This is a genomic window from Shewanella sp. FeAMO (assembly GCF_053653955.1).
Genome location: NZ_CM132201.1, coordinates 2,532,895 through 2,648,237, shown reverse-complemented (window position 1 = coordinate 2,648,237; position 115,343 = coordinate 2,532,895). Strand labels below are relative to the sequence as shown.

The window sequence follows — 115,343 nt, the reverse complement described above, 5'->3', positions numbered from 1 at the left end:
TCTTATTATCTTTTACTATTAGATTTTCAAATGGTTGTTTATATCTAACCTGCCATCTGAATTTGAACATCGATTTGCAATCGATTACTATCCAAAATGGTTCAATCGGGTTGTGGGGGGTGAAGGTTCATCTCTTAGATGCAATACTAAACTTAGCAGAAATATATTGCTTTTTGTTTTCAATGCTCTCGCTTGCGGCCTCATATAGGGCAATCTAAACACAGTATTCCCGATGAAAGTTGCCCTCGTTGTCGGCTAATTCATTGATTTTATCTGCCTCGGAATCTGAAGATTGTAGTGTAGTGCTCCATATCTGCTGTCCTACTATTTGAATAAACTGAACTTACCGGTAAACTCTTTAAGCACAGTCGTATCGCCGAACATACAAATACCAAAGTATTCCAGATCTTGCTCGGATGTCTCAGCCGTTACTTTTACCTGCTCGGCGGATGTTCCTACTATCATGGTGTTTGTAAAGTCAGTGAATGGGATATTTCGTTGCAGGAGTTCTTCACGGACTTTTCTGATCTTGTTCGAATTGTCAGCCTTAAGAACGATAAATGGATAATGGGATATTGATGGATGAATACCTTCTTCCTTATCCCGATATTGCAGAAAACAGAGTCTGTCTAAGTCATTTACTTCAGCGACCAGTCCGGCCGTCATATGACCCAGGGCATTGTACAGGCGCCCCATATCAACTTTTTTATTTAGTACGGCGACAAATCGTTTTGTGTTTTCATCTGGTAGAGAGGTGAAATCTATCATGGAATTTCCTGGTTTTTAAGGGCGGTATCTAGCTTGTTATCCGGAAATGGTTTTAAATATTGGGAAAGGTCATCTGCCTCTGCCTTTATACGAAAATCTGCAAAGTAAACAACCATTGGATGAGGGTCATTTAGCATTTCATTGACCTTAGCCTTACCTAGTTTACGATGAAGAACACCTATGACACGCAATAGCGGATGTTCAGATTTAATACAATCATGAGCGGATAGGCTCAATGACTCGAAACATATAATTTTGAAGTCATAACTGCTGAACTCACCTGCTTCATATAAACTCCCCACAGTTCTTTCTAAGCCATCTACTGATTTATGTTTCAGGTAATCTGTTGGGGTTAACTCATGAAAATATGCCCCTTGTTCCGACCAAGACTCATAATCAGTAAGACTTATGCCTTGCTTGCCATCAATGACAACCCAACTTCGAGCAATTTCACCTTGTCGTCGATAAGAAGTTGTAAATATTTCAATTCTGCCTTTGATGGATTCAGCAAAATTTTCTTCAACTCGCTTTTTAAGTTTTGACCATTGCATAATTTCTACTTTTGGCAGTTGAAAGGTGTATACGCGCTTTAAATATATTGCTTGCTAATTCAGTAAATAACGTTTTTAAGGTGTCGACTATATACTCAAAACTTTCCTTAATAGCAATAAATATAATGATTCCCTATGAAAGCAAGTGTCGGTTGCCGTGTTTCTCACGGATGAGTTAAGCCAGAGCCCCGCTGTTTGTTGTGTATTGGTCAAGTTAAATTGGCCAACACAGGATGAGTTTAATCGCGTAGATTAAGGGAGTCGTGTCTGCGCTTAAAATAATTATCCGCCATAAAGTATCCGCCATAAAGTATCCGCCATAGCTACCGCACGGGCACGAAACTGACTTCGTCCCTGAATTTGCCTGAAGGCGAAATGATGCCAGCCATCCCTGTATTGGCTGTTTTTATAACTAATTGAATTATCGTTAGAATAACCAAGTTGGCTTGGCGAAACAAGCCGCAAGTGCAGCCATGGTTTAGAAATGAGACTCTAAAGGCTTTTACTGACGGTAAGACAGTAATGGGGGAAGGAGTGATGAAAAGGCCAAAGATATATGGCCAAAGGCATTACCGAACGCGATAGCCTTTGGCCTTAAGTTTTACAGCGTGTAGCTCAACACAGATAGTGGCGCCACACAGATAGTGGTGCCGCTTTGTCTGGGCAGGCTTAATCTGTGATTAACTCGAGTTGCATCAATAGCATATCTTCACCGTCTATGACCCGGGTATCCTGGCTGTGGCAGTGGGGGCAGATGACGGTACGTTCCTCTGGGGTACTTTGCTGCCGGCACTGATTGCAGGAGAGCGTCAGCGGCGCTATGTCGATATCGAGCACGGCATCGTGGCAGACGCTGTGCTCACGAAAGGTGTTGAAGGCGGTGCGAACCAACTCAGGCTCGACGCCACTCATGGCGCCTATCTTGATGGCGACCCGGGCAATGCCCTTGGCGCCGTGCTCGGCGGCGAGTTGCTGGCACTGCTCCATCAGGGCGCTGACGATAGAATACTCGTGCATCAACAGATCCTCGGCAACAGCTCGCCCTGTGGCAGATCCAAATAACGGCGACTGCCCCAGGCCGATTCAAGCACCACTTTACCAGGATGTTGTTCGCCTACTTCGCCTATGATGCAGGCCTGGTCGCAATGACCGAAGCGGCGCATGATTTCGACCGCGCCTTCGGCGAGTTCGCGGGGCAGGGCGATGACAAAGCTGCCTTCGTTGGCGAGATCCCAGGGCTCAAAACCGTAGAGTTCACAGACGCCGCGTACCTCATCACAGACGGGAATGGCGGTTTCTCTGAGGGTAATGCCTTTACTCGAGGCCTTGGCCCACTCGTTGAGCACGGCCGACAAGCCGCCGCGGGTGGCGTCACGCATGGCGTGGATCTCCAGATTGGCGGCGATCAGTTGCTCCACCACATTCCAGAGCACGGCGCAGTCGGAGCTGAGTTCAGACTCCAGCTCCAGCCCTTCACGGGCACTCAGGATGGCGGCGCCGTGACGCCCTATGTCCCGCGAAAGCAAGATGGCATCGCCACTTTTGAGCGCATGAGCCGAAATGCCCGGCTTGAGAATGCGGCCTACCCCCGAGGTATTGATGAAAATGCCGTCGGCGCAGCCTTTGGGCACTACCTTGGTATCGCCGCAGACGATGCGGGCTCCGCATTGAGACAGGGCATTGGCCATGCTGGCGACTATCTGTTTCAGGCGGCTGATTTCAAAGCCTTCCTCTATGATAAAACCGCAGCTTAAATATTGCGGCTCGGCGCCCATCATAGCTAAGTCGTTGACTGTGCCGGCAATGGCCAGCTTGCCGATGTCGCCGCCTTTGAAGAACAGTGGCGCCACGGTAAATGAGTCTGTGGTAAAGGCGCAATCGCCGCCAAGAGGTAGACAGGCGGCGTCTTCTTCGCGTCTGAGAATGGGGTTGTCGAAGGCATCGAAAAACAGCTTGTTGATCAGCTCAGCCATTTCCCGGCCACCGCCGCCATGGCTCAGTTGTACTCGTTTATCGGACATCAGTTTACTCCGGCATATCTGTAATAGGCATTGCAGGCGCCTTCAGAGCTGACCATGCAACTGCCGAGCGGTGTTTGCGGGGTGCAGCCGCGGCCAAATACTTTGCAATCCTTGGGATTGGCCATGCCGCGCAGAATATCGCCGCATTGGCAGGCTTTGTGATCGTCTATCTGTTTCACCGGCAAGCGCTCGGCAAAGCGGCGTTCGGCATCCCTGTGGCCGTATTCGGGTTTCAGCATCAGTGCCGAGTCGGCAATGGGCCCAAGGCCGCGCCAACGAAAACTGGGGCGTACCTTAAAGAACTGCGCTACCTTTTGCTGCGCCAATAGATTGCCCTGTTCGCTGACGGCGCGTTGATACTGGTTTTCCAGTTCACAGCGGCCGCTGACTTTCTGTTTGACCAGCGCGAGAATGGATTGCATGACATCCACAGGCTCGAAGCCCGAGACCACCACAGGGGTGTGATAACGTTCCACCGCCGGACGATAGATGCGGGCGCCGCTGATAACACTGACGTGGGCCGGGCCGATAAAGGCGTTGACCTTGGTCTCGGGGTGGCTCATTACCGCATCTATTGCCGGTGGTACCAGCACATGGTTGATATGAAACAAGAGGTTACTAAGGCCCTTGGCTTCGGCTTGCTCCAGCAGTACCGCCGTCATCGGCGTGGAGGTTTCAAAGCCGATGGCAAAATAGACTATGGTCTTGTCCGGGTTATCGGCGGCGATTTTCAGCGTATCGAGCGGGGCATAGACGGCGCGGATATCATGGCCTTCGGCGCGCACCGAGGCGAGCGAGCCCTTGGAGCCGGGAACCCGGATCATATCGCCCAGGGTCACCAAGATCACATCATCGAGGCGGGCGAGGGCGGCGGCCTGATCTATCCGCTCCTTGGGCATGACACATACCGGGCAACCCGGGCCATGGATGAAATGGATATTTTCCGGCAGCAGCTGCAGTAGGCCATATTTCATTATGGTGTGGGTGTGGCCGCCGCAGACCTCCATGATATTGAGCGGCTCGGCCAGCTTGGGAGCCAGTGCGGCGATTTCCTCGGCCAGATTTCGGATAGTGGCCGGGCAGCGAAAGCCGTCGTACAGCTGCTTGAGTTCAAGCTCTGCCATCTTCCGCCTCCAGTTTGGCTGCTATCTCACGGTACAGCGCCAGGCTCTCGGCGGCAGATTCGGCATCTATCTTGTTCATCACAAAGCCGATATGGATAAGCACATAGTCGCCAATGGCAAGCGGTTCATCCAACAGATGACAGCTCACAGTGCGTTTAACCCCCAGGGTTTCCACGGTAACGCTCTGGCTTTCGGGGTGCAGCTCCACTACCTGGGATGGGATAGACAAACACATCAGCAAGCCTCCGAAGTGCGCTCGGTAAAGGCGGCGAGCTGCTTATCCAGCCACTGGGCGACCCGGGTCAAACTGGCGGGATCTTTGGTAGAGACTTCCAATACCTCGGCCTTGGGGTTGAGTTTACTCACCTGGGCGCGGGCCTCGGCGACATCAAAGTCAAAGTAGGGCAGCAGATCGCACTTGGTCAGCAGCACCAGATCGGCGCGGTGGAACATCACAGGATATTTTTCAATCTTGTCGTCGCCCTCGGGGATGGAAACCAGCACAATATTCTTGTGAGTGCCAACATCATAACTGGCCGGGCACACCAGGTTGCCGACGTTCTCGACAAAGCAGATATCCATGTTGTCGAGCGCTTGCTGGTGCAGGGCACCGTGCACCATAAAGGCATCCAGGTGGCAGGCGCTGCCGGTTTGGATCTGAATCGCTTCTATGCCCTTGGCCTTGAGGCGGTCGGCATCCCGCGAGGTTTCCAGATCGCCTTCAATGACGCAGTATTTTTTGTCTGTATAGGCACCGAGATGCTCCAGCAGGCTGGTTTTGCCACTGCCGGGGCTACTCATGATATTGAAGGCCATCACCCCGTGGGATTCGAAGTGTTCACGGTTGTGCTGGGCTTCGATATCGTTTTTGTCGAGGATCTTGTGGATCACCGACAGTGTCTTGCTGTCGTTCAGCTGTGGGTTGGTGTGTACTGTGCCATGGCTGTGAGAATGGCTGTGAGAGTGCTCATGGGAATGGTCATGAGAGTGATCGTGGGAATGGTCATGAGAGTGATCGTGACTGTGACCGTGATCGTGTCCGTGAGAATGACCATGCTCGTGAGAATGATGCCCGCCGTTGCCCCTAGGCAGTGAACATCCGCAATCTTTACACATAATGAACTCCCTTTGGTTCCTTAATCTGAGCATGCGCCGCTTTGGCGGCAGATGCCTTGATATCAATCAGTAATTTCAACGTTCGGCCAGGCTCTGTGTGAGCCCGGGTTGATGTAATCCATACCAGAGCTGCCCGAGGGCGATACCGCCATCATTGACCGGCACCAGGCCGGGTTTCAAGCGGTGAAATTCAAGCCGGGCGAGTTCCCGGTGGCAGTATTCACTGAGAAGCCTACTTTGAAACACGCCGCCGCTCAGTACCAGCGGCAGCTCGTCAATTCCTTCGGCCTTGAGCCAGTTACGGGCCTTGAGCGCTGCGGTGATAATCCCTTTGCCTATGGCCTGAATAAAGGCCAGCGCCAGCAGTTCACTGTCCGGCTCGGTGCGCCAGGCTTGCAGCAGCGCCGAAAATAACGGCGCGCTTTGCCACTGCCCAAACACCAGCTCGGTGCGAGAGTTTGTTGGTTCGAGCTCATGTTCAAGCTTCAGCTCTAAGCCAAGCTTCTCGGCGCTTTGCTGTTTCCCGGCGGCAATGGCTCTGCGGGCAAGGGTTTCCAGAATGATCCCGGCTTGGCCTTCATATTGGCTGAGTCTCAAGTTCGCCAGCAGCGCGGCGGCGGCATCGAATAAACGGCCGATGGAGTGGCTCTTGGGGCCTATGCCACTGCTGGCGATCTTGCCAAGGTTGGCCAGCTTGGCTGCAGGCTCGGCAGCAAAGACCGCCAATTGCTGCAACTCTTCAATGCCATGGTTTTGCAACAGCAGGCTATAGAGCAGGCGCCAAGGCTCGCGAATGGCCTGCTCGCCTCCGAGCAGCATCATCGGGCTCAGGGTTGCCAGGCGCTGAAAGCCCTGACAGTCGGCCAGCAGCAGTTCGCCGCCCCAGAGCTTGTTGTCATCTCCAAGCCCTGTGCCATCAAAGCTGAAGCCCAGCACCTTGCCGCTGTAATCATTGGCTGCCATCACCGCCAGCAGATGGGCGAAGTGGTGCTGCACCTCAAGCTGCCGAGCACTTTGACGCTCGGCCCAGCGGCTGGACGCGTAGTCGGGGTGTTTATCGCGGATGATGGCCTCGGGCTCAAAGCGGTACAGGCGATGGAAATTCTGCAAAGTGCGCTCGAAATAGCCTTCTGCCTCAACACTGAAAAGATCGCCTATATGGGGGCTGAGATAGAGCTGATTACCGATATTGAGCGCCAGGGTGTTTTTCTGTTGCGGGCCCACGGCCAGCAGTGACGGCAGCTTGTTAGAGCTGTTGTCTCCAGAGTCCTTACTCGCCAAGCTTTTGCTTGCTGTGTTCATGCTAACCAAGCTTTTGCTTGCTGTGTTCATGCTAGCCAAGCTTTTGCTTGGAAGGCTCAGCGGTGCATAACCGCGGGCGAGACGCAGTACTTGCAGTTCATCATCCAGCATCTGCACCACAGAGTCGTCACAGCCGTTGATGATGGGGCGGTTATGATCCAGTACTGCATCGACCACAGCCAGAGGTGGTTTGCCGAGTTGCTGCAGCACTTCGTCGCCGTCAGTGATAATCGGCTCGCCGGAGCGGTTGGCACTGGTGGCCACCAGCGGCCGCTGCAGGCCATCGAGCAGCAGGGTATGCAGCGGCGTATAAGGCAGGAACAAACCCAGCCGATCGATATCCGGCGCTATGGCGCTGCTGAGTGCCGGAGCGTCAGTCTGGTGTTGCTTCTTGGCCATAAGCACTATCGGCCGCTCCTGACTACTGAGCAGTTGCCACTCGGCGCTCGAGCCTTCGGCATATTGTTTGGCGAACTCGATTGAGGGCATCATCAGTGCCAGCGGCTTGGCCGGGCGGCACTTGCGGCGCCTAAGTTCAGTGACTGCGTCATGATTACCGGCATCGCAGATCAGATGAAAGCCCCCTAGGCCCTTGATGGCGAGGATTTTGCCCTGTTCGATAAGGGCAATGGTTTGCGCCAGCGCTTGCTCTCTCTTGGCGAGGATTTCGCCGCCTGCGCCACGCAGTGTCAGCTCGGGGCCACATTTGGGGCAACTGACCGGCTGGGCGTGATAGCGCCTGTCCATAGGGTCTTCATAGGCTTGGCGGCAGGCATCACAAAGGGCAAAGCCCGCCATGGCGGTATTGTGTCTGTCGTAGGGCAGGTTGCGGATAATGGTGTATCTGGGGCCGCAGTGGGTGCAGTTGGTGAAGGGGTAACCGAAGTGGCGATTGTTGGGATCGCGAATCTCGGCCAAGCAGGCATCGCAGCTGCTCTTGTCGCTGCCCACAGTGACTATGGCCGCCGCTTGCCCCGCACTGCTGTGCGCTATGGTGAAATCTTGCAAGTCCTGCACTTGGGCATGGCTGACGGTGAGCTCATCAATGCGGCACAGCGGCGGGCGCTCGGTATCGAGCGCGGCTCGAAATCCTGCCAGCGCCATCTCCGGACCTTGCACCAATATGCTGACGCCCTGGCCATCGTTGAGCACATGGCCCTTGAGCTGAAAGCGTTTTGCCAACTGGAAAATCCAGGGGCGAAAACCCACCCCCTGGACTATGCCTTTGATATTGAAGCTTTGGGCAACAAGCGCTGTCATCAGCGCCTCCTTTGCCTGAGCCAAAGTGCGCCGGCGGCGAGCAGGGCGCCATCGAGATCGAGCAGTTGACTGGCCGCCAGCGGGAAGTTTTTGCCGATGCGGATGGCGATTCTCTTGCTCAGAACCGGGTTGGCCATGGCGCTGCCGGCCAGAAACACACAATCTATACCAACGCTGAGATCCAGATGCTCGACCCAGTTGGCCAGATAGTCGGCCAGTGAATCCTGGGCGGCGAAGCAGAGCTTGGCGGCATCTGTGTCACCGGCGAGGCGGAAACTCATGACAGTGCCCAGCGTTTTGCACCAGTTAAGGCCGCGCACCGCTTCGCCCTTGGCCAAGGGGTAATCGATTCGCGGTGCGTTGGCGCCCTTGTAACTCATGGCGGCGGCGATAAAGGCATCTTTTAGCTCAGTGGCTGACTGACCCTGTTGCCCGAGCTCACTGATGATGGCGATAACAGCCCACAGCGCATCCAACCCGGGGAAGGTGGATGGCTGCTGACTGCCAAAATCCAGCAGGCGGTTATAACACTCGGGGAATTGGCTTTTGAATTTTTGCACCACAGTGCGCTGCGGGCTTTGCTCCAGTGCGTGTACTATCTCATAGCCGCTGGCGGGCAGTTGAGTTAGCTCAAAGAAGCACTCTTGTTTGCCGTCCTTATCCAGATAGCGTATTTGTGATGGATTCGAGCCGCTGAAATAGAGCAGTGCGGCTTTTTTTATACCTGAAAATTCGGCCAGCAGCGCGTTGAAGGCGCATTCGGCGCCGTGATCGGTGGCCACTTGCCAGATATTCGCGTCATTCTCCGTGGCCGCTCTCAATACAATTTGCGGCTCTTCTTTGTTGCCTGGGCTTTGAACGGTCGCCACTGATTTGCCGAACCTTGCCTCATCGTGCAGGGTTTCCGGCAAGGCATGGCCTGAGCTTGCCTTACTCAGCCGCGCCTGGTGAGCATAGAGCGGCAGATAGTGACCGGCTATCCAGCATAGCTCCACACGGGATGGCTGGGATAACTCGACCGCAAACAGATAATCGCAGCCCTTGATACGCAAATACTCGCAGATGATCAGCAGCAGTCTGCTATCGGCAAACGCCACTGAGTACAAGGGTTGTGTGAGCCTGGGGTGCTGCGAGCAGGGTCTTAATTGCAGCGCAGGTTTTTCCATCGAAGAAAGCGCCAGCACTTCGGCATCGGTCAGCAGGAAGTGGGCGTTGAGGCTATTGGGATTGCAGCAGATAAGTGTTTGGCCGCTGGGTATGCCCTGAGGCATATCATCTTGTTTGAGACTCAGTTTTAGGCGCCGATTGCCGCTGTCGGTGAGCGTGAGCGATTTGCCCTCAAGCAGTTGCTCGGCCATGGCGCGGATATCGCTTGGTTGCAGGGCGCAGAGCTCCGGCTCAGCCAATACCGCCTCTTCGCCAAGGCAGTGGGGGCAGGGCAAACGGATATTGGCAAAATCAGGGTGTTGGTTATCGCCCAAACGAGGCTGGCAGTACTGACAAAACGCCAGGCTCGGCCGAGTGGTTGAATTGGGAAGTACGTCGGCTAAAGCCAGTGGCGTGGCGGCGCCGAGTCTTTCCTCTGCCAGTAAAATACGTGAGTCCAGCAAGCTGGTGCTCAAGAGAAAATCACCCGCAATCTCATCGGCGAGCTGCTCAAGCTCACTCTGGCTCCCCTCGGCTTCGAGAATATATCGCCAGAGGATCCTGGGCGCCTGATGATTCTGCTCTAGGGCGGCAGCAGTGCTTTGCTTGGCCGCGGATTTCAACGGCAACAGGGCGACAGTGATATTCAGCTTATCGTAATTAAGATATTGGTTACATAAATGCCCATACCAAGGCTGCTGCGAGGCGCAGTCAAATTCGAATCTAACGAGTTTCATGGGATGTTTCCGGCAGTTTGTCTTCTTCATCGACCTTTGCTGCTACAGATAGCTTTGGGCGATAGGAGTGGGGAATAAGGGCTTCTATGTCAGTGTTACCGGTTTTTTGGCATTGCCAGCCAAGGTGCTGCAGATAGTTGATAAGCGTGGTTTCCATCAAGGGCACGGCGGCGGCAATTTGCGGTGTGAGCCCAAGCGTCATGGGTTCAATCACGGTTGGGGTGATCCCAAGCACCATGGTGTGGGGCCTGTCGCCAAGCATCTCCATCATGATCAGGGTTTGCAGCATTTCCACTTCATGGGCGCTGCCTTGCCAATCGATTTCAGGCGGAGCCTTATCGAAGTCGAAGAAATAGACTTCGCCGGGTTTGGCGCCTGCGGCATTGACTGTATCGACCAAGAGCAAAGCGTCGTACTTGGCAATGATGGGGGTAAGCCCCTGTGCCAAGGTGCCGCCGTCGAGGAGATCGAGCTGGTCGCTTGGGTGAGTAAATTGGTAGTTTTCATTGAGGTAATTGACAAAATGTACGCCGATACCTTCATCGGCGTACAGGACATTGCCAATACCCAGCAGCAATATCTTCATCTGACCTCTAGTGCTTGTCCGGGTGATAGTCATAACCTGAGACAATAGAGTCCACTGAGTTATGTTTGAAGCGGATACCTGTCCAGACTGCCATATAAACGTGGATAACCACGAAGATGACAAAGGCCCAGGTCAGATAATGGTGCCAGATCCTGACCATGGCCAGGCCACCCATCTGCGCCGTGAGCCAGCCGGAGATATCCCACAGCCAACCGCCCATACCTTGATGGTAGACGTTGGCATAGAGTACCAGACCGGTAATACAGATCACCGCAGCCATTACAGACACTGCCAGATAGGTCATAAATTGCAGTGGGCCATAGACGCCGGCCTTGTTCAGCTTACCCATCCACAGATAGGACTTGAGCTGAACTATCCAACTCTTCACGCTCATCACATCCCGAAACGAGCGCCGCTCAATATCGCTCTTGCTGAAGAAGAACAGATAAGCTCGGGCCAGGGTAATGGCACAGAGGATAAAGCCGAAGATCAGGTGGGCAAAGCGGATCCAACCTTGCACCAACACATCACTGGACTCGGGCGCCACCAGAAATGGCCAGGCGATATAAAAGCCTGTCATCACTAGTACCAAAATCGCCAGCGCTCTGAGCCAGTGAAATATCCGGATCGCGGCGCTGAATACTATCTCCTGTTTATAGGAAACACTCGATGTAGCCATGACGCTTCCTCCTTAGCGGGCATTGGGATCGATACGGAATTCGCCCAAGGATTGCCCCTTGTAATCCATCACGTGTACGGCGCAGGCCATACAGGGATCGAAAGAGTGAATAATGCGGATCACTTCCAGCGGCTTGGCGGGATCTTCAAGTTTCAAGCCTATCAGTGATGCCTCATAAGGCCCCATCTGTCCCTTGGCATCCACAGGCCCTGCGTTCCAGGTGGTGGGCACCACGGCCTGATAGTTTTCCACCAGTCCCCCTTTGATGCGGATCCAGTGACTGAGCATACCGCGGGGCGCTTCAATCATGGCGTGGCCGACATACTCTTTGTTGCTGTCGAGCTCAGGCTTGATATAAGTGCTGTCGTCACTCTGGATATTGGTCAGCAGGGCGTCGAAGGTGCGCAATCCCTCTTTGGCCACAATCGAGGTTTGCAACATACGCGCCGCGGTGCGGCCAAGGGTGGTGAACAGGGCTTCAATCGGCAAGCCGGTACGTTGCAGCAAACCATTGACGGCATCGACTACCACTTGATTGCCTCTGGCATAGTTCACCAGCAGGCAGGCGAGTGGGCCCACTTCCACAGGTTCACCTTGGTAACGGGGGGATTTCACCCAGCTGTATTTGTTGTCACCATCCAGGGTCGGCAGTTTGCCGTAAACCGTGTCGCGCTCTACAAAGCCGGTGTAATCAGGAATTGTGGTGCCATCGTAAGGGTGTTGCGGCTTGTCGGCCTTGTACCAGGCGTGGGTGACATCTTCGGCAATCAGATCCGGGTTGATATCGCTGACACCGGCCAGGTCGCCCTTGAGGATAACCCCTTGTTCAAACAGATATTCACCATCGGCTGTGACAAAGTCATTGGTGGCCATAAAGCTCTTGATGTTAACGCCGCCCAGTACCGAGGCTTCACCGCCGAAGGCTTCGGCCGCCATCACGATATCGGCCTTGTAACCACGCTCGATAAAGTCAGCCACAATGGCATGTTTTTGTTTCCACTCCTGTAATCTTGCCGGGCTCAGCATGTCACGCACCGAGGTAACACCGCCGACCACCAGAGACTGAGGGTGAGGCTGCTTGCCGCCGAAAATCGCCATCATCTCTGCCGCAACCCGCTGTACTTCCAGTGCCTTGAGATAGTGCGACAGGGCAATCAGGTTCTGCTCTGGGGTGAATTTATAAGTACCGTTACCCCAATAGGCGTTGGCGAAAGGCCCAAGCTTGCCGGTTTCGACAAAGCCTTTGACTCTCTCCTGAACGGCCCTGAGTTCACCTTCACCGGCGGCAATCGGCTTGTCTGTGTACTTGAGTGCTACTTGAGCCGCCTTGGCGGGATCGGCACTGAGAGCGGAAACCACATCCACCCAGTCCAGACCATGCAGATGATAGAAATGCACTATATGGTCGTGCATAAACAGTGAAGTGTGCATCAAGGAGCGCAGATAGCGGGCGTTGAGCGGAATTTTCATCCCGAGGGCATTTTCCACCGCTTCGGTGCCGCAGCGATAATGGGAATAGGTACACACACCGCAGATCCGCTGCACGATAAGGCCCACATCCATAGGCGTACGGCCCTTGAGGATCACCTCAATACCGCGCCACAGGGTGGAGGAAGACCAGGCTTTTTGCACCACATTGTTTTCATCGACTTCCACCTCAACACGCAGGTGGCCTTCGATACGGGTAATGGGATCTATGACTACACGTTGGTTCATTGATTAATCCTCCTTCGAACCGGCAAACAGACTGGCAACCGCATGGGCGCCGATACCCACCACAGTGGCACCGAGAATGACAGCGCCTATGGTATCGGCGGTGGCATCCAGGCCATGCAGCAGTTGTCTGCCGAGAGGTTTTTCAAAGTCAGCCATGTCATCCCAGAAGTTGGGCTCGGAGCAGCCCATGCAGCCATGACCGGCCAGCACAGGCCAACTGGTATGGTGATTGAAGCGCTCGGTCGGGCAGTTGTTGTAGGTGTAAGGGCCCTTACAGCCTACCTTGTAGAGGCAATAGCCCTCTTTGGCACCGGTATCGCCGAATTCCTCGACAAATTCACCGGCGTCGAAACGGCCACGGCGCTCGCAATTGTCGTGCACCCTGGCACCATAGGCCCACTTGGGCCGATTGAACATGTCCAGGGCAGGGAGCTTGCCAAACATGATGAAGTACATCAGGGTGCCGACAATATTCTTTTCACTCGGTGGGCAGCCACCCAGGTTGATGACCGTCTTGTTGACCACTTCATGGACGCCCTTGGCACCGGTTGGGTTGGGCGCTGCCGCCTGAACCCCGCCGAAGGAGGCACAGGTACCCACAGAAATTATCGCGGCAGCACCTTCGGCGGCGTGCTTGATGATTTCAAGCCCGGTGTGGCCCTTACAGCCGACCGTTAAGAAGGCGCCGTTGTTGGCCGTTGGCACAGCCCCTTCAACCGCCAGCAGGTAGTTGCCTTTGTAGGCTTCCAAGGCGTGCTCCAGATTCTCTTCTGCTTGCCAGCCGGCGGCAGCCATCAGGGTCTCGTGGTATTCCAGCGAGATATGATCGAAGATCAACGAATCCAGATTCGGCGTGTCGGCACGCACCAGAGATTCGGAGCAACCTGTGCACTCGGCCAGATGCAACCAAATCAGAGGTACCCGATCGGCCAGTTCGGCAGCTTCGGCCACCAGGTTGGAGAAGGGCAAGGGCAACGCCAGCATGGCGGTAACCGATGCACTCCACTTCATAAAGTCACGGCGGGTCAGGCCGTGATCCAGCATACGTTCCTGTAAAGATTTGTCCTGGCGGGCGGGCAGCTGACGCAATTTCTCCAGCCGTTGCCGTCCTTGCTCGTAAAGGGCTGCATGTGTGTCCATGGTTGAACCTTTTATTTATAAGAATGTAATAGCTTTTAACTCACACAAATCACGCCTATGAGTGTAGGTCGCAACTGACTCATTAAAGTTGATATGCATCAAGATTTCTGTCTGGGTGTGATTTTTGATATGTTTACTTTTTCATTACATGATCGGGATCAAAATGGCTATTGTTAATAGTGGACAAATTGTCCAACTATCTCTTTTTGGGCATTTAAGATTTACTGATTGGCAAACTTAAAATCCTTATCTATCCGTTTTATGGCTGTTTTTTTAAAGTAGCAGCCACAGACTGCAAGCTTACGTCAAGGAACCAACTGATGAAGGCCAAAAAATTGTCGCAACTGTCATTTGTGATACTCATGTTGCTTATTTGTGGTTTGGGACAGGCAGAAACGCTGCAGTCCCCATTGGCGCTGGCGTTAAGCCGTGATGATGGAACTCAAGTCAGCCTCAATGACTACAAGGGTAAGGTGATTTATTTGGACTTCTGGGCCTCGTGGTGTGCGCCATGTCGCAAATCGCTCCCATGGATGCAGCATATGCATCGCAAATACCGAGAGACGGACCTCGCCATAATCGCGGTGAATCTGGACACTGACTCCCAATTAGGTAGAGAGTTTCTCCAGCAACTGGATGCCGACTTTGATGTGCTTTATGACCCTGAAGGGCGACTGGCGCGCAGACTGGATTTACAGGGGATGCCCTCAAGTTTTCTATTTGACCGGGATGGAAAACTGCTCGGTAGCCATGTTGGTTTTTTCACCGAGCGACAAAGCCAGTATGAGGCTGAACTCAAGCGTGCGTTAAAGGAGTAACAGATGCGTAGGATGCGTTTATTGGGCTTATCGCTTATTGCCACTCTTGGGTTGACAGCTTGTGCTCAACTCGGGGTTGAACCTTGGGAGCGGGATCAGTTGGCGAGAGAGGATATGTCGCTGGCACACGAAAGGCTGGACTTGGCGCTGGACGATCATATCTACTTCAGTAAAGAGGGAGCCAGTGGCGGCCGCGCATTCGCCGGAGGAGGCTGCGGATGCAATTGAAGCGGCAAAAGGGTGAAACCAATATTGCCGCAGCGCTGACACTGGCCAGCAGCTCACTGCTAGCCAGTGGTGCGACGTATGCCGCAGGCAATAACCTCAGCTTCCCGGAGAACAGTGCCGACAAGGCTACCGATTGGCAGTTGGAAGCCGCGTTGATGTTTTACGGCGAGCAGGACAGGGTGACGACTCTTGAAGGGGTACTGCTGGCCAAAGGCGAATTTGATGATAGCAGCGGCCTGGATATCAAACTGGTGTTCGACAGCCTGAGCGGCGCATCGGCCACGGGCGCTGTGGTGCAGCAACAGAGCCAAACCCTGACCCGGCCTTCCGGCAACGGCGAATATCAGATAGCCGCCGGTGAGCAGGTGTTGGATGACAGCTTTGATGATAAGCGGCTGCAACTGAGTGCTGCTTGGTACAAGCTCTTGGAAAATAACTGGCAGCTGGCCGGCGGCGTTTATGGCTCGCGAGAATATGATTACACTTCGCTCGGCGTCAATGGCGCGCTGGAGCATAGCTTCAACAAGAACAACAGTACCGCATCCCTGGCGTTGGCTTATGGCCTGGATACCATAGATGCGGTCGGCGGCCGACCTTTGCCGCTTGCAACCATGGCAAGAAGAGTGGACTACGACTCGGAAACGGCCTTCAGGCAAGCCTTTGAGGCCAGTAGAGAAGGCGGCTCGGATCATAAGCATACCCTGGATCTGCTGCTGGGTTTTACCCAGGTGCTCAACCGTCGCTGGCTACTGCAGGGCAACTATGGTTTTTCCCTGGTGAAGGGGTACCAGACTGACCCCTACAAGGTGCTGAGCCTGGTGGACAATCTGGGTGTCACCCAGAGTTACCTTTATGAATCCAGGCCGGACTCACGGCAAAAGCAGAGCCTGTTTTTGCTGCTCAAGGGAGCGCTCAATGGGGGCGTGCTGGACCTTTCCTGGCGCTATACTTTTGATGATTGGCAACTGGATTCCCATACGCTGGAAAGTCACTTCAGGCACTATTTCTCTGATGGCTTCTATGGCCAATTGCATCTGCGCTATTACCGCCAGAGTGCGGCATCCTTTTATCGGCCCTTGTTGCTCCAGAATGAGGGCTCAATCTCCGGCTATTCAGCTGAATTCGCCAGCGCAGACCACCGCCTTGGTGAGCTGCAAGCCTATACTGTCGGAGTTAAGCTCGGGCATAAGCTCGGCGAGGGTCGCGAGCTCAGCTACCGCCTGGAATATTATCAGCAGCAGAGTGAAAACAACGGCACCTTATTGCCCGGTGAGCTTGGCAATATGCAGCTGTTTCCAAGGCTCAGGGCGGTGATTGCCCAGCTCAGCTACCGCTTTTAATCAACAGAAAGTAGAGGGAAGCAGCCTTTGACCAAGAGTCACTCCTCAGCGCCAGAGATGAGCCTTAGCCGTACCGACTTTGGTTTCCGTGGTCGTTTTCGCGCCATGGCCAGCCCCTGCGAGCTGCTTATTGCAAGCGGTGACGAGCGTTTGGCGCTCAGCCTCACTCAAGCCGCTATCAAGGAATGCCAAAGGCTTGAGCAGAAGTACAGCCGTTTTTTAGAAGGCAACTGGCTATGGCGGCTCAATCATTCAGCCGGAGCGCCTTTTATGCTGGACAGCGAGGCGGCGGCGTTGCTGCAGTTTGCCAAACGCTGCTGGCAACTGAGTGAGGGCTTATTTGATATCACCGCCGGCCCACTGCTCGCGCTCTGGTGTTTTGAAAAGGGAAATAGGTCAGAAACTTCGTTGCCGAGCTCGACTGATATCAAAAATGCCTTGTCCCGGGTGGGCTTTCAACAGCTCAAGTTCAGTCCCCATTTTGACGACAAGGTCGAAGACAAAAGCGTCCAAGAAATAACAGAGCCGCCCTGGATCATGCTGCCAGAGGCAATGGAGTTGGACTTCGGCGGCCTGGTAAAAGAATATGCCGCCGATAGGGTTGCCGGGCTGTGTATGACCCGGGCCGCAACCACCGAGGTGCTGGTCAATCTCGGTGGCGATATCGCCGTCAGTGGTAACAGATGTTGGCAGGTGGGGATTGAAGACCCTGCCAATCTTGACCGGGCAGCGGAGCTGATATCGCTCAACATGGGTGCATTGGCCACCAGTGGTGACAGTCGCCGCTTTATTGAACATCAGGGGCGCCGCTATGGTCATATCCTGGATCCCCGCAGCGGTTACCCTGTGCAGGGCGCCCCCCGTAGTGTGACGGTTCAGGCCGCGAGCTGCATCACGGCAGGCATGTTGGCGACCCTTGCCATGTTAAAGGGCGCGGCGGCAGAAAATTTTCTCAAGGCGCAGCAGCTGGAATACAGCGTCATCAGATAACCGCTTCAATGAGTTGCGATTGCCGAAATCAGCAGCCTCCTCTTTGACTATTTGTAACTATGCTGCCATTTGAGCTTTTCCGAGGCGCTTGATTCTTGCCTTCAGCTTGACAGAGGCGCGCCGCTGCTGCGAAATAGGGGCAACTTAAACCGGATGTTATACCCATGAGAATATTGCTGATAGAAGACAATGAGTTGTTGGCTCAGGGGATATTGCTTAGCCTTGCCAAGTTGGATATGCAGGTGGATCACGTCACCAGTATCAAACAAGCCGAGGCGGCTGTGATTAATGAAACCTTCAGTGCCATAGTGCTGGATTTGGGCTTGCCTGATGGCAATGGCCGCCAACTACTGACCCAATGGCGCCGCCGCGGCATAGATACCCCGACCATAGTGTTGACCGCCAACACCGACTTTGATACCAAGCTTGCCTGCTTGGATCTCGGTGCCGATGACTATCTGGCCAAACCCTTTGATGTGCGGGAGCTGGTGGCCAGAATCAAGGCGATTGTCAGGCGGCAACATGGTCTGAATCAAAACCGTTTGGAAGTGGGGGCACTGGTTATCGATATGGATGCTCATCAGGTGCTGTTTCGCGGCCATCATATTCAGGTGTCGCGGCGCGAATATCAATTACTGCTTGAACTGGCCCAGTCCAGTGGCAGGGTGCTCAGCCGCAATCAGCTTGAGCAGCTGACTTATGGTTGGGACGAGGTTGGCAGTAATTCCATCGAGGTGCATATTCATCACCTGCGTAAAAAAACCGCCAATGAGCTTATCAAGACAGTGCGCGGCATAGGTTATACCTTGGTGGCAGTAGAATGAGCCGGGTATCCCTGCGTCTGGTGATGATGGCATTGATGCTGCTTGGCATCTGTCTCTCGGTAGGTATCAGCAGTTACCTCAACACCCAGGACTCTCGCCGCCAGATAGAGGAACTGTTCGATGCCCAGATGCTGCAAAGTGCCAAGATGCTGGAGATGTTCTATGGTGCCCAGGGGCGGGATCATCGCCTGGATATGTTGGAAAACCCACTGATCCTGAGTGTAAACCCGGGCAAGGTTAATACCTTTACTGAGCAGGCCGATGCCACTGAGCTGAGTTATGAGCTGAAACTCGCCTATCAGATGTGGACCCCGGCCAAACAACTGATGGCAAGGTCGGATAACAGCGACATTGAGCCCATGGCGCCATTTGAGCGTGGTTACCACAAGCGTTATTACCAGGGTGAGCTTTGGCATCTGCTCAGCTATTTCTCCGATGATCTTGGCGTATGGATCATTACCGGCCAAAGAGACGATGTGCGCGGTGAGCTGGTGGAGCAGATCATGGGCAACAGCTTTATCGGCCCGGCGTTGGTGGTGCCGGCAGTGGCGTTGCTGATGGTGTTTCTCTCCTATTGGTTGCTGCAACCGCTTGAGAGCCTGGCGGCCCGGCTCAAACTCCGCAGCCCTGCGGATATGCGGCCGCTGGCGTTGCAACTGCCCAAAGAGTTGGTACCTGTGCAGGACGCGCTCAATACCTATATCACCCGCATCAGCGATAATCTGGCGCGGGAGCGGCGTTTCAGCGCTGATGCGGCGCATGAACTCAAAACCCCGCTGGCGGTCATTAAACTGCACCGTCAGGGCTGGCAACAGGCCAAGACTGAGGCCGAGCAGCAGCTGCACCTCAATGCCATAGACACAGGCATTGGCCAGATGACCCATATGGTAGAGCAGTTGCTGTTGCTGTCTCGGGTGGAATCCCTGTCCGAGCTGGAAGTGGCGCAAACGCCGGTGGCGGTAATGGTGCAGGAAGTGCTGGATCAACTGCTGCCGCTGATTGCCGATTACAGTTGGCAGCTGGAATTGCCGGAAGAGGTGAGTGTCAGTGTCGACCCCTTCTATATGAAACTGGTGCTGAAAAACCTGCTGGAAAATGCCTGTAAGTATTCGGGCAAAGATCAGCCAATCAAAGTCAGTTGCTGGCAAGAGGGGCGCCAAGAGAGCAAACAAGTGGTTATCCAGGTGCTGGACTCAGGACCAGGCCTACCATTGGAGCAGTGTCGGCAGTTGACTGAGCGCTTTTTCCGGATTGCCGATGAGTCAGTTCCCGGTGCGGGTCTTGGCCTGTCTATCAGTGCTCAAATTGTCGAGTTGCATAAGGGTAAGTTGAGTATTCAACCGGGCACTGAACGTGGCTTGGATGTGCGGATCATTTTGCCTGGCTAAGAGTTAGTCGAGCAAAAACAAGTAATAAGCCGAGCAGAAAGAAAAAGCCGCAGCCTCCAACGGGGCTGCGGCTCGCTTTTAAAGAAGGCAACACATCAGAACAGATAACGGTAGATTAGCTGCGCCGTACGCGGTGCGCCCAGAGTGGGGATAGGGTACTCGGCCTTGTGCCCATGTTTGAAAATAGCGCTGGTGTTGTCCTCATCAAACAGGTTATCTATCCGCAGTGTTAACTGCTGGTTTTGGCTGGCGGTCAACCACCAGTCGGCGCCTATGCCTGTCAGCAGATAGTCGCCAGCCTTGAGGCCATAATCGGTAAACTCGCCGACATAACGTCCCTGCAGATAAAGATTCAGTGAATCAGTGGCATCCCAACTGAGGCGGGCAAAGCCCATGTATTGCGGGATCCGCTCTATCTGCTGATCCTTGCCGCGCTCGCGGGCACGGTTATAACTGCCGGATAGCTCAAGTTGCCAGCCCTGTGCCGGGTTCATGATGTATTGAATATCCACCCCCTGACCCCGAACCTTGCCATCCAGGTTGGCGTACTGCCAGACATTGGTGGCGATTTCCCGTTTATCCACCAGGTTGTCGGTTTCGCGCCAGTAAGCCTCGACACTGAAAGTAAAGTTGCCTTGATAGACCAAGGTCAGATTGGTGTTGATACTCTCTTCACTCTCAAGTTCAGGGTTGCCCAGGGTACCGACCTTGGCCCAGAGCTCAGATGAAGTGGGTTGCCGAAAACCATTGCCCACGGCGGCTTTCAGTTGCCAATTTTGTCCAAGCTCCTGTTCAAGTCCCAGTGAAGCCACCCATTTATCTTCATTGTTGGCCAGGCGGTTATACCTGAGCCCCAACGCCAGCACTGTGCCGGGCAGGGCGGAAAAATGCGGCTTGTATTGCAAAAAGGCGGCCTTGGTATCGTCGGTGGGCGCTTGCAGCTCCATCACTTCATCGGCGCCATAATAGCTTTGCCACTCGATGCCGCCGAGCCAGCTGTCCCCCGAATCTGCCTGATAACGACCGCTGACCTTGGCGCCCTTGTCGGTAAAGCCCCAGTAGGCATCCCGGTAGGGGATAGTCATGCTGCCATCCGGCTCCAGGGTGATTTCAGAGTAATAGGAGTCCCAGTTTTGATAGTGAAGCCGGGTCTCCAGGCTCAGCTTATCAGTTGCCTGATATTGCCAACCGAGCCAGGCCAGTGTCTGTTTGCGCTCGTTCTCCGAGACGATGGCACTGTAGGCCAAAGGCCGCTCCAGCACGCCATCATTGTATTGGCCGAACAGGGTGATTTTGTGCTGGGCAGAAGGTTGCCAATTGAGCTTGCCGCCTATATTCATCATGCGATAACCCCGGTCTTTATCCTCTGCGGCTACCGGCGAGTACTCGTCATCTTCCCAGAATGCGTAACCGTCCGATTGACTGGAGCTGCCGCTGAGGCTGTAGCTTAGAGTATCGCTGCCGCCACTGACATAAGCGCCGAGATCATAGCTGGTGAGGGTATCGGCGCTCAAGTTAACTTCGCCACCTTGCTCGCCATGACTGTCGCGGGTGATGATGTTGACCACTCCGGCGATGGCATCCGAGCCGTAGATCAAACCCTGAGCGCCTTTGATCACCTCAATACGTTCTATCATCATGGGGTTAATGCTGTCGGTATAGGTGGAGCCATAGAGGCGGTTATTGAGGCGGTTGCCGTCCAATAGCCAGAGTATATCCACAGGGCGACTGCCCTGAAGCGAGTAGTCGGTATCGGTGTGGCGGCCATTGCGACCGTTGGCAAAGAGCCCTGGCACAAACTGGTTGAGGATTTCGTTGATGTCCACCGCACCGGCCGACACTATCATGTCGCGGCTGATAACCGTCAGACTCTGGCCTGTATGGCTGAGGGCCAACACAGAATCATCCTGATAGCGGGTGCCGTTGACGGCGATGATCTCCATGGCTTCATCGGCCTGGCCAACCGGCACCAGCAGTGTATTGGCGGCAATAATACCAAAGGGCAACCAAGGCAGTGCCCGCTTAAAAGAGTAACTTATAAACATCTCAATAGTCCCTAAAAAGACTGAGTGAAGATTTGGCAACAGTTAACAGGGTTAACTTTCCATTGCCGCGCATTCAAAAAGGTGTGATTTGTATGAGTGCGCTAAGTTACATCGCTTATTAATACGGCGATGATTATAGAAACTCAGCCAAGGGATTTGTTGAGGCAGATCAAATTCTCAACAATGAGTATGAAAAATTTTATATTCGTAATACTCAGACCTTGCCGTCAGCGTTGCAAGATTCGGTTGCAAGTTGCTGCCATGTCAGGCTTATGGTTTAACGGGTGGAAAGGGTTGGGTTTTCAGTGTCGCTGACGTTTCTGCCGGGCATGAAGTTTTGCCCGGCGTTAGGGAAAAGTGTCTGGAGAAGGTCCAAGAGGTGAAACTAGATGATGCCCGCGCGGCTCAAACGGGCAAGGTTAACGCCTTTCAGGGCGGCGATTTGGTTGACCAGTTTATTCACCTCAGAGGCTTGCCCTTTGAGGATAATGGTTTCCAAACATCTGTGGTGATCTATATGGACATGGGTGCTGCAGAGCACATGCACCAGATGGTGGTGTTGGATCTCAATCAGTTTTTCAGTCAGGCCTCTTTGGTGATGGTCAAACACCAGAGTCAGTACGCCGACAACGTCTTCCACGCTGTTGTTCCACTGCTTATCGACTATCCTGTCGCGAAACAGATCGCGGATATACTCGGAGCGGGATTGATAGCCACGCTCGCGGCTGTCAGTTTCTATCTCTTCAAATAACGACTGGGGGAGGGAAACGGTAAAGCGTTGGGTTTCATCTGTCATGGCTGTCTCTTTGAAAAACACCTTTAATCAATAGAGCTTACACAAGCTTTGCCACAAAATGTCTTTTTCCTTCTCGGCGGGTGTGATCTGAAGCAAACTTTTTGCTTTTGGCGTTTTTTTATGCTGTTGCACCGGGGGGAATGGGAGTAGTGTTACGAAAAAATTATTCGTAATATTTGGCCGGATCCAGACCGTAATCTCCAGATCCTGATAGCCAAAAGCCCATGGTACCCGGAGTTGAAGTTGCACATAACCCGCACAGTCACCGGCTGTCTTGTATGTGAGCAAACCTTCTTGATAAAGAGACTCTAATAAAAAGGTACTTTTGAGCAAGGTCATCGCAGCTTATCCAACTTACGGTCGTGCAAATTCGGCTTGGGCCGTGTCCAGGCTGCCAGCCTTAACCTTTGTTACACCTATATGATTGAGTAACAACAAGCCGGTTTTACCGGTTTGGGTGATAACAACAAACCAAGGCTCCAGCCAATCAACAAGCGTCACTGGCAGGGTTTCACCATTTTCGGGGAGTCTCAGGTGTTGTTTTCATCTCTTTCAAGCAATTCCCAACGCAATCAAGGCAAGCCTCCTCTATGGCACGGGCAGCCATTGTCAAAGCCTGGTCGTTTACTTGGTTTGGGCGCTTTATTGTGCACTTCGCTGCTTGCTGTATTGCCTTCCTCTGTAGATGCTTCCAATAGCCCAAAGCCTTTGGTTATGGTGCTGGGCGCCGAGCCCGATGGTGGCTTTGACCCCATCCTTGGCTGGGGGCGTTACAATAATCCGCTTATTCAATCTGCCTTGCTGCGCCGCGCCGGCGGTGGTGAGTTTATCGGCGATCTCGCCAGTGATTGGACCCTGAGCCCGGACAGGCTCAAATGGACAGTGACGCTGAGGCCCAATCTGGTGTTCAGTGACGGCAGTCCGCTTAATGCAGAGGATGTCGCCTTTACCTTTGAGCTCGCCAGAAAAGGGGCCGGCATGCAGGACTTGTCCAATCTTGCCTGGGTGGAGCAAAAGTCTGAACTGCAAGTCGAATTCACCCTCAAGCAGGCAGATATTGGCTTTATCGATACCTTGGCAGAGTTGGCGATAGTGCCAAGCGACAGTTACGGCCCGGATTATGGTCAGCATCCCATAGGCTCGGGGCCCTATAAAATGCGCCGCTGGGATAAGGGGCAGCAGTTGATCCTGGAAGCCAACCCCAAATATCAGAGTGCCGATCCCGACAACCCGTTGCTGAAAAAGCCCTTTTTCGACAAATTGGTCATCGTCTTTGCCGACGAAGACAGCCGCTTTGCCATGCTCAGAACCGGACAGTTGCAACTCTCGGCACTGGCACCCAGATATGCCGATGCCCTGATGGAGCAGGGCAATTATCGCCTGTGGTCACAAACCAGCGTCGATAACCGCGGCATTGCCTGGCCGATGCGAGCAGAAGATAACCCTGTCACCAGTGAATTGGCGGTGCGCCAAGCCTTCGATATGGTGATCGACCGCCAGCAACTTGTCGATGGCTTGCTGGGAGGGTATGCAAGACCTGCCTGGTCAATTGCCGATGACTTGCCATGGGGCGGCGCGGTTCCAGGTTGGGCCGACTGGGACTTGAAACAGCGTTTACTCAAAGCGTCTGAACTCTTGGCCAATGCCGGTTGGTTACCGGGAGCAGACGGCATTCGCGAAAAGAATGGGCGACGGCTGACATTCCCGCTCTACTATCTGGCCGGTGACAGCATACGTGAGCAGTTGGCGCTGACCAGTGCCCAGATGGCCAGAATGGCCGGGTTCGAGGTGGAGCCCAAGGCGGACAGCTGGGAAAACATCTATCGAGTGATGCATCAGGCGCCGGTACTCTTTGGCTTTGGTAGCCTTTCTGCCAATGAGATGGCGCTTATCTACGACAGTCGCAATGCCGGCAAAGGCTATTTCAATTCAGGCTACTATCAAAACCCGCTGGTCGATAAGGCGCTGGAAAAGGCTCGCGAGGCAGATTCTGTTGATAGCGCAATTGCATTCTGGCAGCAGGCGCAGCAGCAGATAAGCCAGGATGTGCCCTGGAGCTGGTTGGTGAATCTGCAGCATCTGTATGCCGCCAATCCGTGTTTGTACCTTGGGCAGCCCTTGGTTGAGCCCCATGGCCATGGCTGGCCGATCACCAATAATATCAACCAGTGGCGCTGGCAATGTCCGTGAAATCACCAGCGTCAGCCTGCAAGCCGATAGCGCCTCAAAAGTGGTCGTCAGTCTGCTGTTGTGGCGCCTTACTGCGTTCAATACGGCTTGCGCTGCTGTTACTGTTTGCTTGTTTGTTGGCGTTTGTGCTCTTGTCATTATCGCCGCTCGATCCCTTAATCCACTACCTTGGCGGTAACCTGCTGGCGGTATCCGATGCCCAGCGCACCCAGATGATCCGCGAGCTGGGGTTGGACACCGGACTCTGGCAGCAGATCACCAGCTACTTTTCCGCGCTGCTGAGTGGCGATATGGGACAGAGCCTGGTGTTTCGCCAGAGCGTTTCCGAGGTGATTGCCGAGCGCTTGCCGCTGTCCCTGCTGTTGATGGCGCTTTCCTGGGGATTGGCTCTGCTGCTCGGTTATGGCTTGGGCCTGCTGTGTGCAATCACCGAAGGGAGTCTCTGCGATCGCTGGCTGAGACGCTTTGCCTGGCTGCTTTCGAGCATTCCGTCATTTTGGTTGGCGATGATCATGATAAGCCTGTTCTCTGTCACTCTGGCCTGGACGCCAGTGTGCTGCGCTGCGCCGCTTGGGCTGAGTTTTACCGAGCAGAGCCTTGGCAGCATGTTGTTGCATCTTGCTTTGCCGTTGACTGTCCTGACGCTGAGCCAGCTATCGCCCTTGGTGCTGCACACCCGGGAAAAGGTACTGGATCTCTACCACAGCGAATATGTGGGATATGCCCAAAGTCATGGCAAAGGTCGTCTTGCGATATTCAAGAAGCATATCTTTGCCAATAGTTTGAAACCTGCGATTGTGCTGCACTTTGCTTCTTTTGCCGAGCTTTTCGGCGGATCTATTCTCGCCGAAACCGTGTTCAACTTCCCCGGACTCGGTAGTGCTTTGGTCAAGGCCGGACTCGGCAACGATGCGCCCTTGCTGATGGGGATCACCCTGTTTTCGGCGCTGTTTGTGTTTTGCGGTAACCTGGCCGCCGAGCTTATCAGCGCCAGATTGCAGCGCGGCAGGCTCAGTGGGGGGGCGACTCATGCCGCTGGGGTGCAGGCATGATGGGCGGTTTAACGCTCTGCTTGAAAAGCCTTCAGACAAAGGATGCCCGCCGCGTCGCCATCTGGATTTGGCCGGTTTGCGGACTTCTCTTGCTGACGGCACTATGCTTGCTATTTGGCAACCATGCCAGTGAGCTTAACCTGCTGGCCAAGAGTCAGGGGCCATCCTGGACTCATCCCATGGGGACGGACTGGCTTGGGCGTGATATGGCCGAGCGCAGCGGCGCGGCCATGCTCAAAAGTCTGTGGATAGGCGCGCTGGCGGTATTGCTCAGCAGCTCGCTGGCACTGCTGCTGGCCTTGCTGGCGCAAACCGGATCCAGATGGCGTCAGGCTATATTGCTCAGCTGCGATCTCTGTATGTCGCTGCCACATCTGTTGCTGCTGATTTTACTTGCGCTGGCCTTTGGTGGCCAGGAATATGGGGTGATAGCGGCCCTGGCTTTGAGCCACTGGCCGAGACTGACACGTTTACTCTTGCTGGAAATGGATGAAATCCTGGCTCAGCCCTATGTAAGTTTGGCGCTGGGTTTCGGCGGCTCCAGGTTCTGCACCCGCATGCGCCACTTATGGCCTCACATTATGCCACAGTGGCTGATTGGCGGGCTCAACTTGTTTCCGCATGCCTTGCTCCATGTCGCGGCGCTGAGCTTTCTTGGCTTTGGCCTCGACAGCAACGCGCCCTCCATGGGCGAACTGCTGGCTGAGGCCAATCGCTATCTGTTGCTTGGCCAATGGTGGCTGGCGCTGTTCCCCGGGCTCTTGCTGCTGAGCTTTATTCTGCTGCTGTCTAAGCTTGCCGAAAATCTGATCCAGTTTGCCAGAGACGGTATGGCCGCGCCTAAGTTGCCGGGCACCAATGCCATGGAGTCTAAAAGCGATTTATTTTCCTCAAACCATGTTAAACCCGCCGCCGCTATTCATACCCAAGTGACAGATTTAATCCTGAAAGATAGCAATGGCAGAACCTTGCTGGATGGGCTCAATATTGAGGTGGTTCCAGGACAGGTTACCGCAGTGCTGGGGGAGAGCGGTGCCGGTAAGAGCTTGCTGGCGCTGGCTATCATGGGCAGTTTGCCAAAGGGGATAGTCATGCAATGTGCTGGCTTGATGCGGCCACAGAAGACGGCGCTTTGCGCTCAAAGCACCCAGGTGCTGGACGCCAACATTAAGATAAGCGAATTGCTCGACTGGTACTGTGATGATGCCATGCGTCCTTATCGGCAGGCTCTGTACGATGAGCTGGGTATCACAGCTGAGATCCTGGCGGCTTATCCCCCCATGCTCTCCGGCGGTATGGCCCGACGGGTGTTACTGGCGCAGGCCCTGCTGCAGGCGCCGGATCTACTGCTGGCCGATGAGCCTTGTTGCGGTCTGGATGAGCTTGCTGCCACTGAGCTATACGCCTTGCTCAATGACGTTGCCAGCGGCGCCTTGCAGCTACGGCTGGGTTTAGACGCCAGCCCTAAGGCGGTACTGGTTATCAGCCATAACCTCAGGGCCGTGCTGGCCTTGGATGCCGGGCTGTATCTGCTGCGCCGCGGCCGGCTCGCCGAGGTGACGGATAGCGCCAGTCTGCGGGTGAGTCTTGCCGGGCATAAGTTGGGAGATAAGTGTGAAAGTGAAGGCCGCTACAGCCACACCTTGCTGGCGGCATTGCCGGAAAACTGGCCTGCCGGCAGCTGTCGCTTGGCTGATGCTGAATCTACTAGCGAGCCCAAGAGTCACCTCAATAGCCGACTCGATAACCAGTCTGCTAGTCAATTCGCTGGCCAATCTGCTAGTCAAGCCGCTAGTCAACAAAAGCCCCATGGTGACAGCCTGGAGAGTTTCATCAACTCGCCTTGTCGGAGGCGCGCATGAGTCTGAATTCTTTGCAAACAAAACCGGCTCAATCCGGCTCTGCTTTGGAGCTTGAAAGCGCACCTTTGTCGTCTGCATCATTATCGCCGCTGCTTTCACTCAGTGGTGGCTTGGCTTACCGGGGCAGCAAGGTTATCGAGTTGCCTGATATAGCCATTAATCGCGCCGAAATTCTCGGGATCTGGGGTGACAGTGGCTGCGGCAAGTCTACCATGGCAGCGATACTCACAGGCTTGATGCCGCTTGCGTCGGGAAAGCTTGAATGCAGTCAGGCGCTCAAGCAGGTTCGCGGTCGCCCTTCACCCATTCAGTGGGTTATTCAGCAGCCGGAGCAGGCGTTCAACCCAAGATTGACCCTGGCGCAATCCTTGAATGAGAGTTGGCAGGGGCGTGATTATGCTCATCTCTTGCCCATGCTCGGCGTGACCGAGTCCGAACTCAGGCGCTGGTTGGCATCACGCCCCGGCGGCCTTTCCGGCGGTGAGCTGCAAAGGCTCAATATTCTAAGAGCACTGGTGCCGGAAACCCGGCTGCTTATCTGTGACGAAATCACGGCCCAGCTCGATATGCTGAGTCAGCAAAGGCTTTGGCAACAACTGTTGCAGATAGCCCGTGACAGGCAATTGACCTTGCTGGTGATCTCTCACGACAAACCTTTGCTCGGCGCGGTTTGCGACAGAGTGCAGCCCTTTAAGGCGGCGTGAAAATCTGTAGTTAAACTGATATTCAGCCAATAAAAAACGCGCCCTGAGGCGCGTTTTTTGGATAAGGGTTCGTTAGAAGTTGGCGCTTCTTGGGGCGCGAGGGAAGGGGATCACATCGCGGATGTTGGAAACACCGGTAACATAAGACACCAGACGCTCGAAGCCCAGACCGAAACCTGAGTGAGGCACAGTGCCGTAACGGCGCAGATCTCTATACCACCAGTAGTCTTCCTTGTTGAGATTCATCTCGGCCAGGCGCATATCCAGTACGTCCAGACGCTCTTCACGCTGTGAACCACCGATAATTTCACCTATGCCGGGGGCCAATACGTCCATCGCCGCCACTGTCTTGCCATCTTCGTTGAGACGCATATAGAAGGCCTTGATATCTTTTGGATAGTTCTTCACTACCACAGGAGCCTTGAAGTGCTCTTCGGCCAGATAACGCTCATGCTCGGATTGCAGATCTATGCCCCACTCGACATCGTACTCAAACTGCTTGCCGCAGTTTTTGAGGATCTCAACGGCATCTGTGTAATCCACCTGGGCAAAGTCACTGCTGACAAAGTTCTCCAGACGCTCAATCACGCCTTTATCGACGCGCTGGGCAAAGAACTGCAGGTCGTCCATCCGCTCTTCCAGCACCGCCTTGAAGGCGTACTTGAGCATGGCTTCGGCCAGACCGGCAATGTCGTTCAGATCGGCAAAGGCCACTTCCGGCTCAACCATCCAGAACTCAGCCAGATGACGGCTGGTGTTGGAGTTTTCGGCGCGGAAAGTAGGGCCAAAGGTGTAAATCTTCGATAGGGCACAGGCGTAGGTTTCGCCGTTGAGCTGGCCGGATACGGTCAGAAACGCCTCTTTGCCGAAGAAGTCTTCGTCATAGTTCACCTTGCCATCGGCAGTGCGTGGCAGGTTTTCCATGTCCAGCGTCGATACCCGGAACATTTCACCGGCGCCTTCACAGTCTGAGGCGGTGATCAGTGGGGTAGATACCCAGATAAAGCCGTTTTCGTGATAGAAACGATGAATTGCCTGTGACAGGCAGTTACGTACCCGGGCAACTGCACCAATGATGTTGGTACGTGGACGCAGATGTGCCAGTTCCCTCAGGTGTTCAACCGAGTGACGCTTGGCGGCCATAGGGTAGGTATCAGGATCTTCAACCCAGCCAGTGACTTCCACTTGGGTCACTTGCAGTTCAAAGTCCTGGCCTGAGCCTGGGCTTTCAACCACTTCACCTGTGACAATCACGGAGCAGCCGGCAGTGAGCTTCAGCACTTCGTCATTGTAATTGGGTAAGCTATTTGGCACCACGCCCTGGATAGGATCGAAACAGGAACCATCATAGACGGCAAGAAACGAGATGCCGGCCTTGGAATCACGACGGGTTCTAACCCAGCCACGTACAGTGACCTGTGAACCGACCGCATGCTCACCTTTAAATACAGATGCGACAGATGCAATGCTCATTATTGCTTAGTTCTCCAATGAAACGTTTTATGCTTCAACTCGGCCCCGAAAATAGTTCGAGAGCAGAAATCAGGCAAATCCCTGACTATATTGATGACACAGGAAAAAATTTGGAGGTTTATATTACCTTGCTGGTGGCTTTTCTCAAGCTGAAAAAGGTATTCTGGGGGTAATATCCCCCTTCAGACGGAAGGAGTTCGGATGAAGAAGGTGAAAATCTTTCAATATCTGTTGGCAAGCCTATCGATTATAGGTTGGTCACTGGCAATTTATGCCCTGCTGGTATTCGATAAGGCGAGGCCGGACAGGGCCGTAGGCTACTTCTTCAGCAAAGGGGCGCCGGTGCGTTTGTACTGGGACCCTCAGCAAACCATGCTATTGGAATACATCATCTGGGCTTGCGCCGCCATCAGTTTCCTCAGTCTGGCTTTTAACTGGTATGTGGCCCATCACAGCCGTTTAGGTTACTGGTTCAATATTCCACTGTTGCTGCTCTCATCCACCGCCGCCGGCTTGTATCTGCGTTTCTTTATCTAAGCCTTCATGTTGTGTTGTCAGCGCAGTTGTCGACAGAGCATATCGATAATCGCCGCGGTGGCGCCCCAAATAAAGTGCCTGCGATAGGGAATAAAGGTGACTGGGTAGAAATGGCCGCGGCGCTCGAACATTGCCGTGTGACGATTTTCCTCTTCGAGTAAAAAAGCCAGCGGCACCCGAAACAGCTCCTGCACTTCGGCCGGGTCAATTTTGGCCTCAAAGGGTGACTTTACCCAGCCAAGTACAGGGGTGATCTCAAAGCCGGTAAAGGTGGGGTGATTGGGAAGTTGACCTATGATTTCGACATTGTCCGGTGCCAAACCTATCTCTTCTTCGGCCTCCCTGAGGGCTGTCATGATAAGGTTCTGATCTTCGGCTTCCGGTTTGCCGCCTGGAAAGCTCACCTGACCGGGATGAGCCTTAAGATGCTTCGGCCTCTGGGTCAGGATAAGCTCCGGTCCCTGCAAACCCGGCTCCAAAGCGATAAGTACCGCCGCGGCTCTGAGTTTGGCCGGGGTCAAAGGGCTAGAATGGTATCGACTCAGGGCTCTGAGTTGAAAACGGGTTAACAGCTCGTCTTTATCCATAGCGTCCTTGAAGTCGATTGAAGTAATCAATAACCAAAGCCATTATTGTCCTGTCTTCGCAAAGAACTCTCAACCAGCTTGAATGCAGGTATCAGGCTAAGGTGAGTCGGGCTCCGGGGCTAATAGCGGCAGTATTCGACTCACTTTATCATAGGTTTCCTGGTATTCGGCATCCACATCTGAGTCGGCTACTATGCCGCCGCCGGCCCAGCAATAGAGCTGCCCGGAATCGGCAACCAGGGTTCGAATGGTGATGCTGCTGTCCATTTTACCATCCTGACTCAGATACCCGATGGCGCCGCAGTAGAGTGAGCGGCGACTGGGTTCCAGCTCTTCGATAATTTCCATGGCGCGGATCTTGGGCGCGCCTGTGATAGAGCCGCCGGGGAAGGCGGCCCGCAGCAAGTCTGTGGCCTGATAACCCGCTGCCAGTTCGGCGGTTACCGTGCTGACCAGATGGTGCACCGCCGGAAAGCTTTCTATGGCAAATAGATGCGGTACGGCCACACTACCTGGGCTGGCGACCTTGCCAATATCGTTGCGCAGCAGATCCACTATCATCAGGTTTTCGGCTCTGTCTTTTTCCGACCCCGCCAGCTGTTTGGCAAGTTCCCTGTCTTGCTGCTCATCGGCACTTCGGGGCAGGGTACCCTTGATGGGCTTGGTTTCAATATGGCGATTGGAATCCAGGGCAATAAAACGCTCGGGTGAGATTGACAGAATGCAGTTATGCTCCAGGCGAATAAAGGCAGAAAAGGGCGCGCCATTGGCTTGTCTGAGCTTACGATAGGCTTGCCACTCATCACCTTGATAGTCGGCCTGGAATCTTTGGGTCAGATTGATCTGATAACAATCGCCGCTGTGAAGATATTGCTGCACTTTGGCAAACTTGTCGCCATATTGCTCGCGGCTGAGCTGCGAGCGCCACTCACCGCTGAGTCGGAACGCTTTCTGGTCAAGGTGCTTATTGGGGCTGTTTGTGACTTTGGACGTTAGCCACGACAGTGTTGCTGTCAGCGCCTTTTCGCCGCGGTAATGCACCAATTGCCAGCACTCTAATTGCTTATCGCGAATAAGAGCCCAGTCATAAAGACCGACATTCATCTCCGGCAGAGCGATATCGGCTGCGGCCAGTTTTGGCAGTTTTTCCAGTCTGCGGCCAAGATCGTAACTGAAGGCGCCCACCGCGCCGCCGCTGAAAGGCAGATTGACCTGCATGGCATTGGGAAAATACTGTTGCAGCAGTTGTTGCAGCAAGGCAAAAGGATCGTCACTTGAGCGTCGTACGCCGCTCGCCTCAGAGATTTGGGTGGTTTCAGCCATGGTCACCAGTCTGGCTATTGGCTCGGCAACTATGATGTCGTATCTGGCGTCATTGTGCTGGGCATCGGCCGAATCCAGCAGCATGGCCCAAGGCTCACCGCTGAAGTGGGAAAACAGCTCTAAGGTTGAGAGTTGCCAGTCAAGAACGCGAATGGCGGGAGGGCAAATAGCCTGCTGGTACATCGAACGACCCTATCTGAAAATGTGATGTAGCCCAAAAAGGAACGAAAGAGTATCATAACGGCCACAAAAAACTAATAAAACCACCCCTGGCCCTTGGTGAAAACGCGTTGTATCACGGCTTTGCTGTCGTTTTGAGCATTTTTGTGTCGCAAAACCGACAAGCGGAGCCTGAAATTCAAGGCTTTGGCTTGAATCTCTGTTGAGCGTTGATCCTGAGCTGAAGGGGCGGATCCTTAGGCTAATGGAGCGCCAAACATGTCTGTAATCAAGCAAGCTGACTTTATCGACAGCATCAGTGATGCCTTGCAATATATCTCCTATTACCATCCCAAAGATTTTATCGATGCCATGGCCGCCGCCTATGAGCGTGAGCAGAGCCAGGCTGCCAAGGATGCAATTGCCCAGATTTTGATCAACTCGCGCATGTCTGCCGAAGGACACAGACCCTTGTGTCAGGATACCGGCATTGTGACCTGTTATGTCTATCTGGGGATGGGCGTGCAGTGGGACAAGACAGATATGACAGTGCAGCAGATGGTGGATGAAGGCGTGCGCCGCGCTTATACCAATCCTGATAACCCGCTGCGAGCCTCAATTGTGGCCGACCCGGCCGGCAGCCGTAGGAATACCCGCGATAACACGCCTTCTGTGGTGCATATTCAGATGGTTCCCGGCGATCATATCGAAGTGGCCATTGCCGCCAAGGGGGGCGGCAGTGAAAACAAGGCCAAGATGGTGATGCTCAATCCATCTGACGATATCGCCGCCTGGGTTGAAAAGACACTGCCAACCATGGGCGCCGGTTGGTGTCCACCGGGTATGCTGGGAATAGGTATTGGCGGCACTGCCGAGAAAGCCGCTGTGCTTGCCAAGGAAGCCTTGATGGAGAGCGTGGATATTCACGAGTTGATGGAACGCGGCGCCGAAACCACGGAAGAGAAGCTGCGTTTGGATATCTTCGAGCGCGCCAACAACTTAGGTATTGGTGCCCAGGGCCTGGGCGGTTTGACTACTGTACTGGACGTTAAAATCAAGACAGCGCCAACCCACGCTGCCTCCAAGCCTGTGGTGATGATCCCAAACTGCGCCGCCACCCGCCATGTGCATTTCCATCTTGATGGCAGCGGCCCAGCCGAGTTGACTCCGCCAAGCCTTGATGACTGGCCGGAAATCACCTGGGAAGTGGGTGAGAGCGTGCGCAGGGTCAATCTCGATACCGTTACCCAGGAAGAGATTGAAAGTTGGAACAGCGGCGATACTCTGCTGCTCTCGGGTAAGATGCTCACCGGCCGAGACGCGGCTCACAAACGGATCCAGAGCCTGATTGAAAGCGGTGAAGGCTTGCCTGAAGGAGTTGATTTCACTGGTAAATTCATCTATTACGTAGGTCCAGTCGACCCGGTAGGTGATGAAGTGGTTGGCCCGGCCGGCCCGACAACCGCTACCCGTATGGATAAGTTTACCGATCTTATGCTGGATAAGACGGGTCTGATGGGCATGATAGGCAAGGCAGAACGTGGTCCGGCCACAGTCGAATCTATCCGCAAGCACAAGGCGGTATACTTGATGGCCGTCGGCGGCGCCGCTTATCTGGTGTCCAAGGCGATTAAGCAATCCCGTGTGGTGGCGTTTGAAGATCTCGGGATGGAAGCCATCTATGAGTTTGACGTCAAGGATATGCCTGTTACTGTAGCGGTTGACTCCAACGGGGTGAATGCGCACGAAACCGGCCCGGCAATCTGGAAGGTGAATATCCAGAACGCCAAGGCTTAAGCTGAACCTTGAGGGGCCAATTGGCCCCTTTTGCATTGCAATCAACAACCAATAAGAAGATTTATAATGAAAACCAACCCACTATTGATGGCGCTGCTCGCCGCAGGTCTGGCTCTGCCGGCGCTGGCTGCCGATAAGGCACCTTTTACTGTCCAGGATCTGGTCAAGCTCAACAAACTCCATTCTGCCGCTGTATCCAATGACGGCACCAAGCTTATCTACGGCCTGAAGAAGGTCACCGATGATGGCAGTAGCTCAGATCTCTATCTGTTGGATCTCAGTGACAAGAACGCGGCGCCCAAGCAACTGACTTCTGCACCGGGTACCGAGCACGATGTGGCCTTCAGCAGCGACGACAAGCAAGTCTATTTTATTGCCGCCCGTGATGGCAGCAGCCAACTGTATCGCTTGCCGCTGGATGGTGGCGAAGCCCAGGCCGTAACTGATTTGCCTCTGGGGATCGACGGCTACAAATTATCGGCCGATGGCAAGCAGGTGGTGATGAGCATTCGTGTTTTTCCCGAGTGCGACACCCTGGAATGTTCAAAAGCCAAGTTTGATAAAGAAGCCGAGCGCAAGAGTACAGGTCGTGAATACGATCAGTTGATGGTGCGTCACTGGGACACCTGGTCTGACCATGCCCGTAATCACCTGTTTGTGGCGCAGCTTGAAAACGGCAAGCTGGGTAAGCCGGTGGATGTGACCAAGGGCCTGGATACCGAAACCCCACCCAAGCCATTTTCCGGCATGGAAGAGGTGACATTCAGCCCGGATGGCAAATATATTGTCTACAGTGCCAAGGCACCGAGTAAAGATCAGGCCTGGACCACCAACTACGATCTCTGGCAGGTGCCGGTCACAGGTGGCAAGGCCAAGAATCTCACCGAAGATAACCAGGCCTGGGATGCTCAGCCGGTGTTTTCCGCCGATGGCCGCTATCTGGCCTATCTGGCGATGAAAAAGCCCGGATTCGAGGCCGACAGATACCGCATCATGCTCAAAGACACAGTCACGGGTCAGAGCAAGGAAGTGGCGCCCATGTGGGACAGAAGCCCGGCCTCGCTGAGCTTTGGTAAAGATAACAATACCCTGTATGTGACCGCTCAGGATCTGGGACAGGTGTCTGTATTTGCCATCAACACCCAGTTTGGTGATGTGCGCGCCATCTACAACGATGGCAGCAACAGCCTGGTGGGTCTGGCGGGCGATCGTTTGATCATCAATCATAAGTCTTTGGTGGAACCGGGCGATCTCTACTCCATCAACATGGAAGGGCAAAACCTGACCCGTTTGACTGAAGTCAACAAGGCCAAGCTGGACAAGGTCAAGTTCGGTGAGTTCGAGCAGTTCAGCTTCAAGGGCTGGAACAACGAAGAGGTTTATGGTTACTGGCTCAAGCCGGCCAACTTCAAGAAAGGCAAGCAGTATCCGGTGGCCTTCCTGGTACACGGCGGCCCACAAGGTTCATTCGGCAACAGTTTCAGCTTCCGCTGGAATCCTCAGCTGTGGGCCGGTGCCGGATATGCCGTGGTGATGGTGGATTTCCACGGCTCTACCGGCTATGGTCAGGCCTTTACCGATTCCATCAGCCTGGACTGGGGCGGTAAGCCTTTGGAAGATTTGCAAAAAGGTTTGGCTGCGGTTGCCAAACAGCAGAAGTGGATCGATGCCGATAACGCCTGTGCCCTCGGTGGCTCCTACGGCGGTTACATGATGAACTGGATCCAAGGCAACTGGAACGACGGTTTCAAATGCCTGGTTAACCATGCCGGCTTGTTTGATATGCGCTCCATGTATCATGTGACCGAGGAACTCTGGTTCCCTGAGCATGAGTTTGGCGGCAGCTACGAGCAGGCCAAGGATCTTTATGAGAAGTTCAATCCGGCCAACTATGTGGAAAACTGGAAGACTCCTATGTTGGTGATCCACGGTGAGAAAGACTTCCGGGTACCTTACGGTCAGGGTTTGGCGGCGTTCAGCTATATGCAGCGCAATAATATCCCTTCGGAGTTGCTGATCTATCCGGACGAAAACCACTGGATCCTCAACCCCAATAACCTTGAGCAATGGTACGCCAAGGTACTGGGCTGGATGGACCGCTGGACCAAATAAAAGGCGGCAGGAGCGTTTAGTCCACAAAACCGGCCTGATGGCCGGTTTTTTCATGGCTTGAATAAAGGTGTTTTGCAGCCGAAGAGTCCCACTCGTAAATGGGCTGGCTGAAGGCGTTTTTTGTGGTCGCTGTCTTGCTAATTCTACCTTTGGCGCATTGTATTGCGGTGACATCTGGGTTAGATTGAAACAAGTGTTTAAATCTAACGTTTAAAGAGTCTGCTGATGAATCCCTACCAAGCTCCGTTAACCGATATGCGCTTTTTGCTTGAGCACGTCTTTGATGCCGAACAAACCTGGTCTTCATTGCCTGCGATGGCCGATGCGGTCGATCTCGATACTGCCGCTGCCATCCTCGAAGAAGGCGCCAAACTGTGTCGCGACCTTATCCATCCTATAAACCGCAATGGTGATGAACAAGGAGTAAGTTTCGAGGCTGCCAAGGTGATCACACCCGATGGCTATAAAGAGGCCTATGCCGAGTTTGCCGCCGGTGGTTGGGTAGGGCTGTGCGGCGATCCTGAGCTGGGGGGAATGGGGATGCCGAAAATGCTCGGTGTCATGGTCGATGAAATGGGTTACAGCGCCTGTAACGCCTTTACACTTTACAGCGCACTGACCGCAGGTGCTGCACTGTGTATTCATGCCCACGGCAGTGAGGAGCTCAAGGCCAAATATTTGCCAAAACTCTACTCAGGCGAATGGGCCGGCGCCATGGATATGACAGAGCCTCAGGCAGGTTCGGACCTGCGTAATATCCGCACCCGCGCCGAACCGACCGACAGCGGCAGTTTCCTTATCAGTGGTTCAAAAATTTTCATCACAGGTGGCGATCAGGACTTGACCGAGAACCTGGTTCACCTGGTGCTGGCCAAAATCAGCGGCAGCAAAGGCATCTCGCTGTTCCTGGTTCCTAAGTTCAAGGTGGCCGATGACGGCAGTTTGGGCGAAGCCAACGGTGTAACTGTCGGTGCCATAGAGCACAAGATGGGCCTCAAGGGCTCGGCGACTTGTGTGATGAATTTTGATGATGCCGAGGGTTATCTTATCGGCGAGCCCAACCGTGGCCTGGTGTGCATGTTCACCATGATGAATTATGAACGTCTGTCCATAGGTATTCAGGGGCTTGGCAGTGCTCAGGGCGCATATCAAATGGCGGCCGACTATGCCAAAGAGCGCCTCCAGGGCGTAGCTGCCGGCGGCTCACCAACCGGCAGCGATTCCGATCCTATTTTGGTACACGGCGACGTGCGGCGCATGCTGCTGAATATCCGCGCCATGACAGAAGCGGGAAGGGCCTTGGCCATGCTCACAGGTAAACAGCTGGATCTGGCCAAATTTGCCGAAGATGAAGCGGTTAAAGCCAAAGCCAGTCGTTACGTGGGTCTCTTGACTCCTGTCGCCAAGGCGTTCCTGACCGATCGCGGTCTGGACGCCACCATAATGGCGCAGCAGGTATTCGGTGGTCACGGCTATATTCGTGAGACCGGCATAGAACAGTTGGTGCGTGATACCCGTATCGCCCAGATTTATGAGGGCACCAATGGTATTCAGGCCATCGACTTTTTGGGACGTAAGCTCACAGGTGACCGTCTGGCGACCTTGAATGAGCTTATCGCCGATATCAAGGCCGATATGGCGAGCTTCGAACAAGTATCAAATGAGCAGAAACAGCGCGTTGAAAGCCTTTTCGACCAGTTTGCCAGCGCGATTGCCGCCATTAACGAGCAAAAAGGCGATAAGCCTGCGCTCATTAACGCCTTGGCGGTTGAAGCCTTGGATGCCTTTGGTTACATATTCTACGGTTACCTGTGGCTGTTGATGGCAGATAAGGCACTTGCTGCAACCGATGCGCTCGAGCCGGGCTTTGCCGAGGTCAAGAGCCAACTGAAGGAGTTCTACTTTGCCAAGTTGTTGGCCAAAGCCGATTTCCACTTGAGTCAGTTGGTCAGTGGTGATGACAGTGTGATGGCCCTTGCGCCTGAGCTGTTCTGATAACACAGAAGTATTCAAGCTGAATCGAAAGAGCCGCGATAAGCGGCTCTTTTCTTATGGCTTTAGTGTTGTTTTATGGAGGTAAGAGCTTTGAAGGCGTTTCACTAACGGGCGCTGACATTAAGCTCTGTCTGTGCTTTTTCCTGCGGTGTTGGTTTGGGCTTGTCTTGCTCTTTTGCCGCCAGTTGGCTTTCTGCGCGGCTGTTTGCACGGTAGTCTGTCAGCCCCTGCAGCAAAAGTGTGGCAAAGGGCGCGGCTTCAAGCTCCTTACTCTGGGGGCTCAAACCATTTTCCAGTATCACAAACAGGTACCTGGGCACTTGCTTGTCACTGTCATCGGTAACATAACCGGCCAAATTCACCACACCCTGCATACTGCCTGTCTTGGCCCAGACTCTGCCCTTGAGCGGTTTGTTGGCGTAGCGCTTGCGGTACTTCAAGGTGCCGCTGTGGCCGGAAACCGGCAGCTTGTGCATCAACCACTGGTAATCCGGGGTATCGGCAATCAATCGCAGCAACTGCGCCAGTTGTCTGGCATTGAGCAGGTTGTAGCGTGACAGCCCTGAGCCGTCTATCAGTTGGGCTCTTTCCAACACTACGCCCTTTTCCGCCAGCACTTCCCTGATGGCCTTGGCACCGGCACTGAAACTGGCGCCATCACCATAATAGTGTTTACCCAGCTGTTTAAGCAGGCTGTCGGCAATCAGGTTGTCAGATTCCAGCAGCATGGTTTCCAAAAGCTCGGGCAGGGCATCCGAGGCATGACTGGCCACCACCCTTGAGCTGGCCGGTAGCTGATTGGAGGTCTGTATCTTGCCTTTGATACTGAGTTTGCCCTTGATAATGCCGGCGACGCTGTCGATGGCATATTGGCCGGGGTCGTTGACCGCCAGTGCCAACGGCAATACCTGGGAGCCCGGGAAACAGCCACTGAAATGAAAGTGGTTGCCGGGTAATCGGTCGAGTTGCAGTTCGCAAAAGCCCTGCTTGTGGCCTTTGTCGAAGATGGCGTTGGTGGTCAGTTTGACTGGCAGATAAACCGGCGCGGAAATTTTGGCTTTGTCCGAGGCGAGTGTGGGCTCGAGTTTGCCATGGACACAGTTTTGGTTGATCACATAGCTGGAGACGGGCGCCGCGTAGCAGATCCCCAAATCATCCCATACCCAACCGGGCGCTCGCAGCTGCTCATGGGTTTCTCCTATCAAGATAAGATTGCCCTGGACCTGGCTAATACCCACTTCGGTGACACGCTTGAACAGCTCAGTCAGATCCCGGCGCGTTAAGGTAGGATCGCCACTGAACAGCAAATAGAGATCGCCTTTAAGCACGCCGCTTTTTGGCGAGCCGGTACTGAGAATACTAGTGTGATAGCGAAACTCTTCTCCCAGCAGCTCGGTGGCTGTTACCGCGGTCAGCAGTTTTTGGGTACTGGCCGGGATCATCAGGGTTTCACTGTTGTGGCTCAGCAGTTGCTCGCCGCTTTGCAAATCTTCTATCCAGACGGCAGTTTGCGATGAGGCCGGGGTAATCAGATTTAAAAGATCATCGAGAGAGGTATTATCGGCCTTCAAAGAGGAAGACAGCGCCATGGCGCTCAATAATAACAGTGGACGTGCCAAGCCCTGCAAGGACAGCTGTGGCATGGAAAAGCCTCCGGTTCCGTGAATGCTTTTGAGAGTATAACCTGCAGGGCCTTAGCTGTCGTCCTTGTCCATCAGCGAATAAAGTTTCAATGTGACTATCAACACCAGACCGATAAACAGTGGCAGTACCAAAGGGCCGAGATAGGTTTTGAAGTGAAACAGGGCCCAGGCCGCGAGCAGGGTGCCAATAAGAGTGAACCAGAATTGTTTGTTCATTGTCGTCCAGTTTGAGTTCAGTAAGTGAGAGGCTCAAGGGCATATTAGTGTATAAGGCTAATGCGCTGATAACAGGGCTGCCATCACAAAAGCGTGATCTGGGTCGGCTTAAGAGTGCAAGCCGCATTATAGAGAGCGCTTTTTGGGTTAAATAGCGCCGAAATCGTGAACCAATAGCGACTGTTGGCGAGAAAAGGCTTGCCCGGGCCGGGACAAGTGGGTAATTTCTATTGCCTTATTCGCCCCGCAGCGGATCTTTGTCGATCTCGCCATACAGGGGAAGGACATTCTTGCCGGGAAACACAGGGAGCGAGTGGATTGCCGGAACATACAGTGACAGGAGGATACCTTGCTGGATAAGCTGGGTGGAATTGCCATAGCGCCGGATGCATTGCACTGGTTGCTGACCCCAAGTAACTTCAAACAGACCTTGATTGAGCGGATCCGTTGCGCCAAAGAGGCTATCTATATTGCGGCACTCTATCTGGAAGACGATGAGGCCGGACGCGAAATACTTGCCGAACTGCTGGCGGCCAAGGCAGCCAGACCCGAACTCGAAATCAAGGTGTTGGTGGATTTTCACCGTGCCCGTCGCGGCCTTATCGGCCACAAGGGTGATGGCGGCAACAACTTGATGTACCGTCAGGTGATGGCGCAAGCACAGCAGCGTTTCAACATTTATGGTGTGCCGGTGAAATCCCGCGAGTTTATGGGAGTACTGCACCTCAAGGGCTTTATTGTCGATGATGCCGTGATATACAGCGGCGCCAGCCTCAATAACATTTACCTGCAGCAGAAAGATAGATACCGTTTCGATCGCTACCATGTGCTGGAGTCGGCCGAGCTGGCTGCCAGCATGCGAGAGATGATTGACAGTGCCATTTTGAGCGACAAAGCGGTCAGTTGCCTGAGCTGTCCGGAAGAAGAGGAAGTACTGCCGGAAAAAATTGATGTCAGAAGCTTTAAACAGCGACTGTCGGCGGCAAGCTATCAATTCAAGGGCGTTGAAGAGGGATTGCGGGTCACGCCGCTTTTGGGCCTCGGACGCAAGCGCAATCCGCTCAACAAGGCGGTACTCGCCATGGTGGAGGAGTCCAAGGAATCGCTTTTTATTTGCACTCCCTATTTTAACCCGCCCTATGCTTTGGTGCGGGCGCTGGTTAAACACCTGCGCAACGGAAAGCGTCTGGATATTCTGGTGGGTGACAAGACGGCCAATGACTTTTATATCCCACCGGAGCAGGATTTTTCCACCATAGGTGCCTTGCCGTATCTCTATGAGCAGTCGCTGCGCAAGTTTGTCAAACGCCAGCAGTGGGCGGTGGATCAGGGGCGACTCAATATCCATCTGTGGAAGCATGACAACAACAGTTATCACCTTAAAGGGGTGAGCATGGATGGTCGCAAACACCTGCTCACCGGCAGCAATCTCAATCCGCGGGCCTGGGCCCTGGATCTGGAAAATGGTTTGCTGCTGCATGATGACAAACAAGTGCTGGCCGAGTCTTTTGTCAAAGAGCAACAACATCTGCTGTTGCACAGCCAGCGTTTGTATCATTACAGCCAGATAGATACCTTGCAGAGTTACCCCAAGCCGGTAAAGAAAATCATGAACCGCATTCGCAGGCTCAAGGCCGACTTTCTGCTGCGGCGTATTCTCTGATAGCGCTTTCCCCAAGCGCTTGGCCGAATGAGAGCATGATTGCAGAACTTCATTCAGTTATGGTTTAACCTTGGCTTATTCAGTCAAGGTTAAATCCAGCCAAGGTTAAACACAGCCAGAATGAGTGATATCGTCCGCTTATCCCGCATCAATTTCCGTCATCTTCTGGTGCTTAGGCAACTGCTGGAAGAGCAAAGCGTCACCCAGGCGGCCACGCGTCTGTGTTTGAGCCCTTCGGCGGTCAGCAAAATACTCTCCCAGCTCAGGGATTGCCTCGACGATGAGCTCTTCTACCGCCAGGGTAACCAGCTGTTGCCGACAGCAAAGGCCAAACGACTCGGGCCGGTTATCAGCGCCATGCTCAGAGAGATGGACAACCTGTTTACCGAAGAGGGCTTTCGCCCGGAAGGATTTCAAGGGCGGATGAATTTGGCGCTGAGGGAAAGCAGCTTCGAACTGCTTGCGAGCGCTATCGCCAGCGTGCAGCAGCAGGCGCCGGGAATGACACTGGCGGTGCATGCCAAAGAGAGCACGGGGTTTCAATCCCTGTGTGAAGGACGGGTGGACTTGCTGGTTCTGCCTCACGATTTGGGACAGCCGCCAACAGGCCGCAATGAACTGATTTGGGAGCGCTTGGCAGAGGACGAGATGTGTTGCCTGATGCGAGCCGAGCACCCGCTGGCAGCAAAAGAGCTGACGCTGGATGCCTATCTGAGCTTCGCCCATGTGGGCATTTTGGATGCCGATCTGCAGCAACCCTTTTTCGAGCAGTCATTGGCACAATTGAGCCGCAGGCGGAATCTGGCGATGGAAGTCGCCGACTTCGGCGCTGCCGCCAGTATCTGTCGTCACTCGGACTTGCTGTTTACCTGCTCGGCGCTGTGGGCTTCAATGGCGGCGCAGGCAAGCGGCATGGTGGTTAAGCCATTGCCCTTTGCCTATGGCAAGGTGGGCTATAGCATGGTGCATCATCAAAGTGGCAGCCGGGATCCGGCGCTGCAATGGCTAAAAGCGACCCTGCTCAGTGGCTTTAAGCAGTCCATCAGCCAAGGTTAACCGGTGGCAGACTGATATTGGCTATGCCGGCACGGCTGAGCGCCTTGGCCAGATCATTAATCTGCTGTTGGCTTGCCTTGGGCCAGCGCAAGGCCTCGCCTTTGACACCATGATGATTGTAACCGTTTAGGCGTAGCCGCATCGGCTCACCCTTCAGCGCTTGCCGGCGTTGCAAGTCCAGCAAAAACGACGCCAGGGCGTCAAAGTGCTGCCAATAATCACTCTTTCCGGGTACTTCCAGTAGCCTGACTTCCGCCAGTTTCCCTGCTTCGGCCAGCAGTTGCAGGCTCTGCTTGACCTTGATGTTGCCACGGCCTGTCAGTCGTCGGTGAGCCGGCTCATCCCAGGCTTTCAGGTCAACCATGGCGCCATCAAGCCAAGGGAGCAGACGTTGCCAACCACTTGCTCCCAGGCTGCCATTGGTATCCAAAAGGCAAGTCAGGTGTTTGAGCTCTGTGCTTTGTTTAATGGCCTTGAACAGGGTACTGACGAACTTCAGCTGCAAGCTGGCTTCTCCGCCACTCAAGGTGATACCGCGGATAAAGGCTTGCTGCCTTTTAATCAGCGCCAACGCTTTTCCGACTGACAGGCGTTGGGTCTTGGGCTGGCTGCTCGAAGGGCAAACATCGAGACAGGTGTCGCAGCCGATGCAGCTTGTACTATCCCAGGCAAGCCTGAGAGACGCCTTGCTATTGGGAGCTGCTTGAGTGTCAGCCGCAGTTGATTTAAGGCTCAAGGCGCCTGCCGGGCAGTGCGCAATACACTCTCGGCAGGCGTCACACAGAGTGATGGTTTCCGGATTATGGCAACCCGGGCAGCGAAAATTGCAACCCTGAAGGAAAAACACCATGCGATTGCCCGGGCCATCTACGGTCGAGAAGGGCAGCACCCTGGCGACTTCGGCACTGGCAACCTCGGAGCCCATAGCCAATGCTGAAGCATAGGTATCGCCGCTACTTAACTCACGGCTATGCGACTCACACCCATTCAGCTTATAGCGATTAAGCTCAGAATGATTGAACGGGCTATCAAACACTCCGGGAGCTTCACTCTTCATAGCTTACGCCCTTACACCGGGGACTTGCCGGCGGCATGGAACTCGGCGCTCACTACCCGCGGTGCCCTTTGGGTCACGGCCGTGGTTTCACTGGCCTCTGTGCCCAGGAAGGTGGTGTTGGTACGTGAGCCTTGTTGCCGGTAACTGGCGATCTGCGACTTTTTCACCATATAACCCGTGATGCGCACCAGATCGGTATCGGCGGTATTGGCGGTAAATTCACGAAAGCCGGCATCCAGCGCGCCGATACACAGCTCAAGCAGAGCTTCAGGATTGGCCTTGATGGTTTCATCCAGAGTCAGGATCTCGCTGATCCCGGAAGGATAGAAAGCGTGTTGCGGCGCCAGCGCCAACACATGAGTGACAGGATCCGGCTCGTGGCCGTAGGCGATTCTGACGCCCGGAGTGGTGCCTTTGTCGATGGAAAGCCCCCCCTGGGCATGAAGTAAGGCGCGGCCATTAAAGCCGAAACTGACTTGGGTCGTGGTCACTCTATCACTGAGCGCGCGGCTAATGGCTAAACCGAGCGCATTGGCCTGCTCACTGTGACCATATTCGCCACTCATACCTGCCAACTGCTGCAGATGATTGACGGCTTCGGCCATGGCATAAACGCCGAACATGGGCGCAAAGCGGGATTCGTCAATGAGGCCTTCTTTTACCAGGAAAGAGTCGAAGAAATGGGACCGGCGGTGTAAAAACTCACAGCGTAGCTCAATCAGTTCATACATAAGGTTGCAGTAATGGGGCAGGGTGCGCTCGAGCATTTCCTCCAGGGTAGCGGCTTCTTCGGCGACGGCTTTGAGGTTAAGTCTGACCAGCGTATTGGCGCCGCCTCGGGTGGGGAGCGCGTTATAACAGCTGACAATGCCGAACGTTTGATTTGGCGCCTCACCGGGAGCACAGGCAAAGGTCTGGGCATGTATCGGCCAGTTGCCGATGTGAGGTTTACTGCAGGCAATGATATTGTCTGTTGCCAGTCGCAGCAGCGCTTTGGGGGTGCGCTTGGGGTCATACATAAAGGTTAGATTGGGGGCCACCTGCTTGAGCTCGGCATCAATGCGCAAAATAGTGCGGCAGACACGGTTGTCCTCTGGGCCTATGTTGGCATGCATAAAGGCGTCCGGCAGGGTGCGATCCAACTGGATCCAGAAGCGTTTCAGTTTCTGATACAAGGCGTCATCACTGACGTTCTGGCAGTAAGGCAACAATAAACTATCGAGATAGCCAAGAAACACCGGGATATTGGTGACTGATGGCACATGGTGATACAGCACCATCAGCTTCATCAGGGCATCATCCAGATCTTCGGCCGGTGTCAACTCCAGATACTCGGAGCCTTGCTCGAGAAAACGTTGGTAATCGGGCAAAACATATCTGGGTTTGAACGGGGCATGACCCTCAAACATATCGCAGATAATGCCTTTATCCATGGCTTGGGTCAGTGCTTCACTGCGAGGCAGATAGGGGATACTGGCATCGGCGGCACCGGCCAGCGCCAGGGTCTTTTGCTTGGGGTCAAGCAGGGGATCGGTAATAAGACTGAGAAATTGATTGTCCATAGTGAGACTCCGCTAAAGGCAAGGCGCTAACCGGCGCAATGGCCGAATTGGCTTTCAAACACAATAATTGAAACGGCTTTTAACCTGAGTCTAAGTAGGGGCTTTATTTTCCGGAAGTGAAATGTGCTTGATGATGTTTGTCGAAAATGGAAATCCGCTGCTTTGTATCAAGTATTGCATGGGCAATGGAGAAGTTGGGAGATATCGAGTGAAAGCAGACGGATAAAAACGGGCTATGGTCGCTTGAGAAAGACCTAGGCCTTGGCAAGACAGCGTAACTGGCATAAAAAACGCCTGCACTTGGCAGGCGTTTGGCTTTGAACTCGGATTACTTGGCTGTCATCAAGGCAACGGCGTTGTCCAGCATACGGTTGCTGAAACCCCATTCGTTGTCGTACCAGGCCATGACTTTCACCAGACGTCCCTTGACGCGAGTCTGGGTGGCGTCGAAGTTGGACGAGAAGGCGTTGTGGTTGAAGTCGATGGAAACCAGAGGCTCCTTGTTTACCGCCAGCACTTCGTTCATGGGGGAAGTCTTGGCTGCCGCTTCTATGATGGCGTTAACTTCTTCCACAGTGGTGTCGCGGGAAGCGATAAAGGACAGGTCAACCAGAGACACGTTGACAGTCGGAACCCGAACCGCCAGGCCGTCGAATTTGCCCTGAAGCTCAGGTACAACCAAACCAACAGCCGCCGCGGCACCTGTTTTGGTTGGGATCATCGACAGAGCTGCCGCGCGGGCACGACGCATATCGCTGTGATACACATCAGACAGACGCTGGTCATTGGTGTAGGCGTGAATGGTGGTCATCAGGCCGGATTCAATGCCGATGGCATCGTTCAATGGCTTGGCCACAGGCGCCAGACAGTTAGTGGTACAGGAAGCATTGGAGATAACAGTCATCTCTTTGGTGATTTCCTGGTTGTTAACCCCGTAAACCACAGTGGCATCCACATTCTTGCCGGGAGCTGAGATGATAACCTTCTTGGCGCCGGCATCCAGGTGTGGTTGTACCGCTTCTTTGGAAGTGAAGATACCGGTACATTCGAAGACTACGTCTACCTGCAGCTCAGCCCATGGCAGCTTGGCAGGATCGCGCTCCTGGAAGGTTGGGATCTTGTCGCCGTTGACATAAATAGCTTCGTCGTCGTGTTCTACTTTGGCGTTGAAGCGGCCGTGAACAGAGTCATACTTGGTCAGGTGAGCGTTGATGGAAGCGTCTCCGAGATCGTTGATGGCAACGATTTGAATTGGATAGTCTTTCTCGCTCTCGTATAGAGCACGCAGAACATTGCGTCCGATACGGCCATAACCGTTAATTGCTACGCGGATAGTCATCTCATATCCCTCTGGTGAATGTAAAAACAGTAATTGGTAGTAAAATTACAAAAATGACGCGGGTCGTCAAGTTAAATCACGCTGTAACTGGCTATTCCGTTAACAAATTAGGTGTTTTTATTACAGCGATCGCGAAACAATGCTTTTATTGTGCGACCGGCAGGCGTAAATTACAAACTGGCAAGTAATTTGCCGCCCGGAGAATACATCATCAGTTTTGTTTGGCCCCTTCGGTGCTTTTCTCGAGCTTGCTGTCGCTATCAATGGGTTTGCTATCAGCGGCTTGCTTTGTTACCGGCTCAGTCTCAGCTTGTTTCCCATCATCTTTCCCCTCATTGCCTTGCAGGCGTTTTGGCCAATCACTCTCAAGGTAATCACCGCCTTTCAGAGCGTCCGCCAGACTACTTGCCTGTTGATCCAAATGAGTACTCAACTGACTATTGTTGCCTATCATGGCTTTCAGTTGAACCTCATCGACCGGGTTGTCGGTCAAAAGCAGATTGGTTCTCGAGAGCAGATAGGCCTGCTCCATATCCTGCAACTGCCTGGAAGCACTTGCCAGCCCCAACAACCAATCGGGGTCGAAGTTCTCTTTGGTGCTCTTTGCCAACACCTTAAGATAGAGTTGTTTCGCTTTGATGGCATCAAACTTGAGATAATAGCCCGCGAGTCCGGCAAGGATCTCGGGCGAATCTATCTGTTGCTGTTTCTCTGCCTCCAGTAATACCTTGAGTGCTGCATCGTCACCCAAATGTGCCCAGTGATAGAAGGCAATATAGATGTCATTGCTGCCCTTGGTAGAGGCTTGCAGCTCAGACAAGCTTTGCGCGCTCAAACCATAGGCTCTGGCTCTGTCATTGGTGCGTTCAGGATTGAGAATATGCTGTACTCCGGCGGCAAGCCCCACACAGCGATTGTAGTTTTCCAGATTAACGAGCAAGCGATAGACTTGTTCGCCTGAGGGCTCCGGCGTGGTTTTGACCTGATAGCGCTGAATGATCAGGCTAGCCTTTTCCCGTCTGCACCAGCTGTCCTTATGCAAATCGTCACAAAGTTCAGGATTATTCTTACAAATAGTGGCGGGGTTACCGCCATTATCACAGCCACTAACCCCGGCTAAAAGGACAAATGATGTAATTATTACTAGATTACGCGCCAAAATACGCTCCAATTGACTAAATCTGTAATTTAATTAGAGATTTAGCGAAAATCTCCTACTAGCCTGACGCAGCAGTTTTCATTACAATAGCGCCGACCAAAAGGGGCAGGTTTAGCTGTCATAAATATGATTATTGGTCTTTTCTTTTTGTTACTCAAACCTTTCCCGACAATAAAGTGGAAAAGTGAGATAAAGGATCTGTAAATGAGCGCTGATAAACACCTACAAAGTTGGCAAGAACGCTTCGAACTGGCGGAGGCTATGCAGCCCCTGTTGGGCAAGTTGTATCGCAATCAGGGCGTAGAAGTGGTGGTTTATGGTAAACCCCTGCTGATCGCCTCCACCATCGATATTATCAAGGCCCATCGTCTGGTTCGTCGCCATGTGGGCGATAAGCTGCGCCTGCGTGAGAGCTTCCCCTTCGTAGAAGCCCTGAGCAAACTGGATGTCAAACAGTGCAAAGTGGATATAGGTAAACTGGCGGTTAAGTACTGGCGTAACCACACCGACGGCAGCGAAATCGAAGCTTATATGAGCCGCGAGCTGGCCAGTGCCATTGAAAGCAAAGATGAAGTTGAGCCACGTAACGTTGTTCTCTACGGTTTTGGCCGCATCGGTCGTCTGCTGGCCCGTTTGTTGATTGAAAAAACCGGCCGCAGCAACAAGCTGCGCCTGCGCGCTATCGTTCTGCGCGGTGGCCGTAAGGGCGATCTGGAAAAGCGTGCCAGCCTGCTGCGCCGTGATTCAGTACACGGACCTTTCAACGGCTCTGTCGAGGTGGATGAAGAGAACAACGCCATCATCGCCAACGGTACTTATATTCAGGTGATTTACGCCAACTCACCCGATGAAGTGGATTACACCAAGTACGGTATTACCGATGCCCTGGTGGTCGACAACACAGGCATCTGGAAAGATGAAGACGGTTTGGGTCTGCACCTCAAGAGCCCGGGGGCGTCCAAGGTTCTGCTGACTGCCCCTGCCAAGGGCAGCATCAAGAACATAGTCTATGGTGTTAACGACAGCGATATTCTGCCGGAAGATGTTATTGTTTCTGCCGCCAGCTGTACCACCAACGCCATTACGCCTGTACTGAAGGCCGTTAATGACAAGTACGGTATCGAAAATGGTCACGTGGAAACTATCCACTCTTATACCAATGACCAGAACCTGATCGACAACTACCACAAAGCAGACCGTCGCGGTCGCAGTGCACCGCTGAACATGGTGATCACTGAAACCGGCGCCGCCAAAGCGGTTGCCAAGGCGTTGCCGGTACTTTCCGGTAAGCTGACAGGTAATGCGATTCGGGTGCCAACTCCGAACGTGTCCATGGCCATTATCAGCCTGAACCTGAACGCCGAAACCAGCAAAGAAGATATGAACGCTTATCTGCGTGATATCGCGCTGCACTCTGAGCTGCAGAACCAGGTGGACTTTACCGAGTCTACTGAAATTGCGTCCTGTGACCTGGTGGGCTCACGCTACGCCGGTGTGGTTGATTCTCAAGCCACTATCGCCGACGGCAAGCGCGCCATCCTCTATGTGTGGTACGACAACGAATTCGGTTACAGCTGTCAGGTGGTTGGCGTAATGCAGAAGATGCTGGGGCTTAACTACCTGTCTCTGCCTCTGTCTGAAGAGTAATTTCGACTCTTGCTATCAAGGCCCGGTCTGAGTACCGGGCCTTGTTGTATTCAAGCATTGTGTAGCTAAGGAAGGTGCGAACAAGTCCCATGCGTGCTCTGCGTCGGCTTACGGGCCTGGATGCAAGGCGTGGTTCGCAGCAAATGGCCTTAGTCCTTTGTAAGATTCCCTAAGCCTCAATACGCTCATTTTACTGGAATCCTTATCAAATATTTTGATAAGGGCCTTGATAAGGGTGTTTTACAACGGCTTTTGTGATGGTATTCGGTGGGAGAGGGCGCTGACAAGCTACTGAATCGGATTGTATTTTAATCATGATAATGAAAATTTGACCCGCTTTGAGCAAATTGCCAGCATCCGAGTGATTTTGGCATAAAAATGCCAATTTGCCGATTGACTCCCTGCCTCAAATCGGTAGAATGCCAATCCGCAGTCAGGGGATAACACTCTGGCTTCCGCTTCAATAGCGGAACAGGTATGCTACACTAGCTCAGTTGATAAAACAGAAGGTTGGTACCTTTGTTGATTGTCAACTCGGAAGATGAAGCAAACAAGTGATGCGACATTAGCTCAGTTGGTAGAGCGGTACCTTGCCAAGGTACAGGTCATCGGTTCGAACCCGATATGTCGCTCCAATCCCAGCCTTATGGCTCGGGGCGCGATGGCAGAATGGCTATGCTGCGGATTGCAAATCCGTCGATCTCGGTTCGACTCCGGGTCGCGCCTCCACTATTTCAGTGACAATGGGTAATATCTCCTTGTTACACAGTTTGCCCGAGTGGTGGAATCGGTAGACACAAGGGATTTAAAATCCCTCGCTGGTAACAGCGTGACGGTTCAAGTCCGTCCTCGGGTACCATTCTAAATGGTGCAAAAAAGGCTCCCACGAGGAGCCTTTTTTGTGTCCCAACCCAGATGCTTTCTCTTGCTATATTTCCATAGCATTGCCATTCTGCCGTTTGCTATTTATCTCTGAGTCGTTCCAAAAACGATATAGCCAATGATTTCAAGCATGATGGGACATTTACGTTCCTCGGGTATACACTCGTTTTGTTTGAAATCGATTGGGAGCCAAGAGTTTTGCTGACAAGCCGCCACTATTTGCGCGAAGGACCGGATTATCGTTTCGACGAGCAGGTCAGTTTTCTCGATATCAAGCAACAGTTCGGCTTTGCCAATGTGCGGGTAGGCAAGTGGGTCAGCGCTGAAGAATCACGGCTGGCTGCCAATCTGATATTTGATTCTCTGGCGGACCTGGCTTTTATACTCAAGTTGCCGCCGGACGCCATTGGACTTAGACAAACCCTGAATCTGGACTTTGGTCTCGGCGGTCAGAAAGGTGTCCAGGCGCACTACGCCCCCCATGAAAGGATATTGGCGCTGGCGAAAAATGCCGGTGCCGGCGCCTTGGCCCATGAGTTTTGGCACGCCTTTGATCACTATATTGCCAAAGCAGCCTTTGGCATTCATTCAAGTGTCGACCAGCTAGCCTGCTGCAACGATTCCGGTTTGGCGTATAGTGTTGGCACTGCTATTGGTTTTGGCAGTGACCTCTATCTTAAAGATGTTGAGCTTAGACCCCATCCACTCAACCGTCATTTGGCATTCCTTTATCAAACCGTGCTTATAAGCCCGGATGGCCTTGAGCCGAGTGACTATGTGCGCCGGGCCATTGCCTTGGATAAACATTATGGCAGGTGCTATTTTTCGCTCCCTACGGAGTTGATGGCCCGGGCCTTTGAAGCCGCTATCGAGTCTTTTACCGATATACGGAACCAATATCTGGTGTCGGGTACGACTTTCTCACATCTCAATGATTCAGGGGCCTATCCTGATGAGGCTCATAGAAAAGCGATTCTCAACGCACTGACAAATTACTTTGGCATGCTCGGTGAAGCGCTTATCCGCCAGAGTCATCGTGAAAGTAACAAGAAGCCAAACGGAAGTTAACTGGCTTATGATAAGCTCGATCGTGCGTCATTTAGCTAATGAGTGACGACAACCTAAGCCCGAAATTCTCAAGTAAAAGGAGATTAACCCTATGCCACAACTATTGATAACCGGTGCCAACCGCGGCATAGGATTGGCGTTGACCCAAGTCTATCTTGCCGCCGGTTGGGACGTATTGGCCTGTTGTCGCGATCCGGAAACGGCCGACGAACTGCTGGATCTGGTCAACGAATTTCAGGGGCTGGAGGTGTTTGCTCTGGATGTGACCGACTATGAGGCGGTGGCTGATCTGGCTGCAGAGCTTGAGGGACGGGGCCTGGATCTGCTGCTCAACAATGCAGGCTATTATGGCCCCAAAGGCTTGCAGTTAGGACAATTGCCTGTGGATGAATGGCGCACAGTGTTTGAAGTAAACAGCATAGCGCCTTGTAAGCTTGCTGAAGCTTTCCTGCCTCATCTTATCCAAGCAAAAGGCATCATAGCCAATATCTCATCCAAGGTCGGTAGTATGGCCGACAACCAGAGTGGTGGTGGTTATCTGTATCGTTCATCCAAGGCCGCGCTCAACTCGATCACCAAGAGTCTTGCCTTAGATTTGGCCGATGTCGGTGTCAAAGCGGTAGCCTTGCATCCCGGTTGGGTGCAAACCAGCATGGGCGGCCCCAATGCGCTTATTGATGTAGATACCTCGGCGGCCGGTATGAAACAACTGCTGGATAAACTCAGCCAGGCACAAAGTGGCGGATTTTATGATTACTGCGGCAACAGTATACCCTGGTAACCAGATCCTTTTTATCTATGGCGCTTATTTTGCGCTTGGCCGGTAATTTGCTGAAAGGCAAGAGGAAAAAGGGCGAGAAGCTAAGCCTGAGTTTAAAATCATACTTTGGGTTGATAGCTTGCAATTCATCCGGCCCAAAAGTGTTAGTGCTGGGTGGGTTGCTGGTCAAGCAATAGAATAAAATAATTGATTTTATTAGTATAACTGGTTCATTTGTCGATACGGGCCCCCGTTTTGTATCGGTTATACTCTTGGCGGATCTTTCTGCTACTTTAGGTGGGGTAATGTAACGTTGTTGTTACATTTGCAATATCGGTTTCCGGCACAGTGCAACGCTGCAATTTAGATGCTGCTTAAAAAATGTCCTAGGTTAAAACGGCCCTCGAGGCAAAATCATAATAACCAAGGAAATCATTATGCAAAGGAAACATTTCATTGCGATTGCAGTTGCTGCAGCCCTGAGCAGCCCGCTCGTTCTGGCACAGGACTATCAAGCCCAGTTACATGCGGTCAATCCTGCCAAAGCCATCAAAGATCAGTACATAGTGGTGTTCAATACCCCGGCGGTTATCAACCTTAATGACCCGAATGGTGTCAGCGCCTACGCCAGCAGTATGGGCGCAAGGCTCGCCAACGAACACGGCATTGAAGTCAGACAAAACTTTGGCAACAGCCTCAACGGGGTATTGGTCAAGGCCAATGCGGCTCAGATCCAGAGTCTGCTTAAAGATCCCAACATCAAATATGTTGAGCAGGATCAAAGGGTGTCTATTGAACCCATGGTGGAAGCCGCCGGCGATCAAGGCGGAGCTACCTGGGGGCTTGACCGGATAGATCAGCGGGATCTGCCGCTCAACAGTAACTACCATTACGACTATGACGGCTCCGGCGTCACCGCCTTTGTCATAGACACAGGTGTACGTAACACTCACAATGAGTTTGGCGGCCGTGCCAGCAGTGGCTATGACTTTATCGATAACGATAACGACAGCAGTGACTGTAACGGTCATGGTACCCATGTTGCCGGGACTATAGGCGGCAGCACTTACGGAGTTGCCAAGAATGTCAATATTGTTGGGGTCAGGGTACTTAACTGCTCGGGCTCAGGTACCAACTCCGGAGTGATTTCCGGGATCAACTGGGTGAAAAACAACGCCCAAGGGCCTTCGGTTGCCAACATGAGTTTGGGCGGCGGCGCCTCCCAGGCGCTGGATGATGCGGTAAATGCGGCCGTAGCGGCCGGGATAAGCTTTGTTGTGGCAGCAGGCAATGACAACAGTAATGCCTGTAACTATTCACCGGCGCGGGCCGCCAATGCGGTGACTGTGGGGTCTACCACCAGCACCGACAGTCGCTCAAGCTTCTCCAACTACGGAACCTGTCTGGACATCTATGCTCCGGGTTCGTCAATCACCTCTGCCTGGTACAACTCCAACAGCGCAACTAATACCATTAGTGGTACTTCCATGGCATCCCCCCATGTTGCCGGGGTGGCGGCACTTTATCTGGCGGAAAACCCAGCCTTGAGCCCGACTCAGCTGACTAACTTGCTGGTAAGCCGCGCCTCATCCGGCAAAGTGGGCGATGCCAAGACAGGTTCACCCAACAAGCTGCTCTATTCTCTGGCCGGCGATGACGGCGGTTGTGGCAATGATTGTCCATCGGATGATACTCCATTGGATAACGGCGTGGGGATCAGTGTCAGCGGTGTCCAGGGTTCATCCAACTATTTCTATATCGATGTCCCTGCGGGCGCTGCCGACTTGAACATAGATCTGGCTGGCGGCAGTGGTGATGCCGATCTCTATGTCAGCCAAGGTAGCAAACCCACGTTAAACAGCTACCAATGCCGCCCCTACAAGAGTGGCAACAATGAGAGCTGCAGCTTCAGCTCGCCGGCAGAAGGACGCTGGTACGTGATGCTGCAGGGTTACAGTGCCTACAGCGGCGCCACATTAACGGCAACACACAGCGCCGGCGGTGGTTGTGGCAGCGATTGTCTGGAAAATGGCGTGCCGAAGAGCAACTTGAGTGGCAGTGCGGGTTCAGAGCAGCATTTCACTGTCCAGGTTCCGGCGGGTGTTAGCCTGAATATTGCTACCAGCGGCGGCAGTGGTGACGCCGATCTCTATGTTCGCGCCGGGGCTGCACCTTCTACGTCTGTGTATGATTGCCGTCCGTACAAGAATGGCAACAGTGAAAGCTGCAGCTTTCAAGTCACCCAGGCGGCGACCTATCATGTGATGATCCGCGGATACTCCGCCTTCTCGGGCATGCAACTCTTGGCAAGCTTCTGACTATAAAAGGATAAAAAGCCGCCTTCAGGCGGCTTTTTTACTGACGCTATGGTACTCATTCACATATAGAGAACATCCACTTAAAAGATCATCCACTTCAGAGACTGGATTTGCATACCAGGATTAATCGCTCGGCAGTGAAGAAGGCCTCCCCAGAGTTCGCGGAAATGCAGCCGAGACACAGGGAATAACCTCAAAACGATAGCCATAAAGCTCGCCGGCGTCGGGCAAGATCTGCAACAGCTCGTAATCATTGAGTTCAACGCCGGTCGCATTGGCAGACATCTGGCAACGACTGCGGCCATCGGCTTCCATGCCAAAAGCGAAGTCGGCCACAAGCTGCCTGACTTTGTGCCTGTAGGCGGCGGTGAAACGGGCGTATACCAAAGCATCATCTTCCGCTTTTGTTGCGTTATTTTCCGTTTCTTGCGCTTGTGATTTCTGTCCTGCTGGATCCTGGCGTTCAGTATTCAGCTTGTTTGTCTCTTGCTCAGCGCTTAAGACATCTTTTCCTTGGGCGGTGTCCGGGACATGCAAAGGGGGGAGGTTTGCATTTGCTTTATCCTCGTTTGGCTTAAACTGACCATTAAAGGAGAAGCTGACGCCCTTGTCATCGACTCTGAAGCGGCTCTCCATGAAACGCTCCATATCGACCAGCAGCATCAGATGATGCAGGATTAAAAACGATAACATGAGCCTGAGAAAGGTTGTGCTCACAGGATAGGCGTACTTGGGCTGCCACTTGAAGCCGATAAGCCCCACCAGCTTGAGCAGCAGCAGTCCTACCAGGTAGATGGGCAGTAACATCTGCAGCAGCAACAGGGCAATACTGCTGGTGATCACCATCCAAACCGGAAGCTCCAGTAACAGGGCGAAGTTATGGGTATAGTTGAAATGCGCTGCCGAGACGCCGGTGACTTCATTGACTATGGCACCGCTACTGGCCAGCGAAAAGTTGGCTATGGTGGCATAAAACAGCAAAATGACCGCCTTGCCTGCCAAAGAGTGCCACAGTTTGTTGAATAACGGCCAGAACTCAATAACCAACGCGCTGACTGTGAGCAGGGTTGTCAACGAAGGGTGTTGTTCATAAAACGGCAGACTGAATAGCGCCAACAGGTAGAGCTTTTGGGCCGTGCTCAGCTTGGCGAGCCGTTGACTTATACCTGTGCGAAACCTCTGAAGAGAGGTTGAGATCTTATGATACGGCTGCAGGATTGCCTGCCGGATGAGTTCGGCTGTTCCCATTGAAACCCGATGAATTATTGATTTGAAATATGGGCTTATTGTCACCAAAAGATAACCTGCTGGCAACATGCTTATCCATTGATATACAAGGGCTGAGTCGGTAAATAGTGGCAGAAGACAATAGGGGAGCAAGCTGCCAGAGCCTGCGGCATCACAATGGATTATGCTCCAGGTGCAGTTCCGCTACAGGAGTCGCGTAGCTTTTGCCACCAATTCACGTGGCGTTTGAGTTCCTTGTCGAGCCGGATATTTAAGCTGTCTTTGTTAGCGGTTTCGGCAAAGAAGTACGCGACACGACTCTCCACCGCGGTTCCCTGATAGAGTTGCTGCAGCAAATCGCCCAAACGGCGTTGAATGTGGCGACTCTGGCTAAGTTGCCGTTGTATTTGCCCGATGAAGTTTTTTACCAATATTCGCTGCAATATCTCCTGACGCTGATTGTTATGGCCTGGGCGGCACAGCAGGCCATCGAGCCGAGGCTCCAACCAATCGTTGAGGCTCGAAAGCCAGAGCAGGCTGACCGCCTGACTGCGCATATTGCGGGCAATAATCCGACTGCGCGCCAATTCAGCCAGTGCCGCATCCAGAGTCTGGGTGTCCAGTGCTTGCCAGGAAAGTTGCCCGACTTGTGCTTTCACTATGTCCGTTTTGAGTTTCACCAGGGCGGCCAGTGCTAATTCTGTTTCGATTAGACCGGCAAGCGGGGATTCGCTGGACAGAGACTCAGTGTCGATAAACAACAGTTTGTCCAGTGCCCTGTCTTGCAGAAGCATCCAATCGAACCAGTCCAGTGCATCTTGTTGCTTTTGCAATAGGGCTTCTGTCAGCAACTGTTTAGTCTGACTTTCTAGCCTGGCGTCTATAAGACAAATCGGCGCGGCTTGAATAAAGGCAAGCTGATACTTAAGCTGCTCGCTGGGCTCTGCGACTCTGCCAAGGCTGGAGTTATGTGCGGCAATTAACTCTCCGAGCCTGCAATGCATTAAGCCAAAGCTTTCCAGCAGTGGCAGTCTGGCTTCCAAAGCTTCAGGTCTATTTGCTGCATTCAGGTTTTGGTCGACTTCAGGTCGATAGTCCGGAGCGATAAAGTTTTGTGCTGTGACTCTCTCAAGCCTTGCGCTGTAATCTTGCCATAGCGATTCGGTATTATCCCGACATGCTGGCAGGGTGAGCAGTATAAGCACTGCAGCAAGGCTGCGATAGACTGTTGAAGGAAAAGGTGTCATGGCAAGCCTTATTGGGAAAAGGGATTGAGCCGGGCGCAAGTAATGTTCTCATACAGTTACTTGACCATAAGTTTTATAGATTGTGATCCAAGAGGCTAAGCCCTGCCAAGCTGTCGTAACTAATACAACGTAGCGTTACGCAGACTCGTGCAGAATTGTGCTTGCTGCTATCAGTTGTTTTTGAGCGCCGTTTAACCTTGTGTAAAGCGTCGTTGGCTTTTTCACCAAGATCTTTCTGCGCAAATTTGCTACAATGATTGCTCGCTTTTTTATTGACCTTCCCCCGGAAATTTTTTGCCCGGGGATGATCTGCTTACCCAGACACGACTGCATAGCTACCGCCAATCTGCCGCGGCCGGGGAACTTTTCCCTCAGCAAAAGGCTTTTGAGTAAGACGGTACTCTACAGTCTGACCTTCTGTACTTGCTTGCGGCAAGAGGTTAATCAAGAAGGCGAAGCTACTGCCCGGGCTGCCACGGGCAAGGTCGGGCCCGTCAGGACCTTGGATTCATAGTCAGAAGCGACCCATCGGAGGTAAATGCATTATGACAATAGCTGACGTATTGACAGAGAAACACTCACCACTTTATCACACCGAAGACAAGACAGTTGTCTCCCACACCCAGCGGGATGAAGGCGACTGGATCCAACATACTCTGATGCTGGAAAATTGTGATGCGCCTTTTCGCTTCAAACGCCCTAAAAAATACCGTTCATTGAAAGGTTCCCGAGTGTCGGTCGACTATTACCCGCAAACAACCATAGTAGCCGGTTTTGAAATGGAAACCATGAAGGTGGTGCGGATCCGTCGCTGCTGAAAAAAAACTGCTGGAAGTTCTCTACAAATGTTAATATTTGGTGTGTTTCCGGTGGATGTTCTCTGAACCCGGGGCTATAACCCGGGTAGAACCCACCCAAATCATGCCTTGTAAGGATATTCCGGCCACATGAAGCTCGCTGCAACAGCCTACGTTAACTCCTTGCTCCAGCTGTCGTTGACCACCCTCTGCCGACTATTTGTCATTTTGCCCTTGTTCCTGCTGACAACGGGTCAAAGCCAGGCCGCTGAAAATACGCACTCGGATACCGTTCAGCAACCCGCAAGAGAACTGGTTATTGCCAACTCCAATTCCTGGAAACCCTTTTCATATTTGAATGATGCCGGTGAACCGGCCGGGATCCTGGTGGATATCTGGCAGGAATATGCCAAGGCCAATAGGGTCGAAGTCCGCTTTATATTGACAGATTGGCAAGGTTCGCTGGATCTGGTTCGCAGTGGTCAGGCCGATATCCACGCCGGGCTGCTTTGGTCTCAGGACAGGGAACATTACCTGGATTATGCCCAGGGTTTGCTGGGGATCGAGAGTCAACTGTTTTTCAGTCAAGGGTTACTCGGTACCGAGCCGGACGGCTACCTGATCAACGGCGGTGAAGTCGGCGTTGTCCGTGGCGGCTATGAAGAGACGTTTGTGCGTCAGAAATACCCGAAGGCCAGCGTGCTGACTTATGCCTGCAACGATCTGATGTTAAAGGCCGCCTTTGCCGGCAGGTTAAAGGCATTTGTTGCCGATCTGCAGGTCGCCAACTTCTATCTCTATACCTCACGCGAGCCGGCGCGTTTTATTCCAGTCCGCCATCTTTACAGTGCCCAAATTCGTCCGGCTGTCAAAGAGGGGCAGAGCGCCTTGCTGGAAGAGATCCGCCAGGGACTGGCCCGGATCCCAGATTCCGAATACCAAAGGATCCTCAATCGCTGGATGTATGTGGAAACTGTCTATCCACGCTATCTGCTGCAAGGCTTGCTTGGGATACTTCTGCTCGGGATCCTGGTGTATGTGTTTATGCTGCGCCGTACCGTGGCGGCGCGCACAGCCGAGCTTGAGGCTGCCAATACCGAGCTGGCTCACCTGGCGGCTACAGATGGGCTTACCGGTATCGCCAATCGGCGGGCATTTATGGATGCGCTCGAACAAGCCTGTGATGGCCGTGGTTATGACAGTCTGACCTTGTTACTGTTTGATATAGATGATTTTAAGCGGATTAATGACAGTTATGGTCATCATGTGGGTGATGAGGTCATTTGCCAATTGACGCAAATGGTAGTGGCCATCTTGCCGGAGGGAAGCGTATTTGGCCGCATAGGCGGTGAGGAGTTTTGTATTCTGCAGCTGGGCATGACAGAAGCCGAGGCCAAGACCCTGGCCACCCGGCTGCTTTTGTCGGTAGACAGAGAGCCATTTGCCACCAAGGCCGGCAAATTGCCCCTCAGTATCAGCATAGGTGCCGTGTATGCCAAACCCGGTGCCCGGGATGCCCAGTCTGTGCTGGCCGACGCCGACCGCTTGATGTATCAGGTCAAGGCGTCCGGGCGTAACGATCTCCTGTTTAGGCGGATCTGATAGTAATGGCATTCCAGGCTCGTATCCCGAGCCTTAGTTAGTAAACAACTCTCTTTAAGAGTCAGTCAAGTACCATAAGTAGTCTGTACTCATCCAAAGCGTATTGGTCTGTCATGCCGCTGATATAATCCTGCAGCAAACGACACCTGTGGTAAAACTCAGGATACTGATTGGCTTCAATGGCTCTTTTATAGGTGGCCAGGTGCTTGCCAGGCAGCTTATGGAACAACCGGGTTTCGATAAGTGCTGTCTTGGGCAGGCCTTGTACCAGTTTGCTAAACTCATCTTCGCTCAATGCCAGCAGGGAGCGATAGTTATCCAGTAAGCCTGTGATGATCCTGTATCCCTGCAGCTCAAGTTTCTCCACTTCCCGATGGCAAAATACCTGCTTGATAGCAACTTGCTTGAGGGTTTCTGTAATGGCGTGTTCGTAGCCGCCATCTTCAAGCAGCGACTCGTTCAAGTTGCCGTGGTACACAGCTTCAATATTGTCGATAAAGCGCTTGGCGGCGTGATTGACCAAAGGGTGGATCAGTCGAACGCGGAGGAAGGTAAAAAACTGGCTCTGTTGGTTGATTGCCAGGTGGCGGGCGCTGCTGTCTGCCGCCTCAATCGATTTGCTCATAAAGTCTTTGTGTCCGAGAGCGCCTTGCTTGACCGCAATTTGCCGTTGGTACTCGGCTATCAGACTCTGTTTTAGGGTATCCAGCTCTATGATGCCTTTTTCCACTGCGTCTTCAATGTCGGCCAGGCAATATGAGATGTCATCGGCGGCCTCCATGATGTAACTCACCGGGTGGCGACAACCGGGTGCCATCTCCATGGCTTGAGTCAGTTCGGCAACAAACCTGGACTCACTGGCGTAATAACCGACTTTTTTCATCAGATAGCTTTGCTCAGGATTGGCTTTATCTTTCACAAGCGTACCCGGACGGGTGTATTTCAAAATGCCGGCCAGTTGACTGTAGGTGAGATTGAGCCCGAGCAAGGTGTGGATCAAACGAATGCCTTGGGCATTACCTTCGAAATGGGATAAGTCTTGGATCAACTCAGGATACCCGGAATCGAAACCCGAAGGCGCCAGAGAAACAAGGTTGCGCTTGAACCAATCACTGATCGCGGCCTCACCGAAGTGACCAAAGGGTGGATTGCCCACATCGTGCATCAGGCAGCTCATCTCCACCAGGGTTTCCAATTGCCGTTCCAGATATTGCAGCCCCCAGCGTTCGGCACCTGGCCCCAAGAGCTTGAATATCTTCTGCGCAATAAAGCGGCCTACCTGCTGAACTTCCATCGAGTGTGTCAAACGGCTTCGCACCGCGGCATTGCGTTCAAGCGGAAACACCTGGGTCTTTTGCTGCAGACGACGGATGGCGGCCGAGTTAATGATGCGGCCACGATCGCTTTCCAGCGCCAGCTGCAATTTTTCTGGATTATCTACCCGAGTGTCTTCCGGTTTACCAAAGGGGCGCTGCGCAGTAATTTTGCGGCGAAAATCTATCTCAGAATGCATGTCAGACACCGAGAGAACCTCCAACAAGTAGTTGCCTAAGCAAGAAAATGACTTGGAATCCGTATGTTACTCCAATGTGCCACAGTTTATCCCATGGGGCCAATTTGTGACACTCTATGTAAATTTGCGATGAGTACGATAGCGTCTTCAGTCATCGCAGAGTACTATCCTGAAAAATCCTTTCTCAGAGATGTGTTAATGCTCAAGTCCTTAAGTGTGATGTTGCTGCTTATTTTGGCTGCAACGCTCGGTTTTCTGATGTTCCATGGCGATGATGCCATGCCGGACAGGCTCAAAGGGGAGTGGACCACAGGTTGTCTCGGTGACGGTAAACTGGGTAAAGAGTTTGTCATGCGCTTTGAGGAAAACCGCTACCACAGTGTCGCCAATCTTTATGACAACAACCAATGTACAGGGGCGCCGCTGAGCCAAATCAAGGGCAGTGCCTATATCGAGTCCATAGGCGGCAAAGTCACCACTTGTGAAGGCCAGGAAGCGGATGAGGCGATGCTGTATTGGGATGAACTCGGTGATGCCAAAGCTTTTGTCTATTACATCAATGAGCAAGGTGAGCTGTTAACCGGCCGCCCTAACGAAGACAAGAGTGCTAAGGCTCACTGGTGTCTCGATAAGGACGCCAAGTTTCACCGCCGTTGATAGCAGATTTAGGGGGCGAGTATTTGGAAGCGCCCCCAATGATTTGAGCTTCATTGGCTTTACACCATTCTCGATAACAACCCTTTCAGCCATTCGTCAGGCTATGCCGATGTTGGGCAATATCTAGCTCCCATTAACCAATTCATTCACTGCCGCACGGCCAGTGCACCCTAGTGGGCCAAACTTGGGGCTGTACTGTTATATCGGATATATCAGAGGGTTCGGGTCCATTCAACTTAGAGTGACGTTTTCCGCCTCTGCCAGAGTAAAACTCTGGCAGAGGCGGCTATCTTTGCTTAATCGTATGACGATAGCTGTAATAAGTCCGCATGATTCATCATAGGCACCATTACGCCTTTGATATTGACGCGAACCCGGCGTTGGTAGGCGTCTTCAAACTCATGATTATAGAGCTTGGTCTTTCTTACACAGTTACCTTGCCGTATGACGCGGGCACCCTTTTGGTAGTTGGCTATACCACCAGGATTACCTGTTACCCGGCCAACAGCTTTGCGCGCCTGTTTAGGGTTTTCGCCCTCTGTGTCGGTCCACAAATGTAGCATTTCGGAGTTGCGGGCTGATTTATCTTTGCGCACCGCTCTGTTGAAAACCAAATACCGTACCTGAAATAGTTCCATAGAGGCGCAGAGTTTCAGCCATTCATCGGAAAAGCTGTCAGCGATTGCCTTGGTGAGGGGATCTATATCAGCCACTTGAGTGCAGCGATGGGCGATAACATCCAGGTCGACATTGTTGCAAACAACCCCCAAGCGTTCTTGCCAGGCTCGCTCAAAGGTCATTCTGTCTACCAGTGTCATTTTGACCAAAGTGGCCTTGAGTTCGTTGTAGCAGCTATCGGAAAAATCGAGCTTCACTTGCGCCTTAACATCTTCCCATGGCTGCGCACTATCTTTCCAAAGGGAATAATGTTGTTTTTGGAACTTATTCAGTTGCTTGATTTCGATTTCTGTCAGCGGCTCGGGCAGCCAAAGTTGTAAATAATGCTCGTTTAGTTCGTCGTATTGATCGTCCACCAAACAGCGTATTCCCTGTTGCTTTAACAGTTCCAGTACGTGTTGATGGACAGCATTAAACTTCAGATTCATATTGAATTACGTCCTGTGTAATTTGGCCGCACACGCTAGCGAGTTTTTCGATGCAAATCAAGTGGTCATGCCTATTTGAACCTTCTGCAATGCCATGTAACCGGCCTTCCAAAAATCATAATTGAGCAGGGGTTATCGTTCTGCCTTCTCAACAAAAACCGTATTTCATCTTGCAATGGGGGCTATCAAGCGAACATGGAGTATTCAACCAGAGGCTTAAAGCGGACTGCAAACTGTAACAAAGCATGTCTCTTTAGCAACAATTGCTGAAAAGTCGCCGCGTCCATGATTTACTTGCGCACTATGCACCCGAAAAACCGATAAGAATTCAAATTTCCAACAAACGGGTGCCGGGAAGGAAAATAATATGAAAAAACTCACCCTTTGCCTGGCGGTGTCATTGGCGCTGACAGGGCTGTCTGCATGCCAAACCCAAGGCTCTCCCGAGGCGATGGCGTCCAAAGTCTCTGCTGCTGTAAAACAAGATCAGAACCAAGCGTTCAGTGCGTTCAGTCAAAGCTTTATCGATTCGCTATGGCAGGTTGCGCCGACCTGGGCACTCTATAACGGCTTTCATCAATACGATGGCAAACTCCTGGTACCGGATGCGAACAGCCGCACCGCGACGTTGAACTTTATTCAGCAACAGCGCGCCAAGATGGCGAGCTTTGATTTTGCGGCGCTGACAGCGGCTAACCTGATTGACTATCGTTTGATTGAAAATGTCCTCGGCAGCATGGAGTGGGAAATCAAGCGCTTCAAGTCCTGGCAGTGGGACCCATCCAGTTACAATGTGGCCGGTGGTTTTGCGCAAATCATCAATGAGGACTTTGCACCTTTGGATCAAAGGTTGCGGTCTGCATTGGGCCGATTGGAAAATGTGCCAGCCTATTACCTGGCGGCGCAGCAAAACATAGATAATCCTACTCTGGAGCACACAGAGTTGGCCATCATGCAAAATCAGGGTGCCTTTACTGTATTGTCCGATGAGCTGCTCGCCAAGGTGAACGCCTCCGGCCTGAGCGCTGATGAAAAGGGGTTATTCAAGCAAAGAATGGATAAAGCCGTGGTTGCTATCGAAGGGCATATCCAATTTCTGAAACAGCTGGAGCAGCAGCTCAAGCGCGAAGGTAGCCGTAGTTTCCGGATAGGTGAAGCGCTCTATGAGGAGAAGTTTGCCTTCGATATTCAGGCTGGTATGAGCGCCAAGGCCCTCTATGAAAAAGCGCTGGCCGATAAGACCAGGGTTCAGGGCGAAATGGCGAAAATTACCGATAAGCTCTGGAGCAAGTATTTCCAGGAGCCCAAGCCGCAAGACGAGAAGAAGGCTATCAGGCAGTTGATCGACAAGCTTTCGGCCCGGCATGTAAAGCGGGAAGATTTTGTGGCCGAGGTGAGGGCGCAGATCCCCGAGCTGGTGAAGTTTGTCAATCAACACGACTTGGTGACTCTGGATCCGAAAAAGCCTTTGGTGGTCAGGGAAACTCCTGAATATATGCGGGGTTTTGCCGGAGCCTCCATCAGTGCTCCCGGCCCTTATGAGAAGGGCGGCAACACCTATTACAACGTGACTCCCCTCGATGGCATGACCGACGAGCAGGCCGAAAGTTACTTGCGCGAATATAACCACTGGATATTGCAGGTACTGAACATACATGAGGCGATCCCCGGCCATTACACCCAGCTGGTGTATTCCAATGAGTCACCGAGCCTGGTCAAGAGCCTGTTTGGCAACGGTGCCATGGTGGAAGGTTGGGCCGTTTATGCCGAGCGTATGATGCTGGAACAGGGCTATGGCAACTTTGAGCCGGAAATGTGGCTGATGTACTACAAGTGGAACCTCAGGGTGATTTGCAACACCATTCTGGACTACAGCATTCAGGTCAAGGGGATGACTGAAGAGCAGGCCATCAAATTGATGACGGAAGAAGCCTTTCAGCAGCAAGCCGAGGCGGAAGGTAAATGGCGCCGGGCAACGCTGAGCCAGGTACAGTTGACCAGCTATTACGCCGGATATCGTGAAATTTACGACCTCAGGGAAGAGCTCAAACAGCAGCAAGGCAAGGCGTTTGATCTCAAGACGTTCCACGAAAGCTTCCTCAGCTATGGCAGTGCCCCGGTCAAGTACATCAGTCAATTGATGCAAGACAAGTAGCAAAGGCCGGCGTAAGCCTTGTACTGCATGGCTTACGTCAGAAGAGAGGGCTTGATCGCCGCTTGCCCAATTGCCTATAGGGACAGTTTGACCATCTGTCCCTTTTTCATTATTCCTTCTGTGTGATCCTGCGCACTTTAGCCAGTACTAAAGGAGGATTTTGCTAGCTCGGTTAGGTTAACTATGTTAACGTAAATGGTAATGGTTCTTATTTGAGAATTGTGTTGACGGAAATGACGAAAATTTTATTAGTGGATGATGACCTGGAGTTCAGGGACTTGCTCAAAGAAGCACTGGAGGGCGAGGGGCACGATGTTGTTTGTGCCGCTGATGGTTTGGATGCGCTGATGAGACTCGACACTTTTACTCCGGATGTTATCTTGCTCGATTTAATGATGCCCAAACTCAATGGCTTTGAGATGTTGCTTGCCCGTAAGGACAACACTCCTGTCATAGTGATCTCGGCTATCGACAGTGAAGAAGAAAGGATCAAAGGTTATGAACTGGGGGCAGACGATTTTCTGAGTAAGCCATTCAGTGTCAAAGAACTGCTGGTGCGGATTCAGGCGCTCATAAGAAGGATCAATATCAGTAAAGGGCAGGACACCGCCGATCTTACGCTCAACAAACATATTCAGTTTGACGAAACTGATTACACTGTGGCCATTGCCGATCAGCAGCTATCCTTGACCCAGACAGAATTTCGCCTGTTTAAGTACCTGTTTGAACGCAAGGGACAAGTGGTTACCAAGCAGGAGCTGCAGCGACGAGTGCTGAAAAAAGAACTGGGGCGGTTTGACCGTAATCTGGATATGCATATCTCCAATACCCGGCGTAAACTGGAGCAGACCCGTTTGCCAAGAAGCCTTATCAATACGGTGCGCGGCCAGGGATACAGCTTCAGCCTTTGGTAAGGTGCTTTAAGCCCTACTGATTTCCCCTCGAATACCAGAGCCTGCTTCGGCCGCGTTTTCAAGCGCGGCCGATTTGGTTTATCCTATAGCCCACTTGCGTGAGCCTTTCCAGGCTCCACACCCTATAAAAGCAATGAAGGAAAACATCATGCGGATCAGCGCGAATTTTGATGGTGGCAATATTCAGGTCATCAGTCTTGATAACAAGGACGACATCAGACTGGCGATCCGCCCGGATCAGGGCGGAGAGTTCTACCAGTGGTTCAATTTCCGTTTTGAAGGCCAGGTAGGAAACAGTTACACCCTCAATATCATCAATGCCGGCAGCGCTTCCTATCCCAAAGGTTGGGAGAACTATCAGGCCGTTGCCAGCTATGATCGCCAGCACTGGTTCCGTCTGCCGACCAAGTATGATGACGGAAAATTAAGTATCAATGTGGAATTGGACGCCGATGCGATTCAGATAGCCTATTTTGCACCTTACAGTTATGAACGCCACCTGGACCTGCTCAGTGCAGTACAGGTGCATCCTGAAGTGAGCCTGGAGCACCTGGGTCTGACCTTGGATGGTCGCGATCTGACGCTGGTCAAGGTGGGGGACGGCGATAACAGCAAGCGCAATATCTGGATCACAGCCCGTCAGCACCCAGGGGAAACCATGGCCGAATGGCTGGTGGAAGGTTTGCTGTACCGTTTGCTGGACTCGGATGACCCTGTCTCCAAACAGTTGCTGGATAAGGCTAATTTCTATGTTGTACCCAACATGAATCCGGACGGCAGCGTCAGAGGCCATCTGCGTACCAATGCCGCCGGTGTTAACCTAAATCGTGAGTGGCAAACGCCAAGCCTTGAGAAGAGCCCCGAGGTGTACCATGTGGTACAAAAGATGAAAGAAACCGGCGTGGACCTCTTCTATGATGTCCACGGTGATGAAGGTCTGCCTTATGTGTTCTTGGCAGGCTGTGAAGGCATTCCTTGTTGGGATGAGCGTTTGACTCAGCTGCAACAGGAATTTGCCTCGGCGCTCTTGCTGGTTAGCCCGGATTTCCAGGCCGAACATGGCTATGAAAAGGACGAACCAGGCAAGGCCAACCTGACCATAGGTTCCAACTGGGTCGGCGAAACCTTCAACTGCCTGTCAAATACTCTGGAAATGCCTTTTAAAGACAATGATAATCTGGCCGATCCGCTGGTGGGCTGGTCCCCCGAGCGTTGTCTGTACCTGGGTGAAGCCTCTTTGACCGCCATGCTGGCCGTCGTGGACAAACTCAGGTAAGGAGCAGCTATGGCACTGGTTGAATGCCCTTTATGCCACAAGCGGATCTCCAGTAAGGCACCCAGTTGCCCACACTGCAGTTCCAAACTGGGACCCAACACCGAGTCGCTGTCGAGGATCAGCCATATTCAGCAGTCGACCAAACTGATGAACCAGAGCTTTTTGGCCTTGACCCTGTTTATCGCCGGGGTGGTCATCTGGTTTTGGGGGGGAGAAGTCGCCGAAGGCAATCGAGCTATCGCCGGTGCCGTCTGCTTTACGCTCGGTTTTGTGGGTTACCTGATAACCCGGGTACGTATTATTTTGCACAAGCGGAAAAGTGTATGACAGATATCAACAAAGTGATTGAAGAGATGCCGGTTGAAGTCTATGAAAGACTGCGCAGCGCCGCCGAGATAGGTAAGTGGGAAGATGGTACTGTGCTGACCGAGGAGCAGCGGGAAAACACGCTGCAACTGGTGATGCTCTACCAAGCCAGGCGTTTGGATCAAACCGAGCACTTCACCATAGGCGCCGGTGGGCAGATCAACGAACTGTCCAAGGCGCAGCTGAAAAAGCAGTTTCGTGGTGAGAGTATTGCTGAATTCAAAGAATCTGATCTGTAATTAACTACTAGGATTCTATTTATAAAAAAGCCCTGTATATACAGGGCTTTTTGCTATCAATTAAATTCAGTCTGCCGTGAGTTCGCCACAGAGGTTTTGCTGCATCTGCCGTCTTATCTCTTCTGTGCCCAGCCCTTGGGAGAGCAGGTAGTGCAACTTGGTCAAGGCGGCTTCCGTGGTCATATCGGCGCCACTGATAACGCCTGCCTTGGCCAGGGCGTTGCCTGTGGCATAACCGCCCATATTGACTTTTCCCTGCAGACACTGGGTCAGATTAATAAGCACAGTGCCCTTGTCGTTGGCCCGTTTGAGGGTTTCCAGCAAGGCGGGATCCTGCGGTGCATTGCCGACACCATAGGTCAGTAATATCAGGGCTTTTACCGGTTGCTGCAGTATGTTGTTGAATACCTCGGTGGAGATCCCGGGATACAGAGTGACCACACCTATGGGATGAGGAGTAATGGGCGCCACTTTCAAGGGCTTATCGCAGGGCGGCGCAATTTTTCCGGCCCGCAGGCGAATTTTGATCCCGGCTTCCAGCAATAAAGGGAAGTTCGGCGAGGCAAAGGCATCGAAGCCGTCGGCATGGGCCTTGGTAGTGCGGTTGCCGCGGAATAGTTTATTGTTGAAGAACAGGCAAACCTCGGCAACCGGATAATTGGCCGCGATATACAAGGCATTGAGCAGATTGGTCTGGCCGTCTGAGCGCAGCTGTGACAGCGGAATTTGCGAGCCGGTGACGATAACCGGCTTACCGAGATCCTGCAGCATGAAAGACAGTGCCGATGCGGTAAACGCCATGGTGTCTGTGCCGTGAAGAATGACAAAGCCATCATACTTGTCATAGTTGGCCTGAATGTCGTCGGCTATCATCTGCCAGTGGCTGGGGGCCATATTGGAAGAGTCTATCAGCGGACAATATTCCTGGATCACGAACGTCGGCATCTCTTCATGAAAAAACTCCGGCATGGAGTTGACGCATTCTGTCAGGAAGCCGGCGACCGGGGCAAAGCCGTTACTGGTTTTTTGCATCCCTATGGTGCCGCCCGTGTATGCGACATAGATGGACTTTTTTTTGTTCATAATCTGGCTTTAGTTTTCACTGGGGCAAAAGAGAGGCCGGATTATAGCAAATCAAGCCCGGCAGCATAAGGCACAAAAAAGCCCGGCGAGCCGGGCTTTCAGGATTATCAGTAACTGCAGTTATCGCAGTAAAGATAGACGCCGTTAGGGTCGTCAAAGGCGGCAAACTCTTCCAGTACCTTGCTCCATTGAGTCAGCAGTTTTTCCAGCACGCTGGACTGCTTGACGCTGTGTGGCAGATAAGCGGAGACACTGGCGAACATCTCCTGAATGAAGAGTTGCTCAGGTGTCAGCTCCTGCTCTATCACTCGGCTATCGAACTTATCCAGTCCGGCCATTTCGGCGGCCTTGGCGATGGCGCTATCGAGATCGCCCAGTTCATCCACCAGACCCAGCTCCAGAGCTTTCTTGCCGGACCAGACGCGGCCCTGGGCAATCTTATCCACCTGTTCGAGTGTCATATTGCGCTCGTTGGCGACCAGCGAGATAAAGTCTTTGTAGCCGCGTTCGATATGGCGCTGTATCACCGCCTTGACGCCATCGGAAAGTGGCCGGGTAACAGAGAGACCGGCCCAGTCGGAGGTGGCCACTCCATCAGTATTGACACCGATTGAAGACAGAGAGTCCTCGAAGGTGGTTATCATGCCGAAAATGCCGATGGATCCGGTCAGGGTAGTGGGGTTGGCATAGATATAATCGGCGCTGGCCGAAATCCAGTAACCACCGGAGGCCGCCATGCTGCTCATGCTGACTACCACAGGCTTACCGGCTTTCTTCAATGCCAGCACTTCCTGACGAATTTGCTCGGAAGCAAAGGCGCTGCCGCCGGGGCTGTCGACCCTGAGCACTACGGCCTTGATAGTGTCATCGAAGCGGGCCTTACGCAGCAGGGCAGAGGTACTTTCACCGCCGATATCACCGGCAGGTTGACTGCCGTTGAGAATATTACCCTTGGCCACTATGATGCCCACTCCTTCGGTGGGTACCAGCGCCGGCAGTGGTGCCATCAGCTTGGCATAGTCGTAGTAGCTGACCTGCTTGAAGCTATCTCCTTCCTTGCTTTTGCCTACCAGGTCCAACATCGCCAGGCGGAAGTCTTCAGCGCTGGCCAGTTTATCAACCCACTTGAGGTTAACCGCCATGGTTCCGGAATCGCCATCGGCTTGTTCCAGTTCTGCCAAATAAGCTGTGGCATTAAGGCCAAGGCTGGATTTGTCTATGCCGCGATTGGCGGCCACAGTGTCTGTGTAACTGCCCCAGATGTCGTTGAGCAGGACAGAGTTGGCTTCTTTCGCCGCTTCTGACATGTCATCACGGATAAAAGGCTCAACCGCTGACTTGAAAGTGCCGACACGGAAAATGTGCGCCTTGATTTTTAACTTATCCAGTGCCGACTTATAGTATTGGCGGTAGCGGCTCAGGCCATCTACCGCCACCATGCCCTCAGGGTTGAGGTAAACAGTATCGGCAAAACTCGCCAGGAAATACTGATTCTGATCATAATAGTTACCTATTGCGACCACAGGCTTGCCACTATCTTTGAATTCGTTGAGTGCCTGGCCTATGGCGCTGAGCTTACTCAGACCGCCGTATTGCAACTCGGACAGATCCAATACCAGAGCCTTGATCCGCTTGTCATTGGTGGCACTGTTAATGGTATAGAGCACATCACTCAATAAGATTTCGCCGTTGACATCGGGTCCTTTGCTTTGGCTCAACATCGCCTCGAACGGGTCAACCTGGCGCTTTTGATCCACTATGCCGCCGGCCAGGTTCAGTACCAGCGCCGAGCCATCCTCAACTTGGATTTCATCACTGCTGACCATGGCGATGACCACGGCTATCAAAGCGATGAAGAATAGCGGGAAGAACACTATGTTCAACACCAGCTTGCGAATGAAGTTGATCACATTCCAGATCAACATCAGGGTATTCTTGGTTGTCAGGGGTTTTGCGGACATAGCCACTCCATTTTTCCATGCATTCCGTTAATGCTAACTGAAAATAGCTGCAACGGGAAAATACATTTGTAAGTGATTTTATTCCTGAGCTTTCACTGCGTTAGCCGATGAGTCGCCGGCGGCCAATGCTTTATGTTGAGCTTGATGGCGGCTCAGGTTATGCTGATTTAAATCACTTGTTTAAAAAGGATGTTTTAATGTCGGGCTTTCCTCATTTATTAGAACCCTTGGATCTGGGGTTTACCCAGCTGAGAAACCGGGTACTCATGGGTTCCATGCATACCGGGTTGGAAGAAGAAAAGGGCGGTTTTGAGAAACTGGCACACTTCTACAAGGAGCGGGCGCTGGGTGGTGTGGGTTTGATTGTCACCGGCGGCATAGCGCCCAACTTTCGCGGCCGTTTGGCACCCAATGCCTGTCAGCTGAGCTTTCCCTGGCAAGTGGGCAAACACAAAATCGTTACCCGAGCTGTACATGAGGGCGGCGGCAAGATCTGTATGCAGATCCTTCATGCCGGCCGTTACGGCTATCATCCTTTTTCGCTGGCACCGAGCAAGGTCAAGTCACCCATTACCCCATTTACGCCGAGCGCCATGTCGTTGCGGCAAATCCGCTGCACCATAAAGGATTATGCCACTTCTGCCGAACTGGCCAAACGGGCCGGTTATGATGGCGTAGAGGTGATGGGCTCTGAAGGCTATCTCATCAATCAGTTCATCTGCGAGCGGGTCAATCAGCGCAGTGATGAGTACGGCGGCAGTTTTGCCAACCGTATTCGCCTGCCACTGGAAATTGTTCGCGCTATCCGCGCCAAGGTTGGTCCCGAGTTCATCATTATCTTTCGTCTGTCTATGTTGGATCTGGTCGACAAGGGCTCAAGCCTCGAGGAGGTCATTGAGCTCGGCAAAGCGCTGGAACAAGCCGGTGTCACTATCATCAATACCGGCATAGGTTGGCATGAAGCCAGGATCCCGACCATAGCCACCAGCGTACCCAGAGGCGCCTTTGCCTGGGTCACTGAACGTTTGAAAAAAGAACTCAGTGTTCCTTTGGTGGCTACCAACAGGATCAATACGCCTGAGATAGCCGAGCAGATCCTCGCCTCGGGGCAGGCGGATATGGTGTCTATGGCCAGGCCCTTCCTGGCCGATCCTGAGTTTGTCAACAAAGCCGCGACCAATCAAAGCGAAGCCATCAATACCTGCATCGGCTGTAATCAGGCTTGTCTCGATCATACCTTCTCGCTCAAGCGTGCTACTTGCCTTGTTAATCCAAGAGCCTGCTATGAGACAGAGATTAATTTCCCCAAAACTGAGTCCCCCAAACGCCTGGCGGTGATGGGCGCGGGCCCGGCTGGGATGGCATTTGCTGTCTACGCCGCTGAGCGGGGGCACAAGGTGACCTTGTTTGAAGCCCGAGATGAAGTCGGTGGCCAGTTTAACCTGGCGCGCAAGATCCCAGGTAAAGAGGAATTCAACGAAACCATACGCTACTTCAAGAATCGCCTCGCACATTTTAAGGTGGACTTGCGTTTGAATACGCCGCTCAACGCCTCGGTGCTCAGGGATGAACCTTTTGATGAGTTGGTGGTTGCCAGTGGTGTCTTGCCAAGAGAGCTCAACTTGCCCGGGTTTGATTCTCCCAAGGTGGTCAGCTATCAACAGGTGCTGCGGGGCGAGGTGGAAGTCGGCCAGCGGGTGGCACTTATCGGCGCCGGCGGCATAGGTTTTGACTTGGCGCATTTCCTCGGCGAGCAGGAGTCCAGTACGCTGGAGCCGGAACGTTGGTATCGTCAGTGGGGCATAGACACAAGTTACGCCGAGCGCGGCGGACTGGCCAAACAAGCACAGGCGTATGCTCCGGCCAGAGAGCTGTATTTGTTGCAACGCAAGAAGAGCAAGCTGGGTAAAGGCTTAGGTAAGACCACGGGCTGGATCCATCGCATGGTGCTTAAGCAGCACAAGGTGACAGAGCTCAGTGGGGTCAGCTATGAGCGCTTTGATGACCAGGGATTGCACATACTGATTGATGACAAGCCGCAGCTGCTGCCTGTGGATACTGTGGTGATCTGCGCAGGTCAGGAATCCAACCGTGTGCTGTTGCCGGAACTGGAAGAGTGCGGCTTGCCAATGCACCTCATTGGCGGCGTTGATGTCGCTGCCGAGTTGGATGCCAAACGCGCCATTCGTCAGGGTGCAGAATTGGCGATGAGGATCTAGTCTCTAACCGGGTTTAACTCCCCGCCACGGCGGGGATTTTTTTGCTTTACTTATAACCTTATTGTCGAAAAGTGGACATACAACAGCATCGGATTGGGGAGATATCAATGATGAAAACTACCATGGCGAGTAGCTGCGCGCTGGCGCTGTTGACCGGCTTGAGTTTAGTGGCAACCGCCGCTGGTGCAGATAATCCGGTTTCCGTTGAAACGCCTGCCTATGATAAGGCGCTGGCCCATGCACTCGGTGCCGATCAATATGGTATGAAACCTTATGTGATGGCGTTTTTAAAGGCGGGTCCCAATCGAAGTGGCAGCAAAGAACAGCGCGCCGAGCTTCAAAGAGCGCACATGAGCCATATTCAGCGTTTGGCGCAAGAGGGCAAACTCGTGTTAGCCGGGCCCTTTATTGATGGCGGCGAGTGGCGGGGGATTTATATCTTTGACGTTGCCAGTTTGGCTGAGGTTGAAGCCTTGACGGCCAGCGATCCTGCGGTTCAGGCCGGTAGCCTTATCATGGAACTTAAAGCCTGGTACGGTAGTGCGGCATTGCTGGAGGTCAATCGTATTCACGCCCGGATAGCCGAGTCACAGCCTTGAGTGACAAGCTCCCCTGGCACCACTAAATGAGCGTTTCAAAGTCGCTTGAGAATATCGTTCGGCACTGAGCTCAACCCGGGCGGCGGTAAAAAACCGCCCAAGCCGCGTTCGATACGCAAATGCTGCAAATCCAGCGCTCGGGTCAGGGGCACGAAGAGGGCGCCGGGATGAAGGATATATTCGCTCACCAGGTTGAAGCCGCCGCCACAGATAACCCTTTGATACTGCCAGCCAATATCTGAGGCCGGGTACAGCTGCAGCCGGGTTAATCCGGGTTTGCGCTCTTTGTTGTTGCAGTTGTTGAAGTCGCTCAGAGCACTCTTATCAAGGGATTTGCTATCAAGGGGGTTGTTATTAAAGCCTGCATCGGCGCTTGGGTGCGGCGGCGCAATAATATCTATCGCTTCTCCTGCCTTTGCGGCGTGTTCAAGCAGCATAGCCTGCTCGGCAAGGCTTCCCGAGTGGATCACCAGAGTCTGTTTAGTCTTTTCAAGACCCTTTGGGGTTGCATCTTGGGACTTGTCTTCGCCGAGTAACGGCAGCCAGAAGCGTTGGCCCGTTTGATTGGAGAGTGCCTGTTCCTGCTCAGGGGTCGGCCATTCACAAAACCAGATTTGCTGAAAACGGGGAATATGGGCAACGCGCTGGCGATAGACATTCCAGTTGAGCAATCTGGCGATATAGACAAGTTTGCCAGGCAAGGGGATATCCCCAAGCTCGCCCCAAATGCCCCCGGGGAAGGCGTCTATCAGCATGAGCCGACACGCTTGTTGCTTGTTGAGCGATGCCAGTAACTGCTTGAGCCAAGCGCTGAGTTCGGCTCGGCTCTGAAGCCTGGTCGGCAGACTGATGTGTTGAATGCCCTTTGGTAACAGCGTGTCGACCGCTAACGGCAGCGGACTTGTGATCACCAACGCTTGCTGCGCCTTGACAACGCCGAGCACTTTCAGTGCCCGGCTCAAGTGCCCGAGTCCGCCGCCGGGGGCGTAATAGATAAGCATCAGTAATTCGCCGTTTGAGCGATCTGTGTCTTGATGGCAGCCAAATAGCGCTCGGCTTCAGCCTCGGCGCTGCATTGACTCAGTACCGTTTGGTACAAGGCCTGGCTCTTGGCGGCGCGAATCGAAGCCGTATCGGTTTGCCAACGCACCAACGCATCCAAAAGCGATTCCGCCGAAGTTGGATGAAACAGATAACCTGAGTCCGTTTGGCCGCGGAGATTATTTGCTGCATTACTGTCAGTCAAACGGCCATCAAAGACATGCTTTTCGTGCTCATTCAGGCTGTCAAAGATAAGATCGGCCATACCGCCGCAGCAGGCGCCGAGCACAGGGATGTTAAGCGCCGCCGCCTCCAGCAGTACATTGGGGGTTCCCTCATAGAAAGAGGGAATAGCGATAAGGTCGCATACCAGATAACGGCTTACCAGCTGATACCTGTCAAGAAACGGCTCCAGGGTGTAACTGCCCTCGGACAGAGTCTGCAACAGCTCGGCTGCGCTTTCATCCAACTCGCCAATCAACAACAGATGGCAGCTGTGTACCAAGGGGCTGCGTTTGAAGGTCTCGATAAAAAAGGCCAAACCTTTTTTCTCTTTCAAATGGCCGAAAAGGCCAATCACAGGCTGACTGGGATTTTCCAGGTTATTGGAACGCCAGGCTTTGGCTTGCTCTTTATCCAGCGGCAATGGTTGCCAACGTTCACTATCCAGGCCATTACTCATGTTGTGCACTCTGACTTGCGGCCACAGGGCTTTGACCCGTTTTGCCTTGTCGGCGCTGACGGTCAATACCAGCGCGCTGGCTTGCAGCGTATCCTGCAGCACTTGATAGCGACGATGATCGAGAATACTCAAGTCAAAGTCGTTGCCGCGCAGCAATGTGATAAGCGGTAGCCCAAGCCAGGCGGCAAAGACTCGCCCGGCATGCATGGAGAAGGGATAGCCATAGGCAACGACAGCATCATATTCACCCTCCAGCTTGTGCCATAGAAGATTGAGCGAGTGCGCCGGGTTTGTACCCATGGGGAAGCTGTGATCGCAACCCTGCTCGGCAAAATAGCCGGTCTCCTTTTCCAAGCCGCCGGAGCGTAAATGATAAAGGGTGATATGTACCCCAAGCCGCCGCAAATGGCGCACCAGTCTATCGCAGGACAATGCCATGCCGCCTTTGGCCGGCGGGTAGTGTTGAGTCAGCCACAGTAGCCTGGGGTTAGCTGTCATAGATATCCCGATACTCGTAATCCGGCAACTGCTCATCATCTTCATCGACAGGGAGCTCAAAAGCGGCAAAGTCCTCGGCATCAAACTCTTTATTGTAACTGCCGTGTTTGGTGTGCAGTTGGTACCAGGCACTGCCGAGATACAGTTGTTTGAGGGCGAAACCGGCAAGCGGATCCTCAGGTTTAACGCCTTGTAGGCTCAATTGCTCATACTTGGTGCCTGAGCGCGGATCTTCATAGACTTCCTTGCCGACCTTCAAGGGTTTGGCGGCGCACTGAAAACACAGACCGGTTTTGGGATCCAGGTGATGTTCGCAGACACTGGCTTGGCACTCACTGCAACTGCCAACGGCAGGTTGGCCGCAAGGGCTGAGGGTGAAAAAACCGATTTTTAGCTGACACTGACTCATATTATCCCCTGGCTCGAATACTGGTCTGTTGATAGGACTTGGCGATGGTTCTGAGAATATTCTCGGCATCCATCAAACGTGACTCACCGATAAATTTAAAGGTGGAGTTGGATTTCACCTTGGTGATACCGTTTTGAGTCTGTGCCTTGCTCGTTGGTGCCAGTTTGGTTTTACGCAGATGGTAGTGATCAGGATTCAAGGTCAGGCAGCTGCGAATGCTGCGCCGTCCCTTGTACTTGATCTTGGTTTTGACCTTGCCTCGGGCGTTTCGACGGGTGCGTTTACGACGACAGATAACATCATCCACCCGCAGTTGCAGCTCATTGCCGTCTTTGAGTTTGGCCCTGAATTGCAACAGTGGCACTTCAAAGTAGGCCAGTTGGGTGCTCTTCTCGGGCTTTTCGGTTCGGGCCGGCTTACGTTTATGTATGGAGTCGAGATCCAGTTTCAGCTGCACGCTGTTGGTCTCCATCGCCAATACCTGCATTAACTTGATAAGACCAGTGCGCACATTGTCGTTGACGTCCATACGGTTGCAGCTGTGAAGCAGTAATATCGAGGCCAGAGTCAAACCCACCAGGGTATACACCACCAGGTGAGGCACGGGCAGGAATATGCTGACAATAGTGAAACCTATCAACCAATTGCGGCTGCGGCGAAACTGGCGTCTCAATGGGCTGCCCATACGATCCAATCGGGTCAGACGCTTGAGAAACAGTAACCAGTGCTGGGTCGAATGGGTTGCATCCAACTTCTTGGTGCGGATAAATTCCTGCTCCGCCGGGGTTAACTGCTTGAACACTTTGCGCATTCGCCAGTAGTGAAGCGGGGCGTTAAAAGGGTTTATGGCTGTTTCCATATCGTTTCCTTGACATTAAACAGGTGCTATTAAACGAGTAGCTATTAAGCGCTAGCTTGCATTGGGCTTTGACTCAGCTGTATATACAAGTCGCTGAGCTGAGCGCAGATCTGTTGCCATTGGAACTGCTCTGTCACCCTTTGTTGGCCCTTGAGTCCCAAATCTTTGGCCTTGGCCGGTTGACTGAGCAGCTCAATACAGGCTCTGGCGAGCTCGGAGGGCCTGGAGGGAGGAACCAAGAGCCCATGCTCTTCATGGGTTACCAGCTCACGAATAACCGGCAGATCCGAGGCGATAACTGCGGTGCCGCAAGCCATGGATTCGAGCACTTTCAAAGGGCAACATCCCTGAAGCATGTTGCGCCTGCAGGGCGTGAGCGGAGCCAAAGATGCGCTCGCGGCCTGAATTTTTTGCCTGAGACTGGCTTGGTCCAGCCCGAAATGCAGCGAAACACAATCTTCCAGTTCCATGGACTTGAGCCAGGCCTTTACCTGCCGGGCCTGGCGATTTTCGAGTGACAGGCAGAGATCCAGCCGGACCTCCAACTGCTGACGCACCAAGGCAAAAGCTTTGAGCAGATCTCTAAGCCCCTGCCAGCGCTGGGCAGCACCAAAATAGATGAGCCTGGGTAGACCATCCTCTGCTTGCCTCAATGGCTCGGCAGGCGGCAACTCGGCGCCGTTTGGCAGATAGACTACTGGAGTAGAAGTGCGTTTTTCAAGGCCGGCAGCCGTGAGTTTTGATGGGGTCACAATCAGATCGGCACCATCCAGGCAACGTTGCTCCCAGGCGCTGATTTTGGCCAGGGTTTTTCGCGGCAGCGACAGGTGAATAGGCAGCTCTATGCTGGGCAGGGCATTGACCTCATAGACAAGCTTGAGCGCTGGATTGTCCTTGCGATGATCCAGCAAAGGCACCCCCGCCCAGGGATCGCGAAACTGCGCCAATGTCAGGGTATCGCGATTTTGCCTGAGCAGCGCCCCAAGCTGATTGGCATAGTCCAGCGCCTTGGCAAGCACGTTATTGCCCGAGCTTGGGTTTAGCTGGTGCCTGACGATACTGACCGCACTGCTTACCTCGTAGGGATTGCTGCCGAGTGACAGGGTTTCCTGCTGCCAGGAAGGCATCTGGGGATCACCTTGTAGATAGAGCATACCAGGGGACTGGAAGGCAAACAGGGTTGACGCCATATAACGTATATGGGTCGAAGCGCCTTTGGGCAGAGGGTAACGATCAAAAGCGCAATAAAGACTTTTGAATGAATAACTTGAGTCTGATTTCATAAGTCCGGCAGAGTACCGGAGTCAGGCAGGATTTACAACGAAAAAACGCTTGTTTAACTGTAGGAGATCTGCCACTGACGGCGTTTTTTGCGCTTGTGTCAGGCCAAGTGTTTAACCCGCAGCAGCGGCATGTCGGCGCCTTCGCTGGAGAGATCCAAGTCCAGATCTTCCGTGGGCACACAGCAGCAGGGCAGACATTCATCCGCCTGTAACTCGGCCAATGGCGTGGTCAGGTAAGTGACCGCGCCACTGCGCACCCGGGTCTTGCAGGCGCCGCAAAACCCGCTGCGGCACTCGGAAAAAATGCTCACCTTACGGGCTTCGAGCGCTGCCAGGAGAGTCCTGTGCTCTGTGGTATACAGCAGCAGGGGCTCTCCGCGCAGCAGCACGATAGGGGCTTTGTTAAAGGTCAAAGTCGGAGAACTCATCGTCGTCGACAGCCGAGTCTATCTGGCCGACCAGGTAGGATGATACTTCCACTTCCTGAGGCGCGACCTGTACGGCATCGCTCTCCAGCCAGTTTTTCATCCAGGGCAGGGGATCGCTCTGCTCACTGTATGGTGCGCCCAGGTTAACCGCTTTCATTCTCTGATTGGTAATGAACTCCACATACTGGCATAGAATGGTTTCGTTCAGGCCTATCATGGAACCATCCTTGAACAGGTACTTGGCCCAAGCCTTTTCCTGCTCGGCGGCGCGCAGGAACAGATCGTAAGCTTCCTGCTGGCACTCTTTGGCGATTTCACCCATCTCAGGGTCATCTTTGCCACCCTGCATCAGGTTGATAATGTGTTGGGTCGAGTTCAGATGCAAAGCTTCATCGCGGGCGATCAGGCGAATGATCTTGGCGTTGCCTTCCATCAATTTGCGCTCGGCAAAGGCAAAGGAGCAGGCGAAGCTGACGTAAAAACGTATCGCTTCAAGCGCATTGACCGACATCATGCACAGATAGAGGGCTTTTTTGATGGTGCGGGTAGTGACTTCAAGCGTGTGACCGTTGACGTCAAACTTGCCTTCACCATGCAGGTGATACAGCTGGGTCAGTTCGATAAGGCGGTCATAATACTCGGCAATATCGCCGGCGCGCTTGAGGATCTCCTCATTGACCACTATGTCATCGAACACCACGGATGGGTCGTTGACAATATTGCGGATGATATGAGTGTAGGAACGGCTGTGAATGGTCTCGGAGAAGGACCAGGTTTCAATCCAGGTTTCCAGCTCAGGCAGGGACACCAGCGGCAGGAAAGCCACATTGGGGCTGCGGCCCTGAATCGAGTCCAACAGGGTTTGGTACTTGAGGTTGGAGAGGAAGATATGCTTTTCATGATCCGGCAGGGCGCCGAAATCGATTTTGTCGCGGCTGACATCCACTTCTTCTGGGCGCCAGAAGAAAGACAACTGCTTTTCGATCAGTTTCTCGAATACTTCGTACTTCTGTTGATCGTAACGGGCCACGTTAACCGCCTGACCGAGAAACATAGGTTCGCGGGTGGCATCGTTGGGGGTTTGACAAAAAATTGAATAAGCCATGATCTACTCTTTCCAAACAACGGGGCCACCTGGGCCCCGAACTTGTTACTTAATCCTGCTTAAATCTTGCAGGCGCCGCCGGCACAACCGTCGTCTTCCTTCTCGATGCTGGTAATGTCATCGAATTTGTCGGAAGCACCATCACGGGTGTTATGGTAGTAAAGGGTCTTGACCCCGAGTTTGTAGGCGGTCAACAGATCCTTGAGCAGCAGCTTCATCGGAACCTTGTTACTTTCAAACTTGGATGGGTCATAGTTGGTATTGGCCGAAATCGCCTGATCGACAAACTTCTGCATAATACCCACCAACTGCAGGTAACCGTCGTTGCCGGGCATCTGCCACAGCAGTTCGTACTTGTCCTTGAGTTCTTCGTAATCGGGCACCACTTGCTTGAGCTGGCCATCTTTACTGGCCTTGACGCTGATAAGGCCGCGTGGAGGCTCAATACCATTGGTGGCGTTGGAGATCTGCGAAGAGGTCTCGGATGGCATCAGTGCCGACAGAGTCGAGTTACGCAGGCCATGCTGCTTGATATCGTGACGCAGAGCATCCCAATCCAGGTGCAGCGGCTCATCACAAATCTTGTCCAGATCCCGCTTGTAGGTATCTACCGGCATGATCCCCTGAGAATAAGTGGTCTCATGGAACAGCGGGCAGGCACCCAGCTCTTTGGCCAGATTCATCGAGGCCTTGAGCAGGTAGTACTGTATGGCTTCAAATGTTCTGTGGGTCAGGCCGTTGGCGCTGCCGTCAGAGTATTTCACCCCGTTCTTGGCAAGATAGTTGGCGAAGTTGATGACCCCGATACCCAGAGTGCGGCGGTTCATCGATGCCGTCTTGGCAGAAGGAATAGGGTAGTCCTGGTAGTCCAGCAGGTTATCCAGGGCGCGCACAGCCAAATCGGCAAGGCCTTCCAGTTCGCCCAAGTCTTTTATCGCACCCAGGTTCAGCGCTGACAGAGTACAAAGGGCGATTTCACCATTTGGGTCGTCAATATTGTTCAGTGGCTTGGTTGGCAGGGCAATCTCAAGACACAGGTTAGACTGACGCACAGGGGCTACTTCGGCGTTGAACGGACTGTGGGTGTTACAGTGATCCACGTTCTGCACATAGATACGGCCGGTGGAGGCGCGCTCCTGCATCATCAGCGAGAAGAGCTCGACCGCTTTTAGGGTCTTCTTGCGAATGCTCTGGTCCTGCTCATATTTCACATACAGGCGCTCAAACTCGTCCTGATCGGCAAAGAAGGCGTCATACAAGCCGGGAACGTCCGATGGGCTGAACAGAGTGATGTTCTCACCTTTGATCATCCGCTGATACATCAGCTTGTTGATCTGTACGCCGTAGTCCAGGTGACGGATACGGTTGTCTTCAACACCACGGTTATTTTTCAGTACCAGCAGCGATTCAACTTCCAGGTGCCAGATAGGGTAGAACAGAGTTGCAGCGCCGCCGCGAACGCCGCCCTGGGAGCAGGATTTCACCGCAGTCTGGAAATACTTGTAGAAAGGCAAACAACCTGTGTGGAAGGCTTCACCACCACGAATAGGGCTTCCCAGAGCGCGAATGCGGCCGGCATTCACACCGATACCGGCTCTCTGACTGACATACTTGACGATGGAAGAGGCCGTGGCATTAATGGAATCCAGGCTGTCGTCACACTCGATCAACACGCAAGAGCTGAACTGACGGGTCGGCGTACGCACACCGGACATGATAGGGGTCGGCAAAGAGATCTTGAAGGTAGAGACCGCATCATAGAAGTCTTTGACATACTGCAGCCGGGTTTCCTTCGGATAACGGGCAAACAGGCAAGCGGCCACCAGAATATAGAGGAACTGGGCACTTTCGTAGACTTCATGAGTCACACGGTTTTGCACCAGATACTTGCCTTCCAGCTGTTTGACGGCGGCATAGGAGAAGTTCATATCGCGCCAATGGTCGATATAGCTGTCGAGCACATCCAACTCTTCACGGCTGTAGTCTTCCAGCACATGCTTGTCGTACTTGCCCATGGCGACCAACTTGCTGACATGATCGTACAGTTTTGGCGGCTCAAACTGACCAAAGGCCTTCTTACGCAAATGAAAAACAGCAAGGCGAGCGGCCAGGAACTGATAGTCCGGAGAGTCGGGAGAGATCAGGTCGGCGGCAGCCTTGATAATGGTTTCATGGATGGCCTCGGTGGGGATGCCATCGAAAAACTGCAGGTGAGAACGCAACTCCACCTCGGAAACCGAGACGTTGTTTAATCCTTTGGCTGCCCAGGTGATAACACGGTGGATCTTATCGAGATCTATCGTCTCGCGTGCGCCACTGCGTTTGGTAACTGTCATAGTGCTATTCATTGAAGATAGGCCTTGGTTGTAATATCTGTGAAATGACGCGACGGCGTCATTAAACCTTCCCTTGTAAAACAATCAACCGAACAGTTAACGACGGCGGCCCGAGAGGGCTCTGTTAACCGGGAGTTTCCAGTGCAAGACTAGTATGTCTGATTGCTACCGATACACAAGATATGGTGTTTTTCTATATCTTGGATAACAAGATAGTGAGGTATGGCACTTTTTGCAAGCCTGAGTTTTGGGTATATCTTGTGGATATCTTGAGGATATTGACTGGCCGATTCCGCAAAGCGGCATCATTGCTGGCGCACAGTCGTCATGGTCAAAATTCAAGCGATCTCACTCAAGGTGATCGACTGCTAAAATAAGCAGCGATCCGCGATCCCGCGCAGATCCGGTCGGTTAAAGCAGCATCCGGACTGCGACTTTCTTTAAGGTCTTGTCTACTCAGGAAAACAGTGCCAATTTAGTGCTTGTCTTACCTTGTTACCACAATGGCAGCGACATCACTGCCTGTGGATGATTTAACTGCCAATCGGCACCCCATTCCGCCGGTTTATCCTCGGCCGCCAGATATCCCCACATGGCGATGGCAGAGGGCATATTGACCGCCTGCGCCGCTGCGATGTCGCGCTCGGCATCGCCAAGATAGAGAATACGTTCGGTCGCGCAGTTAAGCTGCTGAGCAGCCAGCAACATAGGGGCTGGGTGGGGCTTACGATAGAGGGTTGTATCGGCACTGACCACAGCATCAAAGCGCTTAAGCAGCCCCATGCGCTCTAACAAGGGCCGGGTAAAACGCGCCGGTTTATTGGTGACAATCCCCAGCGGTAAGGCTCTTGATAGGGCACTGTCCAGCAAGGCTTCTATGCCTTCAAACAAACAGGCTTTTTGGCCGTTAACCGCATCATATTCCCTGAGCATCGCTTGCCGGAGATGCTCCTGTTCCTCGGCTGAGGCTTGGGGCACGGCGGCTTGCACCATGGCAAGTGAGCCGTGAGAGGCCAGAGTGCGAAGAAGTTTGCGCTTATCCTCTATCGATACCCCATGGGATGCAAGGGCCAAGGCCAGTGCTTCGGTCAGGTCCTCGGCGGTATCCACCAGAGTCCCGTCCAAGTCGAACAGAATCCCTTGAAACGGCAGCTTAGGCGTCATGGCATCAGTCCTGGCGTTGGCAGGCAATCATATAGTTGACTTCAACGCTCTTGGTGTAACTGAATACGCCACTCAAGGGGTTGTATTTGATGCCCAGCGCGTCACGGCACAATAGTTCGGTGTTTTCTGCCATGGCAATTAATTCGGATGGGCGGATAAACTTACTGTGGTCATGGGTACCTGCCGGCAGCATTTTCAGCACATACTCGGCACCGAGTATGGTTTGCACCCAGGACATGATGTTGCGGTTAATGGTGGAGAAGAACACCCAACCTCCGGGCTTGACCATATCGCAACAAGCCTGGATCACAGATTGCGGATCCGGTACATGCTCGAGCATCTCCATACAGGTAACAGTGTCGTAATGCCCCTGATGATTCTGGGCATGCACTTCGGCGGTTTCCTGCAGGTAGTCTATGCTGACGCCGGCTTCCAGTGCATGCAGCCTGGCGACTTCCAACGGCTCAAAACCCATATCCAACCCGGTGACCTTGGCGCCAATGCGGGCCATGCTCTCGGACAGAATGCCACCGCCGCAGCCGACATCCAGTACCTGCTTGTCAAAGATACCGCCGGATTGAGCGTCTATATAATTAAGGCGCAGGGGGTTGAGTTCATGCAGTGGCTTGAATTCACCGGCAGGATCCCACCAACTGGCGGCCATACTTTCAAACTTGGCAATTTCCTGAGGGTCGACATTGGGTTGAGAAGACATATTCAGACCTGAAACAGCAATAATAAAGATGTGCCCATTATAACCATATAAGCCATAGGGAAGGGCAGCATAAATTGGCGCCTCAATGTGATCGATGGCACTAAAGGCCAAAAGCTGCACAAAATATCGGCAAGATTCGGTTTTTGATGATAAAAACAGCAACGGAACTCATGTCTATGACGGTGATATCTGCCCCCGCTCGCGACTTGTATCATGCCCCTGGCGTTTTTGGCCGCAAAGGCGGCTTTAAGGACTTCCGACATTAAATAACTGTGTTAGAATGCCAAATCACGTTTGTTGGGCTCGACAATGACACGGATTACAAGTTGTCAGCTAATTTAAGGGGATCGAGCAGTTTATGACTGATCTGGCTTTATCAATTTCGCCAATAAATATTGAAGACGAACTAAAGAACTCCTATCTGGATTACGCCATGAGCGTTATCGTCGGGCGGGCATTGCCAGACGTACGCGACGGCCTCAAGCCGGTGCATCGCCGCGTACTCTTTGCGATGAACGAGCTGAAAAACGATTGGAATAAACCCTATAAGAAGTCGGCACGTGTTGTCGGTGACGTGATAGGTAAGTATCACCCTCATGGTGATAGCGCCGTATACGACACCATAGTGCGGATGGCACAGCCTTTCTCACTGCGTTACACCTTGGTGGATGGCCAAGGTAACTTCGGTTCCATCGACGGCGATGCCGCGGCGGCCATGCGTTATACCGAAATTCGTATGGAAAAGCTGGCGCATCAACTGCTGGCTGACCTTGAGAAAGAAACCGTCGATTATGTCCCCAACTACGACGGCACCGAAATGATCCCGGCCGTGTTGCCGACCCGGATCCCCAACCTGCTGGTCAACGGCTCCTCCGGTATCGCCGTGGGTATGGCCACCAATATTCCGCCGCACAACCTGACCGAAGTGGTTAAAGGCTGTTTGGCACTTATCGAAGAACCTGAGCTGTCTATCGAACAGCTGATGGATTATATCCCGGGTCCGGATTTCCCGACTGCCGCCATTATCAATGGCAAGAAAGGCATAGAGGAAGCGTACCGTACCGGTCGCGGCAAGGCGATTATGCGCGCCCGTGCCGAGGTGGAAACCGAAGACAATGGCCGCGAGCGGATCATTGTTACCGAGATCCCATACCAGGTGAACAAGGCTCGTCTGATTGAAAAGATTGCCGAGCTGGTAAAAGACAAGAAAATTGAAGGCATCAGCGGCCTGCGCGACGAGTCTGATAAAGACGGTATGCGCATTGTCGTTGAGGTCAAGCGCGGCGAAGTGGCCGAGGTGGTGCTTAACAACCTCTATGCCCAGACCCAGATGCAAACCTCTTTTGGTATCAACATGGTGGCCCTGACCAATGGTCAGCCCAAGTTGTTTAACCTTAAGGAGATGCTGGAAGCCTTTATTCTGCACCGCCGTGAAGTGGTGACTCGCAGAACCGTGTTTGAACTGCGTAAGGCCCGCGAACGCGCTCATATCCTGGAAGCCCTGGCTATCGCCCTGGCCAACATCGACCCTGTGATTGCGCTGATCAAGGCCTCGCCAACACCGGCCGAAGCCAAGGTAAAACTGGTGGAAACCGGTTGGCAGCTCGGCAACGTGCAGGGCATGTTGGAAAAAGCCGGTGATGACGCAGCCCGTCCTGAGTGGCTGGAGCCGGAGTTTGGTATTCGCGATGGTCTCTACTATCTGACAGAGCAGCAAGCCCAGGCTATCCTCGAGCTGCGTCTGCACCGTCTGACCGGTCTTGAGCACGAGAAGATCCTCCAGGAATATGAAGAGCTGTTGGAGCTGATCGCCGGATTGCTGCATATCCTCAGAAGTCCAGAGCGTCTGATGGAAGTGATCAAAGAAGAGCTGGAAGAAGTGCTCGAGCAATATGGCGATGAGCGCCGCACCGAGATCAACGCTTCTGCCGTGGATATCAGCCTCGAAGATCTGATCTGCGAAGAAGATGTGGTAGTGACCCTGTCGCATTTGGGCTATGCCAAGTATCAGCCGCTGAGTGATTACCAGGCGCAGCGCCGCGGTGGTAAGGGCAAGGCCGCCACCAAGGTCAAAGACGAAGACTTCGTTGAGAAGCTATTGGTTGCCAATACCCACGACACCATTTTGTGCTTCTCCGACTTTGGCAAACTTTACTGGCTCAAGGTCTATCAGTTGCCGCTGGCCAGTCGTCAGTCGCGCGGTAAGCCTATCGTTAACCTGCTGCCATTGTCTGAGGGCGAGCACATTACGGCGATTCTGCCGGTTCGTGAATACGAAGCCGACAAGTATGTCATCATGGCCACTTCTCACGGTACCGTGAAGAAGACATCGCTTATCGAATACAGCCGCCCCAGAGCCAACGGCATTATCGCCGTTAACCTGAAAGACGGTGACCAGTTGATTGGCGTTGACCTGACCGACGGCAGCAATGAAATCATGCTGTTCTCCAACGAAGGTAAGGTGGTACGCTTCAGTGAAGATCAGGTGCGCGCCATGGGCCGTACCGCTACCGGTGTTCGCGGTATCAAACTCGAAGACGGTCAGGAAGTGGTTTCACTGATAGTGCCAAAAGAAGATGGCGCCATTCTGACTGTGACAGAGAACGGTTTTGGTAAGCGTACCGAGCTGAGTGAATACCCAACCAAGAGCCGTGCTACCAAGGGCGTGGTTTCCATCAAGGTCAGTGAGCGTAACGGCGCCGTAGTCGGTGCAGTTCAGGTCGGCGACAATGATGAGATCATGCTGATCAGCGACAAGGGTACACTGGTGAGAACCCCTGCGGCCGGCGTTTCCATCATAGGCCGTAATACCCAGGGCGTGACGATTATCCGCACCGCCGGTGATGAGGCCGTGGTGGGTTTACAGCGTATCGATGAAATCCAGTCTGATGAAGACGAAGTGGAATTCGATGAAAACGGCGAACCCATAGTGGCCGAACCTGCAGCCGAGGATACTGAAGGCCAAGCGCCCGAAGCACCTGAAGCTGAGCAGGAATAACAGCATCAAGCATATCTGAGCGTCCATCTGGACGCTCTTTTTTTCAAGGAGAACAATGAAGTGAGCACGATTTATAATTTCTGTGCCGGACCAGCCATGTTGCCGGCCGCGGTAATGCAAAAAGCCCAGCAGGAATTACTGGACTGGCAGGGGCACGGAGTCTCCGTCATGGAGATCAGTCACCGCAGTCAGGCCTTTATCGATCTCACCAAGGCTGCAGAATCCAGATTGCGCTCACTGATGAATATTCCCGAAGATTACCATGTACTGTTTATGCATGGCGGTGGTCGCGGTCAGTTCTCGGCTGTCGTGAATAATTTTTTGGGCAATAACGGTAGAGCCCTGTATTTGGAGAGTGGTCAGTGGTCAAAGTCAGCCACAGCAGAGGCCAGAAAGCTGGCCGGAGATGACAGGATTGATAGCCAGAGCATTGTTGAAAAGGTCAATGGACTCAACAAAGTAACCTTACCTAAGCTGGAAGGTGATAGTGGTAAGTATCGCTATGTGCACTATTGCCCCAACGAGACGGTAGATGGTGTCGAAATTTTTGAAGAGTTGGAGTCTCCCTGGCCAATAGTCGCGGATATGTCATCCACTATCATGTCCCGTGAAATCGATGTCAGTCGTTACGGGCTCATTTATGCCGGGGCGCAGAAAAATATCGGCCCTTCCGGTTTGGCCATAGTGATAGTGCGTAAAGAGATGCTGGCTTTGCCTGCCATGCCACTGTCGTCCATCATGGATTATCGCTTGGCGGCCGAAAACGATTCCATGTTTAACACTCCCCCTACTTTTGCCTGGTATCTGGCCGCTGAAGTGTTTGAGTGGCTGCACCGGATGGGCGGTATCGAGGCGATGGCAGAGCTTAACAAGGCCAAGGCCGAACTGCTTTACGCCTGTATCGATGAACTGGACTTTTACCGCAATGGGGTGGCGGCGCAAAACCGCTCGCGGATGAATGTGACTTTCCAATTGGCCGATGAGTCGCTCAATGGTGAGTTCCTGAAAGAGGCGGAGGCCGCAGGTTTGGTGGCTCTTAAAGGGCACAGAATTGTCGGCGGGATGCGCGCCAGTATCTATAACGCCATGCCTTTGGCCGGCGTTGAGGCCCTGGTTGCCTTTATGAAGGCGTTTGCGGCCAAGCACAGCAGCTGAACCCCGTCGAAAATCGCTTTATTGCAACAAGTTCCATAAAAAAGCGAATGCCGAGGCATTCGCTTTTTTTATCTCACTATCCAATTTTAACCTTGCAACACCTTGGCGATAGACTTGGCAAGGTAATCGACATTGCTATCGCTTATCCCGGCGATACTGATCCGGCTTGAATCCACCATATAGATTCCGAACTCCTGCTTAAGTTGTTCAACCTGCTCTGGCGACACCCCAAGGAAGGAGAACATCCCTTTTTGGCGGGCGATAAAGCTGAAGTCCTGCTCGACGCCTATCGCCTTTAAACGCTCAACCAGGATGGCACGGTTACCGTTTATCCTGTCACGCATCACCTTGAGTTCATCCAGCCACTGCTGTTTGAGTTGATTGTCGCCGAGAATGGTTTCCACCAACGCCGCGCCATGGGCCGGCGGCATGGAGTAGAGGCAACGCACCACGTAAAGCAGTACCGACAAGGCTACATCGGCGGCAGCACTGCTGTTGGCTATGATGCTGCAGGCGCCGATACGTTCGCGATAAAGGCCAAAATTCTTTGAGCAGGAGGAGCAGAGCAACATGTCTTCCACGGCGGCCGCCATCTTGCGAACGCCGTAGGCATCTTCCTCGACACCGTCACCAAAGCCCTGGTAAGCCATATCAATTAGCGGGGTAAAACCGCGTTTGACGGCGACTTGTACCACTTGGTCCCATTGTTCGGTGCTGAGGTCCTGGCCCGATGGGTTGTGACAACAGGCATGCAGCAGCACAACATCGTTTTCCCCAAGGGTGTTGAGTTTGGCGAGCATTTCATCAAACTTCAGCGCCTTGGTGGCGTAGTCATAGTAAGGGTAACGCTCAACCTTGAGACCGGCCGCTTCAAAAAGTCCGGTGTGATTGGCCCAGGTCGGATCGCTGACCCAAATGGTTGCGCCTGGGCGACAACGTTTAATAAAGTCGGCTGCGACCCGCAGCGCGCCTGTACCGCCGGGAGTGGATACGCTGCGAATGCGTCCGGCGCTCAGGGTAGGGTGCTGCTCACCGAATGCCAGCTCGGCAATGAGCCGATTGAAATCACTGCTACCGGCAGGGCCGATATACACCTTGGTGGTTTCCGTGGCGGTGCGGCGCTGCTCGGCGGTTTTAACGCAGTCGAGGATGGGGGTATTTCCCAAGATGTCTTTATAGACACCAACGCCCAAATCAATTTTTTCACCGCGAGGGTCGTCGCGATATTGGCTGAGCAGCCCAAGAATGGGATCGGCTGGCATCGCCTTGAGTGTGCTGAACATAGGGTTCCCTGGATTGAATACTTGTTGAAGAGGATTAGCATAACGGCATTTAGGCTATTTGTTAACGGCTGGCGAGGCTGCAGCAAGCGATAGTCAGAGTGGTGCAACTGGCAAGCTGGGCTTCCAGGGTGTAAAGCTCAGTTGCAGGAAAGGAGAGTCGCATCTGTGAGTCACGTCTTCGAAAGTCAATCGGACAGCAAAGAGCTTATTTAGCGCTGCTTGAATAATTTTCCGCTGAAATCGGCTTTTTTCAGCAAAAAACGGTTGAATCCCTGTGGCGCTCAGGTAACTTTAATGCCACGAACACTTAATTCAGGCCTATCAGCACTCGCTGTATCTAATCTTTTGTCTTGATTTACCGGTTTTATCCCATAATCGGTGACAAGGTCTTTTAACCCGCTTTGGCGGTACGTGGCGTGACGCTGCAACTCCGTCAAACACAGATGCAAGAATCCAAAAAAGATGAAGCAATTGCGACTGGATCCCATAAGTAGAATGCATGGGGAGGTCAACATCCCCGGCTCCAAGAGTATCTCCAACCGGGCGCTGCTATTGGCAACCCTGGCCAAGGGCACCACAGAACTGACCAATCTGCTCGACTCAGATGATATTCGCCACATGTTGGCAGCGCTCAAACAGCTCGGCGTGCAATTTGAGCTTTCCGAAGACAAGAGCCGCTGCAGCGTGCAGGGCCTTGGCGGCGCTATCAACAGCAACAAGCTGCAAGAGCTGTTTCTCGGTAATGCCGGCACCGCGATGCGGCCATTGTGCGCCGCGCTGACCCTGGGGAACGGTGAGTTTGTTCTCACGGGTGAACCCAGAATGGAGGAGCGGCCGATAGGAGATTTGGTCGACAGCCTCAAGGCGTTGGGCGCGGATATTCAATATCTGAAGGATCCCGGCTTCCCGCCATTAAAAATCAAGGCAACGGGCCTCAGTGGCGGGGATGTGGAAATTGCCGGTAATCTCTCCAGCCAGTTTCTTACCGCGCTCCTGATGGTTGCGCCGCTGGCCGGTGCCGCTGTCAATATCAAGGTCAAGGGTGAACTGGTTTCCAAGCCCTATATTGATATTACTTTAGCCTTGATGGCGCAATTTGGTGTCAAGGTTATCAACCACGACTATCAGCGTTTTGAGATCCCATCCGGTCAAAGCTATCTGTCACCGGGCAAGGTAATGGTGGAAGGCGATGCTTCATCGGCGTCTTATTTCCTGGCCGCAGGCGCCATCGCCGGCGGCGAAGTGAAAGTCACCGGAGTTGGCCGTCTCAGCATTCAGGGGGATGTCAAGTTTGCCGATGCGCTGGCGGCCATGGGCGCCGAGATTGAATGGGGAGATGACTTTATTATTGCCAGGGGTAGCCAGCTCAAGGGCATAGATATGGACATGAACCATATACCCGACGCAGCAATGACCATAGCCACAGCTGCGGTATTTGCCAAAGGGCCGACCCGCCTCAGTAATATCTACAACTGGCGTATCAAGGAGACAGATCGTCTCAGCGCCATGGCGACAGAACTGCGTAAAATTGGTGCCGAGGTGGAGGAGGGTGAGGATTATATTCTGGTTAATCCACCGCTTGCGCCCAAGCATGCCGCCATCGATACCTATAACGACCACCGCATGGCCATGTGTTTTTCGCTGCTGGCATTTGCCGATTGCGGCGTCACCATCAATGACCCGGATTGCACCTCAAAAACCTTCCCGGATTACTTCCAACGCTTTGCGGCCTTGGCCTGTTAAGCGGCTGAATTTCGGGCTGTTGACAGCAGCGGCCCGAAATTGACCTTGAATTCAGCATACGGAAAGCATGCAGTTGATATATAATATTGGCCGCTCATTTTCGGTGAACTCATACTGTGTCCTCATGGAAGATGGCAATTACTGCGGAGGAATTTATGTCTGAACGGGCGCCTGTTGTCACAATTGACGGCCCAAGCGGTGCGGGAAAAGGCACTATAAGTCAGTTGCTTGCCAACAAACTTGGATGGAAACTGCTCGATAGCGGTGCCATATATCGAGTGCTGGCACTTGCCGCTATTCACCACGATGTGGAACTGGATAACGAAGAGGCCATCACCCTGTTGGCCGCGCATCTGGATGTACAGTTTCTGGCGGGAGCCGGAAATGAAGCCATAAAAGTGGTGCTGGAAGGCGAAGATGTCAGCCATGCCATTCGTACTCAGGAATGTTCTGACGCAGCCTCGAGAGTGGCGGCGTTTCCCCGGGTGAGAGAAGCCTTGCTCAGAAGGCAGCGTGCTTTCAGAGTTGCCCCTGGCCTTATAGCCGATGGCCGGGATATGGGAACCGTTGTTTTCCCGCATGCACCGGCAAAATTGTTTTTAACAGCCTCGGCTGAAGAAAGGGCCCAGCGGCGCTATAATCAGTTGCAGGACAAGGGCTTCGATGTTAATATCGAGCGTCTTTTAACCGAGATCCAGGAAAGAGATCACCGGGATATGAATCGCGCAGTTGCGCCTTTGGTGCCCGCAGAAGATGCCCTGGTGATAGACACTACAGGACTCGGGATTGAAACTGTGCTGGAGCTGGCGCTCAAGCACATAGTTGACAAGTTATCTGACGTCAGTCTTTGAGACTGGCGAGATAGGCATTCGCCACAGGGAAGAGGCGAGTTATTTTACTGACTCCACGTTCAGGATAGATACGTGGTTTATTACTTAAAGTTAATTAACATGACTGAATCTTTTGCTGATCTGTTTGAACAATCCCTTCAACAACTGGAATTCCGCCCAGGTTCTATCGTTCGTGGTACTGTAGTTGCCATCGAAAACGGTATGGTACTGGTTGACGCCGGTCTGAAATCTGAGAGCCCAATCCCAGCTGAGCAATTCAAAAACGCTCAAGGTGAACTGGAAATCGCCGTTGGCGACCAAGTTGACGTTGCGCTGGATAGCGTTGAAGACGGTTTCGGTGAGACTCAACTGTCTCGCGAGAAGGCCAAGCGCCACGAAGCCTGGATCGTTCTGGAAAAAGCTTACGAAGATGCTGAAACTGTAATCGGTGTCATCAATGGCAAGGTTAAAGGCGGTTTCACCGTTGAGTTGAACGGTATCCGTGCGTTCCTGCCTGGTTCTCTGGTTGACGTTCGCCCAGTACGCGATACTGCTCACCTGGAAAACAAAGAACTGGAATTCAAAGTTATCAAGCTGGACCAGAAGCGCAACAACGTTGTTGTTTCTCGTCGTGCTGTTATCGAATCTGAAAGCAGCGCTGAGCGTGATGCTCTGCTGGAAAACCTGCAAGAAGGTCAAGCAGTTAAAGGTATCGTTAAGAACCTGACCGACTACGGTGCATTCGTAGATCTGGGCGGTGTTGACGGCCTGCTGCACATCACCGACATGGCTTGGAAGCGTGTTAAGCACCCATCCGAGATCGTGAATGTTGGTGACGAAATCAACGTCAAAGTACTGAAGTACGATCGCGAGCGCACTCGTGTATCTCTGGGTCTGAAGCAACTGGGTGAAGACCCATGGCTGGAAATCAGTAAGCGCTACCCAGAAAACACTCGTCTGACTGGTCGCGTAACCAACCTGACTGACTACGGCTGCTTCGTTGAAATCGAAGAAGGCGTTGAAGGTCTGGTACACGTTTCTGAAATGGATTGGACCAACAAGAACATCCACCCATCCAAGGTTGTTAACCTGGGTGACGAAGTTGAAGTTCTGGTTCTGGACATCGATGAAGAGCGTCGTCGTATTTCTCTGGGTCTCAAGCAGTGCAAAACCAACCCATGGGAAGACTTCGCTAACCGTTATGCCAAGGGCGACAAAGTTACCGGTAAGATCAAGTCTATCACTGACTTCGGTATCTTCATCGGTCTGGACGGCGGTATCGACGGTCTGGTTCACCTGTCTGACATCTCTTGGAACGGTAGCGGCGAAGACGCTGTTGGCGAGTACAAGAAAGGCGACGAAATCACTGCAGTGGTTCTGTCTGTTGATCCAGAGCGTGAGCGTATCAGCCTGGGTGTTAAGCAGACTGAAGACGATCCATTCAACGCTTACCTGGCCGACAAGAAGAAAGGTACTATCGTAGTTGGTACTGTTACTGCTGTTGACGCCAAAGGTGTTACTGTTGAGCTGGCTGACACTGTTGAAGGTTACATCCGTGTATCTGACATCAGCCGTGACCGTGTTGAAGATGCATCAAGCGTCTACAATGTAGGTGACAGCGTTGAAGCCAAGTTCATGGGCGTAGATCGCAAGAACCGTGCAATCAGCCTGTCTGTACGTGCTAAAGACGAAGCTGAAGAAAAAGAAGTGATGGCTAACCTGAACAAGCAGGACGACGCTATCATGACTAATGCAATGGCTGAAGCGTTTAAGGCAGCTCGTAAGTAAGTGCCTGTAGTACAGGGGGCTAGCCCCCTGTTAGGTGACTGTGTTTGGCTTGATAATAGGGGTAGCTAGGATGACTAAATCCGAACTGATCGAAAAACTCGCCACTGGGCAGTCGCAACTGTCGGCGAAAGAAGTAGAAGGCGCCATCAAAGAGATGTTGGAGCAAATGGCGAAGACATTGGAAAGCGGTGATCGCATAGAGATCCGTGGCTTTGGCAGCTTTTCACTTCACTATCGTGCACCTCGCACTGGTCGTAATCCCAAGACGGGAACATCAGTCGAGTTGGATGGCAAGTACGTCCCGCACTTTAAGCCAGGCAAAGAACTGCGCGAACGCGTTGACGCTTATAACCGTTAATCGCTGTTGTATTAAAAGCCTCCGAAAGGGGGCTTTTTTATGTCTGGATCTTGGCTAAAGCTGGTCAGCTCAGTCAAATTACTGGATAATCAGAACATTGAAACGCGTTTATGGAGTGCAACGTGAAGTCATTTGTCGCAACCGTACTGGTGGCAATGCTGTTTGTAGTGGCACTGGTATTTGGCTCCCGCAATGAGCAGCTGGTCACCATCAGTTATTTTGTGGCACAGGGAGAGTTCCGCTTGCCTGTAGTGTTGGCCGTGGTATTTCTGGCGGGGTTTATCCTAAGTTGGATCATCGCCTTCTACTACATCATGAAGCTGAAACTGTCATTGCGTAATGCCCGCAAAAAGATCCAGACCTTAACTCAGCAGCAGGGGCAAGACGCCTAGTATGCTCGAACTTCTCTTTCTGTTGCTGCCTATTGCTGCGGCTTACGGTTGGTACATGGGCCGCCGCAGTTTGAGGCAGAAACAGAATTCAGCGCAAAAGAAACTGAGCCGTGACTACTTCACCGGGCTCAATTTTCTGCTCTCCAATGAGTCGGACAAGGCGGTCGATCTCTTTATCAGCATGTTGGATGTCGATGATGAAACCATAGACACTCATCTGTCGCTGGGTTCCTTGTTTCGCAAGCGTGGTGAGGTAGACAGATCCATTCGTATTCACCAAAACCTGATAGCAAGGCCCAATCTCGCCACAGAGCAAAGAGACATGGCGATGATGGAACTGGGCAAGGACTATATGGCCGCCGGGTTCTACGATAGAGCCGAGGAGATATTCCTTAATCTCGTCAGTCAGGACGATCACAGCGAAGAAGCTGAAACCCAACTGATCTCCATTTACCAAATCACCAAAGAGTGGCAGAAAGCGATTGATATCACCAAGCGCTTGCCACGTAAACGACAGCAGGGTCTGAAACCCGTTATCGCTCATTTCTATTGTCAACTGGCCGAGGAAGCCGGCGATGAAGCGGGAAAACTCAAGGGCTTTCAAGCGGCACTTAAGCAAGATTCTCAATGTGGCCGCGCCTTGTTGTCATTGGCCAAGACCTACCTGGATGCCGGGCAATTGCCTCAGGCCAAGCAGATGCTCAACCAACTGATTGACGCTGATGCCGAGCTTTTTGCCGATGCACTCGCTTGTGCCCGCCAGCTCTATCAAGAGCTCAATGATATCGACGGTTATCGCGAGCTATTGGCTCACGCGATAGATAAGGGCGCCGGTGCCTCGGTTGTGGTGGCATTGGCGCAACGCATGATTGAAGACGGCAACATCAAAGGCGCCGAAGACATGGTGATGGAAGCTCTCTATCGCCACCCCACCATGCGTGGGTTCCAGCACCTGATGCAGATGCATATCAAGCAGGCAGAGCAGGGGCAGGCACGAGATAGCCTGGCGATGCTGGAAAAACTGGTAGAACAACAAATAAGATTCCGTCCAAGTTACCGCTGTCGGGAGTGTGGTTTCCCGGCACACACCTTATATTGGCACTGCCCATCCTGCAAGAGCTGGGGCAGTATCAAGCGGGTGCGTGGCTTGGACGGTGAATAACCCTCAGATAACGGAGTAAAAATGACAGAGACACCTATTGTGGTCGCCTTGGACTTTGATAACAAATTCAAAGCATTGCAACTTGTTGATAAGTTGGATCCGTCTATGTGCCGCCTTAAGGTAGGCAAAGAGATGTTTACCCTGTTCGGGCCTCAACTGGTGAAAGAGATCCATGACCGAGGGTTTGATCTGTTTCTTGACCTGAAGTTTCACGACATTCCCAACACAGTGGCCAAGGCGGTCACTGCCGCCGCCGAAATGGGCGTCTGGATGGTGAATGTCCACGCCAGTGGCGGCCTCGCCATGATGGAAGCCGCCCGCCGAGCATTGCTGCCTTACGGGGATAACGCCCCCTTGCTGATTGCGGTTACTGTGCTGACTTCAATGAGCGACGATGAGCTCAAGCTTATTGGTGTTGCAGGCAGTGCTGAAGATCAGGTTCGCAGGCTGGCGCGCCTGACGCAAAAAGCCGGCCTCGATGGCGTGGTCTGCTCGGCCCGTGAGTCCAGTATGCTCAAGGCTGAACTTGGCACCGATTTCAAACTGGTGACCCCGGGCATTCGTCCGGCGGGCAGTGATGCCGGCGATCAAAAACGCATCATGACCCCGGCTGAAGCGATGGCGGCTGGCTCAGATTATCTGGTCATAGGTCGACCCATTACTCAAGCGGTCGATCCTTTGGCGACACTGCAGGCGATACATCAATCGCTGGCATAAACTTGTGACATACCGGCGACTCGCAGTATGGACCGGAATAACGAATGATCAGTGGATAGGAGAGAAGCTCAATGTTCGATTATCAGGGTAAGTATGTAGTGGTCGTCGGGGGTACCAGCGGCATTAACCTCTGTATCGCCAAGGCGTTCGCAGTTGCCGGTGCCCATGTGGCGGTTGCCAGCCGTAACCCGGAAAAAGTGGCAGCCGCGGTGGCGTTATTGAATGAAGCCAATCCACAAGGTCAACATCTGGGCCTGAGCTTCGATGTCAGGGATTTGCCGGCACTCGAGCAAGGCTTTGCCGTCTTGGCCCAGAGTTTCCCGCATATCGATGTGCTTGTCAGTGGCGCCGCCGGCAATTTCCCCGCCAGCGCCGCCAAGCTCAGTGCCAACGGTTTTAAATCTGTCATGGATATCGATTTGCTGGGCAGTTTTCAGGTGTTGAAGCAAGCCTATCCCATGCTTAAGCGCCCTGGCGCCAGCATTATTCAAATTTCGGCGCCGCAGGCGTATATTGCCATGCCGATGCAGATCCACGTTTGCGCCGCCAAGGCGGGCGTCGATATGTTGACCCGCACCCTGGCTTTGGAATGGGGGCCAGAGGGTATTCGGATAAACTCCCTGGTACCCGGGCCGATTGCCGGTACCGAAGGGTTCAATCGCCTGGCGCCGTCGGCGCAGTTGCAGCAACAGGTGGCCGAGAGTGTGCCGTTAAAACGCAACGGTGAGGGGGAAGATTTGGCCAATGCGGCACTCTTTATGGCATCGCCAATGGCTTCGTATATTACCGGAACCATATTACCGGTTGACGGCGGTTGGTCGCTTGGCGGTGCCAGTGCGGCAATGAGTCAGCTCGGGGCACTGGCAGCAAAGCAAGAATCAAGTAAGTAGCAAGAGAGAGATTATAAAATGGCAAACGCATTACAGGAACAGTTGCTCAAGGCGGGTCTCGCCAGCAAGCAAAAAGTTCGCGATGTCAAAACCCAAAAGAAACGTAACCGCAAGTCCAATATTGATGACGGCTCTGCTGAGCTGAAGGCGCAGATCGCTCAGCAGAAAAAGCAGCAGGCAGAAAAGGACAAGGCACTCAATGAACAACGCTTTGCCGAGGCCACAGAGAAAGGTCTGGTCCGTGGCCTGGTCACCGAAGTTAAGCAAAATGCGGTGGCGCTGCCGAAAGATGGCGAGATCAAGTTCAACTATACCCTGGAGAACAAGATATACCCCTTGTATATCAATGAAAAACTTCAGAGTCAGTTACTCGGTGGCCGCTTGGGGATAGTGCGAATTGAGCAAAGCAGCTATCTGGTGCCTCATAAACTCGCCGAGCGGGTTAATCTGTTGGTGCCGGCTTGGTGTGGCTATTTGTGGCAGGCCGAGAACAACGCCGCGCAAGTAACGGAAGAAGACGACCCTTACGCAGATTATGTCATTCCGGACGATCTTATGTGGTAAGGCGCTTATACCTACCGATTCGGTATAACGCTTGAAAGCCAAAGGCCTCCATAGGGAGGCCTTTGTTGTTTGTGCAGGTTTACCCGTCAGTCACGATACGTTTCACCATAGAAGCTCGCCAGCAGCAAAGCTTTCAGTTCACCTATCAAGGGATACCTGGGATTGGCGCCTGTACACTGATCATCAAAAGCATCTTCAGCCAGTTCATCGAGCTTATCCAGGAAATCGGCTTCTTTGACACCGGTTTCCTGAATCGAGGCCGGGATCCCCAAAGCCTGCTTCAACTGCTCGATTTTGGCTATCAAACGCTCGACTTTTTCGGCGTCACTCAGCCCAGCGTCTGTCAGCTTGAGGTGATCGGCAATGGCGGCATAGCGGCAGAGCGCCTTGGGTCTGTCATACTGGCTGAAGGCGGCTTGCTTGGTAGGCAGGTCGGTGGCGTTGAAACGGATGACATTGCTTATGAGCAGTGCATTGGCCAAACCGTGGGGCAGATGGAATTCGGCGCCCAATTTATGGGCCATAGAGTGACATATTCCCAAGAAAGCGTTGGCAAAGGCGATACCGGCAATAGTGGCGCCGTTGTGCACTTTTTCGCGGGCAATCGGCGCCGCTGCGCCTTCTTCATAGGCTTTGGGCAGGTGCTCAACCAGAAGACTCAAGGCCTGCAATGCCTGACCGTCACTGTACTCGTTGGCCATCACGCTGACATAGGCTTCCAAGGCATGGGTAATGGCATCGATACCACCAAAGGCTGTCAGGGATTTGGGCATATCCATCACCAGGTTGGGATCCACAATTGCCATATTGGGGGTCAGCTCATAATCGGCGATGGGATATTTGGCACCTGTCTTCTCATCGGTCACCACGGCAAATGGCGTGACTTCAGAGCCGGTTCCTGAAGTGGTGGGGATAGCCACCATCTTGGCCTTGCGCCCAAGTTTGGGGAACTTGTAGATACGCTTGCGAATATCCATGAAGCGCAGCGCCAGATCGGCAAAGTCCACCTGAGGATGTTCATACATCACCCAGATGATCTTGGCGGCGTCCATGGGTGAGCCGCCACCAAGGGCTATGATCACATCCGGTTGGAAGCTCTCGGCCACCTTGGTTCCGGCGCGAACCACAGCCAGGGTAGGATCGGCCTCCACTTCATAAAACACCTCGGTATCCAGCCCCAAGCCTTTGAGGATTTTGATGGTTTCATCGCAGTAGCCGTTATTGAACAGAAACTTGTCTGTCACTATCAAGGCGCGGCGTTTGTCGGCCAACTCTTCCAGTGCTATGGGTAGGCTGCCGCGGCGGAAATAGATGGAAGATGGAAGCTTGTGCCACAACATATTCTCGGCCCTCTTGGCGACGGTTTTCTTGTTGATAAGGTGACTCGGACCCACATTCTCCGAAATGGAGTTGCCGCCCCAGGAGCCACAGCCCAGGGTGAGGGAGGGCGCCAGTTTGAAGTTATAGAGATCGCCGATCCCGCCTTGAGATGCCGGGGTGTTGATCAGAATTCGAGCGGTTTTCATTCGCTCACCGAAACGCTTGACCCGCTGCACCTGGGTATCCTGGTCGGTATAGAGCCCAGAGGTATGGCCGATACCACCGAGTTTCACCAAGGCATCGGCCTTATCCAGCGCCTCGTCAAAGTCTTTGGCGCGGTACATACCAAGCAGCGGCGAAAGCTTTTCATGGGCGAAGGCTTCGGCTTCAGTTATTTCATCCACCTCACCGATCAGTACCTTGGTCCAGTTCGGTACACTGAAGCCGGCCATTTCGGCAATGCGCGCGGCACTCTGGCCAACAATGGCGGCGTTGAGGGCGCCGTCTTTGAGAATAACCTGTTTCACCGCAAGGCATTCTTCGTCACTGAGCAGATAGCCGCCGTGATGGGCGAAGCGCTCCCGCACCGCCTGATAGATGCTGTCGAGCACTACTACCGCTTGTTCGGAGGCGCACACCACACCGTTATCGAAGGTTTTTGACATCAGGATGGAGGCCACAGCCCGTTTGATATCCGCGGTTTCATCGATAACCACAGGTGTGTTACCTGCGCCGACACCGATAGCCGGTTTCCCGGAAGAGTAGGCGGCCTTCACCATACCCGGGCCGCCGGTGGCCAGTATGAGATTTATCTTTTCGTGGGTCATCAGATGATTGGATAGTGCGACACTGGGTTCATCTATCCAACCTATAATGTCCTCGGGAGCCCCGGCCTTGATGGCGGCATCCAGTACTATTCGGGCGGCCGCGACTGTGGATGCCTTGGCCCTGGGATGTGGGGAGAACACTATGGCATTACGGGTTTTCAGGCTGATAAGCGCCTTGAAGATAGCAGTGGAGGTAGGGTTGGTTGTCGGTACTATGCCGCAGATGATCCCCACGGGCTCGGCGATAGTGATGGTGCCGAAGGTATCGTCTTCTTCCAGAATGCCGCAGGTCTTTTCATCCTTGTACTTGTTGTAGATATACTCGGAAGCAAAGTGGTTTTTAATCACTTTGTCCTCCAGCACTCCCATGGAGGTTTCGGCGGCGGCCTGTTTCGCCAGCACAATTCTGGCATCGGCGGCAGCCAGCGCTGCAGCGCGAAATATTTTGTCGACTTGCTGCTGACTGAAGCCGGCGAATTTCGTCTGAGCCTGGCTGACTCTTTCCAGTAGCAGATCCAGTTCCTCGGTATTGGTGACTTTCATAATCAGTTTCCCGTAAAAAAATTTAACAAAGACTCATCTTGGTTAAACTCTCTCACATGAAATAAAATTACAACCAAACGGCGTTGTTATCTGTGATCTTGGCCACAGGCATGGCGTTTTATGTAATTCAACAACGTTGGATCTCATCCAGGAGCGAAAAACAACTTTGCATTAGTGTCGACTATACTGCAGCTTTGGCTGCACTGATATTACGAAAATTTATTCGAAGTTGTGACCGAGAATAGAAAATCTCATTTCTGGGGTTTGTTAACTTAGGGTAGAGTATGCACCGTCTCAAGCTACTGTTTCCCGGTGAGTTCCCTACACTGGAAGGATACGAAATTGGATTTGACCCTGTACGTTAAATTTTTCCTCGGACTGGTGGCTATCATCAACCCGGTGGGCCTGTTGCCGGTATTTGTCAGCCTCACCAGTCACCAGACTGAGGCTGAGCGTAATCATACTGCCAAAATATCCAACTTTGCCGTGGTGGTGATCCTCCTGGTTACCACAGTGGCGGGTCAGTATATATTGAATATGTTCAGTATTTCGCTGTCGGCATTCCGAATTGCCGGCGGTACACTGATTGCCATCATCGCCATGTCCATGTTGCAGGGAAAGCTGGGCGAGGTGAAACGCAATCAGGAAGAGGACAGGGAAGCCTCGGCGATGGAATCGGTTGCCGTGGTGCCGCTGGCTTTGCCGCTAATGGCCGGCCCGGGGGCTATCAGCTCAGTCATCGTCTTTGCCGCGGAGCATAAAGGCCTGGCCAATCTGCTGGCCATGTCGGTGACTGTGGCCCTGTTTGGTCTGCTCAGCTTTGCATTGTTCAGAATGGCTTCGGTTATCAATAAGCTCCTCGGCAAGACAGGGATTAACGTGATCACCCGTCTGATGGGACTCTTGATGCTATCCATCGGCATAGAGGTGATAGCTGCCGGCTTCAAGGGATTGTTTCCCAACTTACTGGGATAAAATAAAGCGCCTTCGGGCGCTTTATTTTTAGTAGGTTGCGACGATTGTTCATCAGTAATTCTGGCTCAAGTCTATGATGGCACCGCCCTTGGGGCTGAACAGTTGTTGATGCAGCCTGGCGGCAAACTCATCTGTCATTCCCGAGATATAGTCTGCTATCACTCTGTGGCTGTTTTCCCCCTTGCAGTTGGCCTGTTGCCAGCGTGATTGGGTATTGTGGGGCAGGAGCCTCAGAGGATCCGAAGCAAAGGCTTCAAACAGCTCCATCACTATCTGTTGGCCCTTGTACTCCAGCATCTGGATCTCGGGCTTACGCACCACATATTTGAGGACAAACTGTTTCAGCAGCTCCAGCAGCTCGGCAAAGGCCGGTTCCAACTTGGCATTGAATCTGAGCAAGGGTTCGGCAAAGTCCGGGTTCTCGTCGATTTTGATGGCGGTTACCAGCGCATTGACCAGGGTCCCTATGGCATCCTTGCGCAAGTGATGTTTGCGGGAAAACAGCTTGAGCTCAATATTCCCGAGCTGGCTTTGGATCCACTCATCTTCAATGGCCTGTAGCGGAGCACGCATATCCTCTTGCCAATTCGAGCCGGTGACTATCCCCATTACTATGGCATCTTCGAGATCGTGCACCGCATAGGCGATATCATCGGCCAGCTCCATAATGGTGCAGTCGAACGACTTGAAGTGAGTGCGTCGGTGCAGTCCTTCCCCAGGGCTGTAATGACTGAGAAAGCTCTGCTTGTCTTTACTGTCCAGCGGCTCAAGTACCCAATCGAGGATAGCTTCATCATCATCGAAAACCCCTTTCACCGGCGGCCATTGGCTCGGCCTTAACTGACGATAGTGACTCAGTTCCGGCTGAGGTCTATCCACTTTCAGTGTGCGTACCGGCGCCGGGTATTTGAGTACACCGAGCAGGGTGCGCCGGGTCAGGTTCATGCCAAAGTGTTCGGTATAGGGTTCGAGCCGGGTAAGGATTCTGAAGGTTTGACCATTGCCTTCAAAGCCGCCGTGCTCACGCATCATGTAGTTGAGCGCCACCTCGCCGCCATGGCCGTAGGGTGGGTGACCTATATCATGGGCCAGGCATAGGGCTTCGAGCAGGCTCATGGAGTCGAGCAAAAAGGCCATTTCGGGATAGTGCTGCTTCAACTGGGCGGCAATGCCAGTGCCTATTTGCGAGACTTCCAGTGAGTGGGTCAGGCGGGTGCGGTAAAAGTCGTTCATGCCCACCCCAAGCACCTGAGTCTTGGCCTGTAAGCGCCGAAAGGCGGCAGAGTGCAGAATTCTGGCTCTGTCTCTCTGATAGGGACTGCGATTATCGTCTCGGCGCTGACTGTTATTGGGCTCGCGCCTGGCTTGCCAGTGGGCTTGGCTCATAATCTCTCCTGCTAGAGCAGTTGATTGATTTCATCCAGATCCAGGGTGAAACTGGGAATAAAATGCTCGCGAAAATACGCCACTGCCGGGTCGGGGTTGGCATCCAGCATGGTTTCGAGTCGCTTGCGGGCACTGTTGAACTCGTTGTTTCCGGCGCGTTTTTCTTCGAGACACTTGAGATAAGCGCACAGCGTATCGGCGGACTTGACCAACTTGCGATGGCTGAGCTCGGCGCTATCACTGATAAACAGCGAGCGGTAATCATCACGAAACTCTTCAGGCACCATCTCCAGCAGCCTGGCTTCGGCTATGGCTTCAATCTTCTTGTATTCGGCCTCTATCTCGGCATTGAAGTATTTGACCGGGGTGGGCAGATCGCCGGTAAGAATTTCACCGGCATCGTGAAAGATGGCCAGGGTCGCGGCGCGATCGGGCGAATATTGGCCATTGAACTTACGGTTACTGATGATGGCCAGCGCATGGGCCACCATGGCAACCTGCAATGAATGTTCCTGCACATTCTCGGGGCGGACGTTATACATCAAAGGCCAACGCTGAATTAACTTCATCCTGGCCAGGTGGGCAAAAAGGTGACTCATACAACTTCCTTTGGTAGCTAAGTTTTTTGCTCGTTTCCCTTACTTTACCTCAGTGGTTAAAGGCTGTCAGTGCCGGGCGGGGATAAAAAAGCCGCCTCGATGGGCGGCTGGCATTGTGTTATTGGCGGTAGTACTCAAGGAAGTCACCGAAGGCGAGCAGGGCCCGTTGTAAGTCTTCCTTATGAGGCAGGAACACCACTCGCAGGTGATCCGGCTCCGGCCAGTTAAAGGCGGTGCCCTGTACCAAGAGAATTTTCTTCTCTTTCAGTAGATCCAACACCAGGCGCTCATCGTCCCTGAGACCGAAACGCTTGCTGTCGAGGCGGGGGAATGCATACATGGCGCCCTTGGGTTTCACCACACTCACACCGGGAATTTGATTGAGCAGCTCATAACAGATATCCCGCTGCTGAGTCAGGCGGCCATCGATGGCGGTAAGCTCATTGATACTCTGATAACCCCCCAATGCGGTTTGAATCGCATGCTGATTGGGCACGTTGGCGCAAAGGCGCATAGAGGAGAGCATCTCCAGCCCTTCAATATAGCTGCGCGCCGCCTTGAGGTTGCCGGATAGCATCATCCAACCGACCCGGAAACCAGCAGCCCTATAGGCTTTGGAAAGTCCATTAAACGTCACGGTGAGAATATCGTCCGACAGGCTGCAGGCCGGGATATGCACAGCGCCATCGTAAAGAATTTTGTCATAGATCTCATCGGCAAACAGTATGATGGAGTGCTGCCGACACAGCTCAACAATCTCCAGCAACAGCTCGCGACTGTATACGGCCCCGGTTGGATTGTTGGGGTTGATAATCACAATTCCGCGGGTTCTTGGGCCAATCTTGCTCTTGATATCCTCAAGGTCGGGAAACCAGTCGGCCGCTTCATCGCAGCGATAGTGGCGCGCCTTGCCGCTGGCCAGGTTAACCGCCGCGGTCCACAGTGGATAGTCAGGGGAGGGAACCAACACCTCATCATCGGTATTGAGTAGCCCCTGCATGGCCATCACAATCAATTCGGAAACACCATTACCTATATAGATATCTTCGATATCGACACCGAAGATCCCCTGGGACTGGTAATGCTGCACTATCGCCTTGCGGGCAGAGAACAAACCTTTGGACTCACAATACCCTTGGGCCGATGGCAGGTTGAGGATAACGTCACGAACTATCTCTTCCGGGGCTTCAAAGCCAAAGGGGGCCGGGTTACCTATATTGAGCTTAAGAATACGATGACCTTCATCCTCCAACCGACGCGCTTCTTTATGTACCGGCCCTCGAATATCGTAACAAACACTGTCGAGCTTATTGGATTTGATGATTGGCCGCATTACTACCTCGAAACTGGCTGATATGAAAGAGTTTAACCTTCGGCACAATACCTAATTTCAAGCGCCTTAGAAAGAGGGGTAAAGCCAAATTTTGTATTTGCGGCAGAACTTTCATCTTTAAAAGCAAAAAAATACGCATGATAAAAAGATAAAAACTCTGAGTTTGTTGCAAAATTAAGTTTGAAGGACTGCTTTGAGTGCTAAGGAATAGCAGTTATCACAAAGTCGCCTTAGGAAGGTGCGAACAAGTCCCATGTGTGCTCTGCGTCGGCTTACAGACCTGGATGCAAGGCGTGGTTCGCAGCAAATGGCCCTAGTCCTTTGCAAGAAGCACAACACAGCAGGCAGGCTTGTAAGCCACGCCCTTCGGGGCTTTCACAGCAACCGGCTCTCTGCGTTATCTGACTTTGACAGGCCCCGGCATGCCTTCAGTCAGATGCCTTGAACGCCAATTGCTGTGCAAGCCAGAGTGCCACGAGGACTTATTCGCACCTTCCTTTACCTTCTTTGAAATAAAAAGGCAGTTTAACTGAATGCTTATATGCAAATGCATGCAAAAAAGCATAAAAATGACATGTAAAACCCTTTGAATCATATGATGTTTTTTTTGGAATCGCCCGCAAGGTCAAAATTTGCACTGACTGACTCAATTTATGGTTGACTCATATCCAGTTGCGCATTATTTTCTGCGCGATGTTTTTAGCAAGGCTCCAACAAAAGCGACCAGTTGTTACTGTCCGTCTGGCGGAAAGCCGTAAATAAAGCAGTTGTTTTGGTGGTGTCTTCAACACCCCACATGACTTTATAGGGCCGCAAGGCCATCTTTTTGAGGACCTAAGTGCATGTCTGAGCCGACAGCGTTAAGTCTTGTTCCCCCCATAGTTGTATTGGTGCTGGCCATTTGGCTGCGTCGTCCCATCCTGGCCTTAATCATAGGTGCCGTCAGCGGGCTATTGCTTCTTGACCCCAGTCAGGTGCTGAACAGCTTTGCCGATATCTCTCTCAAGGTGATGGCCGATGAGACCATAGGTTGGTTAATCCTGGTGTGTGGCAGTTTCGGTGCCCTGATAGCCTTGTTGGTGCGCACAGGTGGCGCCTTGGCCTTTGGCCGTAAAGCGCTAAAACTCGCCAAAGGGCCACGCTCATCTCTGCTGATGACCTTTGTGCTAGGCCTGGTGATCTTTATTGATGATTACCTGAATGCACTCACAGTCGGCGAAACCATGAAACGGGTTACAGACAGGTTCAAGATTTCCCGAGAGATGCTGGCCTATGTGGTTGACTCCACCGCAGCGCCGGTATGTGTGTTGGTGCCGCTATCCACCTGGGCGGTGTTTTTCGGCGGACTTCTGGTCAACAACGGTGTGGCCGCCGAAGGCGAGGGGATCCAAATTTATATGCAGGCGATCCCTTATATGTTTTACGCCTGGTTGGCGGTTGCCATGGTGCTGCTGGTCATCCTTGGCATAGTACCGGCCATAGGACCAATGAAAAAGGCGCAGCTCGCGGCGGCGGCCGGCAATCCGGCCAAAGAGCAGATAGATCTGGATGAAGTTCAGACTTCAGATGAATATGCCGTGCGCGCCATGGAGGAGGAGTTTGAGCAGGCCGACAAGCAAGGTAAGCTGCATAACTTCCTGGTGCCAATTTTGCTGTTGGTTGGTTTTACCGTTTACTTTGATATCGATGTCTGGAAAGGCTTGTTGGCAACACTGGTGATTACCCTGCCATATTACGCGGTGCAGCGTTTGATGCCCTTGTCCGAGATGATGGATCAGATGATAGATGGCTTCAAGAGCATGCTGCCGGCCATAGGCACGGTTATCGCCGCCTTTGTGTTTAAGGATGTTTGCGACCAACTGTTGCTGCCTCAATATGTGATTGAGTCCCTGAGTCCCTTTATGACGCCAAAACTCTTGCCTGCAGTGGTGTTTGTGGCCATGGCAATTCTGGCCTTTGCCACCGGGTCCAGCTGGGGGATTTTTGCGGTGACCATTCCTATTGTAATGCCGCTGGCTCAATCTGTGGGGGCTGATATACCGCTGGTGATAGGTGCCTTGCTGTCGGCTTCATCTTTTGGTAGCCAGGCTTGCTTCTACTCGGACTCCACCGTTCTGGCGGCGCAAGGGTCGGGCTGTAACCTGGTAAGCCATGCGGTGACCCAGTTACCCTATGCCTTGATAGCAGCAGTACTTACCTTTATTGGCTTTATCATAGTCGCATGATTAGTCGCATGATTAGTTGAATGACGGCTGTTTCAAAGCCTGAGCCTACCAACAAAAATCCCCAAGGTTATCCGCGGGGATTTTTTTCAACGGTTGCCGCAAGAAGCCATCAATAAAAGCGGATGCAAAAGGTTCAATAGCTCGACATATCAAACGCTTCTCGGCAGTATTGTGAATAACGATACAGGGAATTTGCCTTCTATGGTGTTTGTAAGTGAGTACCACAAGACTTAAGGACAGAGCTGCATGCATATATTCTTTGCCATTACTGCACTACTGTTATTACTCATAACACCTCTAAGCAGTAACAAGAGCCGTTGGTTTACCCCATCACCTCGCCAGGCTATGGCTTTTATCAGCGTTCTTTGGCTAATTGTCTGGGGCTGCTCTGCAATTTTCAAAACTATACTTCCCGATGCTTCAGGCTCAGGTGTGATAAGTGCTATTGCAGGCTTGGTACTGGTTATTTTGCTTATTTTTGCCGGTATCTTAATGATCACCCGGATGGATGGAAAACACAGTGCCAAACGAAGTGCGGCACTTAAGGTTTTTCGCGCCAAACAGCGGCAAGATTATGGTCAAACCCCTTTGATTGAACATTTTAATGTTACTCAAAACCAGGATACTGCAGGTCAGCTCATCTCCTTAAACGCGGAGATCGTTTTTAAACGCGATCCCTTAATTGAAGACCACAACATTAAGATAATTGTCTTTGTGGATACCAATAGCCAGACTCAAGGGGCTTCCCTTTATGAAAATGTACTCTTCTCATCCCGCATGGCACTCCAGTGCCAGTCGGAAAGTTCACTCGTCTACCAAGTGGAGATAGAGGCTGCAGAGATAAGGAACGAGCTGAACCGAATAAGAGGCAGGTTGAAAGACTGTTCAAATGAAGAGTTAACGGGGAAGGATGAGAGTGATATCAAACTCGACTACTCTGTGTATGTAATCGGTCCTGATTATATTACGGAGCTAGCTGAGAAACCCGGTATATGCTTTACCTCTTTGTCTGATGAGGCGCTCGCTTTGCGGGACTATTATCCGGGAGGCTCCCCCTATGAAGCAGCTTACCCTGCCTTATCGAATGAGAAGTTAATGCTCAATACCCGTTTACGACTGACAAACCAATAACAAGATGTGTTTTTTACGGTACAAAAAAGCCAGCAACGATGCTGGCTTTTACAAAGGAGGGCGATTTAATTAAACGCGCTTCTTGAATTCACCGGTGCGGGTATCGATTTCAATCTTGTCGCCTTCTTTAACGAAGTCGGCAACCATCACCTTCAGATCTGTACCTACGATAGAAGCAGGCTTCATTACCTTACCTGAGGTATCACCACGGGCGGCAGGTTCAGTGTAACCTACTTCGCGAATGATAGTGGTAGGCAGTTCTACAGAGATGGCTTTGCCTTCGTAGAAAGTGACCTGACAGATCTCTTCCATGCCATCAACTATGTAGTTGATGGCATCACCCATGTTTTCGGCTTCAACGTCATACTGGTTGAAGTCTGAGTCCATAAAGACATACATAGGATCAGCAAAGTAAGAGTAGGTGCACTCCAGGCGCTCGAGCTGAATATCTTCCAGCTTGTCGTCAGCCTTGAATACAGTTTCAGTGCCGGAACCTTGCAGCAGGTTCTTCAGCTTCATCTTTACCACAGCAGCGTTACGGCCGGATTTGTTGAACTCGGTCTTGAGTACAACCATAGGGTTGCCGTCAACCATGATAACGTTACCTGCGCGGACTTCCTGAGCAGTCTTCATTACGTATGTTCCTATATAAGCGGTTTTTCAATTCAGCGCAGAATCTTAGCGGGTTTTGGCCATTAGCACTAGCCTGTTTGCCAGATCTGCTTCATTTATTGCTTCAGCCGGCCATTTTTTTGCGTGTTGCATCAATGTCGGCATGGCAGAATTCAGTGCCAGCCAGCTTTGGCTGGCTTGGGCTCCCTGGTCGCAGTTGAACGCGGTATTCAGCGTTCGCCAGGTTTGGGCGACAAGGGGAGGCAGATTATCGCAGTATCGTGCCATAAAAGCATCCAATTTTACCAGATGTGCTTGTTCTTCCTGCTGATAGATATGCCAGATAAAAGGTTTGCCAGCCCACTGAGCTCTTAAAAAAGAGTCTTCCCCGCGAACTATGTTGAAATCGCAACTCCACAACAGCCGATCATAGCCATCTTGATCTGTCATCGGCAGGACTTGCACCTTGAGTGCGCCGCGACTGAAACTCTGGCCTGCTTGCCAACTGACAGGATCTTGCCAGTCGACTTTGGGTCCTGAATCCTGGTTAAATTGCTCAAGCAAAGGCGCGATACAACCTAAGCTGCGCCCCTTGGGGACTAACAGTTGTACCCGCCGCTCACTTTGCTGCCAAAGTTCCAGCAACGCCGGCAAGGCTTGGGTCTCGTAGCTGAACAGGCTAATGAGGTAATCATCAGTGCCAATATCACTAAGCCCCATCTTTGCCAAGTGTGCCATGGCGTGTTCAGGCTTTGCTTGCCAGGCATCACGCTCGCTAAACAGCGACTGCTCGCAGATGAGTCCGCCTGACTTTGGGGTAAAGCCCGGAAAGAAAAAGGTCTTCTTGACCCCTTTGAGCGCCGGCGAACTGAGACCGTGGCAATCATCTATCCAACTCTCGGCGCTGAGATAATCCAGATTTATCCATTTCGGTGCCTTGGCAAGCTCAGGCAGGCTTGTCAGCACTTCCGAGGGCAAGTCGCAAGCAAAGGCTTCTATCAATACTTCGCCCGGTTGCCAGGCTCGGGGTAGGGGAGACAGCCAATGGATGACTTCAACACCACCAAAGTGTTGACTGACAAGGGCCGGGTTTAACTCGGGTAAAATGTGCGTAAAGCTGTTGAGGTCATCGACCCACAAACGTACCTTAATGCCATATTCGCCGGCCAGCTGCCGCGCCAGGCGCCAGGTAACGCCTATGTCGCCATAGTTGTCCACCACAGTACAGAAGATATCCCAATGACGCAGATTATCGGCTTGCATCTTGTTTCTGTTTCCTGAGTAATAGCCAATAAAAAGGCGGCCATATAGGCCGCCGGAGAGTTACCGGGGAGCGAATATCAGTCTTCCAGCTCGGCCAGACACATCTCTTCGTAAATCTGTTTAACCCAGGCGTCGACACGCTCTTCGGTCAATTCGGGCTGGCGGTCTTCATCTATACCCAGACCAACAAAATGCTTGTCGTCAACCAGCCCTTTAGAGGCTTCGAAGTTGTAGCTGTCAGTCGGCCAATGGCCAATGACTATTGCGCCGCGCTCTTCAACGATATCTCGGACCATACCCATGGCATCGAGGAAGTACTCGGCATAGTCTTCCTGATCGCCGCAACCGAAAATGGCCACCAGCTTATCGGTAAAATCAATCTGCTCCAGCTCAGGGAAGAAGTCATCCCAGTCACATTGAGCTTCACCATAGTACCAGGTTGGGATCCCGAAGATCAGCAGGTCGTATTCGGCGATCTGCTCTTTGGTGCTCTTGGCGATATCCTTCACCTCAACCATCTTCTTGCCCAGTTTCTTCTGGATCATCTTGGCTACAGCTTCGGTGTTACCTGTATCGCTACCGAAAAAAAGACCTACAGTTGCCATTGTCTTTCCTTTAATGTCTAGTTCGCTATTTACTTCGATCTTTCCTGACAGGGGCTAACCTAGCTGCTCCTGAAGGATCAATTCTATTAACTGGCTGCGGCTGATGTTACTGGCCAAAGCCTTCTCATTCAAGGCGTCATATAAATCTTGTGACACTTTTAACTCTATTCGTTTCAGACCCTTCGCCCGATCCCGCATGATCTGGTTACGTTTATTCACCTTGAGCTGCTGCTCGCGGGGCAGAGGATTGCTTCTGGGCCGTCCGCGGCGCTTTTCAGTGGCAAAAAGGTCTATGGTTGTTCTATCTGTTGCTTCTTTTGCCATTTGAAATCTGATGTTTAACCTATACCTGAGCCTTCCCAGGTCATTTGAATTATCCCCTTGGCAACAAAGCCTGCACAGCCAAGGAAGAGTACCAACCAAACAATGAAGCGACCAAACTTGGGTACGTTACCCTGATTGAGTACATCCCTGATGGCCATACCGATAAAAAAGAAAATTGCTGCGAAAAACAGATCCAGTCCAACGGCTTCTATCTGTTGCATATACTGGTTCAACACGCTGCAGCCTCCCGGTGTTCCCTAGCCAAAAAGAGGCGCGAATATAGCATATTGGTTCAGGGGCTGCTACCGCATTTACCCTCAGCAAGGGCTTGGATATTAATCGTTACTGTCAATGAAGTCGGACACTATACGGTTGAATATCGCCGGTTTCTGGGCGTGTAGCCAATGCCCGCACCCCTCCAGGGTCTTGGCTTTGACCTTAGGAAACTGAGCCACAATCTCTTCTTTGTAAGCGGCGGTCACATAGTTTGACTCGCTGCCCCGGATCATCAAGGTGGGCCCTTGATAGCTAAGTTGGCCACCGCAGCGCTCAGGGCCATTATGCCAACCTATGATAGCCGGATAACTGTCAATCAGCCCTGGCAGATTCATCTTCCACTCAAAGCCGGATTCGCCGCGGCGCAGGCTCTTGAGCAAAAACTGCGCCGTCGCCTCATCGATCTCATGATTCAAAAGATGTGCCAGCGCCTGACGTCTGTCTTTAATATCCAAAGGCATGCTGCTTAGGCCGGCAAACACTTTTTCATGTCTCGGCGAGTAGGCCACAGGCGCGATATCGGCGGCGGTCAATGACTGTACCCGCTGCGGATAAGCCAGCGCGGTGGCCATAGCAATCTTACCGCCCATGGAATGGCCCACCAGATGCACCTTGTCTATAGCCAGTTCATCAAGCAGAGACACAAGCGCTTTTGCAAGCCCAGGATAGTCCATTTGCGGCCAATGTTCGCTCTGACCATGATTGGGGCAGTCTATCCTTATTACCCGATGATTTTGCTCAAGCAGAGCCCCGAGTGATTTGAGATTGTCCAAATCACCGAATAAGCCATGGATCAGCAACACCGGACTACCGCTTCCGGTCGAAACAAAGTGCATACAGCCCCCTCACAGTGAGTTTGTTGCCAGTATTTCAGCAGGGGGCAAATTCTGCGACAAAGGTCAGTATTTGACAAGGATGGATGCGGATTTAACACTGGCTTTGACTGCTTTTTCAACAAATTGGCTGTGCAAGTCATAGGTTTGTAACTCTATTCTCGCATTTTGATGGATTGAGCCTTCCACCGCTGGCGAGTTATGGCATACTTTGAGCCAAATCGCAGCCGCGCCCCAGATGTGCTTTGATGGCAATGTCATGGCGGCTGCATAGAACAAGTTGAAACTAAAGGAATCGGGCCATGAAATATATTGAGGTGGATGAGGAACTGTATCGCTTTATTGCCGGGAAAACCGAAAGGATAGGCGAAAGCGCATCGGATATTCTTCGTCGACTGCTGGGCTTGGATGTGACAGCCGTTGAACCCAAGGCACCGGTTGAACTCAGCCAGCCAAGCATGGAGCAGGGTTATCGTCCCAATACATTACCCGAGGCCGAGTCAACCCTGGACTTTGACAACCTGTTTAGCAGTGCGGCTATCGAAGCCCAAAAGGGGGCTGTTGGACGTTTTCTGTTTGCCCTCGAATGTCTCTATAACCAGGATCAGCAAGGATTTGAGCAGGTACTGCAGGTTCAGGGGCGTGATCGCCTCTATTTTGCTACCTCGAAGGAAGCCTTGCTTAAGGCCAGTAAATCGGCCAACCCCAAAGAAGTCGGCAGCAGTGGTTTTTGGGTAACCACCAATAACAACACTGCCAAGAAGCACACCATTTTGTCTGAAGTGTTGGAAAAGATGGGCTGCGACGGCGACAAGGCCAAAGAGATAGCCGATAAGGCACTGCCACTTAAGGCATAAATCTTTATTCCAACATCCGCCATCAAGGAGCACTATTTTGGCTATTCATGAGCGGGCCGGTAAAAGGGCCATGCAGAAGGATCTGGTTAATATTCCGCGGCTGATGAGCCATTATTACCGAATTGTCCCCAACTGTGATGACCCGGCCCAAAGGGTGTGTTTTGGCACCTCGGGGCACAGGGGCAGTTCCTTCAGCGGCAGCTTCAATCAAAACCATATCTGGGCCATTACCCAGGCAGTGGTAGATTACCGCCAATCCCAGGGGATTGAGGGTTCACTCTATCTGGGCATGGACACCCATGCCTTATCTGAAGCGGCTTATATTTCGGCCATCGAAGTCTTGCTGGCCAACAATGTAAAGTTGGTGGTGCAAGAGAGCCAGGGCTTTACGCCTACGCCTGTCATTTCCCATGCCATAGTTAGCGCAAACCGAAATGCCGCCGAGCTCAGCGATGGCATTATTATTACCCCGTCCCACAATCCACCTCAGGATGGCGGAATTAAGTACAATCCGCCCCATGGTGGGCCGGCAGAAGGTGAGATTACTGCCTGGATTGAGCAGCGAGCCAATGACTATCTCAAGGCACAGCTGGAAGGGGTCAGGAAACTCAACTACGGCGTAGCCGTCAGTATCGGACTCATCAAGGAAACCGATCTTATAGAGCCCTATGTTGCCGATCTCGCCTCTGTAGTAAATATGCAAGCCATCAAAGATGCCGGCGTTCGCATAGGTGTCGACCCTCTGGGCGGCTCAGGCATCCATTACTGGCCACATATTGTCCGCCGTTATGGCGTGAATATCACAGTGGTCAACGACCGGGTCGATCCCAGCTTCGGCTTTATGCCACTGGATAAAGACGGCAAAATCCGCATGGACTGCTCATCGCCTTTTGCCATGGCAGGCCTGCTTAAGCACATGGATGAGTTCGATATCTGCCTTGGGAATGATCCCGACTACGACAGACACGGGATAGTCTGCCCAGAGACAGGTTTGATGGACCCCAACCACTTTTTGGCGGTGGCGATAGATTACCTGCTGGAGCACAGACCCGACTGGCCGCAGACGCTGCAAATTGGCAAGACCTTGGTTTCCAGTGGCATGATAGACAAGATAGTTGCCTCACACGGTCGCAAGCTTTGTGAAGTGCCGGTTGGTTTCAAGTGGTTTGTCAGTGGTTTGAGTGAAGCCAGCCTGGCCTTTGGCGGCGAAGAAAGCGCCGGCGCCGCCTTCCTTCGACGTGACGGCACAACCTGGTGCACGGACAAAGACGGTTTTATTCTCGGGCTGCTGGCCGCTGAAATCCTCGCCGTAACCGGCAAAAACCCAGCCGAGCGTTATGCAGAACTGGCTGCGATACACGGTCATTGCTTCTACAAACGGATAGACAGCCCCATCAATGCCAAGCAAAAGGCGCGCTTTGCCACCCTCAATGCAGATACCCTGGGGGCAGAGACTTTGGCCGGAGACAAGATTAAGGCGGTACTGACCAAGGCCCCCGGCAATGATGGTGCCATTGGCGGTATTAAGGTGCTAACCGACAACGGCTGGTTTGCCGCCAGACCTTCAGGTACTGAGGCACTCTATAAAATTTACGCCGAAAGCTTTGTCAGCGAGCAGCATCTGCAGCAGATACTGGAACAGGCGAGAGCTCTGATAACCAGCGCCCTAAAAGGCAAGCCGAACTGAGCTTAAGAGATTGCCAATTCAGTAAAAAAGCGCAGCCGTGAACACAGTTGCGCTTTTTTATTTCCGGGGATCAATATTCAAGATGGCAACTGGGCAAGTTATTCTTCTGGATATAATCCTGATGATATTCTTCCGCACGATGAAACTGTTTCACTGGAACAATTTCCGTCACTATGTGCCGCTGACCCCACTTACCACTACGAGCCAACGCCAGTTTTGAGGCCTCAGCCTGCTCCTTCTGCTCTTTGCTATGAAAAAAAATCACGCTCCGATACTGGGTGCCGATATCACCACCTTGGCGATTGAGACTGGTGGGGTTGTGATTGCTCCAGAAAACTTGCAGCAGCTCGGTAAATGAAACCTGGGCTTCATCGAACTCCACCTGAACCACTTCGGCATGGCCGCTGTTTCCCTGTTTTACCTCTTCATAGCGGTTGATTCTATCATCAC

General features: G+C 52.7%; 100 protein-coding genes and 3 tRNA genes (1 of these 103 running past the window's edge). 49 read left to right on the top strand and 54 right to left on the bottom strand.

Annotation, left to right across the window (positions count from 1 at the left end; translation table 11 throughout):
• Positions 1-324: 324 nt before the first annotated feature.
• From ACWAU4_RS11820 to hyaA, 13 genes are all read right to left on the bottom strand, one after another.
• The gene (locus ACWAU4_RS11820) at positions 325-768 is read right to left on the bottom strand and encodes a DUF2000 domain-containing protein (protein ID WP_208124765.1); all 444 of its coding nucleotides are present in this window, start codon (positions 766-768) and stop codon (positions 325-327) included.
• Positions 765-1,319 (bottom strand): SF0329 family protein, encoded by a 555-nt coding sequence (locus ACWAU4_RS11815; RefSeq protein ID WP_208124764.1) that lies wholly within the window; start codon positions 1,317-1,319, stop codon positions 765-767. Before ACWAU4_RS11815 ends, ACWAU4_RS11820 begins: the two co-directional genes overlap by 4 nt.
• Positions 1,320-1,988: 669 nt before the next feature.
• Entirely contained in the window at positions 1,989-2,336 is a 348-nt protein-coding gene (hypA, locus tag ACWAU4_RS11810) for a hydrogenase maturation nickel metallochaperone HypA (protein WP_039035916.1), read from the bottom strand.
• Entirely contained in the window at positions 2,336-3,340 is a 1,005-nt protein-coding gene (gene hypE, locus ACWAU4_RS11805) for a hydrogenase expression/formation protein HypE (RefSeq protein WP_208124763.1), read from the bottom strand. The genes hypA and hypE overlap by 1 nt, the downstream gene beginning before the upstream one ends.
• Entirely contained in the window at positions 3,340-4,464 is a 1,125-nt protein-coding gene (gene hypD, locus ACWAU4_RS11800) for a hydrogenase formation protein HypD (RefSeq protein WP_101096805.1), read from the bottom strand. Before hypD ends, hypE begins: the two co-directional genes overlap by 1 nt.
• Positions 4,451-4,699 carry a HypC/HybG/HupF family hydrogenase formation chaperone gene (locus tag ACWAU4_RS11795; RefSeq protein ID WP_025010286.1) on the bottom strand — a complete coding sequence of 83 codons (249 nt, stop codon included), beginning with the start codon at positions 4,697-4,699 and terminating at the stop codon, positions 4,451-4,453. The genes hypD and ACWAU4_RS11795 overlap by 14 nt, the downstream gene beginning before the upstream one ends.
• Positions 4,699-5,580 carry a hydrogenase nickel incorporation protein HypB gene (gene hypB, locus ACWAU4_RS11790; protein WP_208124762.1) on the bottom strand — a complete coding sequence of 294 codons (882 nt, stop codon included), beginning with the start codon at positions 5,578-5,580 and terminating at the stop codon, positions 4,699-4,701. The genes ACWAU4_RS11795 and hypB overlap by 1 nt, the downstream gene beginning before the upstream one ends.
• Positions 5,581-5,655: 75 nt before the next feature.
• Positions 5,656-8,142: a carbamoyltransferase HypF gene (hypF, locus tag ACWAU4_RS11785; RefSeq protein WP_454290279.1), complete on the bottom strand. Its 2,487-nt coding sequence runs from the start codon at positions 8,140-8,142 to the stop codon at positions 5,656-5,658.
• Entirely contained in the window at positions 8,142-10,025 is a 1,884-nt protein-coding gene (locus ACWAU4_RS11780) for a Kae1-like domain-containing protein (RefSeq protein ID WP_454290278.1), read from the bottom strand. Before ACWAU4_RS11780 ends, hypF begins: the two co-directional genes overlap by 1 nt.
• On the bottom strand, positions 10,012-10,611 hold the full coding sequence (locus ACWAU4_RS11775; protein ID WP_025887315.1) for a HyaD/HybD family hydrogenase maturation endopeptidase: 600 nt from the start codon (positions 10,609-10,611) through the stop codon (positions 10,012-10,014). The genes ACWAU4_RS11780 and ACWAU4_RS11775 overlap by 14 nt, the downstream gene beginning before the upstream one ends.
• Positions 10,612-10,618: 7 nt before the next feature.
• Positions 10,619-11,290: a Ni/Fe-hydrogenase, b-type cytochrome subunit gene (gene cybH / locus ACWAU4_RS11770; RefSeq protein ID WP_045282862.1), complete on the bottom strand. Its 672-nt coding sequence runs from the start codon at positions 11,288-11,290 to the stop codon at positions 10,619-10,621.
• A 12-nt stretch (positions 11,291-11,302) separates the two neighbouring features.
• Complete coding sequence (gene hyaB / locus ACWAU4_RS11765; RefSeq protein ID WP_044734538.1) at positions 11,303-13,006, bottom strand: nickel-dependent hydrogenase large subunit; 1,704 nt, start codon at positions 13,004-13,006, stop codon at positions 11,303-11,305.
• Between the two features lie 3 nt (positions 13,007-13,009).
• Positions 13,010-14,146, bottom strand: a complete 1,137-nt coding sequence (gene hyaA / locus ACWAU4_RS11760; protein WP_062793451.1) for a nickel-dependent hydrogenase small subunit — start codon at positions 14,144-14,146, stop codon at positions 13,010-13,012.
• Positions 14,147-14,466: 320 nt separating this feature from the next.
• Between hyaA and ACWAU4_RS11755 the strand changes: the two genes are divergently transcribed.
• From ACWAU4_RS11755 to ACWAU4_RS11730, 6 genes are all read left to right on the top strand, one after another.
• The gene (locus ACWAU4_RS11755; RefSeq protein ID WP_243756780.1) at positions 14,467-14,964 is read left to right on the top strand and encodes a TlpA disulfide reductase family protein; all 498 of its coding nucleotides are present in this window, start codon (positions 14,467-14,469) and stop codon (positions 14,962-14,964) included.
• 3 nt (positions 14,965-14,967) lie between these two features.
• Positions 14,968-15,192 (top strand): DUF4266 domain-containing protein, encoded by a 225-nt coding sequence (locus ACWAU4_RS11750; RefSeq protein ID WP_037436894.1) that lies wholly within the window; start codon positions 14,968-14,970, stop codon positions 15,190-15,192.
• Positions 15,183-16,532, top strand: a complete 1,350-nt coding sequence (locus ACWAU4_RS11745) for a DUF3570 domain-containing protein (protein WP_208124759.1) — start codon at positions 15,183-15,185, stop codon at positions 16,530-16,532. The genes ACWAU4_RS11750 and ACWAU4_RS11745 overlap by 10 nt, the downstream gene beginning before the upstream one ends.
• 57 nt (positions 16,533-16,589) lie before the next feature.
• Complete coding sequence (locus ACWAU4_RS11740; RefSeq protein ID WP_243756877.1) at positions 16,590-17,522, top strand: FAD:protein FMN transferase; 933 nt, start codon at positions 16,590-16,592, stop codon at positions 17,520-17,522.
• Between the two features lie 164 nt (positions 17,523-17,686).
• The gene (locus tag ACWAU4_RS11735; protein ID WP_025887320.1) at positions 17,687-18,346 is read left to right on the top strand and encodes a response regulator; all 660 of its coding nucleotides are present in this window, start codon (positions 17,687-17,689) and stop codon (positions 18,344-18,346) included.
• Entirely contained in the window at positions 18,343-19,734 is a 1,392-nt protein-coding gene (locus ACWAU4_RS11730; protein ID WP_071238197.1) for an ATP-binding protein, read from the top strand. Before ACWAU4_RS11735 ends, ACWAU4_RS11730 begins: the two co-directional genes overlap by 4 nt.
• Positions 19,735-19,829: 95 nt before the next feature.
• On the opposite strand, the gene ACWAU4_RS11725 is transcribed toward ACWAU4_RS11730, so the two are convergent.
• From ACWAU4_RS11725 to ACWAU4_RS11715, 3 genes are all read right to left on the bottom strand, one after another.
• A complete protein-coding gene (locus ACWAU4_RS11725) occupies positions 19,830-21,779 on the bottom strand; it encodes a TonB-dependent receptor plug domain-containing protein (RefSeq protein WP_167715852.1) in 1,950 nt (649 codons plus the stop codon).
• A gap of 385 nt (positions 21,780-22,164) precedes the next feature.
• On the bottom strand, positions 22,165-22,575 hold the full coding sequence (gene nikR, locus ACWAU4_RS11720) for a nickel-responsive transcriptional regulator NikR (RefSeq protein WP_025010297.1): 411 nt from the start codon (positions 22,573-22,575) through the stop codon (positions 22,165-22,167).
• 27 nt (positions 22,576-22,602) lie between these two features.
• A complete protein-coding gene (locus ACWAU4_RS11715; RefSeq protein WP_025010298.1) occupies positions 22,603-22,914 on the bottom strand; it encodes a hypothetical protein in 312 nt (103 codons plus the stop codon).
• A gap of 267 nt (positions 22,915-23,181) precedes the next feature.
• Between ACWAU4_RS11715 and ACWAU4_RS11710 the strand changes: the two genes are divergently transcribed.
• From ACWAU4_RS11710 to ACWAU4_RS11695, 4 genes are all read left to right on the top strand, one after another.
• Entirely contained in the window at positions 23,182-24,765 is a 1,584-nt protein-coding gene (locus ACWAU4_RS11710) for an ABC transporter substrate-binding protein (protein WP_252348023.1), read from the top strand.
• Positions 24,756-25,817, top strand: a complete 1,062-nt coding sequence (locus ACWAU4_RS11705; RefSeq protein WP_208124758.1) for an ABC transporter permease — start codon at positions 24,756-24,758, stop codon at positions 25,815-25,817. Before ACWAU4_RS11710 ends, ACWAU4_RS11705 begins: the two co-directional genes overlap by 10 nt.
• 89 nt (positions 25,818-25,906) lie before the next feature.
• Complete coding sequence (locus ACWAU4_RS11700; RefSeq protein ID WP_243756779.1) at positions 25,907-27,679, top strand: ATP-binding cassette domain-containing protein; 1,773 nt, start codon at positions 25,907-25,909, stop codon at positions 27,677-27,679.
• On the top strand, positions 27,676-28,383 hold the full coding sequence (locus ACWAU4_RS11695) for an ATP-binding cassette domain-containing protein (protein WP_243756778.1): 708 nt from the start codon (positions 27,676-27,678) through the stop codon (positions 28,381-28,383). The genes ACWAU4_RS11700 and ACWAU4_RS11695 overlap by 4 nt, the downstream gene beginning before the upstream one ends.
• 72 nt (positions 28,384-28,455) lie before the next feature.
• Here the strand turns inward: ACWAU4_RS11695 and asnS are convergent, their stop codons facing one another.
• A complete protein-coding gene (gene asnS, locus ACWAU4_RS11690) occupies positions 28,456-29,856 on the bottom strand; it encodes an asparagine--tRNA ligase (RefSeq protein WP_025010304.1) in 1,401 nt (466 codons plus the stop codon).
• 201 nt (positions 29,857-30,057) lie between these two features.
• Here asnS and ACWAU4_RS11685 point away from each other — a divergent pair, with 201 nt between their 5' ends.
• Positions 30,058-30,393: a hypothetical protein gene (locus tag ACWAU4_RS11685; RefSeq protein ID WP_025010305.1), complete on the top strand. Its 336-nt coding sequence runs from the start codon at positions 30,058-30,060 to the stop codon at positions 30,391-30,393.
• 17 nt (positions 30,394-30,410) lie between these two features.
• On the opposite strand, the gene ACWAU4_RS11680 is transcribed toward ACWAU4_RS11685, so the two are convergent.
• Both ACWAU4_RS11680 and pabB read right to left on the bottom strand, forming a co-directional pair.
• Entirely contained in the window at positions 30,411-30,980 is a 570-nt protein-coding gene (locus ACWAU4_RS11680; RefSeq protein WP_025010306.1) for a CoA pyrophosphatase, read from the bottom strand.
• A gap of 96 nt (positions 30,981-31,076) precedes the next feature.
• A complete protein-coding gene (pabB, locus tag ACWAU4_RS11675) occupies positions 31,077-32,486 on the bottom strand; it encodes an aminodeoxychorismate synthase component 1 (protein WP_208124756.1) in 1,410 nt (469 codons plus the stop codon).
• A 255-nt stretch (positions 32,487-32,741) separates the two neighbouring features.
• Here pabB and ACWAU4_RS11670 point away from each other — a divergent pair, with 255 nt between their 5' ends.
• From ACWAU4_RS11670 to ACWAU4_RS11660, 3 genes are all read left to right on the top strand, one after another.
• Positions 32,742-34,259, top strand: a complete 1,518-nt coding sequence (locus ACWAU4_RS11670) for a fumarate hydratase (protein WP_144190612.1) — start codon at positions 32,742-32,744, stop codon at positions 34,257-34,259.
• A 66-nt stretch (positions 34,260-34,325) separates the two neighbouring features.
• Positions 34,326-36,371, top strand: a complete 2,046-nt coding sequence (locus ACWAU4_RS11665) for a dipeptidyl-peptidase 5 (protein ID WP_208124755.1) — start codon at positions 34,326-34,328, stop codon at positions 36,369-36,371.
• Positions 36,372-36,596: 225 nt separating this feature from the next.
• A complete protein-coding gene (locus ACWAU4_RS11660) occupies positions 36,597-38,366 on the top strand; it encodes an acyl-CoA dehydrogenase family protein (RefSeq protein WP_208124754.1) in 1,770 nt (589 codons plus the stop codon).
• Between the two features lie 104 nt (positions 38,367-38,470).
• Here the strand turns inward: ACWAU4_RS11660 and dacB are convergent, their stop codons facing one another.
• Both dacB and ACWAU4_RS11650 read right to left on the bottom strand, forming a co-directional pair.
• Complete coding sequence (dacB, locus tag ACWAU4_RS11655) at positions 38,471-40,009, bottom strand: D-alanyl-D-alanine carboxypeptidase/D-alanyl-D-alanine endopeptidase (protein ID WP_208124753.1); 1,539 nt, start codon at positions 40,007-40,009, stop codon at positions 38,471-38,473.
• 51 nt (positions 40,010-40,060) lie between these two features.
• On the bottom strand, positions 40,061-40,225 hold the full coding sequence (locus ACWAU4_RS11650) for a hypothetical protein (protein WP_093982798.1): 165 nt from the start codon (positions 40,223-40,225) through the stop codon (positions 40,061-40,063).
• A 349-nt stretch (positions 40,226-40,574) separates the two neighbouring features.
• Here ACWAU4_RS11650 and pssA point away from each other — a divergent pair, with 349 nt between their 5' ends.
• A complete protein-coding gene (gene pssA, locus ACWAU4_RS11645) occupies positions 40,575-41,888 on the top strand; it encodes a CDP-diacylglycerol--serine O-phosphatidyltransferase (RefSeq protein ID WP_144224234.1) in 1,314 nt (437 codons plus the stop codon).
• Positions 41,889-42,008: 120 nt separating this feature from the next.
• Positions 42,009-42,944, top strand: a complete 936-nt coding sequence (locus ACWAU4_RS11640) for a LysR family transcriptional regulator (protein WP_025010311.1) — start codon at positions 42,009-42,011, stop codon at positions 42,942-42,944.
• On the opposite strand, the gene ACWAU4_RS11635 is transcribed toward ACWAU4_RS11640, so the two are convergent.
• The 4 genes from ACWAU4_RS11635 to ACWAU4_RS11620 all read right to left on the bottom strand — a co-directional run bounded on the left by ACWAU4_RS11635 (position 42,931) and on the right by ACWAU4_RS11620 (position 48,061).
• The gene (locus tag ACWAU4_RS11635) at positions 42,931-44,001 is read right to left on the bottom strand and encodes a YjjW family glycine radical enzyme activase (protein ID WP_309076557.1); all 1,071 of its coding nucleotides are present in this window, start codon (positions 43,999-44,001) and stop codon (positions 42,931-42,933) included. The two genes, ACWAU4_RS11640 and ACWAU4_RS11635, sit on opposite strands and share 14 nt — an antisense overlap.
• Before the next feature lie 11 nt (positions 44,002-44,012).
• Complete coding sequence (locus ACWAU4_RS11630) at positions 44,013-45,563, bottom strand: YjjI family glycine radical enzyme (RefSeq protein WP_208124752.1); 1,551 nt, start codon at positions 45,561-45,563, stop codon at positions 44,013-44,015.
• 328 nt (positions 45,564-45,891) lie between these two features.
• Positions 45,892-46,902, bottom strand: a complete 1,011-nt coding sequence (gene gap / locus ACWAU4_RS11625) for a type I glyceraldehyde-3-phosphate dehydrogenase (protein ID WP_044734523.1) — start codon at positions 46,900-46,902, stop codon at positions 45,892-45,894.
• A gap of 211 nt (positions 46,903-47,113) precedes the next feature.
• Positions 47,114-48,061, bottom strand: a complete 948-nt coding sequence (locus tag ACWAU4_RS11620) for a DUF2989 domain-containing protein (RefSeq protein ID WP_082050296.1) — start codon at positions 48,059-48,061, stop codon at positions 47,114-47,116.
• 204 nt (positions 48,062-48,265) lie between these two features.
• Here ACWAU4_RS11620 and ACWAU4_RS11615 point away from each other — a divergent pair, with 204 nt between their 5' ends.
• From ACWAU4_RS11615 to ACWAU4_RS11585, 7 genes are all read left to right on the top strand, one after another.
• Positions 48,266-49,708 (top strand): glyceraldehyde-3-phosphate dehydrogenase, encoded by a 1,443-nt coding sequence (locus ACWAU4_RS11615; protein ID WP_454290277.1) that lies wholly within the window; start codon positions 48,266-48,268, stop codon positions 49,706-49,708.
• A gap of 559 nt (positions 49,709-50,267) precedes the next feature.
• A tRNA-Gly gene (locus ACWAU4_RS11610) sits at positions 50,268-50,343 on the top strand.
• A gap of 20 nt (positions 50,344-50,363) precedes the next feature.
• A tRNA-Cys gene (locus ACWAU4_RS11605) sits at positions 50,364-50,437 on the top strand.
• 43 nt (positions 50,438-50,480) lie between these two features.
• Positions 50,481-50,567: transfer RNA gene (locus ACWAU4_RS11600), tRNA-Leu, on the top strand.
• A 221-nt stretch (positions 50,568-50,788) separates the two neighbouring features.
• A complete protein-coding gene (locus ACWAU4_RS11595) occupies positions 50,789-51,658 on the top strand; it encodes a CLCA_X family protein (RefSeq protein ID WP_045282898.1) in 870 nt (289 codons plus the stop codon).
• 91 nt (positions 51,659-51,749) lie between these two features.
• Positions 51,750-52,439: an SDR family oxidoreductase gene (locus tag ACWAU4_RS11590; protein WP_025010442.1), complete on the top strand. Its 690-nt coding sequence runs from the start codon at positions 51,750-51,752 to the stop codon at positions 52,437-52,439.
• Positions 52,440-52,855: 416 nt separating this feature from the next.
• Complete coding sequence (locus ACWAU4_RS11585; protein ID WP_025010441.1) at positions 52,856-54,736, top strand: S8 family peptidase; 1,881 nt, start codon at positions 52,856-52,858, stop codon at positions 54,734-54,736.
• Positions 54,737-54,859: 123 nt separating this feature from the next.
• Here ACWAU4_RS11585 and ACWAU4_RS11580 read toward each other — a convergent pair whose 3' ends face one another.
• On the bottom strand, positions 54,860-55,984 hold the full coding sequence (locus tag ACWAU4_RS11580) for a hypothetical protein (protein ID WP_037436989.1): 1,125 nt from the start codon (positions 55,982-55,984) through the stop codon (positions 54,860-54,862).
• A gap of 161 nt (positions 55,985-56,145) precedes the next feature.
• Positions 56,146-57,210 carry a DUF3080 family protein gene (locus ACWAU4_RS11575; protein ID WP_454290276.1) on the bottom strand — a complete coding sequence of 355 codons (1,065 nt, stop codon included), beginning with the start codon at positions 57,208-57,210 and terminating at the stop codon, positions 56,146-56,148.
• Positions 57,211-57,755: 545 nt separating this feature from the next.
• Here ACWAU4_RS11575 and ACWAU4_RS11570 point away from each other — a divergent pair.
• Both ACWAU4_RS11570 and ACWAU4_RS11565 read left to right on the top strand, forming a co-directional pair.
• Positions 57,756-58,028, top strand: coding sequence for a hypothetical protein (locus ACWAU4_RS11570; protein ID WP_044734518.1), 273 nt, complete (start codon positions 57,756-57,758; stop codon positions 58,026-58,028).
• Positions 58,029-58,157: 129 nt separating this feature from the next.
• Complete coding sequence (locus tag ACWAU4_RS11565; RefSeq protein ID WP_454290275.1) at positions 58,158-59,609, top strand: transporter substrate-binding domain-containing diguanylate cyclase; 1,452 nt, start codon at positions 58,158-58,160, stop codon at positions 59,607-59,609.
• Between the two features lie 61 nt (positions 59,610-59,670).
• Here ACWAU4_RS11565 and dgt read toward each other — a convergent pair whose 3' ends face one another.
• Positions 59,671-61,122, bottom strand: coding sequence for a dGTPase (gene dgt, locus ACWAU4_RS11560; RefSeq protein WP_096141957.1), 1,452 nt, complete (start codon positions 61,120-61,122; stop codon positions 59,671-59,673).
• Positions 61,123-61,320: 198 nt separating this feature from the next.
• On the opposite strand from dgt, the gene ACWAU4_RS11555 reads away from it, so the two are divergent.
• Positions 61,321-61,779, top strand: coding sequence for a hypothetical protein (locus ACWAU4_RS11555; protein ID WP_028779936.1), 459 nt, complete (start codon positions 61,321-61,323; stop codon positions 61,777-61,779).
• 296 nt (positions 61,780-62,075) lie between these two features.
• Here the strand turns inward: ACWAU4_RS11555 and ACWAU4_RS11550 are convergent, their stop codons facing one another.
• On the bottom strand, positions 62,076-62,816 hold the full coding sequence (locus ACWAU4_RS11550; protein ID WP_167667751.1) for a hypothetical protein: 741 nt from the start codon (positions 62,814-62,816) through the stop codon (positions 62,076-62,078).
• Between the two features lie 436 nt (positions 62,817-63,252).
• Between ACWAU4_RS11550 and ACWAU4_RS11545 the strand changes: the two genes are divergently transcribed.
• The 5 genes from ACWAU4_RS11545 to ACWAU4_RS11525 all read left to right on the top strand — a co-directional run bounded on the left by ACWAU4_RS11545 (position 63,253) and on the right by ACWAU4_RS11525 (position 67,835).
• Positions 63,253-65,040 (top strand): DUF885 domain-containing protein, encoded by a 1,788-nt coding sequence (locus ACWAU4_RS11545; protein ID WP_208242345.1) that lies wholly within the window; start codon positions 63,253-63,255, stop codon positions 65,038-65,040.
• A gap of 233 nt (positions 65,041-65,273) precedes the next feature.
• A complete protein-coding gene (locus tag ACWAU4_RS11540) occupies positions 65,274-65,954 on the top strand; it encodes a response regulator transcription factor (protein ID WP_025010433.1) in 681 nt (226 codons plus the stop codon).
• Positions 65,955-66,102: 148 nt separating this feature from the next.
• Positions 66,103-67,230: a M14 family metallopeptidase gene (locus ACWAU4_RS11535; RefSeq protein ID WP_093982809.1), complete on the top strand. Its 1,128-nt coding sequence runs from the start codon at positions 66,103-66,105 to the stop codon at positions 67,228-67,230.
• 9 nt (positions 67,231-67,239) lie between these two features.
• Positions 67,240-67,557 carry a hypothetical protein gene (locus ACWAU4_RS11530; RefSeq protein WP_025887361.1) on the top strand — a complete coding sequence of 106 codons (318 nt, stop codon included), beginning with the start codon at positions 67,240-67,242 and terminating at the stop codon, positions 67,555-67,557.
• Positions 67,554-67,835: a YeaC family protein gene (locus ACWAU4_RS11525; RefSeq protein ID WP_025887363.1), complete on the top strand. Its 282-nt coding sequence runs from the start codon at positions 67,554-67,556 to the stop codon at positions 67,833-67,835. Before ACWAU4_RS11530 ends, ACWAU4_RS11525 begins: the two co-directional genes overlap by 4 nt.
• A gap of 66 nt (positions 67,836-67,901) precedes the next feature.
• On the opposite strand, the gene ansA is transcribed toward ACWAU4_RS11525, so the two are convergent.
• Both ansA and sppA read right to left on the bottom strand, forming a co-directional pair.
• Positions 67,902-68,918: an asparaginase gene (gene ansA, locus ACWAU4_RS11520; RefSeq protein ID WP_044734515.1), complete on the bottom strand. Its 1,017-nt coding sequence runs from the start codon at positions 68,916-68,918 to the stop codon at positions 67,902-67,904.
• A gap of 107 nt (positions 68,919-69,025) precedes the next feature.
• The gene (gene sppA, locus ACWAU4_RS11515; protein WP_025010429.1) at positions 69,026-70,879 is read right to left on the bottom strand and encodes a signal peptide peptidase SppA; all 1,854 of its coding nucleotides are present in this window, start codon (positions 70,877-70,879) and stop codon (positions 69,026-69,028) included.
• Positions 70,880-71,076: 197 nt separating this feature from the next.
• Between sppA and ACWAU4_RS11510 the strand changes: the two genes are divergently transcribed.
• Positions 71,077-73,098 (top strand): oxidoreductase, encoded by a 2,022-nt coding sequence (locus ACWAU4_RS11510; RefSeq protein WP_219011936.1) that lies wholly within the window; start codon positions 71,077-71,079, stop codon positions 73,096-73,098.
• Positions 73,099-73,205: 107 nt separating this feature from the next.
• Positions 73,206-73,697 (top strand): YciI family protein, encoded by a 492-nt coding sequence (locus ACWAU4_RS11505; RefSeq protein WP_243890883.1) that lies wholly within the window; start codon positions 73,206-73,208, stop codon positions 73,695-73,697.
• A 35-nt stretch (positions 73,698-73,732) separates the two neighbouring features.
• On the opposite strand, the gene ACWAU4_RS11500 is transcribed toward ACWAU4_RS11505, so the two are convergent.
• The 10 genes from ACWAU4_RS11500 to ubiG form a co-directional block, all read right to left on the bottom strand.
• A complete protein-coding gene (locus tag ACWAU4_RS11500; protein ID WP_144131027.1) occupies positions 73,733-74,698 on the bottom strand; it encodes a hypothetical protein in 966 nt (321 codons plus the stop codon).
• Positions 74,698-75,918, bottom strand: coding sequence for a glycosyltransferase family 4 protein (locus ACWAU4_RS11495; RefSeq protein WP_208194229.1), 1,221 nt, complete (start codon positions 75,916-75,918; stop codon positions 74,698-74,700). The genes ACWAU4_RS11500 and ACWAU4_RS11495 overlap by 1 nt, the downstream gene beginning before the upstream one ends.
• Positions 75,908-76,327 carry a hypothetical protein gene (locus ACWAU4_RS11490; RefSeq protein ID WP_025010425.1) on the bottom strand — a complete coding sequence of 140 codons (420 nt, stop codon included), beginning with the start codon at positions 76,325-76,327 and terminating at the stop codon, positions 75,908-75,910. The genes ACWAU4_RS11495 and ACWAU4_RS11490 overlap by 11 nt, the downstream gene beginning before the upstream one ends.
• 1 nt (position 76,328) lies before the next feature.
• Positions 76,329-77,186 (bottom strand): hypothetical protein, encoded by an 858-nt coding sequence (locus ACWAU4_RS11485; protein ID WP_045282790.1) that lies wholly within the window; start codon positions 77,184-77,186, stop codon positions 76,329-76,331.
• A 44-nt stretch (positions 77,187-77,230) separates the two neighbouring features.
• Positions 77,231-78,469 carry a glycosyltransferase family 4 protein gene (locus ACWAU4_RS11480; protein ID WP_144167312.1) on the bottom strand — a complete coding sequence of 413 codons (1,239 nt, stop codon included), beginning with the start codon at positions 78,467-78,469 and terminating at the stop codon, positions 77,231-77,233.
• Positions 78,470-78,567: 98 nt separating this feature from the next.
• Positions 78,568-78,897, bottom strand: coding sequence for a class I ribonucleotide reductase maintenance protein YfaE (gene yfaE / locus ACWAU4_RS11475; protein WP_037436974.1), 330 nt, complete (start codon positions 78,895-78,897; stop codon positions 78,568-78,570).
• Complete coding sequence (nrdB, locus tag ACWAU4_RS11470; RefSeq protein ID WP_096141787.1) at positions 78,872-80,002, bottom strand: class Ia ribonucleoside-diphosphate reductase subunit beta; 1,131 nt, start codon at positions 80,000-80,002, stop codon at positions 78,872-78,874. Before nrdB ends, yfaE begins: the two co-directional genes overlap by 26 nt.
• Before the next feature lie 59 nt (positions 80,003-80,061).
• Entirely contained in the window at positions 80,062-82,350 is a 2,289-nt protein-coding gene (gene nrdA, locus ACWAU4_RS11465) for a class 1a ribonucleoside-diphosphate reductase subunit alpha (protein WP_025010420.1), read from the bottom strand.
• Positions 82,351-82,833: 483 nt separating this feature from the next.
• Positions 82,834-83,502, bottom strand: coding sequence for an HAD family hydrolase (locus ACWAU4_RS11460; protein ID WP_045282896.1), 669 nt, complete (start codon positions 83,500-83,502; stop codon positions 82,834-82,836).
• A 4-nt stretch (positions 83,503-83,506) separates the two neighbouring features.
• Complete coding sequence (gene ubiG, locus ACWAU4_RS11455) at positions 83,507-84,217, bottom strand: bifunctional 2-polyprenyl-6-hydroxyphenol methylase/3-demethylubiquinol 3-O-methyltransferase UbiG (RefSeq protein WP_044735812.1); 711 nt, start codon at positions 84,215-84,217, stop codon at positions 83,507-83,509.
• A 358-nt stretch (positions 84,218-84,575) separates the two neighbouring features.
• On the opposite strand from ubiG, the gene gyrA reads away from it, so the two are divergent.
• A complete protein-coding gene (gene gyrA, locus ACWAU4_RS11450) occupies positions 84,576-87,215 on the top strand; it encodes a DNA topoisomerase (ATP-hydrolyzing) subunit A (protein WP_117200710.1) in 2,640 nt (879 codons plus the stop codon).
• Positions 87,216-87,275: 60 nt separating this feature from the next.
• Entirely contained in the window at positions 87,276-88,370 is a 1,095-nt protein-coding gene (gene serC / locus ACWAU4_RS11445; protein ID WP_044734506.1) for a 3-phosphoserine/phosphohydroxythreonine transaminase, read from the top strand.
• Positions 88,371-88,456: 86 nt separating this feature from the next.
• Here the strand turns inward: serC and ACWAU4_RS11440 are convergent, their stop codons facing one another.
• Positions 88,457-89,653 carry an amino acid aminotransferase gene (locus tag ACWAU4_RS11440; RefSeq protein WP_044734505.1) on the bottom strand — a complete coding sequence of 399 codons (1,197 nt, stop codon included), beginning with the start codon at positions 89,651-89,653 and terminating at the stop codon, positions 88,457-88,459.
• 462 nt (positions 89,654-90,115) lie between these two features.
• On the opposite strand from ACWAU4_RS11440, the gene aroA reads away from it, so the two are divergent.
• The 9 genes from aroA to ACWAU4_RS11395 all read left to right on the top strand — a co-directional run bounded on the left by aroA (position 90,116) and on the right by ACWAU4_RS11395 (position 98,097).
• Positions 90,116-91,396, top strand: a complete 1,281-nt coding sequence (aroA, locus tag ACWAU4_RS11435; RefSeq protein ID WP_144216193.1) for a 3-phosphoshikimate 1-carboxyvinyltransferase — start codon at positions 90,116-90,118, stop codon at positions 91,394-91,396.
• 155 nt (positions 91,397-91,551) lie between these two features.
• The gene (cmk, locus tag ACWAU4_RS11430) at positions 91,552-92,247 is read left to right on the top strand and encodes a (d)CMP kinase (RefSeq protein ID WP_025010415.1); all 696 of its coding nucleotides are present in this window, start codon (positions 91,552-91,554) and stop codon (positions 92,245-92,247) included.
• Between the two features lie 99 nt (positions 92,248-92,346).
• Positions 92,347-94,014 carry a 30S ribosomal protein S1 gene (rpsA, locus tag ACWAU4_RS11425; RefSeq protein ID WP_025010414.1) on the top strand — a complete coding sequence of 556 codons (1,668 nt, stop codon included), beginning with the start codon at positions 92,347-92,349 and terminating at the stop codon, positions 94,012-94,014.
• Between the two features lie 70 nt (positions 94,015-94,084).
• Positions 94,085-94,372: an integration host factor subunit beta gene (gene ihfB, locus ACWAU4_RS11420; RefSeq protein ID WP_025010413.1), complete on the top strand. Its 288-nt coding sequence runs from the start codon at positions 94,085-94,087 to the stop codon at positions 94,370-94,372.
• Between the two features lie 122 nt (positions 94,373-94,494).
• A complete protein-coding gene (locus ACWAU4_RS11415; RefSeq protein ID WP_025010412.1) occupies positions 94,495-94,764 on the top strand; it encodes a LapA family protein in 270 nt (89 codons plus the stop codon).
• A gap of 1 nt (position 94,765) precedes the next feature.
• The gene (lapB, locus tag ACWAU4_RS11410) at positions 94,766-95,926 is read left to right on the top strand and encodes a lipopolysaccharide assembly protein LapB (RefSeq protein ID WP_144216195.1); all 1,161 of its coding nucleotides are present in this window, start codon (positions 94,766-94,768) and stop codon (positions 95,924-95,926) included.
• A 21-nt stretch (positions 95,927-95,947) separates the two neighbouring features.
• Positions 95,948-96,643, top strand: coding sequence for an orotidine-5'-phosphate decarboxylase (pyrF, locus tag ACWAU4_RS11405; protein WP_144216197.1), 696 nt, complete (start codon positions 95,948-95,950; stop codon positions 96,641-96,643).
• Between the two features lie 71 nt (positions 96,644-96,714).
• On the top strand, positions 96,715-97,533 hold the full coding sequence (locus ACWAU4_RS11400; protein WP_025010410.1) for an SDR family oxidoreductase: 819 nt from the start codon (positions 96,715-96,717) through the stop codon (positions 97,531-97,533).
• A gap of 18 nt (positions 97,534-97,551) precedes the next feature.
• Positions 97,552-98,097 carry a DUF2058 domain-containing protein gene (locus ACWAU4_RS11395; protein ID WP_025010409.1) on the top strand — a complete coding sequence of 182 codons (546 nt, stop codon included), beginning with the start codon at positions 97,552-97,554 and terminating at the stop codon, positions 98,095-98,097.
• 86 nt (positions 98,098-98,183) lie between these two features.
• Here the strand turns inward: ACWAU4_RS11395 and adhE are convergent, their stop codons facing one another.
• A complete protein-coding gene (gene adhE, locus ACWAU4_RS11390; protein WP_454290274.1) occupies positions 98,184-100,787 on the bottom strand; it encodes a bifunctional acetaldehyde-CoA/alcohol dehydrogenase in 2,604 nt (867 codons plus the stop codon).
• 342 nt (positions 100,788-101,129) lie between these two features.
• Here adhE and ACWAU4_RS11385 point away from each other — a divergent pair, with 342 nt between their 5' ends.
• Positions 101,130-101,762 carry a YchE family NAAT transporter gene (locus tag ACWAU4_RS11385; RefSeq protein ID WP_025010407.1) on the top strand — a complete coding sequence of 211 codons (633 nt, stop codon included), beginning with the start codon at positions 101,130-101,132 and terminating at the stop codon, positions 101,760-101,762.
• Positions 101,763-101,813: 51 nt separating this feature from the next.
• Here the strand turns inward: ACWAU4_RS11385 and ACWAU4_RS11380 are convergent, their stop codons facing one another.
• From ACWAU4_RS11380 to ACWAU4_RS11370, 3 genes are all read right to left on the bottom strand, one after another.
• The gene (locus tag ACWAU4_RS11380; protein WP_101058769.1) at positions 101,814-103,148 is read right to left on the bottom strand and encodes an anti-phage deoxyguanosine triphosphatase; all 1,335 of its coding nucleotides are present in this window, start codon (positions 103,146-103,148) and stop codon (positions 101,814-101,816) included.
• A gap of 11 nt (positions 103,149-103,159) precedes the next feature.
• Positions 103,160-103,747 (bottom strand): 5'-deoxynucleotidase, encoded by a 588-nt coding sequence (gene yfbR / locus ACWAU4_RS11375; RefSeq protein WP_025887388.1) that lies wholly within the window; start codon positions 103,745-103,747, stop codon positions 103,160-103,162.
• A gap of 118 nt (positions 103,748-103,865) precedes the next feature.
• Positions 103,866-105,080 carry a pyridoxal phosphate-dependent aminotransferase gene (locus ACWAU4_RS11370; protein ID WP_454290273.1) on the bottom strand — a complete coding sequence of 405 codons (1,215 nt, stop codon included), beginning with the start codon at positions 105,078-105,080 and terminating at the stop codon, positions 103,866-103,868.
• Positions 105,081-105,922: 842 nt separating this feature from the next.
• Between ACWAU4_RS11370 and ACWAU4_RS11365 the strand changes: the two genes are divergently transcribed.
• Both ACWAU4_RS11365 and ACWAU4_RS11360 read left to right on the top strand, forming a co-directional pair.
• The gene (locus tag ACWAU4_RS11365; protein WP_044734497.1) at positions 105,923-107,305 is read left to right on the top strand and encodes a Na+/H+ antiporter NhaC family protein; all 1,383 of its coding nucleotides are present in this window, start codon (positions 105,923-105,925) and stop codon (positions 107,303-107,305) included.
• Between the two features lie 246 nt (positions 107,306-107,551).
• Positions 107,552-108,436: a hypothetical protein gene (locus tag ACWAU4_RS11360; protein WP_054744384.1), complete on the top strand. Its 885-nt coding sequence runs from the start codon at positions 107,552-107,554 to the stop codon at positions 108,434-108,436.
• A 69-nt stretch (positions 108,437-108,505) separates the two neighbouring features.
• Here the strand turns inward: ACWAU4_RS11360 and efp are convergent, their stop codons facing one another.
• From efp to ACWAU4_RS11325, 7 genes are all read right to left on the bottom strand, one after another.
• Complete coding sequence (efp, locus tag ACWAU4_RS11355; RefSeq protein ID WP_025010405.1) at positions 108,506-109,069, bottom strand: elongation factor P; 564 nt, start codon at positions 109,067-109,069, stop codon at positions 108,506-108,508.
• Between the two features lie 45 nt (positions 109,070-109,114).
• The gene (earP, locus tag ACWAU4_RS11350) at positions 109,115-110,311 is read right to left on the bottom strand and encodes an elongation factor P maturation arginine rhamnosyltransferase EarP (protein WP_109247756.1); all 1,197 of its coding nucleotides are present in this window, start codon (positions 110,309-110,311) and stop codon (positions 109,115-109,117) included.
• Between the two features lie 77 nt (positions 110,312-110,388).
• Positions 110,389-110,916, bottom strand: coding sequence for a flavodoxin FldA (fldA, locus tag ACWAU4_RS11345; RefSeq protein WP_025010404.1), 528 nt, complete (start codon positions 110,914-110,916; stop codon positions 110,389-110,391).
• Between the two features lie 54 nt (positions 110,917-110,970).
• Complete coding sequence (ybfE, locus tag ACWAU4_RS11340; protein WP_025010403.1) at positions 110,971-111,240, bottom strand: LexA regulated protein; 270 nt, start codon at positions 111,238-111,240, stop codon at positions 110,971-110,973.
• A 14-nt stretch (positions 111,241-111,254) separates the two neighbouring features.
• Positions 111,255-111,476 (bottom strand): DUF2788 domain-containing protein, encoded by a 222-nt coding sequence (locus tag ACWAU4_RS11335; protein WP_025887393.1) that lies wholly within the window; start codon positions 111,474-111,476, stop codon positions 111,255-111,257.
• 99 nt (positions 111,477-111,575) lie between these two features.
• Positions 111,576-112,352 carry an alpha/beta fold hydrolase gene (locus tag ACWAU4_RS11330; protein ID WP_044734494.1) on the bottom strand — a complete coding sequence of 259 codons (777 nt, stop codon included), beginning with the start codon at positions 112,350-112,352 and terminating at the stop codon, positions 111,576-111,578.
• Between the two features lie 63 nt (positions 112,353-112,415).
• Positions 112,416-112,610 carry a hypothetical protein gene (locus ACWAU4_RS11325; protein WP_129979663.1) on the bottom strand — a complete coding sequence of 65 codons (195 nt, stop codon included), beginning with the start codon at positions 112,608-112,610 and terminating at the stop codon, positions 112,416-112,418.
• A gap of 41 nt (positions 112,611-112,651) precedes the next feature.
• Here ACWAU4_RS11325 and seqA point away from each other — a divergent pair, with 41 nt between their 5' ends.
• Both seqA and pgm read left to right on the top strand, forming a co-directional pair.
• Positions 112,652-113,206: a replication initiation negative regulator SeqA gene (gene seqA, locus ACWAU4_RS11320; protein WP_044734493.1), complete on the top strand. Its 555-nt coding sequence runs from the start codon at positions 112,652-112,654 to the stop codon at positions 113,204-113,206.
• Between the two features lie 37 nt (positions 113,207-113,243).
• Complete coding sequence (gene pgm / locus ACWAU4_RS11315; protein WP_109247757.1) at positions 113,244-114,893, top strand: phosphoglucomutase (alpha-D-glucose-1,6-bisphosphate-dependent); 1,650 nt, start codon at positions 113,244-113,246, stop codon at positions 114,891-114,893.
• Between the two features lie 70 nt (positions 114,894-114,963).
• On the opposite strand, the gene msrA is transcribed toward pgm, so the two are convergent.
• A protein-coding gene (gene msrA, locus ACWAU4_RS11310) for a peptide-methionine (S)-S-oxide reductase MsrA (protein WP_025010399.1) crosses the window boundary here: on the bottom strand, positions 114,964-115,343 show its 3' portion. 100 nt of this gene lie beyond the right edge of the window; the window shows 380 of its 480 coding nt (coding positions 101-480); its start codon lies off the right edge, out of view; it ends in the stop codon at positions 114,964-114,966.

Excerpts from the sequence above, each read along its gene's own strand:
- ACWAU4_RS11820 (WP_208124765.1), bottom strand. The coding sequence starts at position 768 with ATGATAGATTTCACCTCTCTACCAGATGAAAACACAAAACGATTTGTC.
- ACWAU4_RS11815 (WP_208124764.1), bottom strand. The coding sequence starts at position 1,319 with ATGCAATGGTCAAAACTTAAAAAGCGAGTTGAAGAAAATTTTGCTGAA.
- hypA (WP_039035916.1), bottom strand. The coding sequence starts at position 2,336 with ATGCACGAGTATTCTATCGTCAGCGCCCTGATGGAGCAGTGCCAGCAA.
- hypE (WP_208124763.1), bottom strand. The coding sequence starts at position 3,340 with ATGTCCGATAAACGAGTACAACTGAGCCATGGCGGCGGTGGCCGGGAA.
- hypD (WP_101096805.1), bottom strand. The coding sequence starts at position 4,464 with ATGGCAGAGCTTGAACTCAAGCAGCTGTACGACGGCTTTCGCTGCCCG.
- ACWAU4_RS11795 (WP_025010286.1), bottom strand. The coding sequence starts at position 4,699 with ATGTGTTTGTCTATCCCATCCCAGGTAGTGGAGCTGCACCCCGAAAGC.
- hypB (WP_208124762.1), bottom strand. The coding sequence starts at position 5,580 with ATGTGTAAAGATTGCGGATGTTCACTGCCTAGGGGCAACGGCGGGCAT.
- hypF (WP_454290279.1), bottom strand. The coding sequence starts at position 8,142 with ATGACAGCGCTTGTTGCCCAAAGCTTCAATATCAAAGGCATAGTCCAG.
- ACWAU4_RS11780 (WP_454290278.1), bottom strand. The coding sequence starts at position 10,025 with ATGAAACTCGTTAGATTCGAATTTGACTGCGCCTCGCAGCAGCCTTGG.
- ACWAU4_RS11775 (WP_025887315.1), bottom strand. The coding sequence starts at position 10,611 with ATGAAGATATTGCTGCTGGGTATTGGCAATGTCCTGTACGCCGATGAA.
- cybH (WP_045282862.1), bottom strand. The coding sequence starts at position 11,290 with ATGGCTACATCGAGTGTTTCCTATAAACAGGAGATAGTATTCAGCGCC.
- hyaB (WP_044734538.1), bottom strand. The coding sequence starts at position 13,006 with ATGAACCAACGTGTAGTCATAGATCCCATTACCCGTATCGAAGGCCAC.
- hyaA (WP_062793451.1), bottom strand. The coding sequence starts at position 14,146 with ATGGACACACATGCAGCCCTTTACGAGCAAGGACGGCAACGGCTGGAG.
- ACWAU4_RS11755 (WP_243756780.1), top strand. The coding sequence starts at position 14,467 with ATGAAGGCCAAAAAATTGTCGCAACTGTCATTTGTGATACTCATGTTG.
- ACWAU4_RS11750 (WP_037436894.1), top strand. The coding sequence starts at position 14,968 with ATGCGTAGGATGCGTTTATTGGGCTTATCGCTTATTGCCACTCTTGGG.
- ACWAU4_RS11745 (WP_208124759.1), top strand. The coding sequence starts at position 15,183 with ATGCAATTGAAGCGGCAAAAGGGTGAAACCAATATTGCCGCAGCGCTG.
- ACWAU4_RS11740 (WP_243756877.1), top strand. The coding sequence starts at position 16,590 with ATGAGCCTTAGCCGTACCGACTTTGGTTTCCGTGGTCGTTTTCGCGCC.
- ACWAU4_RS11735 (WP_025887320.1), top strand. The coding sequence starts at position 17,687 with ATGAGAATATTGCTGATAGAAGACAATGAGTTGTTGGCTCAGGGGATA.
- ACWAU4_RS11730 (WP_071238197.1), top strand. The coding sequence starts at position 18,343 with ATGAGCCGGGTATCCCTGCGTCTGGTGATGATGGCATTGATGCTGCTT.
- ACWAU4_RS11725 (WP_167715852.1), bottom strand. The coding sequence starts at position 21,779 with ATGTTTATAAGTTACTCTTTTAAGCGGGCACTGCCTTGGTTGCCCTTT.
- nikR (WP_025010297.1), bottom strand. The coding sequence starts at position 22,575 with ATGACAGATGAAACCCAACGCTTTACCGTTTCCCTCCCCCAGTCGTTA.
- ACWAU4_RS11715 (WP_025010298.1), bottom strand. The coding sequence starts at position 22,914 with ATGACCTTGCTCAAAAGTACCTTTTTATTAGAGTCTCTTTATCAAGAA.
- ACWAU4_RS11705 (WP_208124758.1), top strand. The coding sequence starts at position 24,756 with ATGTCCGTGAAATCACCAGCGTCAGCCTGCAAGCCGATAGCGCCTCAA.
- ACWAU4_RS11695 (WP_243756778.1), top strand. The coding sequence starts at position 27,676 with ATGAGTCTGAATTCTTTGCAAACAAAACCGGCTCAATCCGGCTCTGCT.
- asnS (WP_025010304.1), bottom strand. The coding sequence starts at position 29,856 with ATGAGCATTGCATCTGTCGCATCTGTATTTAAAGGTGAGCATGCGGTC.
- ACWAU4_RS11685 (WP_025010305.1), top strand. The coding sequence starts at position 30,058 with ATGAAGAAGGTGAAAATCTTTCAATATCTGTTGGCAAGCCTATCGATT.
- ACWAU4_RS11680 (WP_025010306.1), bottom strand. The coding sequence starts at position 30,980 with ATGGATAAAGACGAGCTGTTAACCCGTTTTCAACTCAGAGCCCTGAGT.
- pabB (WP_208124756.1), bottom strand. The coding sequence starts at position 32,486 with ATGTACCAGCAGGCTATTTGCCCTCCCGCCATTCGCGTTCTTGACTGG.
- ACWAU4_RS11670 (WP_144190612.1), top strand. The coding sequence starts at position 32,742 with ATGTCTGTAATCAAGCAAGCTGACTTTATCGACAGCATCAGTGATGCC.
- ACWAU4_RS11665 (WP_208124755.1), top strand. The coding sequence starts at position 34,326 with ATGAAAACCAACCCACTATTGATGGCGCTGCTCGCCGCAGGTCTGGCT.
- ACWAU4_RS11660 (WP_208124754.1), top strand. The coding sequence starts at position 36,597 with ATGAATCCCTACCAAGCTCCGTTAACCGATATGCGCTTTTTGCTTGAG.
- dacB (WP_208124753.1), bottom strand. The coding sequence starts at position 40,009 with ATGCCACAGCTGTCCTTGCAGGGCTTGGCACGTCCACTGTTATTATTG.
- ACWAU4_RS11650 (WP_093982798.1), bottom strand. The coding sequence starts at position 40,225 with ATGAACAAACAATTCTGGTTCACTCTTATTGGCACCCTGCTCGCGGCC.
- ACWAU4_RS11640 (WP_025010311.1), top strand. The coding sequence starts at position 42,009 with ATGAGTGATATCGTCCGCTTATCCCGCATCAATTTCCGTCATCTTCTG.
- ACWAU4_RS11635 (WP_309076557.1), bottom strand. The coding sequence starts at position 44,001 with ATGAAGAGTGAAGCTCCCGGAGTGTTTGATAGCCCGTTCAATCATTCT.
- ACWAU4_RS11630 (WP_208124752.1), bottom strand. The coding sequence starts at position 45,563 with ATGGACAATCAATTTCTCAGTCTTATTACCGATCCCCTGCTTGACCCC.
- gap (WP_044734523.1), bottom strand. The coding sequence starts at position 46,902 with ATGACTATCCGCGTAGCAATTAACGGTTATGGCCGTATCGGACGCAAT.
- ACWAU4_RS11615 (WP_454290277.1), top strand. The coding sequence starts at position 48,266 with ATGAGCGCTGATAAACACCTACAAAGTTGGCAAGAACGCTTCGAACTG.
- ACWAU4_RS11590 (WP_025010442.1), top strand. The coding sequence starts at position 51,750 with ATGCCACAACTATTGATAACCGGTGCCAACCGCGGCATAGGATTGGCG.
- ACWAU4_RS11585 (WP_025010441.1), top strand. The coding sequence starts at position 52,856 with ATGCAAAGGAAACATTTCATTGCGATTGCAGTTGCTGCAGCCCTGAGC.
- ACWAU4_RS11580 (WP_037436989.1), bottom strand. The coding sequence starts at position 55,984 with ATGGGAACAGCCGAACTCATCCGGCAGGCAATCCTGCAGCCGTATCAT.
- ACWAU4_RS11575 (WP_454290276.1), bottom strand. The coding sequence starts at position 57,210 with ATGACACCTTTTCCTTCAACAGTCTATCGCAGCCTTGCTGCAGTGCTT.
- ACWAU4_RS11570 (WP_044734518.1), top strand. The coding sequence starts at position 57,756 with ATGACAATAGCTGACGTATTGACAGAGAAACACTCACCACTTTATCAC.
- ACWAU4_RS11565 (WP_454290275.1), top strand. The coding sequence starts at position 58,158 with ATGAAGCTCGCTGCAACAGCCTACGTTAACTCCTTGCTCCAGCTGTCG.
- dgt (WP_096141957.1), bottom strand. The coding sequence starts at position 61,122 with ATGCATTCTGAGATAGATTTTCGCCGCAAAATTACTGCGCAGCGCCCC.
- ACWAU4_RS11555 (WP_028779936.1), top strand. The coding sequence starts at position 61,321 with ATGCTCAAGTCCTTAAGTGTGATGTTGCTGCTTATTTTGGCTGCAACG.
- ACWAU4_RS11545 (WP_208242345.1), top strand. The coding sequence starts at position 63,253 with ATGAAAAAACTCACCCTTTGCCTGGCGGTGTCATTGGCGCTGACAGGG.
- ACWAU4_RS11540 (WP_025010433.1), top strand. The coding sequence starts at position 65,274 with ATGACGAAAATTTTATTAGTGGATGATGACCTGGAGTTCAGGGACTTG.
- ACWAU4_RS11535 (WP_093982809.1), top strand. The coding sequence starts at position 66,103 with ATGCGGATCAGCGCGAATTTTGATGGTGGCAATATTCAGGTCATCAGT.
- ACWAU4_RS11530 (WP_025887361.1), top strand. The coding sequence starts at position 67,240 with ATGGCACTGGTTGAATGCCCTTTATGCCACAAGCGGATCTCCAGTAAG.
- ACWAU4_RS11525 (WP_025887363.1), top strand. The coding sequence starts at position 67,554 with ATGACAGATATCAACAAAGTGATTGAAGAGATGCCGGTTGAAGTCTAT.
- ansA (WP_044734515.1), bottom strand. The coding sequence starts at position 68,918 with ATGAACAAAAAAAAGTCCATCTATGTCGCATACACGGGCGGCACCATA.
- sppA (WP_025010429.1), bottom strand. The coding sequence starts at position 70,879 with ATGTCCGCAAAACCCCTGACAACCAAGAATACCCTGATGTTGATCTGG.
- ACWAU4_RS11510 (WP_219011936.1), top strand. The coding sequence starts at position 71,077 with ATGTCGGGCTTTCCTCATTTATTAGAACCCTTGGATCTGGGGTTTACC.
- ACWAU4_RS11505 (WP_243890883.1), top strand. The coding sequence starts at position 73,206 with ATGATGAAAACTACCATGGCGAGTAGCTGCGCGCTGGCGCTGTTGACC.
- ACWAU4_RS11500 (WP_144131027.1), bottom strand. The coding sequence starts at position 74,698 with ATGCTTATCTATTACGCCCCCGGCGGCGGACTCGGGCACTTGAGCCGG.
- ACWAU4_RS11495 (WP_208194229.1), bottom strand. The coding sequence starts at position 75,918 with ATGACAGCTAACCCCAGGCTACTGTGGCTGACTCAACACTACCCGCCG.
- ACWAU4_RS11490 (WP_025010425.1), bottom strand. The coding sequence starts at position 76,327 with ATGAGTCAGTGTCAGCTAAAAATCGGTTTTTTCACCCTCAGCCCTTGC.
- ACWAU4_RS11485 (WP_045282790.1), bottom strand. The coding sequence starts at position 77,186 with ATGGAAACAGCCATAAACCCTTTTAACGCCCCGCTTCACTACTGGCGA.
- ACWAU4_RS11480 (WP_144167312.1), bottom strand. The coding sequence starts at position 78,469 with ATGAAATCAGACTCAAGTTATTCATTCAAAAGTCTTTATTGCGCTTTT.
- yfaE (WP_037436974.1), bottom strand. The coding sequence starts at position 78,897 with ATGAGTTCTCCGACTTTGACCTTTAACAAAGCCCCTATCGTGCTGCTG.
- nrdB (WP_096141787.1), bottom strand. The coding sequence starts at position 80,002 with ATGGCTTATTCAATTTTTTGTCAAACCCCCAACGATGCCACCCGCGAA.
- nrdA (WP_025010420.1), bottom strand. The coding sequence starts at position 82,350 with ATGAATAGCACTATGACAGTTACCAAACGCAGTGGCGCACGCGAGACG.
- ACWAU4_RS11460 (WP_045282896.1), bottom strand. The coding sequence starts at position 83,502 with ATGACGCCTAAGCTGCCGTTTCAAGGGATTCTGTTCGACTTGGACGGG.
- ubiG (WP_044735812.1), bottom strand. The coding sequence starts at position 84,217 with ATGTCTTCTCAACCCAATGTCGACCCTCAGGAAATTGCCAAGTTTGAA.
- gyrA (WP_117200710.1), top strand. The coding sequence starts at position 84,576 with ATGACTGATCTGGCTTTATCAATTTCGCCAATAAATATTGAAGACGAA.
- ACWAU4_RS11440 (WP_044734505.1), bottom strand. The coding sequence starts at position 89,653 with ATGTTCAGCACACTCAAGGCGATGCCAGCCGATCCCATTCTTGGGCTG.
- aroA (WP_144216193.1), top strand. The coding sequence starts at position 90,116 with ATGAAGCAATTGCGACTGGATCCCATAAGTAGAATGCATGGGGAGGTC.
- cmk (WP_025010415.1), top strand. The coding sequence starts at position 91,552 with ATGTCTGAACGGGCGCCTGTTGTCACAATTGACGGCCCAAGCGGTGCG.
- rpsA (WP_025010414.1), top strand. The coding sequence starts at position 92,347 with ATGACTGAATCTTTTGCTGATCTGTTTGAACAATCCCTTCAACAACTG.
- ihfB (WP_025010413.1), top strand. The coding sequence starts at position 94,085 with ATGACTAAATCCGAACTGATCGAAAAACTCGCCACTGGGCAGTCGCAA.
- lapB (WP_144216195.1), top strand. The coding sequence starts at position 94,766 with ATGCTCGAACTTCTCTTTCTGTTGCTGCCTATTGCTGCGGCTTACGGT.
- pyrF (WP_144216197.1), top strand. The coding sequence starts at position 95,948 with ATGACAGAGACACCTATTGTGGTCGCCTTGGACTTTGATAACAAATTC.
- ACWAU4_RS11400 (WP_025010410.1), top strand. The coding sequence starts at position 96,715 with ATGTTCGATTATCAGGGTAAGTATGTAGTGGTCGTCGGGGGTACCAGC.
- ACWAU4_RS11395 (WP_025010409.1), top strand. The coding sequence starts at position 97,552 with ATGGCAAACGCATTACAGGAACAGTTGCTCAAGGCGGGTCTCGCCAGC.
- adhE (WP_454290274.1), bottom strand. The coding sequence starts at position 100,787 with ATGAAAGTCACCAATACCGAGGAACTGGATCTGCTACTGGAAAGAGTC.
- ACWAU4_RS11380 (WP_101058769.1), bottom strand. The coding sequence starts at position 103,148 with ATGAGCCAAGCCCACTGGCAAGCCAGGCGCGAGCCCAATAACAGTCAG.
- yfbR (WP_025887388.1), bottom strand. The coding sequence starts at position 103,747 with ATGAGTCACCTTTTTGCCCACCTGGCCAGGATGAAGTTAATTCAGCGT.
- ACWAU4_RS11370 (WP_454290273.1), bottom strand. The coding sequence starts at position 105,080 with ATGCGGCCAATCATCAAATCCAATAAGCTCGACAGTGTTTGTTACGAT.
- ACWAU4_RS11365 (WP_044734497.1), top strand. The coding sequence starts at position 105,923 with ATGTCTGAGCCGACAGCGTTAAGTCTTGTTCCCCCCATAGTTGTATTG.
- ACWAU4_RS11360 (WP_054744384.1), top strand. The coding sequence starts at position 107,552 with ATGCATATATTCTTTGCCATTACTGCACTACTGTTATTACTCATAACA.
- efp (WP_025010405.1), bottom strand. The coding sequence starts at position 109,069 with ATGAAGACTGCTCAGGAAGTCCGCGCAGGTAACGTTATCATGGTTGAC.
- earP (WP_109247756.1), bottom strand. The coding sequence starts at position 110,311 with ATGCAAGCCGATAATCTGCGTCATTGGGATATCTTCTGTACTGTGGTG.
- fldA (WP_025010404.1), bottom strand. The coding sequence starts at position 110,916 with ATGGCAACTGTAGGTCTTTTTTTCGGTAGCGATACAGGTAACACCGAA.
- ybfE (WP_025010403.1), bottom strand. The coding sequence starts at position 111,240 with ATGGCAAAAGAAGCAACAGATAGAACAACCATAGACCTTTTTGCCACT.
- ACWAU4_RS11330 (WP_044734494.1), bottom strand. The coding sequence starts at position 112,352 with ATGCACTTTGTTTCGACCGGAAGCGGTAGTCCGGTGTTGCTGATCCAT.
- ACWAU4_RS11325 (WP_129979663.1), bottom strand. The coding sequence starts at position 112,610 with ATGACATTGCCATCAAAGCACATCTGGGGCGCGGCTGCGATTTGGCTC.
- seqA (WP_044734493.1), top strand. The coding sequence starts at position 112,652 with ATGAAATATATTGAGGTGGATGAGGAACTGTATCGCTTTATTGCCGGG.